Annotated in this window: 103 protein-coding genes, 1 tRNA gene and 1 pseudogene (2 of these 105 cut by a window edge); 48 read left to right on the top strand and 57 right to left on the bottom strand. The window is 72.7% G+C overall.

Translation table 11 applies throughout. The features are described 5' to 3' along the window. Together pafA and ACZ4U4_RS16485 are read right to left on the bottom strand one after the other, a co-directional pair. Positions 1 to 400 carry the beginning of a Pup--protein ligase gene (pafA, locus tag ACZ4U4_RS16480; RefSeq protein WP_467874220.1) on the bottom strand. It extends 962 nt beyond the left edge of the window, so 400 of the gene's 1362 nt are visible here — the first part of the coding sequence; its start codon is at positions 398 to 400; the stop codon falls past the left edge of the window. 9 nt (positions 401 to 409) lie between these two features. After that, on the bottom strand, positions 410 to 1669 hold the full coding sequence (locus tag ACZ4U4_RS16485; RefSeq protein ID WP_467874223.1) for an MFS transporter: 1260 nt from the start codon (positions 1667 to 1669) through the stop codon (positions 410 to 412). 123 nt (positions 1670 to 1792) lie between these two features. On the opposite strand from ACZ4U4_RS16485, the gene ACZ4U4_RS16490 reads away from it, so the two are divergent. Further along, positions 1793 to 2851, top strand: coding sequence for a LacI family DNA-binding transcriptional regulator (locus ACZ4U4_RS16490; RefSeq protein ID WP_467874226.1), 1059 nt, complete (start codon positions 1793 to 1795; stop codon positions 2849 to 2851). Between the two features lie 180 nt (positions 2852 to 3031). Here ACZ4U4_RS16490 and prcA read toward each other — a convergent pair whose 3' ends face one another. The 5 genes from prcA to arc all read right to left on the bottom strand — a co-directional run bounded on the left by prcA (position 3032) and on the right by arc (position 8971). Further along, entirely contained in the window at positions 3032 to 3844 is an 813-nt protein-coding gene (gene prcA / locus ACZ4U4_RS16495) for a proteasome subunit alpha (RefSeq protein ID WP_467874229.1), read from the bottom strand. A 66-nt stretch (positions 3845 to 3910) separates the two neighbouring features. Beyond that, entirely contained in the window at positions 3911 to 4756 is an 846-nt protein-coding gene (prcB, locus tag ACZ4U4_RS16500; RefSeq protein WP_467874232.1) for a proteasome subunit beta, read from the bottom strand. Between the two features lie 285 nt (positions 4757 to 5041). After that, positions 5042 to 5260: a ubiquitin-like protein Pup gene (locus ACZ4U4_RS16505; protein ID WP_467874235.1), complete on the bottom strand. Its 219-nt coding sequence runs from the start codon at positions 5258 to 5260 to the stop codon at positions 5042 to 5044. A gap of 168 nt (positions 5261 to 5428) precedes the next feature. Then, a complete protein-coding gene (dop, locus tag ACZ4U4_RS16510; protein ID WP_467874237.1) occupies positions 5429 to 6940 on the bottom strand; it encodes a depupylase/deamidase Dop in 1512 nt (503 codons plus the stop codon). A gap of 264 nt (positions 6941 to 7204) precedes the next feature. Continuing rightward, entirely contained in the window at positions 7205 to 8971 is a 1767-nt protein-coding gene (arc, locus tag ACZ4U4_RS16515) for a proteasome ATPase (protein WP_467874239.1), read from the bottom strand. Positions 8972 to 9223: 252 nt separating this feature from the next. On the opposite strand from arc, the gene ACZ4U4_RS16520 reads away from it, so the two are divergent. Further along, positions 9224 to 9520 (top strand): ferredoxin, encoded by a 297-nt coding sequence (locus tag ACZ4U4_RS16520; RefSeq protein ID WP_467874242.1) that lies wholly within the window; start codon positions 9224 to 9226, stop codon positions 9518 to 9520. A gap of 114 nt (positions 9521 to 9634) precedes the next feature. On the opposite strand, the gene ACZ4U4_RS16525 is transcribed toward ACZ4U4_RS16520, so the two are convergent. The 3 genes from ACZ4U4_RS16525 to ACZ4U4_RS16535 form a co-directional block, all read right to left on the bottom strand. Then, the gene (locus tag ACZ4U4_RS16525; RefSeq protein ID WP_467874245.1) at positions 9635 to 10213 is read right to left on the bottom strand and encodes a hypothetical protein; all 579 of its coding nucleotides are present in this window, start codon (positions 10211 to 10213) and stop codon (positions 9635 to 9637) included. 192 nt (positions 10214 to 10405) lie between these two features. Continuing rightward, positions 10406 to 11341 (bottom strand): tRNA (adenine-N1)-methyltransferase, encoded by a 936-nt coding sequence (locus ACZ4U4_RS16530; RefSeq protein WP_467874247.1) that lies wholly within the window; start codon positions 11339 to 11341, stop codon positions 10406 to 10408. Between the two features lie 100 nt (positions 11342 to 11441). After that, the gene (locus ACZ4U4_RS16535; protein ID WP_467874250.1) at positions 11442 to 12731 is read right to left on the bottom strand and encodes a site-2 protease family protein; all 1290 of its coding nucleotides are present in this window, start codon (positions 12729 to 12731) and stop codon (positions 11442 to 11444) included. 202 nt (positions 12732 to 12933) lie between these two features. Between ACZ4U4_RS16535 and ACZ4U4_RS16540 the strand changes: the two genes are divergently transcribed. Continuing rightward, on the top strand, positions 12934 to 13971 hold the full coding sequence (locus tag ACZ4U4_RS16540; RefSeq protein WP_467874252.1) for a RecB family exonuclease: 1038 nt from the start codon (positions 12934 to 12936) through the stop codon (positions 13969 to 13971). Positions 13972 to 14068: 97 nt separating this feature from the next. Beyond that, the gene (locus ACZ4U4_RS16545) at positions 14069 to 14740 is read left to right on the top strand and encodes a response regulator (RefSeq protein ID WP_030284178.1); all 672 of its coding nucleotides are present in this window, start codon (positions 14069 to 14071) and stop codon (positions 14738 to 14740) included. A gap of 96 nt (positions 14741 to 14836) precedes the next feature. Here ACZ4U4_RS16545 and ACZ4U4_RS16550 read toward each other — a convergent pair whose 3' ends face one another. The 3 genes from ACZ4U4_RS16550 to metH form a co-directional block, all read right to left on the bottom strand. Then, positions 14837 to 16444 carry an ABC transporter substrate-binding protein gene (locus ACZ4U4_RS16550; protein WP_467874255.1) on the bottom strand — a complete coding sequence of 536 codons (1608 nt, stop codon included), beginning with the start codon at positions 16442 to 16444 and terminating at the stop codon, positions 14837 to 14839. A 374-nt stretch (positions 16445 to 16818) separates the two neighbouring features. Further along, positions 16819 to 17520, bottom strand: coding sequence for an HAD family hydrolase (locus ACZ4U4_RS16555; RefSeq protein ID WP_467874258.1), 702 nt, complete (start codon positions 17518 to 17520; stop codon positions 16819 to 16821). A 172-nt stretch (positions 17521 to 17692) separates the two neighbouring features. Further along, on the bottom strand, positions 17693 to 21202 hold the full coding sequence (gene metH, locus ACZ4U4_RS16560) for a methionine synthase (RefSeq protein ID WP_467874260.1): 3510 nt from the start codon (positions 21200 to 21202) through the stop codon (positions 17693 to 17695). 236 nt (positions 21203 to 21438) lie between these two features. Here metH and ACZ4U4_RS16565 point away from each other — a divergent pair, with 236 nt between their 5' ends. The 6 genes from ACZ4U4_RS16565 (at position 21439) to ACZ4U4_RS16590 (ending at position 28434) form a co-directional block, all read left to right on the top strand. Beyond that, positions 21439 to 22203, top strand: a complete 765-nt coding sequence (locus ACZ4U4_RS16565; RefSeq protein WP_467874263.1) for an IclR family transcriptional regulator — start codon at positions 21439 to 21441, stop codon at positions 22201 to 22203. 227 nt (positions 22204 to 22430) lie between these two features. Further along, a complete protein-coding gene (locus ACZ4U4_RS16570) occupies positions 22431 to 23219 on the top strand; it encodes an MIP/aquaporin family protein (protein WP_467874266.1) in 789 nt (262 codons plus the stop codon). Positions 23220 to 23268: 49 nt separating this feature from the next. Then, complete coding sequence (gene glpK, locus ACZ4U4_RS16575) at positions 23269 to 24819, top strand: glycerol kinase GlpK (RefSeq protein WP_467874268.1); 1551 nt, start codon at positions 23269 to 23271, stop codon at positions 24817 to 24819. 3 nt (positions 24820 to 24822) lie between these two features. Continuing rightward, positions 24823 to 26427, top strand: coding sequence for a glycerol-3-phosphate dehydrogenase/oxidase (locus ACZ4U4_RS16580; RefSeq protein WP_467874271.1), 1605 nt, complete (start codon positions 24823 to 24825; stop codon positions 26425 to 26427). A 184-nt stretch (positions 26428 to 26611) separates the two neighbouring features. Then, positions 26612 to 27283: a FadR/GntR family transcriptional regulator gene (locus tag ACZ4U4_RS16585; RefSeq protein WP_467874274.1), complete on the top strand. Its 672-nt coding sequence runs from the start codon at positions 26612 to 26614 to the stop codon at positions 27281 to 27283. Positions 27284 to 27474: 191 nt separating this feature from the next. Beyond that, positions 27475 to 28434, top strand: coding sequence for a PAC2 family protein (locus ACZ4U4_RS16590; protein ID WP_467874277.1), 960 nt, complete (start codon positions 27475 to 27477; stop codon positions 28432 to 28434). Between the two features lie 146 nt (positions 28435 to 28580). Here the strand turns inward: ACZ4U4_RS16590 and mshC are convergent, their stop codons facing one another. From mshC to ACZ4U4_RS16610, 4 genes are all read right to left on the bottom strand, one after another. Beyond that, positions 28581 to 29810 (bottom strand): cysteine--1-D-myo-inosityl 2-amino-2-deoxy-alpha-D-glucopyranoside ligase, encoded by a 1230-nt coding sequence (mshC, locus tag ACZ4U4_RS16595; RefSeq protein WP_467874279.1) that lies wholly within the window; start codon positions 29808 to 29810, stop codon positions 28581 to 28583. Between the two features lie 160 nt (positions 29811 to 29970). Continuing rightward, positions 29971 to 30888: an SCO1664 family protein gene (locus tag ACZ4U4_RS16600; RefSeq protein WP_467874282.1), complete on the bottom strand. Its 918-nt coding sequence runs from the start codon at positions 30886 to 30888 to the stop codon at positions 29971 to 29973. 5 nt (positions 30889 to 30893) lie between these two features. Next, positions 30894 to 31484: a DUF3090 domain-containing protein gene (locus tag ACZ4U4_RS16605; RefSeq protein ID WP_078654012.1), complete on the bottom strand. Its 591-nt coding sequence runs from the start codon at positions 31482 to 31484 to the stop codon at positions 30894 to 30896. A gap of 138 nt (positions 31485 to 31622) precedes the next feature. Continuing rightward, entirely contained in the window at positions 31623 to 32321 is a 699-nt protein-coding gene (locus ACZ4U4_RS16610; RefSeq protein WP_467874285.1) for a histidine phosphatase family protein, read from the bottom strand. Between the two features lie 104 nt (positions 32322 to 32425). Here ACZ4U4_RS16610 and ACZ4U4_RS16615 point away from each other — a divergent pair, with 104 nt between their 5' ends. After that, positions 32426 to 33424: a magnesium and cobalt transport protein CorA gene (locus tag ACZ4U4_RS16615; protein WP_467874601.1), complete on the top strand. Its 999-nt coding sequence runs from the start codon at positions 32426 to 32428 to the stop codon at positions 33422 to 33424. A gap of 24 nt (positions 33425 to 33448) precedes the next feature. Here ACZ4U4_RS16615 and ACZ4U4_RS16620 read toward each other — a convergent pair whose 3' ends face one another. Continuing rightward, complete coding sequence (locus ACZ4U4_RS16620; RefSeq protein WP_467874287.1) at positions 33449 to 34228, bottom strand: ferritin-like domain-containing protein; 780 nt, start codon at positions 34226 to 34228, stop codon at positions 33449 to 33451. A gap of 226 nt (positions 34229 to 34454) precedes the next feature. Next, complete coding sequence (locus ACZ4U4_RS16625) at positions 34455 to 35504, bottom strand: LLM class F420-dependent oxidoreductase (protein WP_467874290.1); 1050 nt, start codon at positions 35502 to 35504, stop codon at positions 34455 to 34457. Between the two features lie 125 nt (positions 35505 to 35629). On the opposite strand from ACZ4U4_RS16625, the gene ACZ4U4_RS16630 reads away from it, so the two are divergent. Then, positions 35630 to 36613 carry an aldo/keto reductase gene (locus ACZ4U4_RS16630; RefSeq protein WP_467874293.1) on the top strand — a complete coding sequence of 328 codons (984 nt, stop codon included), beginning with the start codon at positions 35630 to 35632 and terminating at the stop codon, positions 36611 to 36613. Continuing rightward, the gene (locus tag ACZ4U4_RS16635; protein WP_467874295.1) at positions 36610 to 39141 is read left to right on the top strand and encodes a helix-hairpin-helix domain-containing protein; all 2532 of its coding nucleotides are present in this window, start codon (positions 36610 to 36612) and stop codon (positions 39139 to 39141) included. The genes ACZ4U4_RS16630 and ACZ4U4_RS16635 overlap by 4 nt, the downstream gene beginning before the upstream one ends. A gap of 237 nt (positions 39142 to 39378) precedes the next feature. Here the strand turns inward: ACZ4U4_RS16635 and ACZ4U4_RS16640 are convergent, their stop codons facing one another. Then, positions 39379 to 40056 (bottom strand): hypothetical protein, encoded by a 678-nt coding sequence (locus ACZ4U4_RS16640; RefSeq protein ID WP_467874298.1) that lies wholly within the window; start codon positions 40054 to 40056, stop codon positions 39379 to 39381. Positions 40057 to 40103: 47 nt separating this feature from the next. Here ACZ4U4_RS16640 and ACZ4U4_RS16645 point away from each other — a divergent pair, with 47 nt between their 5' ends. Next, on the top strand, positions 40104 to 40292 hold the full coding sequence (locus tag ACZ4U4_RS16645; protein ID WP_018537156.1) for a DUF5703 family protein: 189 nt from the start codon (positions 40104 to 40106) through the stop codon (positions 40290 to 40292). A 200-nt stretch (positions 40293 to 40492) separates the two neighbouring features. Here ACZ4U4_RS16645 and ACZ4U4_RS16650 read toward each other — a convergent pair whose 3' ends face one another. The 3 genes from ACZ4U4_RS16650 to ACZ4U4_RS16660 form a co-directional block, all read right to left on the bottom strand. Further along, complete coding sequence (locus ACZ4U4_RS16650; RefSeq protein WP_467874301.1) at positions 40493 to 41281, bottom strand: chaplin; 789 nt, start codon at positions 41279 to 41281, stop codon at positions 40493 to 40495. A 137-nt stretch (positions 41282 to 41418) separates the two neighbouring features. After that, complete coding sequence (locus ACZ4U4_RS16655) at positions 41419 to 41652, bottom strand: chaplin (RefSeq protein WP_467874304.1); 234 nt, start codon at positions 41650 to 41652, stop codon at positions 41419 to 41421. 153 nt (positions 41653 to 41805) lie between these two features. Further along, a complete protein-coding gene (locus tag ACZ4U4_RS16660) occupies positions 41806 to 43131 on the bottom strand; it encodes a M20/M25/M40 family metallo-hydrolase (protein ID WP_467874307.1) in 1326 nt (441 codons plus the stop codon). A 228-nt stretch (positions 43132 to 43359) separates the two neighbouring features. Between ACZ4U4_RS16660 and ACZ4U4_RS16665 the strand changes: the two genes are divergently transcribed. Continuing rightward, a tRNA-Leu gene (locus tag ACZ4U4_RS16665) sits at positions 43360 to 43447 on the top strand. 226 nt (positions 43448 to 43673) lie between these two features. Here the strand turns inward: ACZ4U4_RS16665 and ACZ4U4_RS16670 are convergent. After that, positions 43674 to 44048 (bottom strand): hypothetical protein, encoded by a 375-nt coding sequence (locus tag ACZ4U4_RS16670; RefSeq protein ID WP_467874309.1) that lies wholly within the window; start codon positions 44046 to 44048, stop codon positions 43674 to 43676. 66 nt (positions 44049 to 44114) lie between these two features. Then, positions 44115 to 45257, bottom strand: coding sequence for an FAD-dependent monooxygenase (locus ACZ4U4_RS16675; protein ID WP_467874312.1), 1143 nt, complete (start codon positions 45255 to 45257; stop codon positions 44115 to 44117). Between the two features lie 170 nt (positions 45258 to 45427). On the opposite strand from ACZ4U4_RS16675, the gene ACZ4U4_RS16680 reads away from it, so the two are divergent. The 5 genes and pseudogenes from ACZ4U4_RS16680 to ACZ4U4_RS16700 all read left to right on the top strand — a co-directional run bounded on the left by ACZ4U4_RS16680 (position 45428) and on the right by ACZ4U4_RS16700 (position 48824). After that, the gene (locus ACZ4U4_RS16680) at positions 45428 to 45763 is read left to right on the top strand and encodes an ArsR/SmtB family transcription factor (protein ID WP_467874315.1); all 336 of its coding nucleotides are present in this window, start codon (positions 45428 to 45430) and stop codon (positions 45761 to 45763) included. A gap of 99 nt (positions 45764 to 45862) precedes the next feature. Further along, positions 45863 to 46480: pseudogene (locus ACZ4U4_RS16685) on the top strand (transposase family protein); the annotation flags it as partial. Between the two features lie 326 nt (positions 46481 to 46806). Next, positions 46807 to 47439: a hypothetical protein gene (locus ACZ4U4_RS16690; protein WP_467874318.1), complete on the top strand. Its 633-nt coding sequence runs from the start codon at positions 46807 to 46809 to the stop codon at positions 47437 to 47439. 118 nt (positions 47440 to 47557) lie between these two features. Continuing rightward, complete coding sequence (locus tag ACZ4U4_RS16695) at positions 47558 to 48232, top strand: HAD family hydrolase (RefSeq protein WP_467874320.1); 675 nt, start codon at positions 47558 to 47560, stop codon at positions 48230 to 48232. A gap of 190 nt (positions 48233 to 48422) precedes the next feature. Next, the gene (locus tag ACZ4U4_RS16700; protein ID WP_467874322.1) at positions 48423 to 48824 is read left to right on the top strand and encodes a (2Fe-2S) ferredoxin domain-containing protein; all 402 of its coding nucleotides are present in this window, start codon (positions 48423 to 48425) and stop codon (positions 48822 to 48824) included. A 153-nt stretch (positions 48825 to 48977) separates the two neighbouring features. Here the strand turns inward: ACZ4U4_RS16700 and ACZ4U4_RS16705 are convergent, their stop codons facing one another. After that, positions 48978 to 50633 (bottom strand): FAD-binding dehydrogenase, encoded by a 1656-nt coding sequence (locus tag ACZ4U4_RS16705; RefSeq protein ID WP_467874325.1) that lies wholly within the window; start codon positions 50631 to 50633, stop codon positions 48978 to 48980. A gap of 256 nt (positions 50634 to 50889) precedes the next feature. On the opposite strand from ACZ4U4_RS16705, the gene ACZ4U4_RS16710 reads away from it, so the two are divergent. From ACZ4U4_RS16710 to ACZ4U4_RS16740, 7 genes are all read left to right on the top strand, one after another. After that, positions 50890 to 51780, top strand: coding sequence for a DMT family transporter (locus tag ACZ4U4_RS16710; protein ID WP_467874603.1), 891 nt, complete (start codon positions 50890 to 50892; stop codon positions 51778 to 51780). Between the two features lie 56 nt (positions 51781 to 51836). Beyond that, on the top strand, positions 51837 to 52370 hold the full coding sequence (locus ACZ4U4_RS16715) for an NUDIX hydrolase (protein WP_467874327.1): 534 nt from the start codon (positions 51837 to 51839) through the stop codon (positions 52368 to 52370). A gap of 28 nt (positions 52371 to 52398) precedes the next feature. Continuing rightward, positions 52399 to 52803: a YidH family protein gene (locus ACZ4U4_RS16720; protein WP_467874329.1), complete on the top strand. Its 405-nt coding sequence runs from the start codon at positions 52399 to 52401 to the stop codon at positions 52801 to 52803. Positions 52804 to 52847: 44 nt separating this feature from the next. Beyond that, positions 52848 to 53144: a DUF202 domain-containing protein gene (locus ACZ4U4_RS16725; RefSeq protein ID WP_467874332.1), complete on the top strand. Its 297-nt coding sequence runs from the start codon at positions 52848 to 52850 to the stop codon at positions 53142 to 53144. 484 nt (positions 53145 to 53628) lie between these two features. Beyond that, positions 53629 to 54570: an MBL fold metallo-hydrolase gene (locus ACZ4U4_RS16730; protein WP_467874334.1), complete on the top strand. Its 942-nt coding sequence runs from the start codon at positions 53629 to 53631 to the stop codon at positions 54568 to 54570. 242 nt (positions 54571 to 54812) lie between these two features. Continuing rightward, complete coding sequence (locus tag ACZ4U4_RS16735) at positions 54813 to 55865, top strand: phosphotransferase family protein (RefSeq protein WP_467874336.1); 1053 nt, start codon at positions 54813 to 54815, stop codon at positions 55863 to 55865. Positions 55866 to 55871: 6 nt separating this feature from the next. Continuing rightward, positions 55872 to 57095: an acyl-CoA dehydrogenase family protein gene (locus ACZ4U4_RS16740; RefSeq protein WP_467874338.1), complete on the top strand. Its 1224-nt coding sequence runs from the start codon at positions 55872 to 55874 to the stop codon at positions 57093 to 57095. A gap of 417 nt (positions 57096 to 57512) precedes the next feature. Here ACZ4U4_RS16740 and ACZ4U4_RS16745 read toward each other — a convergent pair whose 3' ends face one another. The 3 genes from ACZ4U4_RS16745 to ACZ4U4_RS16755 form a co-directional block, all read right to left on the bottom strand. Continuing rightward, positions 57513 to 58109: a TetR/AcrR family transcriptional regulator gene (locus tag ACZ4U4_RS16745; protein ID WP_467874340.1), complete on the bottom strand. Its 597-nt coding sequence runs from the start codon at positions 58107 to 58109 to the stop codon at positions 57513 to 57515. 54 nt (positions 58110 to 58163) lie between these two features. Further along, the gene (locus ACZ4U4_RS16750) at positions 58164 to 59837 is read right to left on the bottom strand and encodes a class I adenylate-forming enzyme family protein (RefSeq protein WP_467874342.1); all 1674 of its coding nucleotides are present in this window, start codon (positions 59835 to 59837) and stop codon (positions 58164 to 58166) included. 188 nt (positions 59838 to 60025) lie between these two features. Continuing rightward, entirely contained in the window at positions 60026 to 60793 is a 768-nt protein-coding gene (locus ACZ4U4_RS16755) for an SDR family oxidoreductase (protein WP_467874344.1), read from the bottom strand. Between the two features lie 169 nt (positions 60794 to 60962). On the opposite strand from ACZ4U4_RS16755, the gene ACZ4U4_RS16760 reads away from it, so the two are divergent. Further along, on the top strand, positions 60963 to 62240 hold the full coding sequence (locus ACZ4U4_RS16760) for an exo-beta-N-acetylmuramidase NamZ family protein (RefSeq protein ID WP_467874347.1): 1278 nt from the start codon (positions 60963 to 60965) through the stop codon (positions 62238 to 62240). A gap of 87 nt (positions 62241 to 62327) precedes the next feature. Next, positions 62328 to 63671, top strand: a complete 1344-nt coding sequence (locus ACZ4U4_RS16765) for an MFS transporter (RefSeq protein WP_467874350.1) — start codon at positions 62328 to 62330, stop codon at positions 63669 to 63671. A gap of 71 nt (positions 63672 to 63742) precedes the next feature. Here the strand turns inward: ACZ4U4_RS16765 and ACZ4U4_RS16770 are convergent, their stop codons facing one another. Next, positions 63743 to 66559 (bottom strand): penicillin acylase family protein, encoded by a 2817-nt coding sequence (locus tag ACZ4U4_RS16770; RefSeq protein ID WP_467874353.1) that lies wholly within the window; start codon positions 66557 to 66559, stop codon positions 63743 to 63745. A gap of 226 nt (positions 66560 to 66785) precedes the next feature. Between ACZ4U4_RS16770 and ACZ4U4_RS16775 the strand changes: the two genes are divergently transcribed. The 3 genes from ACZ4U4_RS16775 (at position 66786) to ACZ4U4_RS16785 (ending at position 69919) form a co-directional block, all read left to right on the top strand. Further along, a complete protein-coding gene (locus ACZ4U4_RS16775; RefSeq protein WP_467874356.1) occupies positions 66786 to 67454 on the top strand; it encodes a hypothetical protein in 669 nt (222 codons plus the stop codon). A 70-nt stretch (positions 67455 to 67524) separates the two neighbouring features. Then, positions 67525 to 68355 (top strand): 3-keto-5-aminohexanoate cleavage protein, encoded by an 831-nt coding sequence (locus tag ACZ4U4_RS16780; RefSeq protein ID WP_467874359.1) that lies wholly within the window; start codon positions 67525 to 67527, stop codon positions 68353 to 68355. Positions 68356 to 68479: 124 nt separating this feature from the next. Next, positions 68480 to 69919 (top strand): amidase, encoded by a 1440-nt coding sequence (locus tag ACZ4U4_RS16785; RefSeq protein ID WP_467874362.1) that lies wholly within the window; start codon positions 68480 to 68482, stop codon positions 69917 to 69919. Between the two features lie 309 nt (positions 69920 to 70228). On the opposite strand, the gene soxR is transcribed toward ACZ4U4_RS16785, so the two are convergent. Next, on the bottom strand, positions 70229 to 70768 hold the full coding sequence (gene soxR / locus ACZ4U4_RS16790) for a redox-sensitive transcriptional activator SoxR (RefSeq protein ID WP_467874364.1): 540 nt from the start codon (positions 70766 to 70768) through the stop codon (positions 70229 to 70231). A 283-nt stretch (positions 70769 to 71051) separates the two neighbouring features. Here soxR and ACZ4U4_RS16795 point away from each other — a divergent pair, with 283 nt between their 5' ends. Beyond that, complete coding sequence (locus tag ACZ4U4_RS16795; RefSeq protein ID WP_467874366.1) at positions 71052 to 71513, top strand: MaoC family dehydratase; 462 nt, start codon at positions 71052 to 71054, stop codon at positions 71511 to 71513. 120 nt (positions 71514 to 71633) lie between these two features. On the opposite strand, the gene ACZ4U4_RS16800 is transcribed toward ACZ4U4_RS16795, so the two are convergent. Continuing rightward, complete coding sequence (locus ACZ4U4_RS16800) at positions 71634 to 72263, bottom strand: TetR/AcrR family transcriptional regulator (RefSeq protein ID WP_467874368.1); 630 nt, start codon at positions 72261 to 72263, stop codon at positions 71634 to 71636. A gap of 167 nt (positions 72264 to 72430) precedes the next feature. Between ACZ4U4_RS16800 and ACZ4U4_RS16805 the strand changes: the two genes are divergently transcribed. Both ACZ4U4_RS16805 and ACZ4U4_RS16810 read left to right on the top strand, forming a co-directional pair. Next, the gene (locus ACZ4U4_RS16805; protein ID WP_467874370.1) at positions 72431 to 73114 is read left to right on the top strand and encodes a TetR/AcrR family transcriptional regulator; all 684 of its coding nucleotides are present in this window, start codon (positions 72431 to 72433) and stop codon (positions 73112 to 73114) included. A gap of 56 nt (positions 73115 to 73170) precedes the next feature. Beyond that, positions 73171 to 74214, top strand: a complete 1044-nt coding sequence (locus ACZ4U4_RS16810) for an urea transporter (RefSeq protein ID WP_467874373.1) — start codon at positions 73171 to 73173, stop codon at positions 74212 to 74214. Between the two features lie 45 nt (positions 74215 to 74259). Here ACZ4U4_RS16810 and ACZ4U4_RS16815 read toward each other — a convergent pair whose 3' ends face one another. From ACZ4U4_RS16815 to ACZ4U4_RS16825, 3 genes are all read right to left on the bottom strand, one after another. After that, on the bottom strand, positions 74260 to 74745 hold the full coding sequence (locus tag ACZ4U4_RS16815) for a GNAT family N-acetyltransferase (RefSeq protein ID WP_467874375.1): 486 nt from the start codon (positions 74743 to 74745) through the stop codon (positions 74260 to 74262). Positions 74746 to 74918: 173 nt separating this feature from the next. After that, positions 74919 to 76325, bottom strand: a complete 1407-nt coding sequence (locus ACZ4U4_RS16820) for a CitMHS family transporter (RefSeq protein WP_467874378.1) — start codon at positions 76323 to 76325, stop codon at positions 74919 to 74921. Positions 76326 to 76529: 204 nt separating this feature from the next. Continuing rightward, positions 76530 to 77141: a TetR/AcrR family transcriptional regulator gene (locus ACZ4U4_RS16825; protein ID WP_467874381.1), complete on the bottom strand. Its 612-nt coding sequence runs from the start codon at positions 77139 to 77141 to the stop codon at positions 76530 to 76532. A gap of 200 nt (positions 77142 to 77341) precedes the next feature. On the opposite strand from ACZ4U4_RS16825, the gene hmgA reads away from it, so the two are divergent. From hmgA to ACZ4U4_RS16840, 3 genes are all read left to right on the top strand, one after another. Continuing rightward, a complete protein-coding gene (gene hmgA, locus ACZ4U4_RS16830) occupies positions 77342 to 78682 on the top strand; it encodes a homogentisate 1,2-dioxygenase (protein WP_467874384.1) in 1341 nt (446 codons plus the stop codon). A 16-nt stretch (positions 78683 to 78698) separates the two neighbouring features. Further along, positions 78699 to 79448: a GntR family transcriptional regulator gene (locus ACZ4U4_RS16835; RefSeq protein WP_467874386.1), complete on the top strand. Its 750-nt coding sequence runs from the start codon at positions 78699 to 78701 to the stop codon at positions 79446 to 79448. Positions 79449 to 79600: 152 nt separating this feature from the next. Next, positions 79601 to 80839 (top strand): type ISP restriction/modification enzyme, encoded by a 1239-nt coding sequence (locus ACZ4U4_RS16840; RefSeq protein WP_467874389.1) that lies wholly within the window; start codon positions 79601 to 79603, stop codon positions 80837 to 80839. A 152-nt stretch (positions 80840 to 80991) separates the two neighbouring features. On the opposite strand, the gene ACZ4U4_RS16845 is transcribed toward ACZ4U4_RS16840, so the two are convergent. The 4 genes from ACZ4U4_RS16845 to rpmB all read right to left on the bottom strand — a co-directional run bounded on the left by ACZ4U4_RS16845 (position 80992) and on the right by rpmB (position 83187). After that, the gene (locus ACZ4U4_RS16845; RefSeq protein WP_078654008.1) at positions 80992 to 81255 is read right to left on the bottom strand and encodes a hypothetical protein; all 264 of its coding nucleotides are present in this window, start codon (positions 81253 to 81255) and stop codon (positions 80992 to 80994) included. Positions 81256 to 81507: 252 nt separating this feature from the next. Then, positions 81508 to 82317, bottom strand: a complete 810-nt coding sequence (locus tag ACZ4U4_RS16850) for an SGNH/GDSL hydrolase family protein (protein WP_467874391.1) — start codon at positions 82315 to 82317, stop codon at positions 81508 to 81510. A 328-nt stretch (positions 82318 to 82645) separates the two neighbouring features. Further along, complete coding sequence (rpsN, locus tag ACZ4U4_RS16855; protein ID WP_467874394.1) at positions 82646 to 82951, bottom strand: 30S ribosomal protein S14; 306 nt, start codon at positions 82949 to 82951, stop codon at positions 82646 to 82648. Then, on the bottom strand, positions 82951 to 83187 hold the full coding sequence (rpmB, locus tag ACZ4U4_RS16860) for a 50S ribosomal protein L28 (protein ID WP_467874396.1): 237 nt from the start codon (positions 83185 to 83187) through the stop codon (positions 82951 to 82953). Before rpmB ends, rpsN begins: the two co-directional genes overlap by 1 nt. A gap of 64 nt (positions 83188 to 83251) precedes the next feature. On the opposite strand from rpmB, the gene rpmG reads away from it, so the two are divergent. The 4 genes from rpmG (at position 83252) to rpsR (ending at position 85382) form a co-directional block, all read left to right on the top strand. Next, the gene (gene rpmG, locus ACZ4U4_RS16865; protein ID WP_030284084.1) at positions 83252 to 83416 is read left to right on the top strand and encodes a 50S ribosomal protein L33; all 165 of its coding nucleotides are present in this window, start codon (positions 83252 to 83254) and stop codon (positions 83414 to 83416) included. Between the two features lie 90 nt (positions 83417 to 83506). After that, positions 83507 to 83782 carry a type B 50S ribosomal protein L31 gene (locus ACZ4U4_RS16870; RefSeq protein WP_467874397.1) on the top strand — a complete coding sequence of 92 codons (276 nt, stop codon included), beginning with the start codon at positions 83507 to 83509 and terminating at the stop codon, positions 83780 to 83782. Then, on the top strand, positions 83779 to 84945 hold the full coding sequence (locus ACZ4U4_RS16875; protein ID WP_467874400.1) for a CobW family GTP-binding protein: 1167 nt from the start codon (positions 83779 to 83781) through the stop codon (positions 84943 to 84945). The genes ACZ4U4_RS16870 and ACZ4U4_RS16875 overlap by 4 nt, the downstream gene beginning before the upstream one ends. Before the next feature lie 200 nt (positions 84946 to 85145). Further along, on the top strand, positions 85146 to 85382 hold the full coding sequence (gene rpsR / locus ACZ4U4_RS16880) for a 30S ribosomal protein S18 (RefSeq protein ID WP_467874402.1): 237 nt from the start codon (positions 85146 to 85148) through the stop codon (positions 85380 to 85382). Between the two features lie 17 nt (positions 85383 to 85399). On the opposite strand, the gene ACZ4U4_RS16885 is transcribed toward rpsR, so the two are convergent. The 3 genes from ACZ4U4_RS16885 to ACZ4U4_RS16895 all read right to left on the bottom strand — a co-directional run bounded on the left by ACZ4U4_RS16885 (position 85400) and on the right by ACZ4U4_RS16895 (position 88678). Then, complete coding sequence (locus ACZ4U4_RS16885; RefSeq protein ID WP_467874404.1) at positions 85400 to 86146, bottom strand: phosphotransferase family protein; 747 nt, start codon at positions 86144 to 86146, stop codon at positions 85400 to 85402. A 127-nt stretch (positions 86147 to 86273) separates the two neighbouring features. Continuing rightward, the gene (locus ACZ4U4_RS16890; RefSeq protein ID WP_467874407.1) at positions 86274 to 87980 is read right to left on the bottom strand and encodes an MFS transporter; all 1707 of its coding nucleotides are present in this window, start codon (positions 87978 to 87980) and stop codon (positions 86274 to 86276) included. Between the two features lie 23 nt (positions 87981 to 88003). Next, entirely contained in the window at positions 88004 to 88678 is a 675-nt protein-coding gene (locus ACZ4U4_RS16895) for an HAD family hydrolase (protein ID WP_467874409.1), read from the bottom strand. Positions 88679 to 89114: 436 nt separating this feature from the next. Between ACZ4U4_RS16895 and ACZ4U4_RS16900 the strand changes: the two genes are divergently transcribed. After that, complete coding sequence (locus tag ACZ4U4_RS16900) at positions 89115 to 91031, top strand: N-acetylmuramoyl-L-alanine amidase (protein ID WP_467874412.1); 1917 nt, start codon at positions 89115 to 89117, stop codon at positions 91029 to 91031. Positions 91032 to 91095: 64 nt separating this feature from the next. On the opposite strand, the gene ACZ4U4_RS16905 is transcribed toward ACZ4U4_RS16900, so the two are convergent. Then, positions 91096 to 91812: a L,D-transpeptidase gene (locus tag ACZ4U4_RS16905; protein ID WP_467874414.1), complete on the bottom strand. Its 717-nt coding sequence runs from the start codon at positions 91810 to 91812 to the stop codon at positions 91096 to 91098. 172 nt (positions 91813 to 91984) lie between these two features. On the opposite strand from ACZ4U4_RS16905, the gene ACZ4U4_RS16910 reads away from it, so the two are divergent. Then, complete coding sequence (locus ACZ4U4_RS16910) at positions 91985 to 92692, top strand: nucleotidyltransferase domain-containing protein (protein WP_467874417.1); 708 nt, start codon at positions 91985 to 91987, stop codon at positions 92690 to 92692. Positions 92693 to 92702: 10 nt separating this feature from the next. Here ACZ4U4_RS16910 and ACZ4U4_RS16915 read toward each other — a convergent pair whose 3' ends face one another. The 11 genes from ACZ4U4_RS16915 to ACZ4U4_RS16965 form a co-directional block, all read right to left on the bottom strand. Next, entirely contained in the window at positions 92703 to 93998 is a 1296-nt protein-coding gene (locus ACZ4U4_RS16915) for an alpha/beta hydrolase (RefSeq protein ID WP_467874420.1), read from the bottom strand. Positions 93999 to 94088: 90 nt separating this feature from the next. Next, the gene (locus tag ACZ4U4_RS16920) at positions 94089 to 95207 is read right to left on the bottom strand and encodes a trypsin-like serine peptidase (RefSeq protein WP_467874422.1); all 1119 of its coding nucleotides are present in this window, start codon (positions 95205 to 95207) and stop codon (positions 94089 to 94091) included. Positions 95208 to 95325: 118 nt separating this feature from the next. Next, positions 95326 to 95796, bottom strand: coding sequence for a hypothetical protein (locus ACZ4U4_RS16925; RefSeq protein ID WP_467874425.1), 471 nt, complete (start codon positions 95794 to 95796; stop codon positions 95326 to 95328). A gap of 282 nt (positions 95797 to 96078) precedes the next feature. Continuing rightward, positions 96079 to 96882: a class I SAM-dependent methyltransferase gene (locus tag ACZ4U4_RS16930; protein WP_467874427.1), complete on the bottom strand. Its 804-nt coding sequence runs from the start codon at positions 96880 to 96882 to the stop codon at positions 96079 to 96081. A gap of 135 nt (positions 96883 to 97017) precedes the next feature. Further along, positions 97018 to 98517 (bottom strand): MFS transporter, encoded by a 1500-nt coding sequence (locus ACZ4U4_RS16935; protein ID WP_467874429.1) that lies wholly within the window; start codon positions 98515 to 98517, stop codon positions 97018 to 97020. Positions 98518 to 98611: 94 nt separating this feature from the next. Further along, positions 98612 to 99055, bottom strand: coding sequence for an Rrf2 family transcriptional regulator (locus ACZ4U4_RS16940; RefSeq protein ID WP_467874432.1), 444 nt, complete (start codon positions 99053 to 99055; stop codon positions 98612 to 98614). Between the two features lie 155 nt (positions 99056 to 99210). After that, positions 99211 to 99726, bottom strand: coding sequence for a 2,4'-dihydroxyacetophenone dioxygenase family protein (locus ACZ4U4_RS16945; RefSeq protein ID WP_467874435.1), 516 nt, complete (start codon positions 99724 to 99726; stop codon positions 99211 to 99213). 87 nt (positions 99727 to 99813) lie between these two features. Next, complete coding sequence (locus tag ACZ4U4_RS16950; protein WP_467874437.1) at positions 99814 to 100776, bottom strand: pirin family protein; 963 nt, start codon at positions 100774 to 100776, stop codon at positions 99814 to 99816. Between the two features lie 84 nt (positions 100777 to 100860). After that, complete coding sequence (locus ACZ4U4_RS16955; protein ID WP_467874439.1) at positions 100861 to 101250, bottom strand: GntR family transcriptional regulator; 390 nt, start codon at positions 101248 to 101250, stop codon at positions 100861 to 100863. 134 nt (positions 101251 to 101384) lie between these two features. Further along, complete coding sequence (gene asnB / locus ACZ4U4_RS16960; RefSeq protein WP_467874441.1) at positions 101385 to 103235, bottom strand: asparagine synthase (glutamine-hydrolyzing); 1851 nt, start codon at positions 103233 to 103235, stop codon at positions 101385 to 101387. A gap of 273 nt (positions 103236 to 103508) precedes the next feature. Further along, a complete protein-coding gene (locus ACZ4U4_RS16965; RefSeq protein WP_467874443.1) occupies positions 103509 to 104165 on the bottom strand; it encodes a class I SAM-dependent methyltransferase in 657 nt (218 codons plus the stop codon). Positions 104166 to 104440: 275 nt separating this feature from the next. Here ACZ4U4_RS16965 and ACZ4U4_RS16970 point away from each other — a divergent pair, with 275 nt between their 5' ends. Next, positions 104441 to 105367 carry a GNAT family N-acetyltransferase gene (locus ACZ4U4_RS16970; protein WP_467874445.1) on the top strand — a complete coding sequence of 309 codons (927 nt, stop codon included), beginning with the start codon at positions 104441 to 104443 and terminating at the stop codon, positions 105365 to 105367. 83 nt (positions 105368 to 105450) lie between these two features. Here the strand turns inward: ACZ4U4_RS16970 and ACZ4U4_RS16975 are convergent, their stop codons facing one another. Next, entirely contained in the window at positions 105451 to 107670 is a 2220-nt protein-coding gene (locus tag ACZ4U4_RS16975; RefSeq protein WP_467874447.1) for an NADP-dependent isocitrate dehydrogenase, read from the bottom strand. Between the two features lie 340 nt (positions 107671 to 108010). Here ACZ4U4_RS16975 and ACZ4U4_RS16980 point away from each other — a divergent pair, with 340 nt between their 5' ends. Then, positions 108011 to 108373: a hypothetical protein gene (locus ACZ4U4_RS16980; protein WP_467874448.1), complete on the top strand. Its 363-nt coding sequence runs from the start codon at positions 108011 to 108013 to the stop codon at positions 108371 to 108373. Positions 108374 to 108439: 66 nt separating this feature from the next. Here the strand turns inward: ACZ4U4_RS16980 and ACZ4U4_RS16985 are convergent, their stop codons facing one another. Together ACZ4U4_RS16985 and ACZ4U4_RS16990 are read right to left on the bottom strand one after the other, a co-directional pair. Further along, positions 108440 to 108922, bottom strand: a complete 483-nt coding sequence (locus tag ACZ4U4_RS16985) for an NUDIX hydrolase (protein WP_467874451.1) — start codon at positions 108920 to 108922, stop codon at positions 108440 to 108442. Positions 108923 to 108963: 41 nt separating this feature from the next. Then, a complete protein-coding gene (locus ACZ4U4_RS16990; protein WP_467874453.1) occupies positions 108964 to 109959 on the bottom strand; it encodes a GlxA family transcriptional regulator in 996 nt (331 codons plus the stop codon). Positions 109960 to 110028: 69 nt separating this feature from the next. Between ACZ4U4_RS16990 and ACZ4U4_RS16995 the strand changes: the two genes are divergently transcribed. Then, a complete protein-coding gene (locus ACZ4U4_RS16995) occupies positions 110029 to 110970 on the top strand; it encodes an NADP-dependent oxidoreductase (protein WP_467874456.1) in 942 nt (313 codons plus the stop codon). Positions 110971 to 111230: 260 nt separating this feature from the next. Next, positions 111231 to 111481, top strand: the 5' portion of a protein-coding gene (locus ACZ4U4_RS17000) for a DUF3533 domain-containing protein (RefSeq protein ID WP_467874458.1). It continues 811 nt past the right edge of the window; only the first 251 of its 1062 coding nucleotides appear in the window; it begins with the start codon at positions 111231 to 111233; its stop codon lies off the right edge, out of view.

Here is a 111481-nt window from a genome sequence, read left to right on the forward strand (position 1 = left end):
ACTCCCCGTGGCGGGCGACGAGATAGTTCTCGTGGCAGCCGTAGGAGTTGCCCGCCGAATCGGTGTTGTTCTTGAAGAGATAGACGTCGCCCGCGATTCCCTCCTCGTGCAGGCGGCGTTCGGCGTCGACGAGAAGACCTTCGAGAATGCGCTCGCCTGCTTTGTCGTGGGTGATGAGTTCCGTCACGTTGTCGCACTCGGGGGTTGCGTATTCCGGGTGCGATCCCACGTCGAGGTACAGGCGGGCGCCGTTCCGCAGGAAGACATTGCTGCTGCGGCCCCATGACACGACACGGCGGAAGAGGTACCGCGCCACTTCGTCAGGCGACAGTCGGCGCTGTCCCCTGAACGTGCACGTGACGCCGTACTCGTTCTCCAGCCCGAAAATGCGGCGGTCCATGACTGAACATTACGCCTGACGGCCTGCTCTGAAACCGGGTTCGACAGCCCCGTTGCGATCAATTTCCGCCGGGAGCACGACCTCCTTCGGCCGTACGGGATCTCCCAGGAAGCGCTTCGTGACCACCAGGACCAGCAGCGCGGCGATGCCGCCGGCCCCCGCGACGGCGAACCCGGCGGCCGCTCCCCCACGCTCCACCGCGGGCCCCACCACCGAGGCGCCGAGCGCCGAACCGACCCCGAAGGTCGTCACCAGCCAGGAGAACGCCTCGGTGACCGTGCCCTGGGGCGCATGCCGGTCCACGACGATGAACGCGCAGGCCAGCGCGGGCGCCAGGAACACCCCGGCGACGCCCGTCAACGCCGTCATCCCGACCACGCCGGGGACGAGCACCAGCGGCAGATACCCCAGCGCCAGCAGCCCGACGAGCAGCCGCAGCCGCCCCTCGGGCCGTCCGGGCCACTCGCGCGCTCCGTAGACGACACCGCCGGCCAGCGCCCCGGCACCGAGCGCGGAGAGGAGATAGCTGGAGACCATGCCGCCGCCGTGCTCGTCGGCGTAGGCGACCGCGGCCACCGCGATGGAGCCGAGCGCCAGCCCGACGAAGAAGAACGCGCCGATCAGCACCAGCATCCCCGCCGAGCGCAGCGCGCCCAGCCAGTGCGCCTCCCGCGGTTCGCTACGCCACTGCCGCGACGGCGGCGACACCACGACGGAGAGCGCGCCGAGCACCCCGACGGCGTTGATGAGCAGCAGCGCGACCCGCTCCGACCGGGCGGCCACACACACCGTCACCAGCAGCGGTCCGACCGCGAACATCACCTCCTGCGCCACCGCGTCCAGCGCGTACGCACTGTGCACCTTCTCGGGGCGCTTGAGCACCGTGGGCCACAGCGCCCGCAGCCCGCCCTCCAGCGGCGGCGTGAAGAGACCGGCGATCACCATCGCGGCGCAGGCGAGCGGCAGTGAACGCAGCCCGACGGCGGCCAGCAGCGCCATGCCCAGCGCGGAGACCACCGCGGCGGGCAGCATCACGCGCGGCTGTCCGTGGAGGTCGACGGCGCGGCCCAGCAGCGGCTGGCCGATGGCGGTGCAGACGCCGTAGACGGCGGAGAGCACGCCGGCCAGGGCGTAGCTGCCGCCTTCGGCGCGGATGAAGAGCACCACGGCCAGGGCGGCGGTGGCGTTCGGCAGCCGTCCGACCAGGGTGCCGGTCAGCAGCCGGACCGCATGCCTGGTCCGCAGCAGCTCCGCATATCCCGCGGCCATGCCGCCCCTTTCCCGTCCGGCGCCAAGGGTCGGACATGATACGTATAACTTCCGGCGTCATACGTATCATGTCGGCACCCGCGGGTCCAGGCCGCCCGCTCGACCGCCAGGAGGAAACCGCCGGTGAGCAGCAACGACGCGACACGACCGGCGGCGACCGACGCGGGAGGGGCCACCGGAACAGCCCGTGTCACCAGCCGGGACGTGGCTCGCGCCGCCGGGGTCTCGCAGGCGGCCGTCTCGCTCGTGCTGGGGGACAAATGGCGCGGCCGGGTCTCGGCCGCCAAGGCCGAATCGGTGCGCACCGCCGCCCGCGACCTCGGCTACCGCCCCAACCTCGCCGCCCGCAGCCTGCGCACCGGCCGCACCCGCACCGCACTGCTCGTCGTCCCCGCGCTCACCACCGAGTTCTTCGCGCGGGTGCACACGGGCGCCACCCGCACCGCCGCGGAGGCGGGGTTCGGCGTGGTGCTCTACCCCTCCCCCGAGGGCATCGGCCCGGCCCCCGACCCGTTCGGCTCGGCGCGCACCAGCCTCGACGGCGTGATCGCCTCCTCCATGGCCGTGGACGCGCTCGCCGCACTCCACGGCGCCGGGCTCCCGCTGGTCATGCTGGACAACGACCCGGCCGACGACCGCGCCGCCGCGACCGTCAACGTCGACATCGCCGGCGGTGCCCGCCAGGTGGCCGCGCATCTGCTCGCCCTCGGCCACCGCCGCATCGGCCATCTCGCTGCCGACGTCGACTCCTGGACCTTCGCGGAACGCGGCCGCGCGCTGGCCGAGGCGTTCGCCGCGGCGCCGGGCACCACGGTGCGCCGGGTACCGGCCGCCCTCTCCGTCGCCGCGGGCCTGACCGCCGCGCACACCGCGCTGACCGGCCCCGAACCCCGTCCGACGGCGCTGATCTGCGACGACGACGTGGTGGCCGCCGGTGCCTGCAAGGCGGTACGGCGGCTGGGCCTGCGGGTGCCGGAGGACGTCTCGGTCACCGGCTTCGACGATCTGGCGCTGGCGATGGCCGTCGAACCGGAGCTGACGACCGTACGGCTGCCCGCCGAGGAGTTCGGCGCCGCCGGGATGCGGGCCCTGCTGGACGCCCTCGACGGCCACCGGCCGGCCGCCCGCACCTTGCCGGTCGACCTCGTCACCCGCGGCTCGACGGGACCGGCTCCGGAATAGGGCCCGGGCGGAGGGAAGGAGCCGGGGCGGAGTGGCGGCCGGTCACCCGACGGGACCGGCACGGGCGTACCGGGCGCCCCGGCAGGCACACCGGCTTCTCGCCACGACGCGGTGCGCCCCGGCGGGATGTTCCCACCGGGGCGCATCGACCGGGCCGGGCCCGGGTGCCGTGCGGCGCGGTCAGGCGTCGCCCTTCGGCTTCTGCTCCTTCTCCGCGCCGTCGGACGCGTCCTTCTCGGCGTCCGGCGCCGCGGAATCCGCCGTGCCGTCGGCGTCCCCGGAGGTGTCCGCCGCGGACTCGTCCAGCAGCCGGGAGAGCTGGCTGCCGAGGATCCGCTTGAATTTGCGCTGCTGGGGGCGGGTGCGGTCGAGCGTGGCGACCTCCAGCTGCTCGGCGGTGAGGGTGCGCTCGCCGCCGTTGTTGTCCCGCGACAGCGAGTCCACGGCGAGCTTCAGCGCCTCGCCCAGCGTCATGCCGTCGCGGTGGCGCTGGTCGAGGTAGCTGCTGATCTGGTCGGCGTTGCCGCCCACCGCGACCGAACCGTGTTCGTCGACGATCGAGCCGTCGTGCGGAAGCCGGTAGATCTGGTCGTCCTCGGGGGCCTCCCCGACCTCGGCGACGATCAGCTCGACCTCGTACGGCTTCTCGGCGGCGCTGGAGAAGATCGTGCCCAGCGTCTGGGCGTAGACGTTCGCGAGGCCGCGCGCGGTCACGTCCGCACGGTCGTAGGTGTAGCCGCGCAGGTCGGCGTAGCGCACCCCGCCGATCCGCAGATTCTCGAACTCGTTGTACTTGCCGACCGCCGCGAAGGCGATGCGGTCATAGATCTCGCTGACCTTGTGCAGGGCCCGGGAGGGATTCTCGGCGACGAAGACCACGCCGTCGGCGTACTGCAGCACCACGACGCTGCGGCCGCGGGCGATGCCCTTGCGGGCGTACTCGGCGCGGTCGGCCATGGCCTGCTGGGGTGAGACATAAAACGGCGTCGACACCGGTTATCCGTCCCTTTCTGTCAATGGCTCTCTCACTGGCACGCGCATCCGCCGGCCGTCCTTCCCTCAGAGCAGCGCGGCACGGGGACCTTCGGGCTCCTCCAGCCGGCGCTCGTAGACGGCGCGGGCGATCTCCGCGACCTCGGCGTCGGCGAACCTCTTGAAGCCCTCGTCGGTGATCACCGTGACGATGGGGTAGATCCGCCGGCCCATGTCGGGCCCGCCGGTCGCCGAGTCGTCGTCCGCCGCGTCGTAGAGCGCCTGGACGACGGCGGTGGCGGCCTGATGCTCCGTGAAGTCGTCGCGGTAGAGCTTCTTGAGGGCACCGCGGGCGAAGACGGAGCCGGAGCCCGTGGAGGCGTAGCCGTGCTCCTCGGAGCGGCCGCCGGTCACGTCGTAGGAGAAGATGCGGCCCTTGGCGCGGTCGACGTCCCATCCGGCGAAGAGCGGCACCACGGCGAGGCCCTGCATGGCCATGCCGAGATTGCCCCGGATCATCGTGGAGAGGCGGTTCGCCTTGCCCTCCAGGGAGAGCTGCGCGCCCTCCACCTTCTCGAAGTGCTCCAGCTCCAGCTGGAACAGCTTGACCATCTCCACGGCCAGCCCGGCGGTGCCGGCGATGCCGACCGCGGAGTACTCGTCGGCCGGGAAGACCTTCTCGATGTCGCGCTGGGCGATGACGTTGCCCATCGTGGCTCGCCGGTCACCGGCGAGCACCACACCGCCCGGGAACGACGCGGCGACGATGGTCGTACCGTGCGGCGCCTCGATGGCGCCCTGGACCTGCGGCAGCGGGCGGCTGCCCGGCAGCAGGTCGGGGGCGTGGTCCCCGAGGAAGTCCATGAACGACGAGGATCCAGGCGTCAGGAAGGCAGCTGGTAGACGCCCGGTGTTACGGGTGTTGGCTTCCACACGTTTCCTTCCGGATACTCGGCCGGCCGCCTCGGGGCGACGGGCCGCTGCTTGACTGTCCCAGGCTGCGGTGCAGCTGAAGCACTGTACGACCGGGACCCTACCCGCCCCGCGGGCGTGATCCACATGGGTGGTGGAACCGGGCTCCCGGCCGCACGGCCCGCGCGCCCGCCGGAGGCTGACGGGCCGCCACGGCGCACCGCCTGCCGGGGCCGGGACGCGCCGGCCCTGGCCGGTGGTGCCACGCGGGACACCACCGGCGCCGTGCCCGGATCCGCGCTGCGGCTACTCCCCGCCCTTCTGGACGAAGCTCCGCACGAAGTCCTCGGCGTTCTCCTCCAGGACGTCGTCGATCTCGTCCAGCACCGAATCGACGTCGTCCGACAGCTTCTCCTGGCGTTCCTTGAGATCGTCGGAGGTCTCCGCGTTCTGCGTCTGCTCCTCGACCTCTTCGGTGGAACGCGTGGCCTTCTGCTGACCGCCGCCGCTGTCCTTGGTCGCCATTACCCTCACCCCGCTCGGTTCGGCCCCGCTCGATGTGACTTTCAAGATCCGACCCTACAAGGCCCCTCTGACATCGGCCCTGCTCTTGATGCAACGTCCGGGGGACACCCCGATCATTCCCGGCGCGCGCCCCTTTCAGCCGCGATTCGGTGGTGAATCCGTGGCGGTTCAGCGGCCGGAAAGCGCCCTCACCAGGTCCTCCGCCGTACGGCAGCGGTCCAGCAGATCCTTGACGTGCTCCCGGGTGCCGCGCAGCGGCTCCAGCGTCGGTACCCGTTGCAGGGAGTCCCGCCCGGGCAGGTCGAAGATCACCGAGTCCCAGGAGGCGGCCGCGACGTCGTCGGCGTACTGCTCCAGGCAGCGGCCGCGGAAGTACGCCCGGGTGTCCTCGGGCGGCTCGATACCGGCCCGGACGACCTCGGCCTCGTCCAGCAGCCGGGTCATCTTGCCGCGGGCGGCGAGGCGGTTGTAGAGCCCCTTCTCGGGGCGGACGTCGGCGTACTGCAGGTCGACGAGGTGGAGGCGGGCGGCGTCCCAGTCCAGGCCGTCGCGGCGGCGGTAGCCCTCCATCAGCTCGCGCTTGGCCACCCAGTCCAGCTCGCCGGAGAGGCTCATCGGGTCGTTCTCCAGCCGCCCCAGGACGTCCTCCCAGCGCCCGAGCACGTCCTTGGTCTGTTCGTCCGCGTCCGCGCCGTAGCGGTCCTCGACGTATTTGCGGGCCAGCTCGTAGTACTCCATCTGAAGCTGTACGGCGGTGAGCGTACGGCCGCTGCGGAGCGTGACCAGGTGGTGCAGACCGGGGTCGTGCGAGACCTGGTGGAGGGTGCGGACCGGCTGGTCGACGGCGAGATCGACGGCGATGAAGCCGTCCTCGATCATGGACAGGACCAGCGCGGTGGTGCCCAGCTTGAGGTAGGTCGAGATCTCGGAGAGGTTGGCGTCGCCGATGATGACGTGCAGGCGGCGGTATTTCTCGGCGTCCGAATGGGGTTCGTCGCGGGTGTTGATGATCGGGCGCTTGAGCGTCGTCTCCAGCCCGACCTCGACCTCGAAGTAGTCGGCGCGCTGACTGATCTGGAAGCCGTGGTCCCGGCCGTCCTGGCCGATGCCGACCCGGCCCGCGCCCGTGACGACCTGCCGCGAGACGAAGAACGGGGTCAGGTGCCGCACGATGTCCGAGAACGGCGTCTCCCGCTTCATCAGGTAGTTCTCGTGTGTGCCGTAGGAGGCGCCCTTGTTGTCGGTGTTGTTCTTGTAGAGGTGGATCGGCTGGGCGCCGGGGACCTGCGCGGCCCGCTCCGCCGCCTCGGCCATGATCCGCTCGCCGGCCTTGTCCCAGAGCACCGCGTCCCGCGGGTTGGTGATCTCGGGCGAGCTGTACTCGGGGTGCGCATGGTCGACGTAGAGGCGCGCGCCGTTGGTGAGGATCACATTGGCGAGGCCGATGTCCTCGTCGGTGAGCTGACTGGAGTCGGCGGCCTCACGGGCGAGGTCGAAGCCGCGGGCATCCCGCAGCGGATTCTCCTCCTCGAAATCCCAGCGGGCACGGCGTGCCCGGTGCATCGCCGCCGCATAGGCATTGACGACCTGGGACGAGGTGAGCATGGCATTGGCATTGGGGTGACCGGGGACGGAAATTCCGTACTCCGTCTCGATTCCCATTACTCGCCGTACGGTCATGCGGCCCTCCTTGCCCGGCGGCGCCCCCGGATGGGGTCGGCGCTCAAGTACCGCTGCGCTTCCGATCCGCGTGTGCTCCCCGCATCCGTACCGTGTGACGCGGCGGTACCCCTGAGCCTAGAGCGCCATTGCGGTACTGGGGAGATCATGACAGTCATTGCTCCATTCGGATTCCTGCCGCACGGCTTTTTGGGGCCACTTTCGGCCCCAAAAAGCATCCGGCTGCGGACGCCCCGTGCAGGACATCCGCAGCCGGAGCGCGGTTTACAGGTATTGGCCGGTATTGGCGACCGTGTCGATGGAGCGGCCGGTGTCCGCGCCCTGCTTTCCGGTGACCAGCGTGCGGATGTAGACGATCCGCTCGCCCTTCTTTCCGGAGATACGGGCCCAGTCGTCCGGGTTGGTGGTGTTGGGCAGGTCTTCGTTCTCCTTGAACTCGTCCACGCACGCCTGGAGGAGGTGGGAGACCCGAAGGCCCTTCTGCTCGTGTTCGAGGAAAGCCTTGATGGCCATCTTCTTCGCACGGCCGACGATGTTCTCGATCATCGCGCCGGAGTTGAAATCCTTGAAGTAGAGGACTTCCTTGTCACCGTTGGCGTAGGTGACCTCCAGGAAGCGGTTCTCCTCGGATTCCGCGTACATCTGCTCGACGACCGACTGGATCATGCCGCTGACCGCGGCCTTCCGGGAGCCGCCGTGCTCGGCGAGGTCGTCGGTGTGCAGCGGCAGGCGCTCGGTGAGGTACTTGGAGAAGATGTCCTTGGCCGCCTCGGCGTCCGGGCGCTCGATCTTGATCTTCACATCGAGCCGTCCCGGGCGGAGGATCGCCGGGTCGATCATGTCCTCGCGGTTCGAGGCGCCGATGACGATGACGTTCTCCAGGCCCTCCACACCGTCGATCTCGGAGAGCAGCTGCGGGACGATGGTGTTCTCCACGTCCGAGCTGACGCCGGAGCCGCGGGTGCGGAAGAGGGAGTCCATCTCGTCGAAGAAGACGATGACGGGGGTGCCCTCGCCGGCCTTCTCGCGGGCCCGCTGGAAGACCAGCCGGATGTGGCGCTCCGTCTCGCCGACGTACTTGTTGAGCAGCTCGGGGCCCTTGATGTTGAGGAAGAAGCTCTTCCCCGCGGGCTGCCCGGTCACCTCGGCGACCTTCTTGGCGAGGGAGTTGGCGACCGCCTTGGCGATGAGCGTCTTGCCGCAGCCGGGCGGGCCGTAGAGCAAGACGCCCTTGGGCGGGCGGAGTTCGTGCTCCTTGAAGAGGTCGGGGTAGAGGTAGGGCAGCTCGACCGCATCCCGGATCAGCTCGATCTGGCCGCCCAGACCGCCGATCTTGTTGTAGTCGATGTCCGGGACCTCTTCGAGGACCAGCTCCTCGACCTCGCTCTTGGGAATGACTTCGTAGACGTAGCCGGAGCGCGGTTCGAGGAGGAGGGCGTCGCCGGGGCGGATGGTCGTGTCCAGCAGCGGCTCGGCGAGCCGCACCACCCGCTCCTCGTCGGTGTGCCCGACCACCAGGGCGCGCTCGCCGTCCTCCAGGATCTCCTTGAGGGTGACGATGTCCCCGGCGCTCTCGAACTCCATGGCCTCGACCACGTTGAGCGCCTCGTTGAGCATGACCTCCTGGCCACGCCGGAGACCGTCCGTCTCCACGCTGGGGCTGACATTCACCCGGAGCTTGCGGCCGCCGGTGAAAATATCGACCGTGTCGTCCTCATTGGCCTGCAGAAAGACACCGAAGCCGGCCGGCGGCTGGGCGAGCCGGTCGACCTCCTCCTTGAGGGCGACGATCTGGTCGCGCGCCTCGCGCAGCGTATTCGCGAGGCGTTCGTTCTGCGCGGAAACGCCGGCCAGATTGGTCTGCAGCTCGACGATCCGCTCTTCGAGAATCCTCGTATGCCGCGGAGAGTCGGCGAGCTTACGTCGCAGGACGGCGATCTCCTGCTCAAGATAGGCAACCTGACCGGCGGGATCCTCGGACCCCCGCCCCGGCCGGATGCCGCGGTTGATGTCGTCGTCGTGGGCTGCCACGGTCCTCACCTCCTCCAAGGGGAGCTGGACGCTTCCTGACCCTACCTGGGCGGGTGCGGGTTGAAACCCCTAGATCGAAAAGACGGTCGGGGCGTGTCCGATCTTCACCCTTGCGCACGTCCGCTCACCAAGGGAATACCCACCGAACAACATCGGAAAGCGACCGGTTGTATCGTCGGGACGGTCAACACCCGTCAGGGCTGGCGCCACTTAGACAAAAATGCTTCACGTACGCAGGAAACGGCAGGCGAGATGACCGCGCAGGAAGAAGCCCGTCCAGAGCTTGAAGTCTGGATCGACCAGGACCTGTGCACGGGGGACGGGATCTGTGCGCAGTACGCGCCGGAGGTCTTCGAGCTGGACATCGACGGGCTGGCGTACGTCAAGAGCGCGGACGACGAGCTGCTGCAGGACAAGGGCGCCACCACGCCCGTCCCGCTGCCGCTCCTCGACGACGTACGGGACTCCGCGAAGGAGTGCCCCGGGGACTGCATCCATGTGCGGCGGGTCGCCGATCAGGTGGAGGTCTACGGTCCCGACGCGGAGTAGCGGGGAACGGACCGGGAGTGGCGGCGGCGCGATGTGCGACCGCCGCCTTCCGCTGTCCGGGCGGGGCCGCTCCCGGCCCGGTCCCCGTGGGGCGCCGGGCCGGGCGGCGGCAGGTCAGACGCGGGCGGTGCCCAGAGCGGCCTCGTCGTCGATGCGCAGGAACTTGCCGCCCTGCCAGCGCCACTTGGTGTCGGTGCGGACGTCGGGGCAGCAGCGCGGGACATCGGTGGTGGAGTAGCCCAGGAGCGTCGCGGAGACCGTGCCGTCGTGCAGGGTGAGGTCCTGGACGCTCAGCTGCCGGGACGGGTCCAGGAGCGTCGCCACGATGCGGGGCGTGGCCTTGGCGTCGGAGGTGCGGGCGAGGACGTAGACGCCGCTGGGCGGGGTGCCGGCGTCGCTGTGGCAGCGGACGGTGGCGACGGTTTCGGTGGTGCCGTCGCCGTCAAGATCACCGGATACCTGTTTCACCACTTCGAGGCGGTTGGGTCCGCAGTCGAGGGGGAAGGCCACGGCGCGCGCGTCGGGAGCGGGCGCCGTGCGGCCGGGCTTCGCAGAAGCGGCGTTGGCCGTCGCATCGGGAGGCTGGACGAAGGACGCGGCGGCGATGACCGCGGCGACGGCGGTGGCCGTGGTGAGCCAGTGCATGGGGCGGGGCTGGGTGTGCGAAAGGTCCTGGCCTGCCAAGGGCTGCACGCGGGGTAACTCCTGTGAAGTGCTGTGGCGGTGGGAGTGCCCAGCATCGTTCCACAAGGCGGGGTGCCGAGGAACCAGCGGGACCCGAGTTTCACGCCGGGAACACTCCGGAAACGACAGAGCGCCGCCGACGGTTCCCCCGAGGGGAACTCATCGGCGGCGCCCGGTTGTTCGGTGGCCGGAAGTCTGCGGTCAGCCGCGCTCGGCGGCGGAGCCGGAGGCGTCCTTGGCGGCGCCGCCCGAGGCGGAGCCGGGGCCGGTGTAGTCGTCGCCGTACGCGCCCTTGGCGGGGCGGCGGCGGCGCAGCGGGGGCTCGACGCCGTCGGCGAGGCGACGGGCGGTGAGCAGGAAGCCGGTGTGCCCGATCATGCGGTGGTCCGGGCGGACGGCCAGGCCCTCGACGTGCCAGGTGCGGACCATGGTCTCCCAGGCCGACGGCTCGTTGAAGGTGCCGTGCTCACGGATCGCCTCGACGGTGCGGGCCAGCTGCGTGGTCGTGGCGACGTACGCGCAGAGGATGCCGCCGGGGACGAGGGCCTTGGAGACGGCCTCCAGGCACTCCCAGGGGGCGAGCATGTCCAGGATGACCCGGTCGACGTCGGTGTCGGAGAGGTTGTCCTGGAGGTCGCCGACGGTGAGCGTCCACGCGGGGTGCGGACCGCCGAAGTACCGCTCGACGTTCTGCGTGGCGATGTCGGCGAAGTCGGCGCGGCGCTCGTAGGAGTGCAGCATTCCCTGGTCGCCGATGGCGCGGAGCAGGAAGCTGCTCAGCGAGCCGGATCCCACCCCCGCCTCGACGACGCGGGCGCCGGGGAAGATGTCGGCCATCGCCAGGATCTGCCCCGCGTCCTTGGGGTAGACCACGGCTGCGCCGCGGGGCATGGACAGGACGTAGTCGGGGAGCAGCGGGCGCAGCGCGAGGTAGGCGACGTTCCCGGTGGTACGGACAACACTGCCCTCGGGAGCACCGATCAGCTCGTCGTGGGGGAAGGCTCCCTTGTGGGTGTGGAAGCTCTTGCCCTCTTCGAGCGTGAAGGTGTAGTGGCGTCCCTTGGGGTCGGTGAGCTGGACCTGGTCCCCGACCTTGAAGGGCCCGCGACGGCGGGCGGCACCGGTCGGTTCGGACATGTGACCAGCCTACCGGCCCCGGGGCGTGCCCCGGACCAGCGGGCGCCCGGCGGCGGCACCGGGGAGCGCCGGGCGGGTCCTCGGGGCCGGTGCGGGGCGGTCAGGAATGGCGGGCCATGGCGGTGACGAAGGCGCGCTCGACGTCGGCGGCGGAGAGTACGCCGTAGATCTCCCCGGTCTCCTCGACGACGAGGTACTCGCTGGCCGGGGTGGTCCGGAGGTGTTCCAGCAGCTCCTCGCCGGAGAGGTCGGCCGGGACGCGCATGCCGTCCTTGAGGTCCTGGGCGAGCGTGCCGACCGCCACCCAGGGACGGCGGTGCTCCGGTACGCCCACGATGGCGGCCTCGCGGACGATGCCGGTGGGCCCGCCCTCGGGGTCGACGACGACGAGGGCGCGGGCCCCGGCGTCGTTGGCGCGGCGCAGCGCCTCGGCGAGCGAGGTGTCGGGCGGGGTGGGCGCGGCGCGGCGGGTGAGGGCCCGGGCGCCGAGGTCGGGGAGGCGTTCGCGCAGGCGGGCCATGCGCAGGCTGTTGCCCGCGCCGGTCCAGATGATGGCGGCGAGGACGGCTGCGAGCAGGGCGTCGGTGAGGGAGTCCGTACCGGTGATGTCGGCGGGCGGGGTGCCGAGCGCGCCGGAGTGGGTCAGCAGCGGCAGGCCGATGAGGACCGTGACGGCGAGCGCGCGGCCCACCCAGGCGGCGGCGACGGTGCCGCTCATGGGGCGGCCGGTGATCTTCCAGACGACGGCGCGCAGCATCCGGCCGCCGTCCAGGGGCAGGCCGGGCAGGAGGTTGAAGACCGCCACGATGAGGTTGGAGATCATCAGGCCGGCCATCAGGACGCCGGGGACGGTGCGCGGCTCGACCAGCATCATGCCGCCGTAGAAGACACCGGCCAGGACGAGGGAGAGCAGCGGGCCCACGAAGGCGAGGACGAACTCCCGGCCGGGGGTCTCGCTCTCCTTCTCGATCTCCGAGACGCCGCCGAAGAACTGCAGCTGGATGCGGCGCACCGGCAGCTTGAAGCGGAGGGCGGCGACGGTGTGCGCCAGCTCGTGGACGAGGACCGAGGCGTAGAAGGCGACCGCGAAGAAGAGCGAGACGAGGTAGCGGGCGGCGCCCAGCTCCGGCAGGACCTGTTCGAGCTGGCCGCCGAAGACCCAGGTGATCAGGGCGGCGACGAGGAACCAGCTGGGGGCGACGTAGACGGGCACGCCGAAGGGGCGGCCCATCAGGATGCCGCCGCCGGTGCCCTTGCGGCGAACGGGCTTCGGCGCCTTGCCGCCCGGGCCGGTCCCGGGGTCCCGGCGCGGCTCGGCCGGTCGGTTCGGCCGAGGCTCCTCGGGGCCCTGCGGCTCCTGGGGGTCCTGCGGCTTCCCGCTGTCGTCCACGGCGTCCCCTCGTCGGAATTGCGGCCTTCGCACCTGCTCGGTCCGATCGTTCGGTCGTCCCGATCGTGCAGGGCAAAGGGGTTCTGCCGTCGATGGTATGCCGAGCCGCCGTCGCGGATCCGTTGCGGGGCCGTCGCCGGCGCCGTGGCGGCGGGCTGCGGCGGGAGGGCGTTGTCAGTGGCGGGCCGTAGGGTCGGGTGTCATGGGAACGAGCACCGAGAACGCCGGGCCGGACGCACCGCACGACCCGCGCGCGCAGGAGGCGGCGGACGGAGCGGCGGCACCGTCCGCGGACGGGCAGGGCGCGGCGGCCGGCGGGCCGCGGGCGGCGGCGATCGGGCCGCAGCCGGGGCCGGTCGATGCGCAGGCCGTGGCCGCCGGTGCGCCGGTGGCGGAGCCCGCCGCGCGGTCGGGGCGGCCCGGGCCGCCGGTGGCGCTGTCGCCGTCGCGGGCGAGCGATTTCCTCCAGTGCCCGCTGCTCTACCGCTTCCGGGTGATCGACAAGCTGCCGGAGAAGCCCAGCCCGGCGGCGACGCGGGGCACGGTGGTCCATGCCGTCCTGGAGCGGCTGTTCGACGCGCCCGCGGCGGAGCGTACGGCGGGTGGCGCGCGGGCGATGGTCGCCGGTGAGTGGGAGAAGTTGCTGGCCAAGCGGCCGGAGCTGGCGGAGCTGTTCGCCGACGACCCGGCGGGCGAGCAGCTGGCCGGGTGGCTGGCGGACGCCGAGGCCCTGGTGGAGCGGTGGTTCACGCTGGAGGACCCGACCCGCCTGGAGCCGGCCGAGCGGGAGCTGTACGTCGAGACGGTGCTGGAGTCGGGGCTGCAGCTGCGCGGCTTCATCGACCGGGTGGATGTCGCGCCGACCGGCGAGGTCCGGATCGTCGACTACAAGACCGGCAAGGCGCCGCGGCCGCAGTTCGCCGAGGGCGCGCTGTTCCAGATGAAGTTCTACGCGCTGGTGGTGTGGCGGCTGCGCGGGGTGGTGCCGCGGCGGCTCCAGCTCGTCTATCTGGGCAGCGGCGACATCATCACCTACGACCCGGGCGAGAGCGAACTGCTCGCCGTGGAGCGGAAGTTGCTGGCGCTGTGGGACGCGATCAAGGCGGCCACGGCGACGGGCGACTGGCGGCCGCGGCCGACGAAGCTGTGCGGCTGGTGCGACCACCAGGCGCACTGTCCGGAGTTCGGCGGCACTCCCCCGGTGTATCCGCTGGAGATCCGCCCGGCGGACGGCGCCTGAGGGCTGCCGCACATGGCGTCGCACGCCCGCCAGGGGTTACGGGACGGCCCTCAGGGCGAGCAGGGCAGAATGGAGCCGGTCCAACAAAGGAGAAGTGGTGGCAATCCGTGTCCTGCTGGTCGATGACCAGCCGCTGCTGCGTACGGGCTTCCGGATGATCCTGGAGGCCGAGCAGGATCTGGCGGTCGTCGGCGAGGCCGGTGACGGCCTCCAGGCACTGGAGCAGGTCCGGGCGCTCCAGCCCGATGTGGTGCTGATGGACATCCGCATGCCGCGGATGGACGGCGTGGAGGCGACGCGCCAGATCACCGGCCCGGCGAAGGACGGCCCGGCGAAGGTGCTGGTGCTGACCACCTTCGATCTGGACGAGTACGTCGTCGAGGCGCTGCGCGCGGGCGCCAGCGGCTTTCTGCTCAAGGACGCCCCGGCCCATGAGCTGGTGCAGGCGATCCGGGTGGTGGCCGCGGGCGAGGCGATGCTGGCGCCGAGCATCACCCGCCGGCTGCTCGACAAGTACGCGGGGCATCTGCCGTCCGGCGAGGAGCCGGTGCCGGACACCCTGGACACCCTCACCGACCGCGAGGTGGAGGTGCTGAAGCTGGTCGCGCGCGGCCTGTCGAACGCCGAGATCGCCGCGGACCTCTTCGTGAGCGAGACGACGGTCAAGACCCATGTGGGCCATGTGCTGACCAAGCTGGGCCTGCGCGACCGCGTACAGGCCGCCGTGTACGCGTACGAGAGCGGGCTGGTGCGCCCCGGCGCCCAGTAGCGGCGCGGGGGCCCCGCCGCGGGCGGCGTGGAACGGCCGGAGGGGCCGGTCCGGGAGACTCTTCCCGGACCGGCCCCTCCTGCTGTGTGCCGTGCGTCAGTCGGAGACGCCGCGGCCCAGCTCCCAGATCTGCAGCGCCGAGGAGGAGTTGAGCGCCCACTCCACACCGGTGATGTCGTCACGGGCGGCGACGTACTGCTTGCCCTGCCACAGCGGGAGGATCGGCACGTCGTCGGCGAGGATGTTCTGGATCTCCTTGAAGCCGGTGCCCGCGGCGTTGCGGTCGGTCTCCTGGCGGGTGGCGGGGATCAGCTGCGACTCGATCTTCGCGTTGCGGTACGGCGAGTTGAGGAAGTTGCCCTTGCCGAGGAACGGACCGACGTAGTTGTCGGCGTCCGGGATGTCGGGGAACCAGCCCATGCCGTAGACGGCGTACTTGCCGTTGGAGGAGTCGGTGCGGAACTGCTGCCAGTTGTTGACGGCCTTGATGTCGACGTCGAACAGCTTGCTGTCGTTGAGCTGCTGCTTCAGCGCCGCGAACTCCTTGGCGGTGCTGGCGCCGTAGTGGTTCTCGGTGTACGTCAGCGTCACCTTCACCGGGGTGTTGATGTTCGCCCGCTCCAGGATCTGGCGGGCGGCCGGGACGCTGGGGTTCCCGTACTTGGTGAAGAAGGAGTTGATGTGGCCGGTGAGGCCGGTCGGCACCAGGGAGTACAGCGGGTCGCCGACGTAGGAGTAGACGTCGCGCAGGATCTGCGAGCGGTTGACGAGCTGTGCCATCGCCTGGCGGACGGCCGGGTTGGAGACCGACGGGTCCTTGGTGTTGAAGGCGAGGTAGCGGATCTCCTGGCCGGGCATCTCCTGGAGGGTGATGTGTTCGCCCCGGGAGTTCTGCAGGCCCTTGACCTGAGCGGGCGACAGACCACGGTTCATCAGGTCGATCTGGCCCTTGCGCAGCGCCTTCTCCATCGCGGACGAGCTGGGGAAGAACCGCATCTCGACCTTGTCGTTCAGCGGCTTCACGGCGCCCTTGTAGCCGGGGTTCCGGGTGAAGGTGATCTTGTTGATGTGCTCGCCGCTGTGGTCCGCCTTGAGCGTGTACGGGCCGGAGCCGACGAGCTCGAAGCCGCTGTAGAGGCGGTCGGCGGGGTACACCTGGTGGTCGACGATGCCCGCGGCCGGGGTGGTGAGCTTCTGCGGGAAGGTCGCGTCCGGCCTCTTGAGGTGGAAGACCACCTCGGTGTCGCTGGGCGTCTCGACCTTGTCGATGTCGTTGACGAGCGTGCCGGGACCGTTGGCGTAGTTGATCTTCTGGACGCGGTCGATGGAGAACTTCACGTCCTGCGCGGTGAGCGCGTGACCGTTGGAGAACTTCAGGTCGCTGCGGAGGGTGCACCGGTACTGCTCGTTCCGCGTGTCGCGGAAGCCGCAGGTCTTGGCCGCCTCGGGGACCGGCGTGGTGCCGGTTCTGGGCAGCCGCAGCAGCGTCTGGAGGGTGCCGCGCAGCACGTTCATCGCGTCGACGTCGTACGCCTGCGCCGGGTCGAACGGAGCGGGGGCATCCTTGGTGGCCTCCATCTGCGTGGCGACCCCGACGACGATGGGATCGCCACTCCCGCCCGCGCCGTCCGGGCCGCCACAGGCCGCGAGTACGGGGGCGAGCAGACCGGCCAGAGCCGGCAGCACCAAGGTCTTGCGATTCATCGTCGGCAGGTTCCTTATCAGCGCAGAGGTGTTGCTCGCGTCGACATTAGTAGGAACAGCCATCGCGTCCGGGCACCAACGGAGTTGCCGTTATAGGGACACCGGATATCAGCACATCGATCTCCGATTACCGGACGCCGGAACGAACTACACGTCACCCCATGAATCCGGACACTTACCCCCGCACTTCAGGGCCCCGGACCCCTCTGGAACGTCCGTCGGGACACCTGTCGACACCGGGGCGCGTGAGAAACGTCACGCGCCCCGGTGGCAGCGACAATGCGGGAATTCAGCCAGGGTATACGTCACGGAAAATGAGCGGGCCACTGCCGTGAGTTCCGTCCGCTTTCCCGGAGGAACGCTCAGTGCACGCGTCAATTGCTTTCCGTGATGAGGGCCCGGAGAAAAGAAAGATCAACTTCTTCGAGTGACCGGACGACGGTCCGTCCCGCGGCGGGCGGCACCGGCACCACCGACGGCACGGCGACGACCCGGCACCCGGCCGCCTCGCCCGCGCGCACGCCCGTGAGGGTGTCCTCCACCACCGCGCACCGCGCCGGGTCGACGCCCAGCCGGGCGGCGGCGGTGAGGTACGGGTCCGGGTGCGGCTTGGTGCGTTCCAGTTCGTCACCGGCGAGCGTCAGATGGAAGATGGCCGGGCCCAGGGAGTGCAGCATGCGGTCGATGATGGCGCGGTGCGAGGCGGAGACCAGGGCGGTGGGGATGCCGTGTGCGGCCAGTTCGCCCAGCAGCCGGCGGGCGCCGGGCATCAGCGGCACACCGCGGCCGATCCGGGCGGCGAAGCGGGCGTTGAGCAGTCCGCTCAGCTCCGGCAGGCCGATCTGAGCCCCGGTGGCCTGAATCAGATATCCGGCGCTGCGGGTCATGGGCCCGCCGACGACGACCTCGCGGTGGGTGTCGTCGAGGATGTGGCCCAGTTCGGCGAAGACCTCGGACTCCGCCTCCCACCAGAATCCCTCGGTGTCCACGAGCGTGCCGTCCAGGTCGAGGAAGACTGCCTGGAGGGCGGTGTTCTTCGCCGCCCGGGAGTCGGCCGCGGGGATGCTGCTGGTCATCCGTCCACCTCCGTGAGACGTCCCCTGGGGGACAAAAGGGCCGGCCACCGCCCCGGAGTGGGGTGCTGACCGGCCGCTACCGGACCGACCAGTCTACGACTGTGCGTGCCGGTCCGCGGGGGTGACGCGGAAGCGGGCCGTCCGCCGTTCGGGCGACGGACGGCCCGGGACCTCACCGGGCGTTGAAGTACTTCGCCTCGGGGTGGTGGATGACGATCGCGTCGGTGGACTGCTCGGGGTGGAGCTGGAACTCCTCGGAGAGCTGGACGCCGATGCGCTCCGGCTGGAGGAGGTCGGCGATCTTCGCGCGGTCCTCCAGGTCGGGGCAGGCGCCGTAGCCCAGGGAGAAGCGGGCGCCGCGGTACTTCAGGGCGAACATGTCCTCGACGTCGGACGGGTCCTCGCCGCCGAAGCCCAGCTCGGCGCGGACCCGGGCGTGCCAGTACTCGGCCAGCGCCTCCGCGAGCTGGACGGAGAGGCCGTGCAGTTCGAGGTAGTCGCGGTAGGAGTTGGCGGCGAAGAGCTTGGCGGTCTCCTCGCCGATGCGGGAGCCGACGGTGACGACCTGGAGGCCGACGACATCGGTCTCGCCGGACTCCTCCGGGCGGAAGAAGTCCGCCAGGCACAGCCGGCGGCCGCGGCGCTGGCGCGGGAAGGTGAAGCGGGTGCGCTCGGTGCCGTCCTCGTGGAGCAGGATGAGGTCGTCGCCCTTGGAGACGCACGGGAAGTAGCCGTGGACGACGGCGGCTTCCAGCAGGTTCTCCGTCTGGAGCCGGTCGAGCCAGCCGCGCAGCCGCGGCCGTCCCTCGGCCTCCACCAGCTCCTCGTAGCTGGGGCCGTCGCCGGTGCGCGCCTGCTTGAGGCCCCACTGGCCCTTGAAGAGGGCGCCCTCGTCCAGCCAGGAGGCGTAGTCGGCGAGCTGGATGCCCTTGACGACGCGGGTGCCCCAGAACGGCGGGGCGGGGACCGGGTTGTCGGTCGCGACGTCGGAGCGGACCGAGCCCTCGGGCTCCTCGACCTCCAGGACGGCCGTGTCCTTCTTCGGCACCCGGCGCTGCTTCAGCTCGGGCAGGGTGGCGCCCGGGACGCCGCGCTTGACGGCGATCAGCGCGTCCATCAGGCGCAGCCCCTCGAACGCGTCGCGGGCGTAGCGGACCTCGCCGTCGTAGATCTCGTGGAGGTCCTGTTCGACGTAGGCGCGGGTGAGGGCGGCGCCGCCGAGGATGACCGGGTAGTCGGCGGCCATCTTGCGCTGGTTCAGCTCCTCCAGGTTCTCCTTCATGATCACCGTGGACTTGACCAGCAGGCCGGACATGCCGATGACGTCGGCGCGGTGCTCCTCGGCGGCGTCCAGGATCGCGGCGACCGGCTGCTTGATGCCGAGATTGACGACGTTGTAGCCGTTGTTGGAGAGGATGATGTCGACGAGGTTCTTGCCGATGTCGTGGACGTCGCCGCGGACGGTCGCCAGGACGATGGTGCCCTTGCCGGCGTCGTCGGACTTCTCCATGTGCGGTTCGAGGTGGGCGACCGCGGTCTTCATGACCTCGGCGGACTGCAGGACGAACGGCAGCTGCATCTGGCCGGAGCCGAAGAGTTCGCCGACGACCTTCATGCCCTCCAGGAGGGTGTTGTTGACGATGTCGAGGGCGGGGGTGTCGCGCAGCGCCTCGTCGAGGTCGGCCTCCAGGCCGTTCTTCTCGCCGTCGATGATGCGGCGGGCCAGGCGCTCCTCCAGCGGCAGCGCGGCCAGCTCCTCGGCCTTGCCCGCCTTGAGGGACTTGGTGTCGACGCCCTCGAAGAGCGCCATGAGCTTCTGCAGCGGGTCGTAGCCCTCGGCGCGGCGGTCGTAGATGAGGTCGAGGGCGCAGCCGACCTGCTCGTCGTCGAAGCGGGCGATCGGCAGGATCTTGCTGGCGTGCACGATCGCCGAGTCCAGTCCGGCCTTGACGCACTCGTCGAGGAAGACGGAGTTGAGCAGGATGCGGGCGGCCGGGTTGAGGCCGAAGGAGATGTTGGACAGTCCCAGGGTGGTCTGGACGTCCGGGTGACGGCGCTTCAGCTCCCGGATGGCCTCGATGGTGGCGATGCCGTCCTTGCGGGACTCCTCCTGGCCGGTGCAGATGGTGAAGGTGAGGGTGTCGATGAGGATGTCGGACTCGCGCACGCCCCAGTTGCCGGTCAGGTCGGCGATGAGGCGCTCGGCGATGGCGACCTTGTGCTCGGCGGTGCGGGCCTGGCCCTCCTCGTCGATGGTCAGCGCGATGAGCGCCGCGCCGTGCTCGGCGGCGAGGGCGGTGACCTTGGCGAAGCGGGACTCGGGGCCGTCGCCGTCCTCGTAGTTGACGGAGTTGATGACGGCGCGGCCGCCCAGCTTCTCCAGTCCGGCGCGGAGGACGGGCAGTTCGGTGGAGTCCAGGACGATGGGGAGGGTGGAGGCGGTGGCGAAGCGGCCGGCCAGCTCCTCCATGTCGGCGACGCCGTCGCGTCCGACGTAGTCGACGCAGAGGTCGAGCATGTGGGCGCCCTCGCGGATCTGGTCGCGGGCCATCTCCACACAGTCGTCCCAGCGGCCTTCGAGCATCGCCTCGCGGAACTTCTTCGAACCGTTGGCGTTGGTCCGCTCGCCGATCGCGAGGTACGAGGTGTCCTGCCGGAAGGGGACGGTCTGATAGAGGGAGGCGGCGCCGGGCTCGGGGCGCGGCTCGCGGGCCGACGGCGTCAGACCGCGGACCCGCTCGACGACCTGCCGCAGGTGCTCGGGGGTGGTGCCGCAGCAGCCGCCGACGAGGGAGAGGCCGTACTCGCCGACGAACGTCTCCTGCGCGTCGGCCAGCTCACCGGCGGTCAGCGGGTAGTGGGCGCCGTCCTTGCCCAGGACCGGCAGGCCGGCGTTGGGCATGCAGGCGAGCGGGATGCGGGAGTGGCGGGCGAGATAGCGCAGGTGCTCGCTCATCTCGGCGGGGCCGGTGGCGCAGTTGAGGCCGATCATGTCGATGCCGAGCGGCTCCAGCGCGGTGAGCGCGGCGCCGATCTCGGAGCCGAGCAGCATGGTGCCGGTGGTCTCGACGGTGACGGAGCAGATGACCGGAAGCGTCGTGCCGGTGGCGGCCAGGGCGCGGCGGGCGCCGAGGACGGCCGCCTTCGTCTGGAGCAGGTCCTGGGTGGTCTCGACCAGCAGCGCGTCGGCGCCGCCGGCGATCATGCCCTCGGCGTTGCGCTGGTAGGCGTCGCGGAGGGTGATGTACGGGGCGTGGCCGAGGGTGGGCAGCTTGGTGCCGGGGCCCATCGAGCCGAGGACCCAGCGCTGCTGCCCGGTCGAGGCGGTGAACTCGTCGGCGACCTCGCGGGCGATGCGGGCGCCCGCCTCGGAGAGCTCGAAGACGCGCTCGGGGATGTCGTACTCGGCCAGTGCGGCGAAGTTGGCGCCGAAGGTGTTGGTCTCCACGCAGTCGACGCCGACCGCGAAGTACTCCTCGTGCACCGAGCGGACGATGTCCGGGCGGGTGATGTTGAGGATCTCGTTGCAGCCCTCCAGCTGCTGGAAGTCCTCCATCGACGGATCCTGCGCCTGCAGCATCGTGCCCATCGCGCCGTCGGCGACCACCACCCGTGAGGCCAGCGCCTCACGGAAGGAATCGACGCGGGATGCGCTGTCGGACGTGGACGTGTACGAGGCCATGGAGGTGCTCCCCTGGTTGCGACGGCTGTCGGCTTTGCGCCTCCCGGTAGGCGGCGCACCTCGCCAGCCTAACCGTCGGGCCGGTACCTGTGTCCTTCTGTTCCAGCGCCTGGACTCCGGAGGGACCGGAGCGGCGTACACCGGCCATGATCACAAGTGGACTCCGACCCTCCCGCGGTTCGGCATCGACCGATATCGTTCAGCATTGTCGAACCGCGCATCTTGGAGGTTGTCCGATGGCACGCACCATCCAGTCGCTGGAGCGAGCCGCCGCGGTGCTGCGGCTGCTGGCCGGCGGGGAACGGCGGCTGGGACTGTCCGACATCTCCTCCGCGATCGGCCTGGCCAAGGGCACCACCCACGGCATCCTGCGCACCCTCCAGCAGGAGGGGTTCGTCGAGCAGGACCCGGCGTCCGGCCGCTACCAGCTCGGCGCGGAACTGCTGCGCCTGGGCAACAGCTACCTCGACGTCCACGAGCTGCGGGCGCGCGCCCTGGTGTGGACCGACGATCTGGCGCGCTCCAGCGGCGAGAGCGTCTACCTCGGCGTCCTGCACCAGCAGGGTGTCCTGATCGTGCACCACGTCTTCCGGCCGGACGACAGCCGCCAGGTCCTGGAGGTCGGCGCGATGCACCCGCTCTACAGCACCGCGCTGGGCAAGGTGCTGTGCGCGTACGACCCGGTGGCGCACAGCGAGGTCGCGGAGGTGGAGCGGGAGCAGCTCACCCCGCACACGGCGACCGGGGCGGACGCCTTCGAGACGGCGCTGGAGCTGACCCGGGCGCGGGGGTGGGCCGCGGACGTGGAGGAGACCTGGGAGGGCGTGGCGTCGGTGGCCGCTCCGGTGCACGACCGGCGGCGGATGCCGGTGGGTTCGGTGGGCATCACCGGGGCCGTCGAGCGGGTGTGCCAGGACGGTGTGGTGCGGCCGGAAATCGTCGCTGCTGTCAGGGATTGCGCACGGGCTGTGTCCAGGGACCTGGGCGCGGGCCGGTTCTGATCCATATTGCCACTGCTTGTCCAGGTTAATTTTTCGCCACAGAACCCTTGACGCCGTTCAACAGGTGGACAAAACTGCCGTTCGTCGGTCGGCATTGTCGAACACCACACGACAATATTCGTTATGGTGGGCAATGCCGCGGGGCCGACCACAGCCCTCTCGGAGGGCGCGGACCACCGGAGACCCGGGGTTCGCCTTCCCCTGGACGAAGGACAAAGGAGTCGCGGGTGTCCAGCTCCGACATCTTCCTCAGCGAGACCATAGGTACCGCTGTTCTGATACTGCTCGGCGGTGGCGTCTGCGCCGCCGTCACCTTCAAGCGCTCCAAGGCGCATGCGGCCGGCTGGGTCGCCATCGCCTTCGGTTGGGGCTTCGCCGTACTCGCGGGCGCGTACATCGCCGCCAAGTCCGGTGCCCACCTCAACCCCGCGGTGACCCTCGCCCTCGCGATCAAGGGCGGCATCGAGTGGAGCCAGGTGCCGGTGTACTTCGCCGGTGAGCTGCTCGGCGCCATGATCGGCGCGGTACTGGTCTGGCTGGCCTACTACGGGCAGTTCAAGGCGCACATGTCGGACCCGGAGGTGCTGACCGCGCACAACGGCCAGGAAGGCATGGTGGACAAGGCCACCGCTCCCAAGGCGGGCCCCGTCCTCGGCATCTTCTCCACCGGTCCGGAGATCCGGAACGCAGTTCAGAACCTCGTGACCGAGATCATCGCCACCATCGTGCTCGTGCTGGCGATCCTCAACCTGGGTCTGAGCGACAACGGCAAGGGTGTCGGCCCGATCGGCTCGCTGCTGGTCGCGTTCGTCGTCGTCGGCATCGGCCTCTCGCTGGGCGGCCCGACCGGGTACGCGATCAACCCCGTCCGCGACCTGGGCCCGCGTATCGTGCACGCGCTGCTGCCGCTGCCGAACAAGGGCGGCTCCGACTGGGGCTACGCATGGATCCCGGTCGTCGGCCCGCTGATTGGCGGAGCCATCGCCGGTGGCATCTATCAGGTGGCCTTCGCCTGAGCCGCGTCCCCGTACCGACTCCGCCCGCACAGAATCACTGGAGCACACCATGAGCGACACCCCCTCCACCTCCTCCCACGGTCACGGCCCGTTCATCGCCGCCATCGACCAGGGCACGACTTCCAGCCGCTGCATCGTGTTCGACAAGGACGGCCGCATCGTGTCGGTCGACCAGAAGGAGCACGAACAGATCTTCCCCAAGCCCGGCTGGGTCGAACACGATGCCGCCGAGATCTGGGCCAACGTCCAGCAGGTCGTGGCCGGCGCCGTCGCGAAGGCCGGCGTCACCGCCGAGGACGTCAAGGCGATCGGCATCACCAACCAGCGCGAGACCACGCTGCTGTGGGACCGGCACACCGGTGAGCCGGTCCACAACGCCATCGTCTGGCAGGACACCCGCACCGACGCGCTCTGCAAGGAGCTGGGCCGCAACGTCGGCCAGGACCGCTTCCGCCGCGAGACCGGCCTCCCGCTGGCCTCGTACTTCGCGGGCCCGAAGATCCGCTGGCTGCTGGACAACGTCGAGGGGCTGCGCGAGCGCGCCATGCGCGGCGACATCCTCTTCGGCACCATGGACTCCTGGGTCATCTGGAACCTCACCGGTGGCGTGAACGGCGGTGTGCACGTCACGGACGTCACCAACGCCTCGCGCACCCTGCTGATGAACCTCCACACGCTGGAGTGGGACGAGAAGATCCTCCAGTCGATCGGCATCCCCGCCGCCGTCCTCCCGGAGATCAAGTCCTCCGCCGAGGTCTACGGCACCACCGCCGCCGGCACCCTCGCCGGTGTGCCGGTCGCCTCCGCCCTCGGTGACCAGCAGGCCGCGCTCTTCGGCCAGACCTGCTTCTCGCAGGGCGAGGCCAAGTCCACGTACGGCACCGGCACCTTCATGCTGATGAACACCGGCAACCAGCCGGTGAACTCGTACAACGGGCTGCTGACCACCGTCGGCTACCGCATCGGCGGCCAGGACGCGGTCTACGCGCTGGAAGGCTCCATCGCCGTCACCGGTTCGCTGGTGCAGTGGATGCGCGACCAGATGGGCCTGATCAACTCCGCCGCGGAGATCGAGACACTGGCCTCCACCGTCGACGACAACGGCGGCGCGTACTTCGTCCCGGCCTTCTCCGGTCTGTTCGCCCCCTACTGGCGCTCCGACGCGCGCGGTGTGATCGCGGGTCTGACCCGTTACGTCACCAAGGCGCACATCGCCCGCGCCGTGCTCGAGGCCACCGCCTGGCAGACCCGCGAGATCACCGACGCCATGACGAAGGACTCCGGCGTCGAGCTGACCGCGCTCAAGGTCGACGGCGGTATGACCTCCAACAACCTGCTGATGCAGACCATCTCGGACTTCCTGGACGCGCCGGTGGTGCGCCCGATGGTCGCCGAGACGACCTGCCTCGGCGCTGCCTACGCGGCCGGTCTGGCCGTCGGCTTCTGGTCCAGCACCGACGAGCTGCGCGCCAACTGGCGCCGGGCCGCCGAATGGACCCCCCGGATGGATGCGGCCACCCGTGACCGCGAGTACAAGAGCTGGCTCAAGGCAGTGGAACGCTCCATGGGCTGGCTCGACGACGACACTGTCGAGGAGTAATTGATGAGCACCCTGCAGAGCGTCCCGGCACTCGGGACGCACCCGGCCGACGGTTCGACCCCGAGCCGCGCCGAAACCCGGGAACAGCTGTCCAAGGCGACGTACGACCTCCTGGTGATCGGCGGCGGCATCCTGGGCATCTCCACTGCCTGGCACGCCGCGCAGGCCGGACTGCGGGTGGCCCTGGTGGACGCCGGCGACTTCGCCGGCGCCACCTCCTCCGCCTCCTCCAAGCTGCTCCACGGCGGCCTGCGCTACCTGCAGACCGGCGCGGTGAAGCTGGTGGCGGAGAACCACTTCGAGCGGCGTGCGGTCTCCCGTGAGGTGGCGCCGCACCTCGCCAACCCCCTCACCTTCTACCTGCCCGTCTACAAGGGCGGCCCGCACGGCGCGGCCAAGCTCGGCGCCGGCGTCTTCGCCTACTCCGCGCTCTCCGCGTTCGGTGACGGCGTCGGCCACGTCATATCGCCGGCCAAGGCCCAGCGCGACGTGCCGGAGCTGCGGACCGACAACCTCAAGGCCGTCGCGGTCTACGGCGACGACCAGATGAACGACGCCCGCATGGCGCTGATGACCGTCCGCGCCGCCGTCGCGGCCGGCGCCACGGTCCTCAACCACGCCGAGGTCACCGGCCTGCGCTTCACCCAGGGCCGGGTCACCGGTGCCGAGCTGAAGGACCGCACGGACGGCGAGGAGTTCGGCGTCAGCGCCCGCCTGGTCCTCAACGCGACCGGCCCGTGGGTGGACCACCTGCGCAAGATGGAGGACCCGAACGCGGCCCCCTCCATCCGCCTCTCCAAGGGCGCGCACCTGGTCCTCAAGCGCACCTCCCCCTGGAAGGCCGCGCTGGCCACCCCGATCGACAAGTACCGCATCACCTTCGCCCTCCCCTGGGAGGACATGCTGCTGCTCGGTACCACCGACGAGGAGTACGAGGGCGACCCGGCGGACGTCGCGGTCACCGAGAAGGACACCGCCCAGATCCTGGACGAGGCCGCCTTCTCCGTCCGTGACCAGCAGCTGACGCGCGACCTGATCACCTACTCGTTCGCCGGTCTGCGGGTGCTGCCCGGCGGCCCCGGCGACACCTCCAAGGCCAAGCGCGAGACCGTCGTGACCGAGGGCAGCGGCGGCATGCTGTCCGTCGCGGGCGGCAAGTGGACGACCTTCCGCCACATCGGCCGTACGGTCATGAACAAGCTCGCCGCGCTCCCCGGCCACCCGCTGGCCGGTGACATGGAGCCGATCGCGCGCCTGCCGAAGAAGCTCCCGCTGCCCGGTATCGCCAACCCGAGCGCGGTCGCCCACCGCCTGCTGGTCGACGGCACCGCCGACGGCCCGCAGATGGCCCCGGAGACCGCGCGCCACCTCGCCACGCACTACGGTTCGCTGTCGTTCGACATCGCGCGCCTGGCGAACGAGACCCCGGAGCTGGCCGAGCGCATCCACCCGGACGCGCCGGAGATCTGGGCGCAGGTCGCCTACGCCCGTGACCACGAGTGGGCCGAGACCGTGGACGACGTGCTGCGCCGCCGGACCACGCTGACCATCCGCGGCCTGGACACGGAGGACGTCCGCGCCAAGGTGAAGGGCATGCTCGAAGGCTGAGCCCGGGGCGTACGCCGGGTGCGTACGGCCTGACGGAGGGGCGGTTCCCGTAGGGGGCCGCCCCTCCGTCATGGGCGGGCGCGAGGTGCGACGGCCCTCGGAGGCCGGGAGGCCGGGCCATAATGTCCCAGACATCGGATGTCTGGAGGCGGATGTCCGGCGGTTCCGAACGGGGAGGTCGGCCGTGGGGGTCACTGACGAGGCCATCGAGAAGATCAAGGGGATGATCCTCTCGGGGGCGCTGCGGCCGGGCGATCGGCTGCCCAGGGAGAGCGAACTCGCCGCTGAGCTGGGCCTGTCCCGCAATTCGCTGCGCGAGGCGGTGCGGGCGCTGTCGCTGATCCGCATCCTCGACGTACGGCAGGGCGACGGCACCTACGTCACCAGCCTCGCCCCTCGGCTGCTGCTGGAGGCGCTGAGCTTCGTGGTCGACTTCCACCGCGACGACACGGCGCTGGAGTTCCTCGCCGTCCGCCGCATCCTGGAGCCCGCCGCCACCGCGATGGCCGCCGGACGGATCGCCGTGGCCGAACTCGACGCGCTGGACGCCGGGTTGGACGCGCTGGGCCCGGAGCCGTCGGAGGCCGAGCTGGTCGCCGGTGACCTGGAGTTCCACCGGCGGATCGCGGCGGCGTCCGGCAACTCCGTGCTCTGCGCGCTGCTTCAGGGCCTGTCGGGCCCGGCCACCCGGGCCCGGGTCCGGGGCCGGCTCGCGCAGCGGGACGCGGTGGCCCGGACGCTCGCCGAGCACCACGCGATCCTCACCGCGCTGCGCGAGGGCGACGCGGAGGCGGCGCGGGCGTGGGCCACGGTCCACCTCGCGGGGGTGGAGCGGTGGGTGCGGACGGCGGGGTGAGGGCGGGCGGCACCGGGTGCGGCGGCCACGCGCTCGAAGGCCCTTCCGAACACCTCGGATGAATGAGCACTCATTCGTGCACAGGGGCTGCGGTCGGACGCCGTGGACCCCGTAGGCTGGGGAGCGCACGCAAGGAAACGGGGTGCCGGTGGCCGCGCAGCGGTGGGACACCGGCCGGAAGGAGGCGCTGGGTGATCGAGCTGGAGGGTGTTCCCGAGCTTGTCGACCCGGTGATGGTGGCCGCGTTCGAAGGCTGGAACGACGCCGGCGACGCCGCCTCCGCCGCGGTCGCTCATCTGCACCGGGAGTGGCAGGGCAAGGTCTTCGCGGCGCTCGACGCCGAGGACTACTACGACTTCCAGGTCAACCGCCCGACCGTCTTCCTGGAGGACGGCGTCCGCAAGGTCACCTGGCCCACCACGCGGCTGTCGGTCGTCCGCATCGAGGACTCCGACGGCAAGGGCCGCCGCCGCGATCTGGTGCTGGTCCGCGGCATCGAGCCGAGCATGCGCTGGCGCTCGTTCTGCAACGAGATCCTCGGCTTCGCCCATGAGCTGGGCGTGGAGATGCTGGTGGTGCTCGGCGCGCTGCTCGGCGACACCCCGCACACCCGGCCGGTGCCGGTCAGCGGCGTCACCTCGGACACCGACCTGGCCACCCGCATGGACCTGGAGGAGTCCCGCTACGAGGGCCCGACCGGCATCGTCGGCATCCTCCAGGAGGCGTGCACCCACGCCGGGGTCCCGGCCGTCAGCCTCTGGGCCGCGGTGCCGCACTACGTCTCCCAGCCGCCCAACCCGAAGGCCAGCCTGGCGCTGCTCAACCGCCTGGAGGACCTGCTCGGCATCCGCGTTCCGCAGGGTGAGCTGGCCGAGGACGCCCGCGCCTGGCAGCTGGGCGTGGACCAGCTGGCGGCCGAGGACAGCGAGGTCGCCGAGTACGTCCAGACGCTGGAGGAGGCGCGGGACACCGCGGATCTGCCGGAGGCGTCCGGCGACGCCATCGCCCGGGAATTCGAGCGCTATCTGCGCCGCCGCGACCCGCAGACCGACGCCGGCCGCGCCTGGCCCCGGCTCCCCAAGGAGTCCCGGGACCCGAAGGACGCCGGAGCCGACCCGCCGGACGGGCCGGAGGCCGACGGCGGGCGGTAGCCCGCGGGAAGACGTCACGGACGGGCGGGGCGGGACCGGAGCGGTCCGGCCCCGCCCGTCCGCATACCCTGGCCTCCCCGCGTGCCCCGTACGCGCAAAGGGGCGCCTCCGCGGATGCGGAGACGCCCCTTCGGGTTGGTGCGGGGTTACAGCGCGACGCCCAGCAGCGCGTCCACCGTGCGCGAGACCAGGCCGGGCGCGCCCTCGTCGTCGCCGCCGCCGGACTCCTGCGCGGCGGCCCAGCGGTCGACCGCCGCCAGCGCCGCGGGCGAGTCCAGGTCGTCGGCGAGCGCCGTACGGACCTCCTCCAGCAGCGCCTCGGCGGGCGGGCCGTCGGGGCGGGAGACGGCGGCGCGCCAGCGCGCCAGCCGGTCCACGGCCTCGGCCAGCACCGCGTCGGTCCACTCCCAGTCGCTGCGGTAGTGGTGGGACAGGAGCGCCAGCCGGATCGCCGCCGGGTCGACGCCGTCGCGGCGCACCGCCGAGACGAAGACCAGGTTGCCCTTGGACTTCGACATCTTCTCGCCGTCCAGCGCCACCATCCCGGCGTGGACGTACGCCTTGGCGAAGGGGTGCTCGCCGGTCAGCGCCTGGGCGTGCGAGGCGCCCATCTCGTGGTGCGGGAACGCCAGGTCGGAGCCGCCGCCCTGGACGTCGAAGCCCATGCCGAGGTGTTCCAGGGCGATGGCGACGCACTCGATGTGCCAGCCGGGCCGGCCGCGGCCCAGCGAGCCGCCGTCCCAGCTCGGCTCGCCGTCGCGGGCGGCCATCCACAGCATCGGGTCGAGGGGGTTCTTCTTGCCCTCCCGCTCCGGGTCGCCGCCGCGTTCGGCGGAGAGCAGCCGCATCGCCTCGGCGTCGAGTCCGGAGACCTCGCCGAAGTGCGGGTCGGAGGAGACGGAGAAGTAGATGTCACCGTCCAGCTCGTAGGCGGCGCCGTTGTCGCGGAGCCGTTCGACGAGCGGGACGATGCCGGGTATCGCCTCGACGGCTCCGATGTACTGGCGGGGCGGGAGCATCCGCAGGGCCGTCATGTCCTCGCGGAACAGCGCGGTCTCGCGTTCGGCGAGCGCCGTCCAGTCGTCCCCGGTGGCGACGGCCCGCTCCAGCAGCGGATCGTCGACATCCGTGACGTTCTGCACGTAGTGAACCTGGCGCTTCGTGTCGAGCCACACGCGCTGAACCAGGTCGAACGCGTTGTAGGTCGCCGCGTGCCCCATGTGGGTGGCGTCGTACGGCGTGATGCCGCAGACGTAGATACGGGCGACGGGACCGGGGTCGAGGGTCACCCGTCCGCCGGTCGCGGTGTCGTGGATCCTCAGGTCGCGGCCCTGACCGGGCAGGGCGGGGACCTCAGAAGCGGGCCATGCATGCATGTCTTGAGACTAACCGGATGCTGGTTCCGCATACGAACCGGAGGGCCGGTAACGACCGGATAGGCGTTCTTGCGTTCGAGGCCGGAACGTGCATCAGGCGGTGGTCCGCGCCCCTCATCCGCCGCCCGCCCGCGCCCCGTGCGCCGGGTCCGGCGGTGTGTCAGACCGGTGGCCAGGGGATCGGCGGCCAGTCGCCGCCGGGCTCGGGATGACGGCCGGAAGCCAGCAGTGCGGCGACCCGGGCGCGCAGTGCGGCGGTCTCGGCTGTGGTGAGAAGTTCGGCCAGTCGGGCGGCGAGCGGAAGGCCCTCCGCCAGCTCGGTGCGGAGCCGCTCCAACGCCGTGACCGCCTCGTCGGGCAGCGGCTCCCCGGCCCATCCCCACAGCAGGGTGCGGAGCTTGTCGTCGGTGTGGAAGGTCACGCCGTGGTCGATGGCGAAGAGCCGCCCGCCGGGGCCCGGCAGCAGATGGCCGCCCTTGCGGTCCCCGTTGTTGAGGACCGCGTCGAGCACCGCCAGCCGCCGCAGCCGGACGTCGTCGGCGTGGACCAGCAGCGCCGGGCGCCCCTGTCCGGTCTCCGCGAACCCGACCGCCTTCCAGCCCGGCCCCGGCTCGTCCCCCTCGACCAGCGCCAGCAGCGGCGGGATCTCCTCGTCGTCCGCCTCGGGCACCTCGATCCACCGCTGCACCATGCCCGGGCCGTACGGCCCCTCGCGCAGCACGGTGGCCGGGATCAGCCCCCAGCCCGTCGCCCGCGATATCTCGTACGCGGCGACCTCCCGCTGGGCGAGGTTGCCGTCGGGGAAGTCCCACAGCGGCCGTTCGCCCGCGACCGGCTTGTAGACGCAGTCGAGGGTGCGGCCCTCGTGGGTCACGGTGCAGAAGAGGACCGCGTTGGACGCCTCCTCGATACGGCCGCGAACGGTCAGCTCCCCCGCGTTCAGGAAGGCTGCCTGAAGGTTCTCGTCGTTCAGGAAGGCTTCCTGAACATTCCGGGAGCCGTCGGCCGAGGGCTCGGCCGACGGTCCGTCCGGCGGTGTCGCGGGCCCCGGGAGCGCCGGTTCTGCGGTGGGTTCCATGGCGGTCAGGCGTCCCGCCGGTAGCCGTTCTGGCGTGGGCAGACATGGCCCTCGGGGTCGAGCGGCAGGCTGCACAGCGGGCACGGCGGGCGTCCGGCGTTCACCACCTCCAGGGCGCGCTTGGCGAAGGCGCGCGCCATGGTGCCGGTCATCCGCACCCGCAGCATCGGGGGGCCGTTCTCGTCGTCCTGGAGCAGCCGCTCCTCGGCCTCGGCGAGGTCCTCCTCGCTGTCGGCGTCCAGCTCGACCAGCGCCTGCGCCTCGATGATCATGCGCTCGTCCTCGCCGTCCCAGGCGAGCGCCATGGTGCCGACGCGGAACTCCTCCTCCACCGGCGTCTCCAGCGGCGCGGTGTCGGCCAGCTCGGCGGGGGCGACGGCGGGCACCGGGGCGTTGCCGCCGCTGCGCCGCACCACCTCGTCCAGCAGCTCGTCGATCCGCTCGGCGAGCGCGGCGACCTGCGTCTTCTCCAGGGCGACGCTGGTGGTCCGGCCGGCCGCGGTGGCCTGGAGGAAAAAGCTCCGGCGGCCAGGCAACCCGACCGTACCGGCCACGAAGCGGTCCGGCGCGTCGTAGAAGAACACCTGACGGGACAACGTCCTGCTCCGATTGCTCGACTGCGGGGGCTGAGCGGTCGCTGCGGCCCCTGTGTTCAGTGCGGTCAGTGCGCTCACGGCACGGTTCGCAGAGGTGTCACGGGCAGCGCCGTCGCACCACCCTACTGCGCCCGCTGATCACGGTGCTCCCGCACCACCGCCCACGGCCGCCTCACCACCGTCCCCGGAGCCGGTCGCGTCCGGCGCGGGCGTCAGTCCGCCGAAGTCGCCGGTGTCCCCGAGCCGGACGAGGAAGGGCCGCAGCCGGGTGTAGCGGATCGCGGTGACCGAGCAGGGCTCGACGGAGATCCGCTGGAAGAGGTCGAGGTGGAGGCCGAGCGCCTCGGCGACCAGCGCCTTGATGATGTCGCCGTGCGAGCACATCAGGTACGTGGCGTCCGGGCCGTGCGCCGCCTCGATGCGGGCGTTCCAGTCGTGGACCGCGTCGGCCGCGCGTGCCTGCATGGCGCGCATCGACTCGCCCCCGGGGAAGGCGGCGGCCGACGGGTGGCGCTGGACGACCTCCATCAGCGGCTCGCCGCTCAGCTCGGCGAGCTTGCGGCCCGACCAGTCGCCGTAGTCGCACTCGTTGATGCGGTCGTCGATGTGCAGCGGCAGCTCGGGGCGGGCGTCGAGCAGCGGGCGGAGCGTCTGGCGGCAGCGCTGCAGCGGGCTGGTGACGGCGGCGGCCAGCGGCACCTGCGCCAGCCGTGCGGGGAGCCCCGCGGCCTGCGCCGTGCCGCGCTCGTCGAGGGCGATTCCGGGCGTCCGGCCCGCGAGGACGCCGGAGGTGTTGGCGGTGGAGCGGCCGTGCCGCACCAGGATCAGCGTGGGCATGACGGCCACCCTACGTTCCCCGGGCCACTCCCCGGCAGGAGTCCGCCGACCGTTCCCCGAGTCCGCCGACCGTTCCCTGGCAGGAGTCCGGGGCCGGGGTGAGAATGCCTGGTGTGATCGTGGACTGCGCCATCTACCGGGACGGGCGCCGCACGGAGCGCCCCGAGGACTTCCCGAGCGCGCTCCAGGAGGCGCGCCGCCGGCGCGGCCACGCCTTCCTGTGGCTGGGCGTCCACGAGCCGACACCGGAGGAGTTCGAGCGGATCAGCGCCGAGTTCGGGCTGCACCCGCTGGCCGTCGAGGACGCCCTCAAGGCGCACCAGCGGCCGAAGCTGGAGGTCTACGACGACTCGCTGTTCCTGGTGCTCAAGCCGGTCGCCTACGACGACGCCACCGCCACGGTGACCACGACGGAGCTGATGGTCTTCGTCGGCGACGCGTTCGTCGTCACCGTCCGGCACGGCGAGACCGGCCCGCTGGCGGCCGTCCGGCGGCGCCTGGAGCACCAGCCGGAGACGCTCCGGCACGGCCCGACGTCGGTGCTCTACGCGGTCAGCGACGCGGTGGTCGACCATTACATCGAGGTGGCCGGGGAGCTGCAGGCGGATCTGGAGGACCTGGAGGCCGAGGTCTTCTCCCCGGACCGCACCGAGAGCCGGAACACCGCCGCCGAGATCTACGCGTTCAAGCGCCAGGTGATGGAGTTCCGGCGTGCCACGGGCCCGCTGACCGAGCCGATGACGCGCCTCCAGGAGAACAGCGGCGTGCCGTTCGTGCCCGACGGCTCGCGACCCTTCTTCCGCGACGTCGGCGACCATCTGGCACGCGCCAACGACTCGGTGGACGGCCTGGACCGGCTGCTGTCCGACATCCTCTCCGCGCATCTGGCGCAGATGGGGGTGCGGCAGAACGACGACATGCGCAAGATCTCCGCCTGGGCGGCGCTGGCCGCCGTGCCCACGCTGATCGCCGGGATCTACGGCATGAACTTCCACCACATGCCGGAGCTGGGCCTGCGCTTCGGCTACGCCGGGGTGCTGCTGGCGATGGCGGTCATCGAGTTCTCGCTCCACCGGCTGTTCAAACGGCGCGGCTGGCTGTGAGCGGGCCGGCGGGAGGCGCCCGGCTCAGGCGTACTCGGTGACCGGCCCGCCCAGGGCGTCGCGCCGCTCGGGCATCCGGAGGCTGACCATCCGGCGCCAGCCGACGAGGCGTTCGTAGCCGTAGCGGAGGCGGATGCCGACGGCGAGGAGGGCCGCCTTGGGGGCGGACCAGCCGAGGATGCGGCCCATGTGGTCCATGACGGCGAGGCTGACGTCCCGGTGGACGGCGATCTCGGCGAGCGCGCAGTCGCGCAGGATCCGCTGGATGGTGCGGCCGTGGCCGTCGCGGGCGAGGCGGAGCAGTTCCTCGTGGCAGTAGGCGAGGTGGTTGTCCTCGTCCTGGGAGATCATCCGGACCGCGCGGCCCAGCTCGGGGTGGTCGCCGAAGTACTTGCGCAGCAGCCGCATCTGCTCGGCGGCGCGCTGCTCGGTGACCCGGCTGTGCGCGAGGTAGGTGACGACGTCCTCCTCGGTCAGCGGCGCGGTGCCACGGAGCCGGTCGTGGGCGAGGCCGATGCCGCGGCGCTCCAGGAGCATCGTGTAGTCGGTGGCGGCGGGGACGGTGGCCGCCTCCAGGCCGCGTCTGCGGAGCAGGGCGCGGAAGATCCGGCCGTGTTTGTCCTCGTCGGCGCCGTGCCGGGCGGCCTTGGGTGCCAGGTCGCGCCGCCCCTCGGGGATGAGGGCGGCGATCCGCCCGTTCTCCCAGCCGCCCTGGGCCTCGCCGCCCGCGGCGATGGAGCAGAAGAGGCGGTACGCCTCGTCGTTGTCGACGATTTCCTGGAACAGGCTCCGGGCCGAGAGCATCAGCGCCACCTCCGAAGGACACTCCTGGAGGCACAGTCAAGAGCGGCCCTGCGCACCCGGCAACCGGAGGCGGAGGATCGTTCCTCCGTGCGAACGAGCGGGGGCGTAACCGGGTGGTCGGCGGGGCGTTGTCCCCGGTGACGGCCGTGGCGGGGAGGCCCCGAGCTCCCACCGCGGCCGCGGTCCGCAAGCCGCCCGGTGCCCGTGCACCGGGCGGCTTCCCGTATCAGGCGAGCCCGGCCTTCTCCAGCGCCTCGGTGCCCGCGCGCAGGGCGGCGATCCGCTCGTCCAGGGTGAATCCGGCGGGCGCCAGCGTCAGCGTGGTGACGCCCGCGGCGGCGTACGCCTGCATCCGCTCCGCGATCCGCTCGACGGGGCCGAGCAGCGCGGTCTGGTCGATCAGCTGCCGCGGAACGGCGGCGGCCGCGCCGTCCTTGTCCCCGGAGAGGTACCGGTCCTGGATCTCGGCGGCCTCCGCGCCGTATCCCATGCGGGTGGCGAGCTTGTTGTAGAAGTTCTGCTTGCGGCTGCCCATGCCGCCGACGTACAGCGCGGTGTACGGCCGGAACATGTCGGCGAGCGCGTCGACGTCCTCGCCGACGGCGAGCGGCAGCGTCGGGCAGACGTCGAAGCCGTCCATCGTCAGCCCGGCCTTGGCGCGGCCCGCGCGCAGGGGGGCGAGGGCGGTCTCCTCCAGGTGCTCGGCCGAGGGGAAGATCAGCAGCGCGCCGTCGGCGATCTCGCCGGTCTGCTCCAGGTTCTTGGGGCCGATCGCGGCGATGTAGAGCGGGATCCGCTCGCGGGTGGGGTGGACGGTGAGCTTGAGGGGCTTGCCGGGGCCGTCGGGCAGCGGCAGCGTCCAGTGCGCGCCCTCGTACGACAGGCGCTCGCGGGAGAGCGCCTTGCGGACGATGTCGACGTACTCGCGGGTGCGGGCGAGCGGCTTGTCGAACTTCACGCCGTACCAGCCCTCGGAGACCTGCGGGCCGGAGACGCCGAGGCCGAGGCGGAAGCGGCCGCCGGAGAGCGAGTCGAGGGTGGCCGCGGTCATCGCGGTCATGGCGGGGGTGCGGGCCGGGATCTGGAAGATCGCCGAGCCGACGTCGATCCGCTCGGTGCGGGCGGCGACCCAGGACAGGACCGTGGGTGCGTCGGATCCGTACGCCTCGGCGGCCCAGCAGACCGCGTAGCCGAGCCGGTCCGCCTCCTGCGCCACGGCGAGGTTGTCGCCGTCCATCCCGGCGCCCCAGTAACCGAGGTTGATGCCAAGCCTCATGCCGCTCCCCTTACCGATCAGTAACGTCACGTTGCGGGGACTCTAGCGCGCACCGGCGCCCGCCGTCATCGGCGGTTGTCCACAGGTCGCCTGCGCGCGGCGGACGGCCACTAACCTCGGGCCGCATGGAGCAACGGCATCTCGGCCGTACGGGTCTGCGCGTGTCCCGTATCGGGCTCGGCACACTCACCTGGGCGCGCGACACCGACGAGCGGGGTGCGGCCGAGCAGCTCAAGACGTTCTGGGAGGCGGGCGGCAGTCTCGTCGACACCGCGGACATCTACGCCGACGGCGGCGCCGAGCGGCTGCTCGGGCGGCTGCTGGAGGGCCTGGTGCCGCGCACCGATCTGGTGATCGCCACGAAGGCGGGCAGCGTCCTTGCGCCGGATCGCCGGGTGGACTGCTCACGCCGCCATCTGCTGGCCGCACTGGACGCCTCGCTGCGCCGCCTGGGCACGGACCACGTCGACCTCTGGCAGCTGCACGCCTTCGACCCGCACACCCCGCTGGAGGAGACGCTGCAGGCGCTGGACACCGCCGTCAGCAGCGGCCGGGCGCGGTACGCGGGGCTCGCCGACTTCTCCGGCTGGCAGCTCGCCAAGGCCGCCACCTGGCAGCTGGCCGAGCCCGCGGTGCGCACCCGGCTGGCGAGCGCGCAGGTGGAGTACTCGCTGCTCCGGCGCGGTGTGGAGCGGGAGGTGCTGCCCGCCGCCCGCGACCTGGGCCTCGGCCTGCTGCCCGCCTCACCGCTGGGCCGCGGGGTGCTCACCGGCAAGTACCGCCGCGCCACGCCGATCGATTCGCGGGGCGCCTCGGACCGGTTGGCCGGGTTCGTCGCGCCGTATCTGGACAAGCGGTGCGACGGCATCGTCGACGCGGTCACCACGGCGGCCGACGGGCTCGCCGTCACCCCGCTCCACGTCGCACTCGCGTGGGCGCGCGACCGCCCCGGAGTCGTCGCCCCGCTCGTCGGCGCCCGTACATCGGCGCAGCTCGCGGCGGCATTGTCAGTGGAGGCGCTTACGCTTCCTGACGAGATCACCCGGGCGCTGGACGACGTGTCGGCCCCGGACCACCACTGTCCCGATCACCACTGGAGCACGCTGTGAGCACCGACCGCCCCTCCGGCGAGACCGCGCCCGAGCAGGAGGCCGCGCCGGGCAGCCCGCCCGCCGCCGCGGAGGCGAGCGCTTCGGAGGAGCCGACGGCTTCGGAGGGCCCGGCACGGACGGCTTCCCCGGGCGACGGGGCGGCGGCCGCTCCTTCGGGTGACGCGGCGGGCCCGTCCGGGGCCGGGCAGGGCGCGGCCGGGGCGGCCGCCAGTGGTGCGGCGACCGGCGCCCCGGCTCCGGGCGGGAAGGCCACGGCCGCGGCGCTGGCGGCCGCGGTGCGGGCGGTGGAGAGCGGCGAGCGTTCCGCCGCGTCCTTCTTCAACGACGCACCGCGCCCTCCGGCCGCCCGGCCCGCCGCGGCGCCTCCCGCGGGAGGTCCGGCGGGTGGCGGGCGGCCTCCGCAGGGTGCCGAGGGGGCTCCCGGTGACGCTCCGGCGCGGGCCGCGGCCCCGCCGGCCGAGGTCCGGCAGACGGCGCCGGCCGCACCGCCGCGCCCGCTGCCGCCCACCGCCGAGGGGATCGACGGCGTACGCCAGGTGCTGGCGGCGGGCGGCGCCCCGGAGGCGCTGGCGGGCAAGGCGGCCGAGGTGCTCGGCGAGCGGGCCGGGGAGGCGCTGCGCGAGGACCCGTGGCAGCTGCTCGCGGTGCCCGGCGTCCGCCCCGAGCAGGCCGACACCTTCGCGCGGGCGCTGCTGGGCGCCGCCTGCGGCCCCGGTGACGAGCGGCGCTCCGTGGCGCTCGTCGGCTGGCTGCTGGAGCAGGCCGCGCTGGCCGGACACTCCGCCCTGGAGGCGTCGGCACTGCGGGCGGCGCTCGACCGGCGGGCGGTGCCGGACCCGGACGAGGCCCTCCAGCTCGCCCTCGCCGAGGGCGCCGCCCTCGTCTTCCAGGACGCCCTCGACACCCCGGGCACGGCCCACCCCGCCCCGGAGGACGAGGAGGAGACCCCCGTACGGGTGCTGCTGGGCCTCGACCGCTACGCGATGGCCGAGGAGAGCGTCGCCGACGGACTGGCCCGGCTGCTCAACACGTTCGAGGCAGCGGAGGACGGCGAGCCGGATGCCTCCGAAGACCCGTCCAAAAAGGCCGGGCAGGCCGAGCCGGAGACCGGGGAAGCAGCGGAATCGGCGGCCGGCGAGGCCGCCGAGGGCGCGGAACCGCAGGCCGCGGAGCCGGAAGCCGGGGACGAAGCAGACGACACCCAGGCCGGGGACGAGGCAGACGCCCAAGCCGGAGACGGGGCGGACGCACAGGGCGGGGACGCCACGGCCGAGGGGCGGGTGCGGCCCTCCGCGGCGCAGTGGGAGGCCGCGGCCGCGGCAGCCCCCTCGCCCTCCGCGGCCGAGCTGATCCGGGCCGTGGCCCACAGCGGTCTGGTGGCGCACACCGGCGCCGAGGCGGCCCGCGCCGAGCCCGCCGCGCTGGTCACCGCCGCCCGCGCCCTGGGCCTGCGCGCCTACGCCGCCACCCACACCGGCAACGGCCGCGCCCGGCTCGCCGCCCAGCTCACCGCTGCGGACTCCCCGGATGCGGCGGACGCCGGCGCGGCGGCCGTCACCGTCGCCGGGCTGCTGTCGGGCCAGGAGGGTCCGGGCCGGGACGCGGACGGGGCGCTCGCCCTCGACCTCCTGGTCGTCCTCGACGCCCCGCAGCTGGACCTGGAGACCGCGGCGGTGCTCATCGAGTCGCTGGCCGACGGGGTCCGACTGGTGCTCAGCGGTGACCCGGGTGTGCTCTGGTCCGCGGGCCCCGGTCGCCTCTTCGCCGATCTGCTGGCCGCCCGCTGCTGCCCGCAGATCGCCTCGCGCACCCCGGACTTCGGCCCGATCGGGGAGCTGGTCTCCGGTATCGGCATCGGGGAGCTGAGCCCGGTGGAGGCACCTGGCAAGGAAGTGGTGATCGTCCCCGTACGGGACGCCCGGGAAGCGGTGCACCGCACGGTCCAGCTGGTGGCCGACTCGGTGCCCCGGGCGCTGGGCGTGCCGCCGCAGGAGACACAGGTCATCACCGTCGGCCACGGTGGCTCGGCCGGCACCCGCGCGCTCAACGCCGCACTCAAGGAACGGCTCAATCCGGGCCCCGGCCGGTTCGGCGGCTTCGATCCCGGGGACCGCGTCGCCTACTCCCCCGCCCCGGGCCGCACCGTGCCCGCCACGGTCACCGGCGCGGACGCCGACGGCCTGCGGCTGGACTGCGACGGCGCCCCCCTCGTGGTCGGGCGTGCCCGTGTCGAGGCGGGCGCGCTCCGGCACGGCTGGGCACTCACCGCCCATCAGGCGGCCGGGATGCGCTGGCCCGCGGCCGTCGTGGTGCTCCCCGGCGACGCCGCCCAGGGACTCAACCGCGCCTGGGTCTACACCGCGTTCAGCCGCGGCGAACGCCATCTGTCGGTGGTCCAGGGCGTGGACCAGGCCCTCCCCCACGCCGTGTCCGACCTCCCGGCCAAGGAGCGCACCACCCGCCTGCGCACCCTGCTCCAGCAGCAGAACACCCAGGCCGCGGCGGAGGCCGCACAGGCGGACTGAGGCGGAAGGACGGCGAGCGGCGACGGAAGGGCCGGGCCCGTACCGCCGCCGCTGCCGCCGGACGGCCGGGCGACGGCGGCCCGGGGTGCCCCCGCCGCCCCCCCCGGACGGGCCCCGACAGCCCACTGCCCCGGGGAGCCGGAAACGCACACGCGCTCCCGGCTCCCCGGGGCAGTTCCGAGGCCGTCAGGCCCGTCAGTCCGGCCCGGCCCACTACCGGCCGGGCAAAGCGGCTGCTCAGCGCCCCCGGTCGGGCCCGCCGGTGTCCTGCTCCTCGTCCAGCTCCTCGTCGAAGACCGAGCTGACGTCGAACCGGCAGACCACCTGCTGCGGATCGATGTCCTCGAACGGCTCCGACAGCCACTCCCCCGGCTCCGGCAGGTCGTCGGCGGCCGCGACCCAGAGCGTGGAGTCGCCCTCCTCCAGGCCGAACTCCTTGTGCCGGGAGGCGATTTCGTCCGGCTCGAACTCGCCGAAGAGAACGCCGAGCGCCGCGTACACGCTGGAGCCCACCACCGCGGCGCCGCTCTCGCCCGGGGCGCGGGCCACATCGTCCGCGGTGTCCGGGTCGAGATCGGCGACGCGCTGTGCCTGATGGAGCAGCCGCTGCGGATCGGCGACCGCGTAGTCCCGGCGGATCAGCACGCTCAGCGCGCTGGGTTCCTCCGGCCCCTGGTAGGCGGGGAGGTGGTCATTTCCGGGGATCTCGAAGGGGGTGACTTCGTCGTAGGTGTCGTAGAGCAGCTCGTCGTAGACCTCTGCCGCGGCGGCGAGCTCGTCGAACGCGGCGTAGACGGCGGGATCGTCCTGCCCCGAGCGGCGTTCCACCGCGTCGAGGTGACGGTCCAGTGCGGCTTTGACCGCCTCGGCGGCGGCACGTACCTCGGCAGCGGAAGGCTGCGCAGCATCAGACATGGTGCAGACGCTATCCGTACCGGGGCCGGTCCCGCACAATAGATGCGATGCCGGAATACGAATTCTGCGATGTGTACGTGCCGCGGGGGGTCTCCCGCAAGGCCGCCACACGCCTGCTGACCGACCACGCCGAGTACGGGCACTGGGAGTTGGACCGCCTGCGCCTCAACCCCGACGGCAGCCGCCGGGTGCGACTGCGCCGCCGGATCATCCGCCAGCTCCGCGCCACGTGGTGACGGTCCCCGCCGCCCGCTGACGGTGTGCGCCGGCGGCACGCCGTGCCCGGCGGGGTGCGCCGACCGTCTCCGAAGGTGTGCACCCAGCGCCGAACGGCGGCCACACGGAGCGACTGCGGGCGGTCGTTCACGGCAACGCGAAGCGGGCCCCGCCGGTGTGCGGGGCCCGCTCCGTCCTGCGATGCCGTGTCGGCGCTACCTCACCTGCGTGCGGCGCGGGCCCGACGGTAGAGCAGTGCGCCACCGAGCATCAGACCGGCGCTGGCCGAGGCCGCGTATCCGATCGACTCGGCGCCGGTGTGCGCGAGCTCACGCGTGGGCTCCGGAGTGTCGGCGATCTTGACGTGCGACGCCGTCTGCGGCCGCGGCCCCGGGGTGGACGGTGTGGAGGGGTGCTCCTTCACCGGCTCGCCGGGGTGGTGCGGCTGCTCCGGGTTCCCGGGCTTCGCCGGGTGTCCCGGCTCGGCCGGTTCGGCCGGGCGGGTCGGGACGGCGTCGTTGCCGCACTCGTTCCCGAACGTGGGGTTGAGCAGCCCGACGATGTCGACGCTGTTGCCACAGGCGTTGACCGGGACGTCGACCGGCACCTGGACGTTGTTGCCGGACGCGACGCCCGGCGAACCGACGGCGCCACCCTCGGCGGTCGAGCCGTGCGAGCCGCCGTGCCCGCTCTGCGCCCCGTCGTGGCCTGCGGGCTTGCCGCCCTCTTCGTGGTGCCCCCCGCCCGGCGAAGTCCGGTGCTCGCCGGAGCCGTTGGCGCAGCTGTTCCCGAACGCCGGGTTGAGCAGCCCGACGATGTCGACGGTGTTGCCGCAGGCGTTGACCGGTACATGCACCGGGACCTGGACGTTGTTGCCGGATGCGACGCCGGGTGAGTTCGCTGCGCCACCCTGGGCGCCCGCGTCGGCGTGTGCGTAGCCGACCGTGGCGGCGAGGATGCCGCCTGCAGCCGCCACGGTGATCAGGCCCTTGCGTGCGACCTGTCTCATAGGTTGTTCCCCTGCCTCGTGCCTTGCGAATGCGGACGGACGCGGAAGCATGCCGCCCGCGGGAATCCTCAGCGGCTCCGGAACGCGAGGCGTTCCGGAGCCGACCGGATCGGACCCTTGCGGGTACAGATGCGACGTCAGTCGTTGATGCAGATGTTGCCGAAGGCGGGGTTCAGCAGCCCGACAATGTCGACGGTGTTACCGCAGAAGTTCACCGGGACGTGCACCGGAACCTGAATCACATTGCCGGAGATCACACCCGGGGAACCGACAGCGACCCCCGCGGCTCCCGAGTCGGCAACAGCCAGGCCCGCGCCGGCGAGCACAAAACCACCGGATAGCGCCGCGGCAGCGACGACCTTCTTGATCATGTAAATCCTCCTACGTTGGCAGTGCGATCCCAGCCGCGGACCGCACAGCCTGCAACGACGTGGAGGACCATCAGGCTACGAGGACAACCCGGTATTCACTCTTTCCAGCGAAAAACCCCTCAGTATTGGGCAGTTCACCTCTTGCCGGGGCGATCAGCTCGCCTCGATGAAACGGTCCAGCACACGGACACCGAACTTCAGCCCGTCCACCGGCACCCGCTCGTCCACACCGTGGAACATCCCCGCGAAGTCCAGCTCCGGCGGCAGCTTCAGCGGCGCGAACCCGAAGCCGCGGATGCCCAGCCGGTCGAACGACTTGGCATCGGTGCCCGCCGACAGCATGTACGGCACGGCCCGCGCGATCGGGTCCTCGGCCAGCAGCGACGACTGCATCGCATCGACCAGGGCACCGTCGAAGCTGGTCTCCAGCGCCTTGTCGGCATGGATGTCCTCCCGCTTGACGCGCGGGCCGAGGAGGCGGTCGAGGTCGGCCAGGAACTCCTCCTCGTAGCCGGGCAGGAAGCGGCCGTCGACATGGGCGGTGGCCTGGCCGGGAATGACGTTGACCTTGTAACCGGAGCCGAGCTGGGTGGGGTTGGCGGTGTTCTTGAGGGAGGCGCCGATCAGCTTGGCGATGCCGCCGAGCTTCGCCAGCGTGTCCTCCATGTTCTCCGGGTCGAGTTCGGTACCCAGGGCGTCGCCCAGCTCGTCCAGGAAGTGGCGGAGCGTCTTGGTGACGCGCACCGGGAACTCATGACGGCCCAGCCGGCCGACGGCCTCGGAGAGTTCGGTGATGGCGTTGTCGCGGTGGATCATCGACCCGTGTCCGGCGGTGCCGTCCACGGTGAGCTTCATCCAGTGCATGCCCTTCTGCGCCGTCTCGACGAGGTAGAGGCGCAGGTTCTCGTTGACCGTGAACGAGAAGCCGCCGACCTCGCTGATCGCCTCGGTGACGCCCTCGAAGAGGCCGGGGTGGTTGTCGACGAGGTGGCGGGCGCCGTAGGTACCGCCGGCCTCCTCGTCGGCGAGGAAGGCCAGGACGATGTCGCGGGGCGGCTTGCGGCCGGAGCGCATCCGGTCGCGGACGACCGCCAGCGTCATCGCGTCCATGTCCTTCATGTCCACGGCGCCACGGCCCCAGACACACCCGTCGGCGATCTCGCCGGAGAACGGGTGATGGGTCCAGTCGTCGGCATTGGCCGGGACGACATCGGTGTGGCCGTGGATGAGCAGGGCCGGACGGGAGCTGTCCTCGCCCTCGATACGGGCGACCGTCGAGGCCCGGCCCGGGTGGGATTCGAAGATCTGCGGCTCCAGCCCGACCTCCGCGAGCTTCTCCGCCACGTACTCCGCCGCGGCACGCTCGCCGGGACCGGAGTGGTCGCCGTAGTTGCTGGTGTCGATCCGGATCAGGTCCCGGCACAGGTCGACGACCTCGTCCTCACCGGTGACCGTACGGGCCGGCTGTGACTCGCTCACGCTGCCTCCTTGTGGTTCACGGCCGCGGCACGTCCACCCAGGGACCGGCCGCGGCGGGGTCCACCGCCATCCTCCCCCCGGGGCGGCCTCCGCCCAAGGCCGCAATACGGCCGACATGCCCTGGTCACAGGCGCGGACCGGCCCCGACGTGCGGGTGATCGAGCACCCCGAAAGGTTTGCTATTGTTTTCTCTGTCGGAACGGCCCAGGCCGGAACGGCAGACACCTTGTCCGGGTGGCGGAATGGCAGACGCGCTAGCTTGAGGTGCTAGTGCCCTTTATCGGGCGTGGGGGTTCAAGTCCCCCCTCGGACACCAGCGGAAGACCCCAGTTGATCTGGGGTCTTTCTTTTTGTTGGGCCCGTGGGCGCGTGACCCCAAGGGTGCGGCGAGCACGTGACACGCGTCATATGCGGGGCGACGGCGTGAATCTCGGTACCTCGCCATAGATGGAGACCTGCCGCTCAACGACTTCCCAGGCCCCGGACCTCCGCCGAGACACACGGACCTGCACCCAGTCGGACTCACTGAGCATTTTCCAACCTCAGGTTGAGGCGTGACGAAGGTCGGGGATGGTCTTCACGATGACTGTGACCCGGTTGGTGCTACAGCGGAGTTTCCGCGGGAGGCGCCAGCCCTTCAGGGCGGCCACTTGCTCGTCGAGGCAACTGATCCTGGCGTGGGTGCTGTAGTGCCGACGTTGCCGCAGCTTGAGACGCAGGCTGCGGAAGGGTAGCCGGATGATGCCGTCGGCGCCTTGATACGCTTTGTCCGCCCAGTACTTCACCTCCGCGTCGCGGGGCGTAGTCACCGACAGCACCCTTGTCGTGGCGAGCGCCGGGAACGGTGGGTGGGGCGACAGCAGTCGATCTGCCGCATCGGCGATGACCTGCCACGCCGAGCCGGGCTCGTCGGACATGGCGGGCCGGCTGAGAGCCACCGCGGAGCTGCGCACCGACCGGTGAGCGGTCGGTGCGGACCCGGTCTACCGGTTCGCGGCTTCGCGAGAGGCGATCCGGTTCGTGCGACCGACCGCGCGGCCCACCGCGTTGCGCACCGCGAGGCCCGACCGGGTGCGGGGCACCATGAGCCTGGAGAGCAGACCGACACGTCGCTGCTGCGGGCCTACCTCGCGGCGGAGCCGCGACTCGTAGGCGGCGAAGGCGCGGGCGTGGTCACCGGGATGGGCGGCGAGCTCTTCCGCGAGGGCGTACGCGCCCGCCATCGCCATGCTGGACCCGTCACCCAGCAGGGCTGTCGCCGCCGCCGCGTCCCCGAGCAGTACGACCCGTCCGCGGGACCACGAGGGCACCCGGACGGTGGTCAGGGGGTCGAAGAACGGAGCCGGGTGGTCGAGGAACGCCGCCACGAGTTCCGGTGCCCGCCACCGCACGTCGGCGTAGGCGTCGGCCACGGTCTGCTTGTGAAGGGCGAGGTTCTTGCGGTCGTGGGGCGCCGGCTGTGCGGCCCGGAAGGTGAAGATCGCGAGCGGGGTGGTCCGCGAGGGGTGGAGGACCAGCATCCGGTTCGGCACGGTCAGCATCGTCATCTCGGTCGGGTCCTCGATGGCGTCGGGTTCCAGCGGGACGGTCGCGCCGTACAGGCCCAGGTCGCTCGCGAACTGCCGCTCGGGTCCGAATACCAGGCGCCGTACGGTGGAGTGCATCCCGTCGGCACCGACCACCAAGTCGAAGCGCCGTGGCGCGGACCGCCGGAAGGTGACGTCCACCCCGCCTTCATCCTGGTCGAGCGCGGTGACCGTGTCGTCGAACAAGAACTCGGCCTCGGTCTGCGCCGACCGGTGGAGCACCTCGGACAGGTCGGCCCGGGTCACCTCGACCGTCGGCGCCTCGTCCGAGGTGAGCGGGAGTTGCAGGATTCTCCTGCCGTCGGGGGCGAGCAGGGTCAGTGACCGATTGCGGGTGGCGAGCTCGCGGAGCTGCGGGAGGAGTCCCATGCGGTCGGCGACCGGGATCGCGGGCCCCTTCACGACGATCGCGCTGCCACCGGAGCGCAGCTGCCGGGCGTGTTCGACGACCGTCGGCCGGTATCCATTCCGGGAGAGCCAGTACGCGAGTGCGGGCCCTGCGATTCCGGCACCGACTATCAGCACCTCGGGCTTCTTCATGACGATGACCTCTCGGAGTGTCGATGACCAGGTCCCCGGCGAGTGCCGGGCCGGGTCTGAGGGAGCGGCGGCACGGGACGGTGCAACCGGACCAAGGTACGATGAATTTCGTACCTCAGGGAAGCATGCCCTTCAGGTACGATGCAAGTCATACCTGAAGGGGGTGCCGTGTGGCCGGGATGAAGCTGGTTGGCCCGGAGGTCGATGCGCTCGATCTGGGGGCGGTGTTTCGCGCCCTCGCGGATAAGCACCGTCGTTCGGTGATGACAGAGTTGGCCGCCGACCGCAGCGACAGCGAGCGGGGCTGCAACTCGTTCGATCTTTCGGTCTCGAAGCAGACCCAGACCCACCACTTCCGGGTCCTGCGCGAGGCAGGTCTCATTGACGAGATCGACTACGGCAACCGCAAGGGCATCCGACTACGACGCGCGGACATCGAGAAGAGATTCCCCGGGCTGCTCGCGCTCCTAGGAGCAGAGCCCCCGGCCGACACCGCTCCTCTCTGAGCACACCGGAGGGGAGTCCGAGTGGGCCCTGAGCCGCGATCTCTACCGAATCCAGCTCGCGCCGCTCGCAGGTAGCCGGGCACGACGCGGGTACGAAGGCGATGCGGCCATACCTACGCTCAGCTCGCCGCCGGGTTCGGCGTGGGCACCACCACCGCCTACCGGTACATCGCTGAGGTCGTCGACATCTTGGCCGCTCTGGCGCCAACCCTCGCCGAGTCGGTGAGGACAGCCTCCGGCAAGGCGTTCGTGATCCTGGACGGCACGCTGCTGCCGATCGACCGGATCGCCGTCGACCGACCCTTCCACTCTGGGAAACATAAGAAGCACGGCATGAACGTGCAGGTGGTCGCCGCCCCGGCGGGACGGTTACTGTGGGCGTCGCCCGCGCTGCCGGGATCCGTCCACGACATCAAGGCCGCACGAACCCACGGCATCATCGGTGCCCTGGCGGGTGCTGGGGTGGAATGCTGGGCCGCCAAGGGCTACCGGGGCGCCGGCGGCACCGTGCGAGTTCCCTACTGGGGGCGCTGGGAGACTCTCTCCCCTGGCCAGCGGGCCGTCAACTGCTCACACGCGAAGATCCGTGCACTCGTAGAACAGGCCATGGCCACCCTCAAAACCTGGCGGCTCATGCGCAAACTGCGATGCTCTACCAGCCGTATCACCAGCCTCGTCCAGGCCGTTCTCACCCTGCACCTGACATGCTCAAGCTGAGGTTGGAAAAGGCTCACTGACGCCACGCGGAGTGGGATCGTCAGGCCGCCCCACCCCCGGAGCAACCGAACGACATTGACGTCGAAGAGCTGAACAAGAACGGCGACTTCAGCCGATCAGAAATCACCTTGAATCAGGGCTGATCGCCTCACCAAGATACTCAATATGAAACTCGACTATATCGCGACATTCCAGAATACCTGCTGCCCGGACCCCGACCATATCGCTCACCCTTCTAGGTAACATCGACCTACTTCCGCTCTACCCATTCCACACCCGCGGACTCTGCTTTCGAATGAACTGAAAGGCGCTCAGGAGTACTCAGGATGAATCAATACAACCTTGCGGAGCGCGCGCGAGCGGCACTCCCTGCCGAGGAAAAGCATGCCGAGATCTTTCATGCCGTTCACGTTGCCCAAGGAAACACGGGTGGTGGTGACGCGCCTAAGTCTGTGCGGCCGAACGTGCTGGCCGGGCACAGTATGCCGGGCGATGGGTGGGCCCGCGCCTTCTCCTTCGTCCCGATGCTTTTCAAGGTCGTGTTCAACGCATTCCCGGATCCCGACACGAGTAGCAATGATCCTGAGCTGAGAGAGCGGAGGAGGAAGGGGAATCATAATTTCTTCGGCACATGGGAGAGTCTGGCGGGCCAGTGGATGGCGGCCACGCAGCCTCGGTGCTCCGGGGGTGTGGTGACGGCCTTCGCGCTCACCGAAAGTCATGCGCGTTTTTTCTACTGGCAAAAGCGTCGCGGTAGCTCGAAGCTGGGCGATGCGTATGAGATGGGGCCGGCCTTCCGTCGCGACAGCATTGCGTGGACGCGTCGCAAGTACAAGGGCTTGAAGGAATTTCAGATCGGCTTCGCCGATGGGTCCTGGGGAACGAGCATCATCCCTGAGGACGACGCCTTTCTGACGGCTTTTCCCGGCACGCTGTCCCACAAGGACCCCATTCCGTAAAGCGCAGGCCCCCGCGCCCCCTCCCTGGGCGCCCCCACGTAATTCCGGTGCATCCGCGGGCCCGGGCCCGTAGCCTGCGCGCCGTTGGTGGGTGGTTCGGGACGGGGAGGCTGCGCGGGTGTTGATCTTTGATGCGGATGACACGTTGTGGGAGAACAACGTGATCTTCGAGCGGGTCATCGAGGAGTTCACGGACTGGATGGCGCGTCCCGGGCTCGGGCGGGACGAGGTGCGGGCGGTGCTCGACGGGATCGAGGCGGCGAACGCGGTGACGCACGGGTACGGCAGCAAGGTGTTTCTGCGCAGTCTCGGGGAGTGTCTGGCGCGGCTGCGGGGGCGTCCGGCGAACGCGCGGGAGGCGGCGCGGATCGAGGGGTGGGCGGCGGCGTTCGGCGGCGGGACGGTGGAGCTGATCGACGGGGTGCCGCAGACGCTGGCGGAGCTGGCGGTCCGTCATGAGCTGCTGATGCTCACCAAGGGCGAGGCGGAGGAGCAGCGGCGCAAGGTGGAGGCGTCCGGGCTGAGCAGGCATTTCCGCGGCGTGCACATCGTGCCGGAGAAGGACGTCACCACGTACGAGGGGCTGGTGCGGGAGTACGGGGTGGCGCCCGCGGAGGCGTGGATGATCGGCAACTCGCCGCGGTCGGACATCCTGCCGGCCCGGTCGGCGGGGCTGAACGCCGTCTTCATCCCGCACGACCGGACGTGGGTGCTGGAGCACGCGGAGCTGGATCCGGCGGACGGGAAGGTGCTGCGGCTCGGGGCGTTCGGCGAGTTGGTGCGGCACTTCTAGAGCGCTCCGGGGCGCGGCGATCGGCTGGAGGGGCGTGGCCCGGTTCGTTCCCGCCCGGGTTCGCCCGGGGCCTTCGGCGGTGCGTGCGGGGAGGGCGGCGGGGCGGGGCGTGCCGCCGCCGAAGGTGCAGGTCGGGCCGGGGGACGGCGTGGGCGGAGGGGCCGTCAACGGCGCACGTAGCATGGGCCGGATGAGTGCCAAGCGTTCTGGACGCGTCGCCGCCGAAGCTCCGTGCCGGGTCACCGTCTGCCGTGGTTGCTGCTGTGGTGACGGGGCGAAGGTTCCCGGTGTCGATCACGCCGGGCAGATCCCGCGGCTGCGGGCGGCGTTGGGCGATGCCGCGCCGGTGCGCGCCTCGGAGTGCCTGGACGTCTGCGATCAGGCGAACGTCGTCGTGGTCCAGCCGTCGGCCGCCGGGCGGGTCGCGGGCGGGCGTCCGGTGTGGTTGGGGCTGGTCAACGACGACGATGCGCTGGCGGACATCGCGGCGTGGATACGGGCCGGCGGGCCGGGGCTCGCGGAGCCGCCCGGGGTGCTGGATCTGTACGCGTTCACGGTGTCGCGACGGGTGCGGGAGACATGGGAGGGGTGAGTCCGGCGGCCACTCCCTGTGGCGCGCCAGGCCCCGGCCGTAAACCCTCGGGTACCGGCCGCAGCGCCCGGCTCGGCCCCGTAACGCCCGGTCCGGAAGCACGTACACGCCTACGCCGGGTACGTGCCCTCCCGGCGGCACCGTCCGGAGCGGTCAGGCGACCGCGCGGGCCGCCGCCCGTCCCGCGGTGCGGCCCGAGAAGAGGCAGCCGCCGAGGAAGGTGCCTTCCAGGGAGCGGTAGCCGTGGACGCCGCCGCCGCCGAAACCGGCGGCCTCGCCCGCCGCGTAGACGCCGGGGAGGGGGGTGCCGTCGGCGGTCAGGACGCGGGAGGAGAGGTCGGTCTCCAGGCCGCCGAGGGTTTTGCGGGTCAGGATGTGGAGGCGTACCGCGATGAGGGGGCCCGCCTTCGGGTCGAGGAGGCGGTGCGGGGCGGCGGTGCGGATGAGGCGGTCGCCGAGGTATTTGCGGGCGCCGTGCAGGGCCGTGACCTGGAGGTCCTTGGTGAAGGGGTGGGCGATCTCGCGGTCGCGGGCGGCGATTTCGCGGTGCAGTGCGGCTTCGTCGATCAGCGGTTCGCCGGTCAGGTCGTTCATCTGGCGGACCAGTGCGGGCACGGTGCGGGCGGTGAGGAAGTCGGCGCCGTGGTCGAGGAACGCCTGGACGGGGCCGGGGGCGCCGCCGCGGGCGCGGCCGAGGACGTCGCGGATGGACTTGCCGGTCAGGTCCGGGTTCTGTTCGGAGCCGGAGAGGGTGAACTCCTTCTCGATGATCTTGCGGGTGAGCACGAACCAGGTGTGGTCGTGGCCGGTGCGCATGATGTGGTCGAGGGTGCCGAGGGTGTCGAAGCCGGGGAAGAGCGGCACCGGCAGCCGCTTGCCGGTGGCGTCCAGCCAGAGCGGGGACGGGCCGGAGAGGATCCGGATGCCGTGCTGCGGCCAGATCGGGTTCCAGTTGTCGATGCCCTCGGTGTAGTGCCACATCCGGTCGCGGTTGATGAGGCGGGCACCGGCCTGCTCGGCGACGCCGAGCATCGCGCCGTCGACGTGGGCGGGGACGCCGGAGAGCATGTGGCGCGGCGGGGTGCCGAGCCGCTCGGGCCAGTTGGCGCGGACCAGGTCGTGGTTGCCGCCGATGCCGCCGGAGGTGACGATCACGGCCTGGGCGCGGAGGGTGAAGGCGCCGGATGTCTCGCGGCTGCTGGGGGTGCCGCGTTCGGCGTCGGAGGGGACGAGGATGTCGCCGCTGACGGTGTCGACGGCGCCGGCGGTGCCGGTCAGGCCGGTGACGCGGTGGCGGAAGCGGAAGTCCACCAGACCGCGGGCGGCGCCGGCGCGTACCCGGCGGGCGAAGGGGGCGACGAGGCCGGGGCCGGTGCCCCAGGTGATGTGGAAGCGGGGGACGGAGTTGCCGTGGCCGGTCGCGTCGTAGCCGCCGCGTTCGGCCCAGCCGACGACGGGGAAGAAGCGGACGCCCTGGCGGTGCAGCCAGGGGCGCTTCTCACCGGCGGCGAAGTCGACGTACGCCTCGGCCCATTTGCGGGGCCAGTGGTCCTCGGGGCGGTCGAATCCGGCGGTGCCGAGCCAGTCCTGCCAGGCCAGGTCGTGGCTGTCGCGGATGCGCAGGCGGCGCTGCTCGGGCGAGTCGACGAGGAAGAGGCCGCCGAAGGACCAGTGGGCCTGGCCGCCGAGGGACTGTTCGGGTTCCTGGTCGAGGAGGATCACCTTCCGTCCCGCGTCGGCCAGTTCCGCGGTGGCCGCGAGACCGGCCAGACCCGCTCCGATCACGATCACATCAGCGTCGTACGCCATCGTCAGCTCTCCTCACCGGGGCGTGCCGGAGGTCCCGGATGCCGTGGTGATCCGATCCTCGGCGCAGGTCCGTACGGGCGTCAACAGGTCGTACCAACCGGTCGGCATGGGGTGGCGGGGAGAGGTGCGGGCCGGTGCTCGGCGGGCGGCGCGGCGCGGCAGGCCGACGGGGCGGTGGCCGCCGCGAGGGACGGGCCGGATGGCTATCCTCGGCCTCACCTCCACTCCGCCCGATACGAGGTGTATGTCCGTGTCCGTGACCGTGATTCTGCTGGCCCTCGGTGCGGCCTGTTGCCTGGGCCTGGGGTTCGTCCTCCAGCAGGCGGCCGCGCAGCACGCGCCGATGAAGGACTTCCTCTCGCTGCGGCTGCTGCTCGATCTGGCGCGGATGCCGCGCTGGCTCGCCGGTATCGGGCTGATGGTGTGCGGCATGGCACTGGGCGCTTTCGCGCTGGGGATGGGCGACATCACGCTGGTCGAACCGTTGCTGGCGACCAATCTGCTGTTCGCGATGGCGCTGTCGCGGTGGCTGACCCGGCAGCGGCTGGGGCGCAGCGGCTGGGCCGGGCTGTGGCTGCTGGCGGGCGGGGTGACGGCGTTCATCGTGGCGGGGCAGCCGCACGGCGGGCGGGCGACCCCCGATGCGCTGCGGCAGTGGGTGATCATCGGCGTGGTTCTGGGCACGGCGCTGCTGCTGACGACGGTCGCGAAGCGGATGTGGATGGCGCTGGAGGCGGCGCTGCTGGGCACCGCGGCCGGTCTGCTGTACGGGTTGCAGGACGCGCTGACGCGGATGAGCGGGGACCGGTTCAACGCCGGTGGCTGGACGGCGGTGGCGACGAGCTGGCAGCCGTACGCGGTGGTGGCGCTCGGGGTGACGGCGCTGGTGCTGGTGCAGAGCGCGTTCGAGACGGCGCCGCTGCGGCTGTCGCTCCCGGCGCTGACGGCGGCGCAGCCGCTGGCCGGGATCGCGTGCGGGGTCGGGTTCCTCGGCGACCGGCTGCGGGTGACGCCGGGCGCGCTGGCCTGGCAGGCGGCCGGGATCGTGGCGATCGTGGTGGGGATCGTGCTGATCGGCCGGCATCCGGCGATGCCGGCCGGCTCGGGGCCGCCGCACCCCCGGGCGCAGGCGCCGGCGCCGCACTGAGGCGGGCGGCGGGGCCCGGCGTTCCGGTGGCGGGGCGCCGGTGGTTGCATGGCGGCATGACCGATCAGCAACCGCTCGACGCGGACGAAGTGCTCGACATCGTCGATGAGACGGACCGGGTGGTGGGCCAGGCACCGCGCGGCGAGGCGTATGCCCGCGGCCTTCGGCACCGCTGCACGTTCATCCTGGTCAGGGACGCCGAGGACCGGATCTTCATCCACCGCAGAACGGACCGGAAGCTGGTCTTCCCCGGGCACCACGACATGTTCGTCGGCGGGGTGGTCGGCGCCGGGGAGCGCTACGACGACGCGGCCCTGCGGGAGGCCGAGGAGGAGCTGGGTGTCCAGGGCCTCGACCGGCCCGAGCACCGCTTCTCGTTCCTCTACGAAGGGGACGGGGGCTCATGGTGGTCGGCGGTCTACGAGGTGCGGTGCACGCTGCCGGTGGCGCCGCAGGAGTCGGAGGTGGCCTGGCACGCCTTCGTCACCGAGGAGAAGCTGGAGCGGCGGCTGACGGAGTGGCCGTGGACGCCGGACGGGGTGGCGGCGTACCGGCGGTTGCAGGAGTGGCGCGCCGGCGGGGCCCGCTGATGGCGATACGACGGGCCGGGGCGCGGCGGTGAGCGTCGATCTGCGGGCGGTACGGGAGACGGTGCGGCTGTGGTGGTCGCCCGCCCGGATCGGCGAGGAGGGGCGGACGCCCGACTACCGCTTCTCGCTGGCGAACGAGCGGACGCTGCTGGCGTGGCTGCGGACCGGGCTTGCGCTGGTCGGCGGGGGTTTCGCGGTGGATCAGTTCCTGCCGCGGCTGCATCCGGGGCTGCGGACGGTCTTCACGGTGGCACTGCTGGTGGCCGGGGCGCTGTGTGCGGTGCGGGCGGTGAACCACTGGGTGCGGTGCGAGCGGGCGATGCGGCGCGGGGAGGATCTGCCGGTGTCGCGGTTCCCGTCGCTGCTGGCGGTGGTCGTGGGGCTGCTGGCCGCCGCGATGGTGGCGCTCGTCGCGATCGGCTGGACGCGCTGAGCACGGGCACGGCACCGGACGGTTCCGGGGCGCGCGATCCCGGGTTGCAGCCGGAGCGCACCCGGCTGGCCTGGCGGCGGACCACGCTCTCCTGCACGGTCGTGGTGGCGCTGGCCGTCCGGCGGCTGACGCAGTCCGCGGCACCGGGCGCGGTGACGGCCGGGGCGGTGGCGCTGACGGGGGTGGCGTGGCTGGTGTTCGGGCTGGTGGCGCACGGCCGGATGCGGGCGATGGCGGCGGGCCGCCCGCCGGTCCTGGGCCCCCGAGGGGCGGGCCTCGCGGCGCTGTGCACGGTGGTGCTGGCAGTGTTGGGCGGGGTGGTTCTGGTGGGTGGGGGGTGAGGAGCGGACTGGGGTGGCGGGCGGAGTGGCCATCGGGGCCGGGCCGGCTGCCTTGAGGGGGCTGCCCCGGCCCGACCCGCCTTGAGGGCCCGGCTCAGCTGTTTTCGAAGGGCCTGCTCCGACTGCCCCGGGGGCCCGGTTCGGCCCGGCTCGCTTCGGGGCCCAGCTCGGCCCGGCTTGCCCGGGAGGCCCGGCTCGGTGGCGGCTCGACTGGACGGCCCTTGAGGGGCTGCGCGGCCCGGCTTGCCCAGGTGGCCCGGCTCGCTTCGGGCCCGGCCCGGGAGCGCCGCAAGCCCCGGCCCCGACCCCGCAGGTGAAGCGCCCGGTGTGCCGCCCGTCGCCCCGCGCGTCAGCACCACGTCACCGCCCCGCGCCCCGGCGATACGGTGGCGCCGCCGCGCCGGGAGATGCGGTGCCCGCCCCGCGAGGTGCCGGGCCCGCCCCCGGGCGGCGACGTACCACCGCCACCCCGAGGAGCCTCCCCATGTCCCGACCCTCCGGTCCCGTCTCCCCCGCCACCCCCGACGAGCCGGGGCTGACCGAACTCAGCCCGGGTGTCTCCGCATTCGTCCAGCCCGACGGCGGCTGGTGTCTGAACAACGCCGGGGTGGTGACCGACGGCGGGGCGACGCTGCTGGTGGACACCGCGGCGACCGAGCGGCGGTCGCGGCTGCTGGCCCGGCGGATCGCGGAGAGCGGGGCGCCCGCACCGCGTACCGTCGTCAACACCCACCACCACGGCGACCACACCTACGGCAACGCCCTCTTCGCCCCCGCGGCCACGATCGTCGGGCACGCCACCTGCCGCAGCGAACTCCTCGCGGCGGGGCACCAGTTGGAGGCGATGTGGCCGGAGAACGACTTCGGCGACATCGTGCTGACGCCGCCGTCGCTGACGTACACGGACGCGCTGACGCTGTACGTCGGCGACATCGAGGCGCGGCTGCTGCACCCGGGCGTCGCGCACACCCGGGGCGACACGGTGGTGTGGCTTCCCGGTCGGCGCACCGTCTTCACCGGGGACCTGGTCTTCCACGGCGGTACGCCGTTCCTGCTCATGGGCTCGCTGGCCGGATCGCTGCGCGCGCTGGAGCTGCTGCGGTCGCTGGACGCGACGACGGTGGTGCCGGGCCACGGGCCGGTGACCGGACCGGAGGTGTACGACACCGTCGAGGCGTATCTGCGGTACGTCGACGAGCTGGCGCGGCGCAGCCACGCGGCCGGGCTGAGCCCGCTGGAGGCGGCCACCGGCACGGACCTCGGGGTGTTCGCGGAGCTGGCCGAGAGTGAGCGACTGGTGGCCAATCTGCACCGCGCCTACGCGGAGTTGGAGGGCGCCGAGCCCGGGGCGCCGCTGGATGTGCGGGCCGTGTTCGCCGACATGACCGCGCTGAACGGCGGGGTGCCGGTGGCCTGTCACGCCTGACCGGAGGCGGCGCCGGGGGCGCGGGGCGACCTCCCGCACTCCCGGCGCGCGCCGGTCCGTCGCGCGCCCCGTAGATGACCGCCCCTGGGCCGCGTGACCCATCCCCCACGCCGGGGCACTGGACTCCATACCGACTAGTCGGCATGATCGTACGCGGGCGCCCCGGGACGACCCCGGACGCCTGCCGCGCCGCCGTTCCCGCACGGCGCCGTCCGACCGTCCACTCCGCATGGAGGACCACGATGAGCAAGGGCACCCCTCCCCCACCGGGCACGGACCCGCAGGCGCCGCCCGGACTCGACCCGGAGGCGCTCCGCCGCCATCTGGAGCGCGAACGGCCGGGCCTGACGGCGGGCCCGCTGCGCGCCCGGCTGATCGAGGGCGGGCGGTCCAACCTCACCTACCGCGTCACCGACGGCACCTCCTCCTGGGTGGTGCGCCGCCCGCCGCTCGGCCACGTCCTGGCCACCGCGCACGACATGGGCCGCGAACACCGCGTGATCAGCGCCCTGCACCCCACCCCGGTACCGGTGCCCGAAACGCTGCTGCTCTGTGAGGACGAGTCCGTCATCGGGGCGCCGTTCTACGTGATGGAGCTGGTCGAGGGCGTGCCGTACCGGACCGCGGAGCAGCTGCGGCCGCTGGGCGCCGAGCGGACCCGGGCGGTGGTGCTGTCCCTCGTCGACACCCTCGTCGATCTGCACGCCGTCGACCCGGAGGCCGTCGGGCTGACCGGGTTCGGCCGCCCGGACGGCTTCCTGGAGCGGCAACTACGGCGCTGGGGCAAGCAGCTGGCCGCCTCCCGGGGCCGCGACCTGCCGGGCATCGAGGCGCTCCACCAGGGGCTGGGCCGGGCGCTGCCCGCCTCGCCCGCGCCGTCCGTCGTCCACGGCGACTACCGCCTCGACAACGTCCTGATCGGCACGGACGACGCCCCGGCGGCCGTCCTCGACTGGGAGATGTCCACCCTCGGCGACCCGCTGACCGACCTCGGGCTGCTGGCGATGTACAGCTCCGACCTGGGGCTCGCCGAGTCGCCGGTCTCCACCACGAGCGGCGCGCCCGGCCACCCGACGCCGGACGAGCTGATCGCCCGCTACGCGGAGCGCTCCGGGCGGGACACCTCGGCGATCGCCTGGTACACCGCGTTCGCGTGGTTCAAACTCGCGGTCATCCTCGAAGGCATCCACTACCGGTACACGCTCGGGCAGACCGTCGGCGCCGGATTCGACCGGATCGGCGAACTCGTGCCGGTCTTCATCCACCACGGACTCACCACCCTCAAGGAAGGCTGAGGCACCATGGACTTCGCATTCGACGCCCGTACCGAGGAGCTGCGCGCGCGGCTGCTGGCCTTCATGGACGCGCACGTACTGCCCGCGGAGGCGACGGCGGACGAGCAGCGCGCCACGCTGGACTCGCCGTGGCACACGCCGCCGGTGGTGGAGGAGCTGAAGGCCGAGGCGCGCCGGCAGGGGCTGTGGAACCTCTTCCTGCCCGACGCGGAGCTGGGCGCCGGGCTGACCAACCTCCAGTACGCCCCACTCGCCGAGATCACCGGCCGCAGCCCGCAGCTGGCGCCGACCGCGCTGAACTGCGCGGCGCCGGACACCGGCAACATGGAGGTGCTGGCGCAGTTCGGCAGCGCGGCGCAGCGCAAGGAGTGGCTGGAGCCGCTGCTCGCCGGGGAGATCCGTTCGGCGTTCGCGATGACCGAACCGGATGTGGCGTCGTCGGACGCGACCAACATCGAGACCCGGATCGAGAAGGCCGCCGACGGCTCCGGCGACTACGTCATCAACGGCCGCAAGTGGTACATCTCCGGCGCGATGCATCCGGACTGCCGGATCTTCATCGTGATGGGCAAGACCGACCCGGACGGCGCGGACATCCGCCGCCAGCAGTCGATGGTGCTGGTCCCCCGCGACACCCCGGGCCTGACCGTCAAGCGGGCCATGCAGGTCTACGGCTACGAGGACCACTACCACGGCGGCCACGCCGAGGTGGTCTTCGAGAACGTCCGGGTGCCGGCGGCGAACCTCATCGGCGAGGAGGGCGGCGGCTTCGCCATCGCCCAGGCGCGGCTGGGTCCGGGCCGGATCCACCACTGCATGCGGCTGATCGGGATGGCGGAGCGCGCCATCGAGCTGATGTGCCGCCGCGCGGTGTCGCGGGAGGCGTTCGGCAAGCCGCTGGCGCAGCAGGGCGTGGTGCAGGAGTGGATCGCGGACGCGCGGGTCGCGGTGGAGCAGCTGCGGCTGCTGGTGCTGAAGACCGCCTGGCTGATGGACACCGTCGGCAACAAGGGCGCCCACACCGAGATCCAGGCCATCAAGATCGCCACCCCGCGCACCGTCGTCGACATCCTCGACAAGGCGGTCCAGCTGCACGGCGCGGGCGGCGTCAGCCAGGACTTCCCGCTGGCCGAACTGTGGGCGGCGGCCCGGACGCTGCGGCTGGCCGACGGCCCGGACGAGGTCCACCAGCGGTCGCTGGCGCGGCGGGAGCTGAAGCAGTACCGGTAGGTAGGAGGCGTACGCGTACGGGTCGCCGTCCCCGCCGCGGGTGGCGGGGGCGGCGACCCGTCGGGCGTGGCGGGCGCCCCGTCAGGAGCCGAAGGCGCCTCGTCAAGGCGCGGGCGGACGCCTTGCCAGACGTGGGCGGGGCGTCCCGTAGGGCGTGGTCGAACGGCTCCCGTAGGGGTCGGGTGGGCCCCCTGCGGGGCCACAACGCGGGGCGGCGCGCCGATGTTCCCGGGGGTAGGCGCAGGAACAAGGGCGAGACGGAGTCGGCGCCCGCCACGGCCGAGCGCCCCCAACGGAGGCGGGCCCCACTACGGCCGTAGACCCAGCAGCGGCCACAGAATCGGCCGCGGATGCAAGGCACCACCCACGCCCGCAGCGCATCCCACGTCCGCAGCGCGCACCCCCTACAGCCGCCCCCTACGGCCGCAACGCCCGCAGCAGCAATCCCGCCAGATGATCGGCCACTTCCTGCGGGGTGAGCGGTCCATCCTCGCGGTACCAGGTGCCGAGGTGGTGGACCGAGCCGAAGTGGTAGTCCACGACGAGGTCGGCGGGGACGTCGGTGGCGAAGACGCCGCTGCGCTGGCCCTCCTCGATCAGGGCGCGGAACCGCTCGTGGTAGCGGCGGCGTTCGGCCCGTACCTGCTTGTCCTTCTCCGGGCCGAGGTGGTGCATCGACCGGAAGAAGATCTTGGTGTCGTCGAGGTTCTCGATGGTGGTGACGACGACATCGGCGGCGGCGTCGCGCAGCCGCTGCTCCACCGGCGCGTCGGCGTCCGCGAAGTGGTCCAGGCGCTCCTGCTGGAGGCGGAGCACCCGGCCGTAGACCTCGTGGAGCAGGTCCTCCTTGGAGCCGAAGTAGTGGTAGAGGGCGCCCTTGGTGACGCCCGCCGCGTCGACGATCTCCTGGACGGAGGTGCGGTCGTAGCCGCGCTCCGCGAAGAGGTGGGTGGCGGTGGCCAGCAGCCGCTGTGCCACCGGCTTCGTGCCGTCGCCGTCCTTCGTTGCGGCCATCGCCGTCACCTGTTCCTTCGTCGTTGCGCGGGTCGTTCGCGGGAGTCCGGCCGGTCAGCGGCCGTCGGGGCGTGTGCGGTCACGCAGCTCCCGCCGGAGGATCTTCCCACTCGTGGTCTTCGGCAGCTCGGGCAGGATCTCGACCTCCCGGGGACATTTGTACGCGGCGAGCCGCTCCCGGCAGTGGCCGGACAGCTCGGCCGGGTCCGGGTCGGCGCCGGGCCGCAGGCTGACGTACGCCTTGACGGACTCGCCGCGGTAGGCGTCCGGGATGCCGACGACGGCCGCCTCGCGCACCGCCGGGTGGGTGTAGAGGACGTCCTCGACCTCGCGCGGCCAGACCTTGAAGCCGGAGGCGTTGATCATGTCCTTCTTGCGGTCGACGACGTAGAGCCAGCCGTCGGCGTCCATGAAGCCGATGTCGCCGGTGCGCAGTTCGCCGTCGGGTATCGCCTGCGCGGTCGCGTCGGGGCGCCGCCAGTAGCCGGGGACGACCTGCGGGCCGCGGGCCACGATCTCGCCGTGGGTGCCGAACGGTACGTCGGCGCCCGTGTCGTCGACGATCCGGACGACGGCGTCGGGGCCGGGCACGCCGACGGCGAGGGTGCCGGACTCCGGGTCGACGGGGGCCTCGCGGCCGGGCGGGACGGAGGCGAGGGTGGCGGTGGTCTCGGTCAGGCCGTAGCCGTTGTGGAGGTAGCAGCCGGATCCGGCGCGGAACGCCGCCACCAGGGCGGGCGGTACGGGGGCGCCCCCGGAGGCGATCATCGCGAAGGAGGCGAAGTGGTCGCGGGTCACGCCCGGGTGGGCCAGCAGCGCCATGAACGCGGTCGAGGGGCCGACGGTGAAGGCCGGGCGGTACTCCAGGAAGGCGTCCAGGACGACGCCCGCGTCGAAGCGGTAGGTGAGCGCGCAGACGCCGCGGTTGGCGAAGGCGCCGGCCAGTTCGCAGACCAGGCCGGTGATGTGGAAGAGCGGGGCGAGCGTGTAGTAGGTCGATCCGGTGGGCAGCGCCAGTCCGGTGCGCTGCCGCTCGACGTTGTAGGAGAGGTTGCCGTGGGTGTTGGTGGCGCCCTTGGGGGTGCCGCTGGTGCCGGAGGTGTAGCTGATCAGCGCGGTGTCGGTGGCGGCCGGTCCGGGGACGGCGGGGACCGGCGCGGCGGCGGCGTTGCGGGCGACGGTCAGCAGGTCGTCGGCGCCGGCCCGGGGGCCGAGGCGTTCGGGGCGCAGCACCCGGGCGTCGTCGCGGGTCTGGAGCCCGGCCTCGCAGGCGGTCAGCGCGATCCGGACGGACGGCTGCCGGGCGGCGGTCTCGCGCAGGAAGGCGTCCCAGGTGCGGTCGGCGCAGACGACGGCGGTGACCTCGGCGTCGGAGAGCACATGGGCCATCTCGCCGGCCTTGTACATGGGGTTGACGGGGACGACGACGCCGCCGGCCTTCCAGACGCCGAGGAGGGCGAGGACGAAGTGCGGGGTGTTCTGCAGCATCACCACGGCGCGGTCGCCGGGGCGGAAGCCGCGGGCGGCGAGGTGGGCGGCGACGCCGTCGGAGAGCGCATCGGTCTCGGCGTAGGTGAGGCGGGCGTCGAAGTAGGCGAGGGCGGTGTGGTCGGGGGCGTGGTGGACCGCGTCGCGGAAGATGTGGAGCAGCGAGGCGGGCGGGTCGACGGGTGCGCGCTGCGCCGCGGTGAGCTGCGCCAGCCACGGCTTGTCCTGGTAGGAGGTCATCGGGTGCGGCCCTTTCGTCCTGGGTGCCGGGCCCGCCGCGCGCGGCCCGGGGCCGGTCGCGTACGGGGCCGGCGGGTGCCGGATGCCGTGCGGGGAGCGCGGGGTGGTGGTCGGTCACCCCGGGGGCCGCGCGGGGCGCGGCCCGGTCGGCAGGGGGCGCGCGGCCAAGGCCCGCGCGCCCGGGGCGACTACCTGCCTTCGGTCTGCTCCAGCTTCTGCTGGAGGCGGTTCATGCTGCCGAGCCAGCGGTCCGGTTCGGTGGCGCGTGCGGTGTAGTACGCGGCGACCTCCGGGTGCGGCAGGACCAGGAAGCGGTCCGCGGCCATCGCGTCGAAGAGGGCGTCGGCGACGGTTTCGGGTTCGACGGCGGTGGGGGTGAGGACCAGCTCCCCGGCGGCGCCGGTCGCGGCGAGCATGTCGGTGCGGACGCCCTGGGGGCAGATGGCGTGGACGGCGACGCCGCGGTGACGGTAGGTCAGCGACAGCCATTCGGCGAAGGCGTAGGCGCCGTGCTTGGTGACGCTGTAGGGCGCCGCCTCGATCATGGTGAGGAGTCCGGCGGCGGAGACGGTGGAGACGAAGCGGCCGTTGCCGCGTGCCAGCCAGCCGGGCAGCAGCTCCCGGGCGGCGCGGACGTGTGCCATGACGTTGACGTCCCAGGCCAGCGCCCAGTCGTCCTCGGGTGCGCCGGGGCCGCCGCCGGTGCCGACGCCGGCGTTGGCGCAGAAGATGTCGATGTCGCCGCCGAGCGCCTCGCGGGCGGCGGGGACGACCGCGGAGGCGTCCCCGGGGACGGCGAGTGCGCCGATCTCCCCGGCGGTCTGCTCCGCCTTGGCCGCGTCGAGGTCGTTGACGACGACCCGGGCGCCCTCGGCGGCGAAGCGGCGGGCGAGGGCGGCGCCGATACCTCCGCCCGCCCCGGTCACGACGACGGCCTTGTCCCGTACGGCTTCCACGCTGGCTCCCCAGATCGCTCGGCACTTCCTGGCACGCAGACTAACCAGTCGGTATGTGGCAGCGGAAGAGCCGGACGCGCCATGTCCGGCGCGTTCCCCGGCGCGCGCGGGCGGGTTACGGTGCGCTCGGCACGGACCCTGTCCGCTCACCGCTTCCGGAGGGCCGCACATGACCCTGTCCCGACGCCTGCTGCTCGGCCGTCTCGCCGCGACCGGAGCCGCCGGTGCGGCGCTCGCCGCCGCGCCCGCCACCGCCTCCGCCGCCCCGCCGGGCTCCCCGGCCCGCCGCCCGGTGCGCACCGGCTTCGACCATCTCGCCGCCGACGGCTACCGCCTCCTCGACGGCCGCACCGTCGGCATCGTCACCAACCCCACCGGCGTCACCCCGGAGCTGCGCCACATCGTCGATGTGCTGCACGCCGACGCGCGGGTGCGGCTGCGCGCGGTGTTCGGCCCCGAGCACGGCTTCCGCGGCACCGCGCAGGCCGGTGGTTCCGAGGGGCGGTACGACGATCCGGCGACCGGGTTGCCGGTGTACGACACGTACAACAAGAGCGGCAAGGAGCTGGCGGACGTCTTCACCGCGTCCGGGGTGGACACCGTCGTCTTCGACATCCAGGACGTCGGCGCGCGGTTCTACACGTACATCTGGACGCTCTACGACTGCATGGTGGCCGCGGCGCTGGCGGGCAAGGGGTTCGTGGTGCTGGACCGGCCTAATCCGGTGACCGGGCGGGACGCGGCGGGGCCGGTGCTGGATCCGGCGTATGCGTCGTTCGTCGGCCGCAAGCCGATCGCGCAGGCGCACGGGATGACGGCGGTGGAGCTGGCGCGGCTGTTCAACGAGGAGTTCGTGGCCGCGGACGCGGGGCGGCGGGTGCGGCTGGAGACGGTCGCGATGTCCGGGTGGCGGCGCGGTGACTTCTTCGACGCGACCGGGCTGCCGTGGGTGCCGCCGAGCCCGAACATGCCGACCCCGGACACCGCGCTGGTCTACGCCGGGACCTGCCTGTTCGAGGGCACCAACCTCTCCGAGGGGCGTGGCACCACCCGTCCGTTCGAGCTGCTGGGCGCGGAGGGCATCGACCGGCGCTGGGCCGCGGCCGCCGCCGAACTCGCCCTGCCCGGCGTGCACTTCCGGGAGGCGTACTTCGCGCCCGCGTTCTCGAAGTTCGCGGGGAAAACGGTCGGCGGGGTGCAGCTGCACGTGAGCGACCGGGCGGCGTTCGACCCGGTGCGCACCGGTATCGCGCTGCTGGTGACGGCGCGGCAGGTGTGGGACGGCTTCGCGTGGCGGCCGGACCTGGGCATCGACCGGCTGACCGGTTCCGCGACCGTCCGCACGATGATCGACAAGGGCGCGGGGACGGACGACGTGGTCGGCGCCTGGCAGCAGGAGCTGGCCCGCTTCCGGGCCCTGCGCCGCCGCTATCTGCGATATCCGTAGGGGCACGGCCTGGAAACACTCCCCCATATCCCACACTTCGAGACGCGCCATTCCATCTATTGACTACACGTCACACCGCCCCGGACCATGCGGCTCGTGCGAAGCGATACGAGACCAGCGAAGAACGGGCCGGAGACGGCGGACGCCGCGGCCACCCCGGAGGGCGGCGGGGAGAGCCTGCGCCGGGTGGCGGTGGCGTCCTTCATCGGCACGGCCATCGAGTTCTACGACTTCTACATCTACGGCACCGCCGCCGCCCTCGTCCTCAACGACGCGTTCTTCCCCGGGCTCGCCCCGGTCAACGCCACCCTGGCGTCGTTCTCCACCTACGCGGTGGCGTTCGCCGCCCGGCCCCTGGGCTCGCTGATCTTCGGGCACTTCGGCGACCGGGTCGGCCGCAAGTCCGTCCTGGTGGCGTCGCTGCTGATGATGGGCCTGTCGACGGCGTTCGTCGGACTGCTGCCCGGCTACGCCACGCTCGGCGTCTGGGCACCGCTGCTGCTGGTGCTGCTCCGCTTCGTGCAGGGCATCGGGCTGGGCGGCGAATGGGGCGGCGCGGCGCTGCTCGCCGTCGAGCACGCGCCGAAGCGGCGCCGCGGGCTGTACGCGGCGTTCCCGCAACTCGGCCCGTCCGTCGGATTCTTCGCGGCGACCGGCGTGTTCTGGCTGCTGTCGGCGGTCCTGGACGACGCGGCGTTCCGGTCCTGGGGCTGGCGGGTGCCGTTCCTGCTGTCGTTCCTGCTGGTCGGCGTCGGGCTGTTCGTCCGGCTGAAGATCAGTGAGACGCCGGTCTTCGCGAAGGTGCGGGCGGCGCAGGAGGCCGGACGGGTCCCGGCGCTCGACGTCTTCCGGCGCCACCCCAAGGAGCTGCTGCTGGGCGCCGGCGGCATGATCATCGCGTACGGCCTCTTCTACACGGCGACGACCTACTGCCTCTCCTACACCACCGGAACCCTCGGCATCTCCCGGAACACGATGCTGGGTCTGTCGCTGGTCGCCTGCCTCTTCCTCGCCGCGGGGACGTGGCTCGCCGCGACCCGCTCGGACGGTGCCGGACGCCGCAAGCTGGTCCTCGCCGGCACCGGCCTCGCCGTGGTGTGGGGCCTGGTGCTCTTCCCGCTGCTGGACACCGGGCAGCCGGTACTGATCGCCCTCGGCATCGGCGGCGCGCTGTTCTGCATGGGTGTGGTGTACGGGCCGATGGGCGCGTATCTGCCCGAGCTGTTCGGCACCACCGTGCGCTACTCGGGCGCCTCGCTCGCCTACAACCTGGGCGGTGTGCTGGGCGGTGCGGTCTCCCCGCTGATCGCCACCCGCCTCCAGCCGGCGTTCGGCTCCGCGTCGGTGGGCTGGTACGTCAGCGCGGTGGCCGTGGTCTCCCTGCTGTGCGTGCTGGCGCTGCCGGAGACCCGCAGCCGCGAGTTGGGCTGAGTTCCTACGCGGCGGACGCCGGCCCGGGGCGGGTGCCCCGGACCGGCGTCCGTCTTGTGTGCCCCCGCGGGTCAGCGGTGCGCGGGGAACTCCACCACCTGCTGGTAGGTGGGGCGGTTCTGCCAGCTGATCGCGGTGTGGGTCAGACCGCCCACGGCGCGGTGGATGATCGCGTCGGAGCACCACTGGTCACCGGCCTTGCAGCTGTCGTCGCCCGGGTAGACCTGCTCGGCCGTCTTCCCGGACGCCTCGCGCAGCGTGTCGAGGAGGGTGTCCCGGCAGGCCGAGAGGTCGCCCTTGCCGCAGAACGGCCGGGCCAGCGGCGCCTGCACCTTCTCGCCGAGGACCGAGCGCAGGTCCTTGTCGACATAGCTCCACCAGCCGTACTGGAACGCCGATCCGGCGTGCGCCCCGGTCGGGCCGTGGCCCGCCGACGGCGACTCGTCGATCGCGAGGTTGGCGTTGAGCGCCTGGTAGAGGTCGCCGCCCAGCTCCGGGGCGAAGACGCCCTTGACCAGCAGCGGCCACCAGGCGTCCAGCAGTCGGACCGCGTCGGGGTGGGTGTAGGTGTGCGATCCGGCGGCGGTCTCCCGGCGCTGGGAGCCGTCCCGGCGCCACGAGTCGAGCTGCTGCACCGCCTTCTTGAGCTGCGGATCGGTGACCGGCTCGCTCTGGAGCACCCGCAGCAGTGCGGGCAGCACGTCCTCGCCGCGCAGATCGGTGACGGCCGCCTCGGACATCGCCCGGGTCAGTGCGGCGCGGGTGACGCCGCCCTCGGCGGTGAGGGCCGCGACCCGGTCGTCGAGGAGGTCGGCGCGGTGCACCGGGCCGTTGCCGAAGCCCGCCGAGTCGTAGTCGGCGGCCTGCTTGTTGTTCCAGGAGACGTAGTAGTCCTGGTTGACCGACTGCGGATGCTCGGCGGGCGGGGTGTAGTCGGTGAGGTTGTTCTCCGGCTGGTAGCCGCGCCACTCGTACTGCGGCTCCGCCTTGATCGGCAGCGCCGGGTCGACCTTCGGGTTGCGGACGGGGTTGAGGCCGCTGTTGTAGTACGCGATGTCGCGGGAGTCGGCGTAGAACCAGTTGAAGGCGTAGCCGATGTGCTGCGCCGCCTGCTGGAACGACTGCGCGTCACGCACGTACGAGGGGTCGTTGAGCATCTGGAAGCCGATGATGGAGTCGGCCTCGTGACGGTAGGTGGAGCGCAGCGCCGTGTAGGCGACGGGCTTGCCGCCGACGGTGGCGCGGTGGGTGACGGTGCCGTACTTGGTGCGGAGGACCTGCATCCGGTACGAGCCGGCGGCCGTCGGGTCGGCGATGGTCGGCTTCCAGGAGTTGGTCCGCTCCAGCTTCTCCATCGGGGTGCAGGTGCCGTGGTAACGGTAGGCGACCGAGTCCTTGGTGGCCGGGGAGCCGTCGGTGTTGCAGAGGTCGACGGCGTAGGTGTCGGTGATGTCCTGCCCGGCGGAGGTGGCGCTCCAGGCGTAGTCCTGGCCGCGGCCCAGCTGGATGTACATGCCGACACCGGCGAAGGAGGCGCCGCGGGCGCTGATGCCCGGCCCCTGGATCTCCTGGAGCATCAGCAGCTGCGGGGCGAAGTAGCCGGTCTGCGGGCCGAAGACGGCGACGGGGTGGCCGCTGGCGGTGCGCTTGCCGGAGACCAGCAGGGCGTTGGACATGCCGCGGTGCTGGGTCGGGTCGAAGGCGCCCTTGGGCAGCACACCGTCCTTGAACAGCCCTTCCAGCTTGCGGTACTTGGCGGGCGCCTCGACCGGCTCCTGTGCGGGCTTCTTGGCGCCCGCCGCGCCGGTGCGGTCGTACACCAGCGGTTCGGCGGTGACCGATCCGGCGTCCGGCAACGCGGTGCCCTCGGCCTCGGCGGGCTTGACGGCGTACGGGAAGCTCTGGCCGTCGTGGAGGGTCTTGGTGGCCTCGGGGTCGTTGCGCTCGCGGAAGGACTCCCAGAGCGCGGTGCCCTTCTCGACGCCGTACTTCTGCTGCGCGGAGAGCAGCGCGAGGGCGGACGGCACCTCGCCGCCACCGCCGTTGCCGAAGAGCCCGCCGACGACGGAGGCGAGGGCGATCAGGTCGGTGAGCTTGAAGGGCTGGATCTCCCCGGCGTTGGTGATCGCGTCGACATGGCCGGTGAGCACGTACTCCCCGGGGAAGTAGCGGCCGTTCTTCGACTGTTCGCGGTAGGCGTTGATGCCGTCGACGTACGCCTGGGCGTCGTCCATGGCCTGCTTGCCGCGGGCGCCGTTGGTGTCGCGTATCCGGTCGACCTGCGCCTGGAGATCGGCCTCGGTGTACGGCGCCTGGGGCCAGAACTCCTGCTCCAGGCCCTGGTTGGCGAGAGCGCCGCCGGCGAACGAGGTCAGCTCACCGCGTCCGATGTGCCGGAAGAGGTCCATCAGCCACAGCCGGTCCTGGCCTGCGGCGTAGCCCGCGCCGAACTCGGTGCCGTAGCGGGTGGTGCCCTTGATGTGCGGGATGCCCGTCTTCTTGTCCCGGGTGATGGTGACGTCGTCGCGCGGCGCGGTGACCTTGTCGACCTGGTCCTTGGGGACGCCGAAGGAGGAGTCGTTGAAGAAGTCGGTCAGGGTGTCGTCGGTGAGCGACTTGTAGCCGCTCGCCAGGGCGCCGTACGGGGCGAGTTGGTCGTCGGAGTGCGCGGGGTGGGTGCCGAAGACCTTGCTCGCCAGGATGTCGGCGAGGGTGGCGTTGCCCGTCGCGCCCGGCGGCAGGATGTCGGCGCACTGGCCCTGGCAGTAGTCGGAGTCCTCGGGACCGTCGGCGGCGGTCGCGAGGGGAGGTGGTGCCAAGAGCGTGGCACCCAAGGCGAACAGGGCTGCCGCGGCGGCGGTCCTGAGCCTTCCGGTACGTCGTCGCATTCCTGCTCCTCGGGAGGCGGGTGGGGCCGGACGTTACCGCTGGTTACCTCTCCACGGGAAGATGAACAACAGTCACCTTTCCGTATCCCTCACCGGACACCCCCGACGACCACCGCCCCTTCCGCCCCACGCCCGGGAACCGCAAGAAAATTCGAGGGATCCGGGCGGCCTTCCCCTACGTCCCTTCCGTGTCCAGTCGGGTCCTCCCCACGGAGGTGGGATGAATATGGCCGGTTTCAGAGCTTTCGCCGCACAGGTCCGCGATCCGCGGCTCCTCGCCACACGGCGCCGCACCGCCCTGCGCAAATGCCTGGAGCGCTTCGCCCCCTACGGGCACCGCGCCACCTGGCACCACCTGTGCACCCGGGCCGGTATCGCCCCGCAGGACCGCGATCCCGACCCGGCACGCCTGCTCGCCGCCCTCGCCGAACTGGAGGAGGCACGCACCCTCTGGCTGGCGTACGAGGCGGAGTGCGTCGCGCGGCGCCGCCGGGAGAAGCGGGACGGCATCCGGCAGCCCGGCGCGCTCGACGCCTGGCACCGGCGCACCTGGGGCGGCTGCGAGATCGTGCCGTGCGCGGCGCCGCACCGGCACCCGGCGGCCCCCCTCGCGGCGGTGCTGCGCACCGTCATCGCGGCGATGGAGTCCGGACGGCTCCGGAACGACTGCCCGGTGTGCGGCTCCACCCGCTTCCGCCCGCTCACCGACACCGACCGCCGAGCCGCCGGACCGGTCTGCGCGGACTGCGGCGTGATCACCCCGGCCGCCCTGCTGACCCGCGACACCCTGGCCGCGGCCCGGCGCGAGGCGTCCGGCGCCGGGGCGGGAACGGTGACACCGGCGAGGACGGCGGCCGGTTCCGGCGCGCGCTTCGGAGCGTCGATCGCGGCCTGAACGGGCGTTACCCGCCGCCGAGTTCGCACCCTCGGCGGGGATTGTCAGACCCCTGTGCCAGCATCGGGGTATGACTCAGGTCGCTCTCAACGGAGCCCGCACCGCGGCGGATTCGGCCGCGGTGCCGCTGTCGCCGACCGCGCTGGCCGAGGCCGCGCGGCGGGCGGTGGCGGCCGGGGCCACCTCCGTCCACGTCCACCCCAAGACCCCCTGCGGGCAGGACTCCCTCTCGCCCCGGGTGGTCGCCCCGGTTCTGGAGGCGGTGCGGGCGGCCGTGTCCGTCCCGGTCGGGGTGACGACGGGCGCGTGGGCCGAGCCCGATCCGGCACAGCGGGTGGCGCGGATACGGTCCTGGCCGCTGCTGCCCGACCACGCCTCGGTCAACTGGCACGAGCCCGGCGCCGAGCAGGTGGCCGCCGCACTGCTCGCCCGGGGCGTGGCGGTGGAGGCCGGGATCTGGTCCGGCACCTCCGGCGCCGCGCGCTTCGCCCGCTCGCCGCTGCGCCCGCGGGTGCTGCGGGTGCTGGCCGAGGTCACCGACACCGACGCGGCGACGGCCCCGGCCACGGCCCGGCGGCTGCTGGCCGCGCTCGGCTCCGCCCGGCACGGCCGCCCGGTGCTGCTGCACGGCGAGGAGGGCGGCACCTGGCCGGTGCTGCGGCTGGCGCTCCGCCTGGGCCTGGCCACCCGGATCGGCATCGAGGACACCCTGCTGCTGCCGGACGGCGCCCCGGCCCGGGACAACGCCGAACTCGTGAGCGCGGCGCTTGAATTAGCGGCCACCGAGACATCCTCGGGCGCACCGTCGGCGGCCGGGGGCTCCGGTGCGGCCGCCGCCCGGGAGGCGATATCCGGCGGCGGCTCGCCCGGCAGCTCCCCGGGCGCCGCCCCCGGCAGCTGAGGCACGGCGGAAGCCGCCTGCCGCGTCGGCCGCACCCCGGCCGAACCACCACCGACGGCCGCACCGCCGTCCACCCTTGCCGCACGGCACCCGGGCCCGCGGCACAGCCGAGAAGGGGAACACCATGGCCGAGCTGCACGATCTCACCGCCCTCGAACAGGCCCACGCCATCAGGGCGGGCGACCTCTCCCCCGTCGAGCTGACCGCGCACTACCTCGACCGCGTCGAACGGCTCGACGACACCGTCGGGGCGTTCCTCACCCGCACCCCGGAGATCGCCCGCGAGCAGGCGGCCGAGGCGGAGCGGACCGCCACCGCCGCCCGGCGCGAGGGCCGCCCGCTGCCGCCGCTGCACGGCGTCCCGGTGCCGGTGAAGGACCTCAACCAGGTCGCCGGGGTGCGCTGCACCCTGGGCTCACTCGCCCTGGACGACCGCATACCTGCCGTCGACGACCATGTCGTCACCCGGCTCCGCGCCGCCGGCACCGTTCTGCTCGGCAAGACCAACACCCCCGAGTTCGGCCTGCCCTGCTACACCGAGAACAGGCTCGGGCCGCCCGCCCGCACCCCGTGGGACCTCGACCGGTCGGCGGGCGGCTCCAGCGGCGGGGCGGGCGCCGCCGTCGCCGCCGGTCTGGCGCCGCTCGCCCACGCCTCGGACGGCGGCGGCTCGATCCGCATCCCCGCGGCGGCGTGCGGCCTGTTCGGCCTCAAGCCCAGCCGTGGCCGGGTCAGTTCCGGGCCGGTGCTCCGCGATGTCACGGGCCTGGGCACCTCCGGCCCGCTGGCCCGCACGGTCGCCGACGCCGCGGCGCTGCTCGACGTCCTGGCCGGGCCGATGCCGGGGGACGCGTTCACCGCGCCCGCGCTGCCGCCGGGCGAGACGTTCTCCGCGTACGTGGGGCGCGATCCCGGACGGCTGCGGATCGGTGTGCTGACCGGGTCGCCGGTGCCGGGCGCCGAGGTGCACGAGGAGTGCCGGCGGGCGGTCGCCGACACCGCGGCGCTGCTCGGCGGCCTCGGCCACCACATCGAGGAGGTGTCCCTGCCCGCCGACGACGCCCTCCCCGAGCACTTCGCCCGGGTCTGGTCGGTGATCGCCGCGAACCGCCCGGTGCCGCCCGGCCGCGAGGAGCTGCTGATGCCGCTCACCCGCCATCTGCGCGAACGCGGCGCCGCGGTCTCCGGCCCGGAGTTCGCCGCGTCCCTGTACGCGCTGCAACAAGTCGGCCAGACCGTCGCCGACGTACTGATGCCGCCCGGCGGCTACGACCTCCTCCTCTCCCCCACGGTCGCGGCACCCCCGCCGAAGATCGGCGAACTGCGCAACGACACCGACCCCGCAGCGGAGTTCGCCGCCATCACCGCGTACTCCCCCTTCACCGCCCTCTACAACGCCACCGGCCAACCGGCGGCCAGCCTCCCCCTCCACCAGACCCCCGAGGGCCTGCCCATCGGCGTGATGCTGGCGGGACGGTACGGGGAGGAAGCCCGGCTGATAGCGGTGTCGGCGCAGCTGGAGAGCGCTCGGCCTTGGGCGGGGCGGAGGCCGTTGGTGTGGTGAATGACTGATCGCAAGGTGCCGGGTGGGGCCTGGCGGAGGCCGGGCCCCACGGTTCGTACACGGCGCGGACCGTCCCCGCACACGCGGGGCCCACGCCCGCTCAACCCCGATTCGTACACCACTCATGGGACCACCCCCGCACACGCGGGGCCCACTGGCCCGCGAGCGAGACCGCACTGCCCAGCTGGGGGCCACCCCCGCACACGCGGGACCACCCTTCATGACCAGCGGTTTCGTCACGAAGCTCAGGGTTTTCGTTCGGCTCGTGAGATCAGCGAAGCCCAATGTGCCCAAGCCCGAACGGCCGCCTCACCGTACCTCCCCCGTCCCTGGGTCGCACCGCCCCGGCTTCTCGTCCGCATCCTCGGACGGCGCACCGGGCGCGGGCGTCCGTCGATCGACCCGCAGCCGCTGGGCCCCCGGGCCCTGTTGGCCGAGGTTGTCGTACGGGTTGGAGAGGGCGCAGCGTTCCAGGGAGAGGCAGCCGCAGCCGATGCAGTCGGTCAGGTGGTCGCGGAGGTCGACGAGTTGGCCGATGCGTTCGTCGAGTTCGGCGCGCCAGGTCTCGGAGAGGCGGGCCCAGTCGTCGCGGGTGGGGGTGCGTTCGTCGGGGAGTTCGGCGAGGGCGTCGCGGATCACCGCGAGGGGGATGCCGACCCGCTGGGCGGCGCGTACGAAGGCGACGCGGCGCAGGGTGTCGCGGGTGTAGCGGCGCTGATTTCCGGCCGTGCGGGTGCTGGTGATCAGGCCCTTGGTCTCGTAGAAGTGCAGTGCGGAGACGGCGGCGCCGCTGCGCGCGGAGAGCTGGCCGACGGTGAGTTCATGGACCTTGAAGGGAAGCTGGGGCACAGGCCCAGCCTAGGTCCCATGGACCAGGCACCGGGCAGCCCTCCGCCGGACCGGGCCCCTGCCGGACCCGGCGCCCGGCCCGACCGCGCGTCGCACCCGCCAGGCCCGGCCCCGCCCTCACCCGACCTCCGCCGTTCCGTTGACAGCGGCACACACACTCCGCATGCTGAGCAAGCGCTTAGCGCAGAGATCAGAGCAGGGATCAGAGCAGTGCACGGTGAGCGGCGACGGGCGTCCGGCAGGGCGCGGCCGGCGGCGCGGGAAACTTCAGGAGGCGGACGGGATGGCTGAGCCCCGGGTGTTCGGATCGCTCGACGAGCTGCGAGCCGCGGTCGGCGAGGAGCTGGGCCCCAGCGACTGGCTGGAGATCGATCAGCGGCGGATCGACCAGTTCGCCGAGGCCACCGGCGATCATCAGTGGATCCATGTCGACGCGGAGAAGGCGGCGGCCGGCCCGTTCGGCACCACCATCGCGCACGGTTATCTGACGCTGTCGCTGCTGCCCGCCCTCGTCCCGCAGCTGATGCGCGTCGACAACGTCGCGATGGGCATCAACTACGGCACCAACAAGGTCCGTTTCCCCACGCCCGTGCCGGTCGGCTCGCGGGTGCGGGCCACCGCGCGGATCGCGGAGGTCACGGAGGTGCCCGGCGGGGTGCAGCTGACGACGGCGGTGACGATCGAGCGCGAGGGCGGCACCAAGCCGGTGTGCGTGGCGGAGTCGGTCAGCCGCTTCACCTTCTGAGACGGAGCCGGGCCGGAGGCGGCGGGCCCGGGGAGCGCACGGCGCCCGCCCCGGACCCGCCGCCCCGAGGCGCGAGGCCATGCCCGCATCCGTACCGCCGGGCCCCTCACCCCGAGGCCGTCACGCCACCTCCGCGCCCACCATCCGCAGCACCAGCCCCGCGTAGAGGACGCCGACCTCGTCGGGGGTGCGGCGGCCGTCGGCGGTGAACCAGCGGGCGACGTCCACGCAGAGCGACAGCACGGCGAGGGTGGTGCCGGGGACGTCGTCGGCGCGGAACTCACCGGAGTCCGCGCCGTCCTGGATGATCTGGCGCAGCAGCCGGTCGGTGCGGCGGCGCAGCGCGGTGATCTCGGCGTAGTGCTCGGGGCCGAGCGCCTGGAGTTCGTACTGGATGACCCGGGCGGTGGTGTGGTGCTCGGCGTGCCAGCGGACGAAGGTGCGGACGGCTCCGGCGAGGCGTTCGGCGGCGCTGCCGTCGGCCGCGGCGGCCTCGCCCATGATGGCGAGCGCCTTCTCGTGGCCGATGCCGCTGATGCGGTAGAGCAGTTCCTCCTTGGTCCGGTAGTGGATGTAGAGCGCGGCGGGGCTCATTCCGGCGCGGCCCGCGATGTCACGGGTGGTGGTCGCGTGGTAGCCGCGTTCGGCGAACGCCTCGACGGCGGCGCGGACCAGGCGCCGTGCGGCGTCCGGGGCCACATCGGCCCACTCGTCGCCGGCGCCCGCCGCCTCCCGTGCCTCCGCGTCCATCGCACACCCCGCTTCTTCTCCGCCACGGACCCTCCACGGACGGACCGCACACCTTACCGCGCGGGTGAGCGGACGCTTAGCACATGCCCGCGGGGCGCCGTGGGGCGGGCCGCGGTCCCGGGCAGCACCGCTGATCAGCGGCGGGTCGGCCTCGTACCATGAGGGGCATGGCCCGCCCCCGCAAGCCTCTGCTGAGCCGCGCCCGGATCGTCGCCGCGGCGCTGGCGCTCATCGACGCGGAAGGGCTGACGGCGCTCTCCACCCGGCGGCTCGCCGCCGAGCTGGGGGTGAGCGGCCCGTCCCTCTACAACCACTTCCCCACCAAGGACGCGCTGCTCGACGCGGTCGCCGACACGGTCATCGCACAGGTCGACGTCACCGCGTTCGCGGACGGCGACTGGCGGGCCGGACTGCTGGGCTGGGCCCGTTCCTACCGCGCCGCGCTCGCCGCGCATCCGCACATCGTGCCGTTCCTCGCGCAGGGGCCCGGCCGCCGTCCGGCGGGGCTGACGATGGCGGACGCGGCGTTCGGCGGGCTGGTCGACGCGGGGTGGCCGCCGGCCCAGGCGACCCGGGTCTGTGCGATGGTCCGCTACTTCGTGGCCGGTTCCGCGCTCGGCTCGTTCGCCCGCGGCTTCGTCGACGACCCCGGCGCGTACGACCCGGACGCCTATCCGCACCTCGGCCAGGCCCATCTGCTGGCGGAGCACCAACGGCGGGTGGACGAGGGGGCGTTCGAGGCCGGGCTGCTGGCGCTGGTCGACGGGCTGGCGCTGCACCATCCGCAGGTCGGGCCGGGCGGCCGCTCCGTACCGGACGCGCCCCCTCGGCCCGACCCTCACAGCCCTTAGATGTAGAGTGCACCAGCCTCTGACCGGCAGGGGCATTTCGGGCATATGGAGGCATCGTGGGTCAGCGGGACACGAAGGAGGGGGCCGCACCGCAACCGGAGGCGGCGCCCCTCGGCAAGCTGTGGAACTTCGTGCTGGCGGTGCTGCGCGGCCAGGCACAGGTCGACTTCCTGCCCAACGCCCTCACCGGCGCGATCTTCGCCGTCGCGCTCTTCGCCTCCGGCTGGCAGTACGGCGTCTACGGTCTGCTCGGTACGGCCGTCGGCACCGCGACCGCGCGGCTGCTGGGCGTCACCCGGGACCGGATCACCGCCGGCCTGGAGGGCTTCAACGCCTGTCTGGTCGCGGTCGGCTTCGCCGTCTTCCTCGGCGCCGACCACCTCTCCACCGCGCTGCTGGCACTCGCCGGGAGCGCGGTGGTCACCGTCGTCACCGGCGCCGCCTCCCGGGTCCTGGCGACCTGGGACCTGCCGACGTTCACCCTGCCGTACTGCCTGATGGCCAGCTCCATGACGATCGCGGCGCCCGGCTTCGAGCGGATCTGGCACAACGGCGAGGGGCTCGCCGCACTGACCCACCCGGCGGGCGGCCCCACCACCCTCAGCTGGACCGATCTGTGGCACGCCTTCTTCGCCGACTTCGCGCAGATCTTCTTCATGCCGCAGTGGTACGTGGGCCTGATCTTCCTCGTCGGCATCTTCGTGGCCAGCCGCCGGGCCGGGGTGATGGCCTGCATCGGCAGCGCCGTGGGCATCTTCACCGCCTGGGCGCTGGGCGCACCCGCCGCGGACGTCGCCGAGGGCACCATGGGGTACAACGCGGTGCTGGTGACGATGGCGCTGTGCGGGGTGTTCCTCGTCGCCGACGCCTGGAGCCTGGGGTACGCGGTGATCGCGGCGGCCACCGCGACCTGCCTCAGCTCGGCGATGGCGGCGCTCTTCGCCCCGTCCGGCGGCCACACCTTCACCTGGCCGTTCGTCCTCGTCTCGCTGGTCTTCCTGGTCGCCGCCCCGGCCTTCCCGCGGCTGCGCCGCCCGGAGGCCCCGGCGCCCGCCGAGACCACGGACGACGCACAGACGCCGGTCGCGGCGGCGGCCTGACGGACGGCGGGGTCCGGGGCTTCCGGCCCCGGGCCCCATCTCTCGTCAAGCGGCGGGAACCCGGCGGGCCGGAACCTCGAAGACGAGTTCACGGCCGTCCTCCTCATCCCACTGCTCGCCGACTTCGACGAAGCCGAAGCCCGAGATCGTGGCCAGGGACGCCACGTTGCCGGGGCTGATCGCCGCCCGCACGGTCGTGACCGCGGCTTCGGCCGCAGCCCGGCGGAGCAGCTCGCCCAGCGCGGAGCGGCCATATCCCCGGCGGCGGAAGTCGGGAGCGACGGCGTAGCCGATCTCGACCGTGCCGGCCTCATCGGGCGGTCCGTGGAACCCGGCATGTCCGACGACGAGACCGCTGTCGGCGACGATCGCCTGTCGCACCATCCACCGCGCCCCGCCGGGATCGGCGGCCATCTGGTCGAGCCGGTACCGCCACAGCCACCGTGCCCGGTCGGTCACGAAGTACTCGGTCAGCGGAACCCCGGCCACTCTCCCGGCTTCGGCCAGGTCACCGTCGAGCAGAGCGGACATCGCCCCGCCGGACAGCTCGGCAAAACGTACGCACCTCGGGCTCCGCACGGACGGTCCCCCGCCATCCACTTCATCTGTCACCCACGGATGCTCGCCGACCGACCCGAGGGGCGTCCAACGGTTTCGGCCCCGGTCCGCGGGCCGGCGGCCCCGGGGCCCGCGTTCCTCCGCCCCTAGATGATGCCGATCAGCAGTCCCGCGCACAGCACCACGAGGGAGGTCAGCGCGGCCCACTTCATGGTGAAGCGGGTGTGGTCGCCGAATTCGACGCGGGCCATACCGATGAGGACGAACACCGCGGGGACCAGCGGGCTGGACATGTGCAGCGGCTGTCCGACGAGGGAGGCGCGGGCGATCTCGACCGGGGCGACGCCGTGGGCGGCACCGGCCTCGGCGAGGATCGGGACGATGCCGAAGTAGAAGCCGTCGTTGGACATCAGATACGTCAGCGGGATGCTCAACACGCCGGTGACCAGGCCCATGTGGGGGCCCATCGCGTCCGGGACGTTGCCGACCAGCCAGCGGGCCATGTGCTCGACCATGCCGGTGCCGGTCAGCACGCCGGTGAAGACGGCGGCGGCGAAGACCATCCCGGAGACGTTCAGAACGTTCTCGGCGTGCGCCGCGATGCGCTCCCGCTGCAGGTGCAACTGCGGGAAGTTGACGGTGAGGGCGAGCGCCGCGCCGATCAGGAAGAGCACCGGGATCGGCAGCGTCTGGAGGATCAGCAGGGTGAGCAGCGCGACGGTGAGCGCGGCGTTGAACCAGTAGAGCTTCGGCCGCAGGGTGGCGCGGTGCGGGTCCAGGCCCCGGAAACCGTCGTCCGCGGTGTCGGCGGGGGCGTCCGTCCCGCCGGAGGCCGGTGCCGTACCCGCCGTCGCGGCGCCGCCGGTCGCGGTGCCCGCACCGGTCAGGACCTGCGCGTCCTCCTCGGCCTCCGCGGTCTCGGCCGACCGGTCCGCGGCGGCGAAGGAGAGCGCGCCGAGCCGGTTGCGCTCGCGGCGCCCGAGGACGTACGCGAGGACGAGGACGGCGGCGAGGGCCGGGATCATGGGGACGAAGATGTCGCCGGCGTCGAGCTTGAGGGCGGTGGCGGCGCGGGCCGTCGGGCCGCCCCAGGGCAGGGTGTTCATCACGCCGTTGGCGGTGGCGGCGACGCCGGTCAGGACGACCATGCTCATCTTGAGCCGCCGGTAGAGCGGGTACATCGCGGAGACCGTGATCATGAAGGTGGTGGAGCCGTCGCCGTCCAGCGAGACGATCGAGGCGAGCACCGCCGTACCGACGACGATGCGCAGCGGATCGGCCTTGCAGAACCGCAGGATGGCCCGGACGACCGGGTCGAAGAGCCCGACGTCGATCATCACGCCGAAGAAGATGATGGCGAACATCAGCATCGCGGCCGTGGGGGCCAGGTCGCCGATGCCCTTGATCACGTAATCGCCCAGGTGCGCGCCCTTCCCGACGAGGACGCAGAACAGCGCGGGGATGAGTACGAGCGCCGCCATCGGCGACACCTTCTTCATCATGATCAGCACCAGGAAGGTGGCGATCATGACAAATCCGAGGATTGTCAGCACGGGGTACCTCACGTTCGCCCTTGAACACCCGCCGGACGGCGGTCGAGGTGACGTTAGGTGGCTGAAACTCGCGTTAACAAGGTCTTGACGTGCGAGCAATACGAGCAAAACACCAGGTCACAAGGGTGAAACGGATATATGGGCCGGAGCGGGGCCGCCGCGGCCGATCCACCGGGCCCCGCACGGCGTCGGGCCGGCCCCGGCTCACCCGTCGAGATACCGGGCCAGATAGCTGCGCAGCAGCTCCTTCGTCTCGGTGACGATGCCCGGATCGCCCTCGGGGGCGACCCGGAAGGCGAGTTGGAGGAGGGAGTCGGCCGCCTCGACGCCGACGAGGAAGGCGGTGCGCAGCCGTTCGTCGGCGGCATCCAGGGCGAGGGGCGCGGCGAGCAGTCCGAGGAGGCGGTCGGCGACCGCGTGGTTGGCCTGGCGGGAGTCGCGCGGCGCCGGGACGGTGAACTCGACGAGCGCGAAGCCCGGCACCGTCCGCTTCATGGCGAGGTATTCGTCGACGACGACGTCCATCGCGCCGCGCCAGCCGCCGGGCGCGTCCGGGGCCGTCAGCCGGGCCGTGATGCGGTCGGCGTAGGCGTCGAGGTTGCGCCCGGCGAGCGCCTCGGCCATGGCGCGTTTGTGGGGGAAGAAGCGGTAGACGGAGCCGATCGGCACCCCGGCGCGTCCGGCGACGGCGCGGGTGCTCAGGCCCTCGTAACCGCCCTCCTCCAACTCCTCGGCGCAGGCGTCGAGGATGCGGGCCAGGCGCTGGGCACTGCGGCGCTGGACGGGGACGCGGCGGAGCGGGGTGGGCTGCTGCACCCCTCCATCCTGCCCGGCGAGCCGCGAGGTGACCGGAAGTCACCCGGATGGCCGCATATGGCGGCGGGCGACGGGCCGCCGGAGGTGCCAGAAGACCGGATCCGGCCACCCCGGCCGGGAGTCTCCGTTGACGCCCCTCCCCGCCAATCCTAGGGTTCCCCATAGGATTCCAGGTTTTCCTGAAACGGCGGGAGCGTGCGATGACAGACACGGGCACGGAACGGGCGGGCGCGGCGGCCGGGGAGCCGGACCTCGCGTACCTCACCGGATTCGGGAACGAACACAGCTCCGAGGCGGTGCCCGGCGCACTGCCCGAGGGCCGCAACTCCCCCCAGCGCGCACCCCTCGGCCTCTACGCCGAGCAGCTCAGCGGCTCCGCGTTCACCGAACCGCGCGCCCACAACCGCCGGTCGTGGCTCTACCGCATCCGCCCCTCGGCCGCCCATCCGCCGTACACCCGCATCGCCCGGCGCGGGGTGCGCTCCGCGCCGTTCACCGACTGCGTGCCGGACCCCAACCGGCTGCGCTGGGACCCGCTGCCCGCGCCGCAGGAGCCGACCGACTTCGTGGACGGCCTGTGGACGCTCGGCGGCAACGGCGACGCGACACAGCGCTCCGGTATGGCGGTGCATCTCTATCACGCCAACTCCTCCATGACGGACCGGGTGTTCGGCGACGCCGACGGCGAACTGCTGATCGTGCCGGAGAGCGGCGCACTGCTGCTGCACACGGAGTTCGGCGTGGTGCGCGCCGCGCCGGGCGAGGTCGCGCTGATCCCGCGCGGCGTCCGCTTCCGCGCCGTGCTGACCGGCCCGCACGCCCGCGGCTACGTCTGCGAGAACTACGGCCGCCCCTTCCAGCTCCCCGACCTCGGCCCGATCGGCGCCAACGGCCTCGCCAACGCCCGGGACTTCCGCGCCCCGGTCGCCGCGTACGAGGACACCGAGCGGCCCGTCGAGGTGATCAACAAGTTCTGCGGCAACCTCTGGAGCGCCACCTACGACCACTCGCCGCTCGACGTCGTCGCCTGGCACGGCAACCACGTCCCGTACGTCTACGACCTGCGCCGCTTCAACGTCATCGGGTCGATCAGCTACGACCACCCGGACCCGTCGATCTTCACGGTCCTCACCTCGCCGTCCGACACCCCGGGGCTGGCCGGGGTGGACTTCGTGGTCTTCGCGCCGCGCTGGCTGGTCGGCGAGGACACCTTCCGGCCGCCGTACTTCCACCGCAATGTGATGACGGAGTACATGGGCCTGATCGAGGGCGCCTACGACGCGAAGACCGGCGGGCGGGGCGGGTTCGTGCCCGGCGGCGGCTCGCTGCACAACATGATGTCGGCGCACGGACCGGACCGGGAGACGTTCGAGCGGGCCGGCGCCGCGGAGCTGGCGCCGCAGAAGATCGACGACGGTCTTGCCTTCATGTTCGAGACCCGCTGGCCGCTGACGCTGACCGATCAGGCCAAGGACGCCGACCATCTGCAGCACGGCTACGACGACGTATGGCAGGGTCTCCAGCGCCACTTCCGCCCGTGACACCGGGGAACGCCCTGTGACGACCTTCGCACCCGACTCGCTCGCGCTGAACCGCAAACTGCCCCTGTGGTACCAGGTTTCGCAGTCGCTGCGCGCCTCCATACTGGGCCGCTCCCCCGAGGCGCCGCTGCGGCTGCCGACCGAGGACGCGCTCGCCGCGCACTACGGCGTGAGCGTGCTGACCATGCGTCAGGCGCTGAAGGAGCTGGAGACGGAGGGGCTGATCAGCCGGCACCGGCGGCGCGGCACGTTCATCGAGCCGAGCGCCCGGCGCGGCGCCCCGGTGCGGCTGCTCGGTTCGGTGGACGCGATCGTGGCCCAGCAGTCCGGGATGACCTCCCGGCTGCTGGAGCACGGGCCGGTCCCCGTACCGCCGGAACTCGCGGAGTTCTTCCCCGGGTTGCGGGAGGTCGCCGGGTATGTCCGGCTGCGCAGCGACGAGGAGAGCGGCGAGCCGACCAACCACGCCCGCAACTACGTCCACCCCGAGGTCGCCGCCCGGATCGACCCGGCCGATCTGGCGCACCGGCCGATGACGAAGGTGCTGCGGGACACCATCGGCGTGCGCATCAGCCGGATCACCGACACCGTCGAGGCGCGGCTCGCCGACCCGGAGACCGCCCGGCTGCTCCGGGTGCCGCTGCTCAGTCCGATCCTGCACTACACCGGCATCACCTACGACGAGTCGGGCCGGGCGGTCGACGTCACCCACATCCACTACCGCGGCGACCGGTTCTCCTTCACCGTCACCCTGGACGCCCACTGACCCGACGCCGCTCCGGCGTCGGATGCGCTCCAGGCTGCGACCGGTGGTCCCCCGAGCAGCGCCGCAACCGGGACGCCCCGGGGCAGGGGCCGGAGTTCGCCCGCACGTCCTACGATGCCGGGGTCGGCCGAACGGTCCGGAAGGGGCTTGGTGTGACGGCGAAGCAGGACGCGCCACTGCTGTCCGATCTGCTGCCCTGGTCGGTGCCGCCGCTGCGGCCCGGCCGCGCCTGGGTCGCCGGACCCGACCCCGCGGCACTGCGCCGCCGCTGGGACGCGCTGGTCGCCGCCGGTGACGCGGCCGAACGCGCCCGGCTGCTCCGCCCCTCACGCGCCCGGACCCTGCACACCGCCGTCGGGCAGCTGCCCGGCCAGGCCACCGCGACCGGTGCGCTGGCGGACGCCGCGGGCCGCTGCCCCGAGCCGGTGCGCTACGCCCACGGCGGCCACGATCTGCGGTGGCTGCTGCCCGACCACCGGCTGCTCGACGCGGCCCGGCCGGAGCTGTGGCGGGTCGCCGACGACCGGCAGCTCTACGTCGTGGAGTGGAGCGCATCGCCGCGCGAGAACGATCCGCCGCTGCTGTGCACGGCGGTGCTGCCCGACGGACGGTCACCCTCCGGCCGCGGCGGACGGATCCGCCCGCTCCACCGCCGGCCCGGCGGCCACGAACCGAACCTCGCGCCCGGCCTGACCGCCCTGCTCGCGGAGCGGCTGGGCCGCCCGGTGGCGCCCGCCGACGTCCTGGCCTGGGCGACGACGGCGGCGCGGCCCGCCGCCGGTGGCTGCGCGGTCCCGCTGCCCGCGGACGCCGGGCTGTGGGAGCGCGGCGTGGCGCTCGGCGAGCGGCTGGTGTGGCTCCAGACCCGTGGCGCCCACGACCGCGGCGGCCCGGCGGGCGCCCGCCCCCGGCTTCCGGGTGGCCGCCGTCCGTACGTCCGCGCCCCGCTGCCGACCCGCGGACTGCCCGCGGACTGCGCGTACGACGCGGACGAGGAGGCGCTGCTGCTCGGCGCCGGGCGGATCGCCCCGGTACCGGCGGGCGCTTGGGCGTACCACGCGGACGGGATGCGGGTGCTGGAGGCGTGGTGCGCGGCGCGGTCGGCGACGGCCGCGGCGGACGAGGCGGAGCCGCTGGCGGCGCTCGGGCCGGACGGCTGGCTTCCGGAGTGGACGACGGAGCTGCTGGAGCTGGTCACCGTGCTGGCGCTGCTGGCCGAGGCGGAGCCGGAGCGCGCCGCGTTGCGCGAGGAGGCGGCGCGGGCGCCGGGGATCGGGGTGGCGGAGCTGCGGGCGGCCGGGGTGCTGCCGGTTCCGGTGCGGGCCCGGCGTCCGGCGTCCGTGCTCGACCATCAGGAGGAGGGGCCCGGCGGGCAGTTCGCGCTGCTCTGAGCCGGCGGGATGCCGGGTGCGGAGACGCAAAAACCACCCGTCACGGGCAACGGGTGGTGGGTGGCGGGGCGCCGTCCCGGACCGGGCGGGCGGGGGGCCGCCGCGCCGCACCGGGACGGCGTGGCCGCCGGGGTGCCGAGGTCAGCTGCGGGTCAGCCGTGGCCGCCGAACAGCGAACGCCGCAGCCTGCGCAGCGGCGCGAACAACGACACCCGTGCGCCGCGGCTGCGCCGCGTACGCATATGATCACGAGCCGTCAGTTCCTGCATCAGTGATGTCGCGCCCTGCGCCTCACGCTGCGGGATGGCAGGGCCGCCCAGCACCGCGAGGTGACGGTCGAGGCGCGCACTGGACGCACCGCTTTTGCAGGTGATGGCAGGGACTCGCGCCCTGCTGCGCACTGTTATCTGTTCCATGACTCTCCCCACCCGTACGAGGGCACCCGGCCCCGGGCAGGGTAACCCTATCTCTCCCCGAGGACACACGTGCAGACCGGCCATCGGTTTCACCTGCCTCGCCGTGGTGTCGTCCGACACCCTACGGAAGATCACGTACGGGGGTGCGCGGACGGCGAGTTGAACCCCCGGCAGGACGGGGCCGGGCGGGCGACGCAGCGCGGGAGGGCCCCCGATCGGGGAGCCCTCCCGTACAGCCGAGTGCGCCTCGGGTCAGGCGGCGGAGCGGAAGACCGGCAGGTAGCCGCTCGACTGGCCGGTGGCCGTGGGGTGGTACGACTCGTCGACCGGCACGGTGACACTGTGCAGCCAGGCGCTGCCGGAGCAGAGCTCGTGGCCGCTGAAGGTCGCGTTGACGTCGGCGAAGGAGAAGCCGTGGTTGGCGGCGCGCTTGGCGGTGACGCTGTTGATCTCGTCGGCGGCACCGTTTATGGCGGCGCGGGACTTGTCGGACAGCCCCGCGACGCAGCTGCCGCCGATCTTGTAGAAGTGCGGGTAGCCGAGGACCACCACATGGGCGGACGGCGCCTTCTGGGAGATCGCGCTGTAGACGCCGTCGAGCTGGCCGGGGAGCGTGTTGTCCACGTAGGAGATGGCCTTCGAGACGGCCGTCAGGCAGGCGCTCTCCCCCTGGAGGGCACAGGTGGTCATGGTGTCGGCGAAGCCGGCGTCGTTGCCGCCGATGCTGATGCTGACCAGGCCGGTCGATGAGCTCAGCGGGGCGAGCTGCCCGTTCAGCACATCGCCCGTCTTGGCGCCGGAGCAGGCGGTGAAGTCGAAGGACGAGGGCGAGTTGGCGGCCGCCCACAGCGCGGGGTAGGACTTCGTGCTGCGTTTGCAGGAGCCGCTGGCGCTGTCGTAACTGCCGGCACCGACGCCGGCGGAGTAGGAGTCACCGAGCGCCACGTAACCGGTGGCGGCCAGGGGCCGTTCGGCTGCGGTGGCGGCACTCGCGCCGGTGAGCACGAGCGCCATGGTGGCGAAGAGGGCGGACGTCGCCTTGGCAACGCGGGACAGTCTCATGGAACCTCCCTGGGGCAGGATCTCTGCCGACTTGTTAGTAGCAGGACTCGCGGGTAACCGGAAGTGCTCATGTCAAAACTCGTCGAGAGTTCACGGCAAGTGCCCCGATTTGTTGGGCGAGTTGTTCGCCCGAGGACATGACCTGCGCCACGTCAACCCCACGCGTCCCGTACGCATCGACACCCGGAAGCTGTCCGTAAAGTCCCGTCGTGCGCCCCGGGTTCCCGGCCGCCTCCGTACGCCGCCGAACGTCGCCGAACGCACCGCGGTGCCGCACCCGAGGGGTACGGCACCGCGCCCGCCGGGCACGCAGCCCGGCGACGGAGAGTCACCAGGAGGACTTGGTGACCCCGGGGAGGAATCCGGCGTGCGCCTGCTGCCGCATCCGTACGCGGGACATGCCGAACTTCCGGAGATGGCCACGGGGGCGCCCGTCGACGCTGTCGCGGTTGCGCACCCGGGTGGCGCTGGCATCGCGTGGCTGGCGGCGCAACTCGGCGACGGCGGCGGCACGTTCGGCGTCGCCGGAGGACGGCCGCCGGATGATCTCCTTCAGCTCGGCGCGGCGGGCCGCGTAGCGGGCGACGAGCGCCTTGCGCCGCTCGTTCTTCGCGATCTTGCTCTGCTTGGCCATCAGACCTTCCCTCCCCGCGCACGGATCCGCGCCACCGCCGCCTCGACGCCGATGACGTCCACCGTCTTGATCGCCCGGGCGCTGAGCGTGAGGCGGATGTGCCGCCCCTCGCTCGGCAGCCAGTAGCGCTTGCGCTGGATGTTCGGGTCGAAGCGGCGGGAGGTGCGGCGGTGCGAATGGGAGATCGCATTGCCGAAGCCGGGCCGGGCTCCGGTCAGTTGACAGTGGGCGGACATGAGAGGCATCACCTTTCCCGGGAGGGGTTGTCGATAATGAAAATCATTCCCATATAGTAGCGGCATGGCTCGCAACGAACTCCGCCCGGTCGTCAAGCTCCGCTCCACCGCCGGCACCGGCTACACCTACGTCACCCGCAAGAACCGCCGGAACGACCCCGACCGCCTCGTCCTGCGCAAGTACGACCCGGTCGCCGGCCGCCATGTCGACTTCCGCGAGGAGCGCTGAGCGCGGCCGGGCGCCCGATGCCGTGACGCCCGTCCCGGACCATCGCGCCCGCCGAAGAACCCGTCCCGACAGAACAGGCAGGACCCCTTCATGAAGCCAGGCATCCACCCCGCCTACGGCCCCGTCGTCTTCCGCGACAAGGCCGCCGGATTCGCCTTCCTCACCCGCTCCACCGCCACGTCCGACACCACCGTCGAGTGGGAGGACGGCCACACCTACCCCGTCATCGACGTCGAGATCTCCTCACGCAGCCACCCCTTCTACACAGGGCAGACGCGCGTCCTGGACACCGCCGGACGCGTCGAACGCTTCGAGCGCCGCTACGGCCGGCGGGACGAGCGCAGCGACCGGCGGGACGAGCGATGAGCGGCACCGGACGCCCGCTCCCCGTCGTTCTGGTCGGCGGGCTGCACGCCGAGGCGCGGCAGGAGGTCGTCCAGCGGCTGCTGACCGCGGTGCCGGACGCCGTCGCCCTCCACCACGACCTCGGCGCCGCGGCCGACGGGACCGTGCTGCGCACCCTCAGCGACGCCGTCGGCGAACTGTCACGCGGCACCGCACCGCTGGTCAACGACTGTGCCTGCTGTGCGCTGCGGGAGGATCTGGTCCCCGAACTCCGGCGGCTGGCCGACAGCGGGCTGCACCGGCTGGCCGTCGTGGAACTGTGGGACTCCGTGGAGCCGCGCGCGATGGCCGAGGTCGTCGCGGCCCACGGCGGGGACGGGCTGCGCCTGACCACCGTCGTCACCGCCGTCGATCCGGCACTCGTCCTGCCCGTCCTGTCCAACGGCGACGACCTCACCGAGGCGGGACTCGCCGCGGCCGCCACCGATCAGCGCACCGTCGGCGACACCTGGGCGCGCCAGCTGGAGTACGCGCCGGTCCTCGCCCTCGTCGACAGCCCGGACGCCGACGACGCGGATCACGCCCTGCTGGCCCAACTGCACCCGACGGCCCGGCACCTCCCGGCGGCGTCCGGGCCGCTGGTCCGGGCCGCACTCGGTGAGGACGGCGGGTTCGACGTGGACGCCGCTGCGGCGGCCCAACATCCGGCGTGCGCGCTGCTGCCGCAGGAGGCCGACGAGTCCGGCGTCACCACCCTGGTCTGGCGCCGCCACCGCCCCTTCCACCCGGAGCGGCTCTACGCCGCGCTGGAGGACCTGACCTGCGCCGCGGCCCGCAGCCGGGGCCGGTTCTGGCTCGCCGACCGTCCCGACGCGCTGCTGTCCTGGGAGGCCGCCGGGGGCGCCCTGTGCGTGGAGAGCGCCGGACCATGGCTCGCCTCGCTGCCGGACGCCGCCTGGGAACTGGTGCCACCGGTCCGCCGCGCGGCCGCCGCCCTGGACTGGCACCCCGAACACGGCGACCGCTGCCAGCACCTGGTCTTCACCGCCCCCGGCCTCGACCGCGACGGCCTGACCCGACTGCTCGACTCCTGCCTGCTGACGGACGCGGAGTGCGCCGGGGGCCACGCGGCCTGGAAGCGGCTTCCGGGGGCGTTCGACGAGCTGCTGGAGCCTGCTTCCTGATGCTGGGGGGCGCGGGGTGCTGAGGGGCTGGGGGCTGGGGCTGATGTGGTCGGCCGGTGGCCGGGGCCTTCGGCTCTCCCTCTGAAGGTGCCGCGGCCCCACTCCTAATCGTTCACCTGCCCCTGAACCTCGCCACGCTGCGCCTCAGCCTTCTCCCTGATCGCGATTTCCCTCCACCACCACCTCCGAAAGGTTCTGCCATGACTCGCCGTCCCGCTCCCCGCAAGGAGTCCCGGCCCCGCCCCAACCCCCTTGACCGGGCGGGTATCACGTACCTCGACTACAAGGACACCGCCCTGCTCCGGACGTTCCTCTCGGACCGCGGCAAGATCCGCAGCCGCCGGATCACCCGGGTCACCGCACAGCAGCAGCGGCAGCTGGCCCGCGCCATCAAGAACGCCCGGGAGATGGCGCTGCTGCCGTACGCGTCGCGGTAACTCGGGCCCGTGCAGCCTCACATCCGGGATCTCAGCACGTCGACCTCGCAGCCCGGCGCGAACGGGTCGAAGCCGTGCTCGATCAGCCAGCGCACCGCCAGCAGGCTCCGCAACGACCACCACGCGTGGATCACTTCGAGGTCGACGTCGGTGCCGTAGCCGGCGAGGACGTCGTCGAGGTGCTCCTCGTGTCCGAGCGTGAAGGTGGCGAGGTCGTACAGGGCATCACCCTGGCCCGCCTCGGACCAGTCGATGATGCCCGTGACCTCGCCGCCGTCGACGAAGACGTGCGCGATCTGCAGGTCGCCGTGCGTGAACGCCGGAGTCCACGGCCGCAGCGCCGCCTCGGCGACCTGGCGGTTGCGGGTGACCAGGTCGGCGGGGAGAAGGCCGTTCGCCACGAGCACCTCGCACTCGGCGTCGAGCTCCGCCGCCAGCGCGACGGCGCTCCGGCCCGCCCGGCCGGGCCGGGGCGGCAGCGGCGCATCGTGCAGCTTCCGGATGGCCGCGCCCGCCGCCGCCCACGCCGCCGACGCCCCGGTCGACGCTCCGCCCAGGCGCCCGAGCGTCGTGCCCGGGAGCGCGGCGATCGCGAGCACCGGCGGCTTGCGCCACAGGACCTCCGGGGTCGGGACCGGCGCGAGGGACATCGCCTCGACCTCGGCATCGATGCGCGCCTGATCGGCATCCACCTTCAAGAACACGTCACCGACACGCAGGGTCGCGCGCTCGGAATGGGCGACAACGACTTTGACCTCATCCATGGGCGCCCAGTATCCCCGTGGCGATCGCCGACGTCGCCTGGTTTATCGCGGGCGATGACGTGGCCGGCTGCCTCCCGATACCCGGCGGCCTCCTGCGCGACATCGGCCTCTGACCAGGTCAAGCCCATTACTTTTGCCAGGCATTCCAGGGGCCGTCCTCCTCGGGGCCGGTCGTGGTGGTTGCGGTGGATATGGCCTCGGTGGCGGGGGCGGTGGGGGCCGCGGGGCCGGCCACAGCGGGGCGGGGCCGGGCGCCGCGGCGGGAGGCCAGTGCGGAGAGTGCCGCCAGGGCGGCGGCGGTGGCCAGCACGGTCCGCAGCGCCTGGGCCGATGCGGTGGCGGAGGCCGAACCGCCGTCGGTCAGCTGGAGATAGCCGCCGCCCAGCGTCGCCACGCCGAGCGCGCCGCACAGCTGCGCATTGGTGCTGATGACGCCGGACAGGTCGGCGGCGTAGCGGTCCGGCAGGACGAACGTCATCCGGGCGATCAGGGCGTTGGAGCTGATGCCCAGGCCGAGTCCGCCGATGCCCAGCAGCAGGAAGAGCGCCGGGCCGGTGCGATGACCCGTCACGAGGTAGAGCCACACCGCGGTGTAACCGCCGGCCAGGACCGTGCACCCCACCGCGGGCATCGCCGCGGTGTACCGGGACGGCACCCGGGCCAGCAGCGGACCGGCCAGACCGAAGGCGGCGACCCAGGAAATCATGGCCGCTCCCGCGTAGGCGGGGCCGCGGCCCAGTCCTTCCTGGAGGTATACGGCGAGGACGAAGAGGAGGGCGAAGTAGGTCATTGTGGTGGCGCCGTGTGCGGCCAGGGACCAGCGGATCGCCGGTTCGCGGATCACCTCCTCGGCGATCAGCGGCCGCCCGCCCCGCGCGGCGCGGCGCCGTTGGCTGCGCCGGAACGCCGCCCCCGTCGGCACCGCGGCCACCGGACAGGCCCACATCCACCAGGGCCACTCCGCGTCGGTGCCCAGCAGCAGCGGCACGATGAGCAGCAGCACCGTGGTGGCCAGCAGCGCCATGCCGCGGACGTCGATGTCGTCCGGTGAGAGAACGGCCGTGGTGGCACCAGGACCGGAGCCGGAGGCAGTACCGGAAGCCGGTGACTCCCCGTCCGGGCCTGCGGAGTTCCCCGCGCCGGCGGGCCCGGTGCGGGCGGTCTCCGCGCCGGGGCCGGGGTCGGGCGGCATCACCCGCAGCGCCGCCCACAGGAGCAGCAGTCCGGCCGGGACGTTGACGAGGAAGATCGGGCGCCAGCCGGTGCCGAGGAGGTCGGCGGCGATCAGTACGCCGCCCAGGGCCTGGCCCGCCACGGCGCCGCCCGAGAGGGCGATGGCGTAGTACCCGAGGGCCTTGATGCGCTGCCGCCCGGTGAAGTGGAGCTGAATGCCGCTCAGGACCTGCGGCACCATCAGCGCCGCGCCCGCGCCCTGGGCGATCCGGGAGGTGATCAGCACTGCCGGGGCGAAGGCCAGGGCGCAGGCGAGGGACGCCGCGGTGAAGAGTGCCAGGCCCGCGAGGAAGATCCGGCGGTGGCCGCGGCTGCCGCCGAGCCGGGCGCCCGCGACGAGCAGGACGGCGTAGGCCACGACATAGCCGGAGACCATCAGGCCCGCCTCACCGCCCGAGGCGCCGAGGTCACTCCGGACGGCGGGGGCGGCGATGTTGACGATGGCGGTGTCGATGTTGGCCATGAACTGGGCGGCGAGGAGGACGGCGAGCAGCCGCCACCGGTGGACCACCGGACGGGCGGACCCGCCCGCTGTCCGGGGCCGGGCCGTGGTGGGGTGTTCCGGGGCGGCGCTCCCCGGGTCGGGCGGCTGGGGCCGCATGGTGGGATCCCTCCGTCCGGTGGTCAGACCGCGCTCAGGAACGGCGGCGGCCAGCTGAGGTCGTCGAGGTCGGGGACGACGAGGTCGGCGGCGTGCAGCGCCTCGGCGTCGTGGGTGGTGGTCAGGGCCACGCAGAACAGACCGGCGGCCTTGGCCGCGGCGACACCGGCGGGTGCGTCCTCGAACGCCACCGCCCGCCCGGGGTCGACGCCCAGGGCCTCGCATCCGGCGAGGAACCCTTCGGGGTGGGGCTTGCCGCGGGTCACGTCCTCGGCGGTGATCACCGTGGTGAAGAGACCGGCGCCGCCGATGTGGTCCAGCATCGCCCCGGCGTGCTCGCGCAGCCCGGAGGTGACGACCGCCATCGGAACGCCCGACCCGTGCAGCCGCCGCACCAGTTCGGCGGCGCCGCGTACGGGGTGGGGCGGGGGGATGTCCGGGTCGTCGAGATGGCCGACGGCTTCGTCGAAGAGGTCGGCGACGGTGCTGCCGGGGAACCGGTGGACGTGGTCGGCCAGCGCCTCCTGGCCGCGCCGCCCGACGAAGGTCGCCAGCAGCGCGTCGTCAGCCTCCAGCCCGTGGGCGTGGAAGAGGCGGGTCCAGGCGGCGCGGCTGCGGTGTTCGGTGGCGACCAGGGTGCCGTCGAGGTCGAAGAGGGCGGCGTGGAACGGTGCCGGGGTGGCGGAGCGGTCGGTCATCTCGGGGTGTCCTTGTCCGGTGTGTGCGGTGCGGAGTCCCGCCGTGCTCCTGCGGCTGCACGCGGGGCGGTGTGGTCTTCCGTTCGGGAAACACCGCGGGGCGCGGGTTGGTTGCATCGGCCGGGATTCCGGTCGGGGAGCACGGGCCGCGGGCCGCGTGTGACGTGGCGCCCCCGTTCCCGTCCGGCCGTCGTCCGGGGCGAATGCCGGGCAACGAGTCGTTGAAGGTGAGATCACGATCGGCTACCGCCCTGGGAACCGGAATGTTTTTCTGATCTCATGGCGTACGGCTCGAAACCACCCTTTGCCACGGCGAGTTGCCCGCCTGTGGCATGCCCGCGTGGTTCCGCGCCGCCCCCCCACTCGGTGCGCCGTCCGCGAGGTCACGGCCTTCTCCCCGTACCGCCCGGTGCGCCGTTGCTCCGAAGGGAATGGTGTGCACAAGCGCAAAACGAAACGCTGGCTCCCCGCAGCGGTCCTCGGCGGGACGCTGGCGGCAGGTGGCTTCGCGTTCCTGCCCACACTGGCGCAGGCACAGAACGACGCCCCGACCCCCTCCTTGCAGGCCGAATTCACCGCGGCCGCCAAGGAGTTCCATGTTCCGCTGCCGGTTCTGCTGGGCGTGGCCCGCCAGGAGTCCGGCTGGCAGCAGCACTCCGGCTACAACCAGACCGGCGGCTGGGGTCTGATGAACCTCACCGATGTGACGCCCCGGATGGTCTCCCGCGGCGCCGCCGGTGCCGCCGGCCGCTCCGACCTCACGTCGTTCGCCGACCACCCCGAGCTGCACACGCTGAGTTCCGCCGCCAAGCTGACCGGGATCCCGGCCGACCGGCTGCGGAACCGCTCCGCGGACAACATCCGCGGTGGCGCCGCGCTGCTCGCCTCGTACCAGAAGCAGCTGACGGGCGGCACGTCCGACGATCCGTCGCAGTGGACCGCGGCGGTGGCCAGATACAGCCGTCTGACGGACAAGAAGGCGGCCACCTCGTACGTCACCTCGGTGTTCTCCGCGATCCACTCCGGTGCGCGGCGGCAGGCGGGGAACGGCGGTGCGCTCTCCCTGGCGGCCGTGCCGTCCGCCAAGCCGGTCGCCGGGCAGTTCGCCAAGCTGCGGCTCACCGACACACCGGCGCCGCAGACCGAGTGCCCCGCGACGCTGACCTGCACGTTCGTGCCGGCTGCGGCCGCCAACGGGCAGGTCTCCGACCGCCCGGCCAACGGTGTGAAGATCACGCAGATCGTCCTCCACACCACAGAGGGCTCGTACAACAACGCCGTCGAGACGTTCCAGAAGGCGGGCGGCGCCTCGGCGCAGTACGTCATGCGGGCGTCCGACGGCGCGGTCACCCAGATGGTGCCGAACAAGGACGTCGCGTTCGGGGACGGCAACTACGACAGCAACCTCCACGCCATCCAGATCGAGCACGAGGGCTTCTCGGCACACGGCGCGGAGTGGTACACGCCGGTCGCGTACGAGAAGACCGCGGAGCTGGTGAAGTGGCTGGCGGCCAAGTACGACGTCCCGCTGGACCGGCGTCACATCCTCGGGCACGACAACATCCCCGGCCCCTCGGACGACACCCTCGCGGAGATGCACTGGGACCCGGGCAACAGCTGGGACTGGACGCGCTTCATGCGGCTGCTCGGCGCGCCCGTCGACGACGGTGAGCGGGGTGTCGGCCCGGTCGGTTCGGCGGTGACCATCACGCCGGGCTTCGACGAGAACCAGCAGACGTACACGGTCTGCCCGGCGGACGACCCGTCCGGCGAGGTGAAGGAGTGCGGGCCGCAGAGCGGGCCGTCCAGCGCCCTGTTCGTGCGCAGTGCGCCCGCCGACGACGCGCCGCTGCTGCTCGACCCGGTCGTGCACACGGGTGAGGACGCCAAGGCCGGTACCGACGCCATCGCGGACTGGAGCACCACCGTCCAGGCGGGGCAGCAGTTCGTGGTGGCGGACCGGCAGGGCGACTGGACCGCCATCTGGTTCGACGGCCAGAAGGGCTGGATCCACAACCCCGGCGGCCGTAACACCACTCCGGCCAAGGAGGTGCGGATCGTCAAGCCGGCCGGTACGGGCGCGGCGCACGTGTTCGGCACGGCGTATCCGCAGGAGTCCGAGTACCCGGCGGATGTGAAGCCGTCGAAGCAGACGCCGCTGACGGCCAAGAACTATGGGATCCGCGCAGGTCAGGCGTATGTGACCAGTGGGGAGCCGCAGGCCGCGGTGGACTACTCGCCGTCCGGCGGCAAGGTCGTGCACGGCGCGAAGCGGTACTACACCGTGCAGTTCAACCACCGGTACGTCCTGGTGGACTCCGCGGAGGTCACCGCCGCCCCCGCGGGGCGCTGACACCGCACACACCGGCGCCCGGGACCGTTGCGGTCCCGGGCGCCGTCGTGTGCCGTGCGGTGGATCAGGTGCCGGGCTTGCGTCCGTAGACGAAGACGTCGTCGCCGGTGGACAGGAGCTTCCAGTACGCCTTGGCGTCGGCGGTGCGCATGTTGACGCAGCCGTGCGAGCCCGGGGCGGACCAGACGCTGCCGCTGATCGCGTGGAACGCCTCGCCGCCGTCGAAGAACTGCGAGTACGGCATCGCGACGTGGTACAGCGACGACACGTGGTTCTTGTGCTTCCAGAAGATCCGGTGCAGACCGGTGCGGGTCTCGTTGCCGTTGCGGCCGGTGCGGACGGGCACCGGGCGCTTGACGAGGTGCCGGCCGTCCTGGATCCAGCTGATCTGCCGGGTCAGGTCCACGCAGGCGATGCGGCCCCGGTTGGTGGGGCAGCGGCCGGCGCGGTTGGGGTTGTCGCGGGCGTCCCGCTGCGGCTTGACGACCTTCATCATCTTCCACGTCACCGGGCCCGCGTAGCCGTACTGCGGGTGGATGGCGTGGCTGACCTGGAAGGCGCGGATCGCCCGGCAGTCGCCCTGGGACTGCTTGCCGTCGGCCTTGCGGCCCAGGAACTTCTCGGCCTGCTTCTGGTACGGCCCCCGGGCGCCGCCGCACCAGGAGCCGGACGCGGCCTGGGCGGGCGCGGCCCCGAGACCGGCCAGCAGGGGGGCGAGCACGGTGCCCGCCATCATGTACGCGACGGTCCGGCCGCGACGGTTCATTCCGAATCTCGCCATATGTCCGATCCCCACCTCAACGTGCCTCCGCTGTCGCCCCTTTGGGCGCTGTGTGCGGCCGCGGGGCGGACACCGCCGCCCCCTCCTCCGCCTTCGCTCAGATTAGATGCTCGACCGGAACACGGCGGAGGAACGGGCGACTTGTCGGCCATGCCGGGGGTAGGACCGGAAAATGACCTCTCCGCGTGAGGCACCGGTCGTGGCGGCGGCAGCGGTGGCGCGCCAACTGCTGCCCCGGGCACGGATGGTGGCCGTCGGCGGCAGTGTGCTGACCGTCCACCGCACCCCGCTGTCCGACCTCGACATGGTGGCGGTGCTCCCGCGGGTGACGGCGCCGCAGCACCGCACCCTGCGGTGGGAGGGCTGGCCGGTCGAGCTGCTCGTCCACGACGAGGGGACGCTCGCCGCCCACTGCGCGGACGGCTTCCGCCGCCGCTGGCCGGGCATCCCCCGGCTGTTGGCCCAGGGCGTGCTCCTCGTGGACGAGGACGGGCTCGGCGCCCGGCTCCAGGCCGAGATGCGGCGGCGGCTGGCGGACGGCCCGGCCCCGGCGACCACCGCCGAGACCGATGCGCTCCGCCACGAACTCACCGACCTCCTCGACGATCTGGCGGGCACCGACGACGCGGGCGAGGCCGCCTTCGTCGCCGCCCGGGTCCTGACGAAGACGGCCCAGCTGGCGCTGCTGGCCGCCCGGCACTGGCAGGGCAACGGCAAATGGCTGCTGCGCGAACTGCGCACCGCACGGCCGGAGCTGGCCGCCGGCCTGACCGCCGCCGCGGGCGATCCGGCCTCGCTCGCGGCGGTCGCCCATACGGCACTGCGCGAGGTCGGCGGGCCGCTGCGGGAGTACCGGGTCGCCCAGCCCCGGCGGCCCTGAGGGCGGCCGCCTACTCGCTCTTCCCGGCGACGGACGTCGTGACGAGATTCTTCGGCTCCCCCGGGAAGGGCCGCTCGCCGGTCAGATAGGGCATCCGGTCCGTGCGGCCCTGGAGGTACCGCTCGAAGAAGGCGATCACCCGGTCGCCGGCGATCCGCCGCTGCCGCTCCTCCGTCAGCCGTGCGTCCTCCCGCTGCGGGGTGTCGCGGTCGAGGTACTGGGTGCGGCAGGTACCGGGCCGCTTGCCGGGCTCGGCGTCGTCGCGCGCCGCCACCTGGCCGCTGGAGGGCGACCACTGGCGGTTGTAGAAGTCGTGGTTGCCGCCGGTCAGCGTGTACTTGACCAGCGGCACCTTGGTCGCGGCGCGGTTCTGCTCGAAGAAGTCGCCGGTGTTGACGGCGTCGCAGGTGCCCCACATGACGGCGAACGGCGTGCGGGTCACCGGCTCGCCGTCCCAGGTGGTGGTGGGGGCGAGGGCGAAGGCGGCCTTGATGCCGATCCCGGCGGGCAGCTCGGCGCGGTGCGCGTCGGCGATCTCCTGCATCACCCCTCCCCCTCCCATGGAGTGCCCGAGGAGCCCAACCCGTCCCAGGTCGAGCCGGTCGCGGAAGTCGGCCCGTACGGGGGAGCCGTCGCGCGCGTCGGTGAGCGCCTTGCGCAGCGGACCGCCGCCCGAGGCGGACAGCTGCTGCCAGAGGCGCAGATGGCGTTCGATGAGGGCGGCCCGCGCCCGGTAGACGGTGTCGGCCTGGCCGCCGTCGGTCGCGTTGATGCCGTTGGCGCCGACGGAAACGACCACGAAGCCGCGGGCGGCCAGCTTGCGGCCGAGGTAGTCGTAGCCCGTGCTGCTGGGGATCGGCGCGGTGCCCGGGGCGCAGGGCCAGGCCCAGAGCGCCGCGGCGGCCTTCGTCATGACGGCTTCCTGCCGGGCGGCCTCGGCCTTGTCGCCCCGCTCCAGGGCCCGGTCGCGGGCCCGCTCCGCGGCGGTGTGGCGGGCCTGCGCCCCGGCGTCGGCGCAGGTCTCCCAGTGGCCGTGCTGCATCAGGACCACCGGATGCCGGCCGGTGCCGAGCCGCGCCGGGTAGTACACGGTGCCGGCGAGTTCGCCGCGCCCCTGGTAGCCGAGGGCGGCCGGAGGGGTGAACGCCTGGTCACCGAGGTTGTAGCGGGCCTCGCGCACGGTGCTCGCGGCGGGTGCGACGGACAGTGCGGGACTGGCGTGCACCGGCACGGCGACGGCGGCGGTGCCCAGGGCGCAGCCCAGCGCCGCCAGGAGGAGTCCGCGACGGACGGTGGTTCTCTTCATGGGTCCTGTTTCCTTGTGCTCTACGGGGGTGGCCGGGGCCGGGAAGGGGCGGCGCCCGACGGGGCCGGGCGCCGCCTCCGGGCGGACCGGTCAGCTCAGCTGCTCGGCCTTGTCGTGGAGCGGCTTCGTCAGCGCGGTGGTGAACTGCGGCCCGACCAGGTGCCGTACACATCCGGCCCCGGCCGACTCCTCGCACGCCTTCCCGGCGGCGTCCAGGAAGGCGGACTGGGTGTTCACCCCGACGACCTCGCCCCGCCCGGTGGCGGCGGAGAAGCCGCCCAGCCGGGGACCGCCGCTCGCGCCGCCGCCCATCACGCACGCCGCGCCCCAGATCCCGGCGGGCTCGGTGTGGTCCGGGGTGCCCGGGTCCTCGCGGGGTGCGCCCTGGCAGTAGGCCAGTTCCCGGCCGGTGTACTCGGGCAGCCCCTCGCGGGCGGGGTCGGAGGCGGCCCGGGGGTAGCCGAACTGGACGGCCGTGCGGTCACCGGGCGCGTCGTAGGAGAGGCCCTGGGGGGTGCCGGTGGCCTGCTGGAGGGTCTGGCCGCGTTCGTTGCGGCCGACGACGGCGAAGCCCTGGTCATGGGCGTCGAACCGGGCGTGGATCTGATCGTTCTCCAGCCAGACGGAGTTGACCACCGACCAGCGGACGACGAACGTCCCCAGGGGCGCCTTGCCGTCGCGGTACCCGGGGACGTACAGGACGTGGGTCTGCCACTGGTTGTGCTCACCGGCGAGGTCGGTGCCGTTGAGGCAGTGGCCCGCGGTCACGACGGTGCTGCCGTTCGCGCTCTCGACCGCCGTCGCGGTGCAACTGGCGTCCTCCCCGTGGTCGGTGAAGAAGAGCCGCCCCACGGTGGTGTCGACGGCACCGCCCCCGCCCCACGGCGCACCGTCCTTCCCGGCACGCGGCGGAACGTCCTTGACCTGCGTGTTCAGTGCGGCGATGCGCGCGGGCGTCCAGTACGCGCGCACCTTCTTCTCGTCCTGCGCGGTGGCCGCCGCCGCGTGGGTCAGCACCTTGCCCTCGGCCGGGGCACCGTCCGGCGCCGGGGCGGCCACCACCCCCGGCGCGAACGCCGCGGTGAGCGCGCAGGCGACGGCCGATGTCACCGCCGCCCGGCGCATCGCGGCCCGACGCCGCGGCGCGGGCGCGCGTTCGGGGGCGCGCGCCGCGTGGGGTGCGCCGGTACGGGCGTGGGTGTCGCGCATGGGTCCTTCTTCCGTGAGGGGGTGTCGCTGCGTACGGAGCGGTGCGGCGCAGCGCGGCGTGGCGTGTACGGGGCGGGCGCGCGCCGCGGGAGGCGTCGGAGGGGGAGGTGCTGCCTCGTCAGGCGGCAGAGCCGGGCCGGGACGCCTCGCCACCGGAGGCCGGGTACGGGGCCGGGACGCCGGCGTCGTGGTGCGACGGGTGGCTCCGCTCGGCGGGGACGGGCTGTGCGGCCCGGTGCGCGGGGTGGCTCCGCTCCGCCGGGACGGGGCGCGCGACGGAACCGCGGGCCGGTGCGGGGCGCGTGTCTTCGCCCTGCTCCGCCGGAACGGGCCGTGCGGCCCGGTGCGCGGGGCGGCCCTCGGTGGCCGGAACCGGCCGGGCCACCTCGGCGTCGCGGGCGGGGGCCGGGCCGGCCTGCGCCGGGACGGCGGCCGGGGCGGGAGCGGGACGCGACGCCTGGGCGCCGTCGGCGGCGTGGGCGGTCACCACCGCGCCACCGCCCAGGACTGCGCTGAGGACGGACGCGCCGAGCAGGACACGCAGCCGCCGGGGAGGGCGCGCGGACGTCGGGGCAAGGCGTGCGGACATGTGAACCTTCGCTCTCTCACGGTGAACGGAGGGCCGGCGTCCGCGCCCAACTCCCGTGCGGACACCGGGCTCCGGAATGGAGCCTCCATAGCGTGAGACGTGCGGCGGGCACCCCGGTTGCCGCACGTTTCCCGAAGATCCACATGCCAGGGAGTGATGTGGGTCACTGGCGAGTTGAGGGTGCGCCGGGGCCGATCACGCCCGGGATCACGTACCACAGACCGATTCCGACCCCACGCGAACTCCCCGCAAAACAAAGGTAATTGACGAGTTGGCGGACCCTCAGCTACCGGCCCCGCGGCGACCCCAGCAGGTGATCAGGGGCGCCGGGGTGACCGCGATGTCCTCCTCGGCCAGCCACGCCAGATGCGCGTCGATCTCCGTGTCGGTCGCCGCTCCGGAACCGGTCAGCTCCCCGCGCAGTTGCCGGACCGTCGCCGCCTCCAGCTCCCGGCAGGCGGGCGAGGTGACCGGGAAGTACCCCTCGGCCTGCACGTCCTCCAGCCCCGCGCCGCGCAGCAGGCTCGGCAGCGAGCGACCGAAGGACAGATCGGCGCCCCGCTGGGCGAGCAGAGCGCGGAAGCCGCGGCGGATGCGCTCGGCCCGCTCCCCCTCCGGCCCCTCCTCGGCCGGGCAGGCGAGAGGCTGGAGCGCCGGATCCGCGTCCTCCACGACCAGCCAGCCGCCGGGCCGCAGCGCTGCGGCGAGCCGTTCGAGGACCGCCGCCCGGTCGGGCAGATGCACCAGCAGGAGCCGGGCGTGGACGAGGTCGAGGCCGGTGGCGGGCGGCGCGTCCCGGGTCACGTCGTGCCGCAGCACCTCGGTCGTGGCGGTGTCCGGGCCGGGCAGCCACGAGGTGTCGAGGTCCGTCGCCCACACGCGGCCGGTCGGCCCGACGCGCGCGGCGAGACCGGCGGGCACCGAGGCGCCGCCCGCACCGACCTCCCAGCAGCGCCACCCCGCACCGAGCCCCAGCCGGTCGAGGTGGGTGAACGTCCACGGGTCGAAAAGCTCCGCGAACGCGTCGAAGCGGCGGCCCGCCTCACGCCGGCGGTTGTCGAGCAGATATCCGTCCTCAGATCCCATATCGCCATCCTCGCACCGGCCCCGGGACACCCCGCCCCGGGCGGATGGCAGGGAGACCCGCCGCACACCCGAGAGACGAGCCGATCCCCCTTGCCCTCCGTCCCCTGGCGCGGAGGGAGTTCCCGGCCACGGACCTCATCGCGATCCCTCTCGAAGCTCTGCCGCGTGGGTGCCGGGCGGTACGGAATCCCGCGCGCCCCGGGCGGCTTCCGTCTCCGGTACGGGCCCGGGGGTCGCCGATCGCATCCGGGACGCGATGCACAGCGTGAGGGCGGCGACCGCGCCCATGGCCAGGAAGACGTCGGAGTACGCGGCGCCGCGGTGGCCGGAGAAGAGCGGGTTGAGCGCCGCCGCGCCGCTCTGCCGGCGCGCGGCGGCCAGCACACCGAACACGGCAGGGCCGACGCCGGCGCCGAGGAACTGCGCACCCTGGAGGATGCCGAGGCCGACGCCCGTCCGCTCGGCGGGCAGCTGAGCTGCGACGGTGCCGACGACGGTGGTGATCACGAGGATGAAGCCGAGGCCGATCGCGAGGATCCCGGCCCCGGCGGGGAGCGCCGAGGAGCCGCCGGTGACGGCCGACAGGGCCAGCGCGGCCAGTCCCATCAGGGCGATCCCGGCGAGCACCAGGCGGCGGGCGCCGACGCGGTCGGTCAGGCGGCCGATCAGCGGGGACACGAGGGCGACGGCGACCCCGGCCGGAATCATGACGAAGGCGCCCTCGCCCGGGGTGAGTCCGTTGACCTCGACGAGGACCAGCGGGACGAAGACCAGACCGCCCAGGTTGACGGTCATGGCGAGGAGGACGACGAGGAGACCGGTGCGGTAGGTGCGGTCGCGGAACAGGGCGGGCGGGACGAAGGGCTGCTCGACGCGGCCGGTTCGCCACCCGAAGCACACCAGCGCGACGCCCCCGGCGAGGAGCGCGCCCCAGGCCATGGGCGCGCCGAACCCGGCGACCTGTGCCCGGGTCATGCCGAACAGGGCCAGCCCGGTGCCGGTGCCGAGGAGGAGACCGCCGGGCAGATCGAGGCGGCCCTCGCCCGCGGGCCGCTCGTCGGGGAGGACGCGCCAGGCCGCGGGGAGCAGCAGCAGCGCGGCCCCGCACAGGAGCCAGAACAGCGAGGGCCAGCCGAGCCACTGGCCGAGCCCGCCGCCGAGGGCCGGTCCGACGGCGGCGCCGATGCCCGCACCCGCGGAGGCGACGCCGATGCCGGTGCCGCGCCGCTCCGGGGGAAGGAGCCTGGTGACGGCGATGACCGAGAGCACCGGGATACCGGCCCCGCCGATCCCCGTCACGATCCGCCCGGCCACCAGTACGAGCAGGCTCGGCGCGAGCGCGCAGATCAGGTTCCCGGCGGCGTAGGCCAGCAGCGCGAAGGCGAAGAGGCGTCGCAGGCCCACCCGGTCCGAGAGGCGGCCGTAGAGGGGGATGCCGACCGAGAACATCAGCAGGAATCCGGTGACGACCCAGGCCAGTTCGGCCTCGGAGGCGCCGAACTCTTCCCCGATCCTCGGCAGCATCAGATTGACCATGTCGCTGGCGGTGACCGTGACGAGCACCGCCGGCATCACCACCGCCAGCAGGGCCGTTCCCGGACCGGTTCGCCCGTCCGTCGTCGACGTGGAACTCATGCAGCGCCTCCTTGAGCAGCTAACTGACACCATCACGGTTACATTTTGGGGAAAGAAAAGGCGGAGGGTTCACCTCCGCCGCACCTCGGCTCAACTACGGTGCACGCCGGTCGCGTTCGCGCTCACAGGCCAGCACCTGCCCGACCAGAAAGGCGATCGTCGTCCGGCCGAGCCGCTCCTCCATGGCCCGCTCCGCCTCCCGGAACTCCACCTCCAGCAGACGCTGCATATGGCGCCCCACCTCGCACCCGTTGCTCGGTGGATGCGGATACCGGGAGAGGACGGGGCCCGCCTCGACGGCCGCGTACGCGTCGTACAGCGTGATCTCGCGGGCGGGACGGGCGAGCGTCCAACCGCCGTTGCGCCCCTCGCTGGACGCGACGAGGCCGGCGTCCCGCAGGCTGCCGAGGATCCGCCGCACCAGCACCGGATTGCTCGCCAGGCTCTCCGCCATCTCCGCGGAGGTCAGCGAACGGTCCCAGCGCCCCAGCATGGTGAGCGCATGGATCGCCACCGCGCTCCTGCTGCTGACACTCACGAGAACCCACCCCCGCCGACGCCGTATCACGCCGCATCACGCCGCATCACGCCGAGCCGATCGAACTGCAACGACGCTAGTGGCAGTTCGATGAGCATGTCAACGAGTGGCCGTACGGGGGGGGCCGCCCGCTCCGCGCTCTCCCGCGACCGGCCTCAGAGGTACAACGCCTCGTTGACCGGGATGCCCTGCTCCTGACAGCCGCGTTCGTAGTGGTCGATGAGCCAGAAGACGTCCATCACCTCGGCCACCCTGTCGTGCTCGTCCAGGAACTCCACCGGGCCGTTCAGCCAGAAGACGGTCTTCATGCCGTCGTCGGAGAAGAGGGTGTGGGTACGGCCCGGGCTCTCCCGGATGAAGTCACCGGGCCGGCCGACCCAGTCGTACTCCAGGTAGCGCCAACTGCCTTCGAGCACATAGCCGGAGACGGGACCGCGGTGGCGGTGACGGCCCAAGGAGGCGCCGGCCTGCACCCACAGCACGTTCGCGGCGGAGTTGCTGCGGATGTCGAACGTCAGATGCTTGATCATCACCTGCGGCACGAAGGGGAGCCACGGCGAGGCCGCCTCCGGAATGTGCCCTTCAGGCAGCGCGTACCGGTCCCGGCGCCGGTCGATCCTCGCCTCGATCGCGGCCAGGCTCTCCGGACCCGGAGGCGGGCTGGTCGTCATGACGGAAGTCCCTCCTGCTGACGCCGGTACGATCCGCACCCCTACCCGCATCCGGGGCTCCTTACGGGGCACCCGTGAACCCCCAGCTCAGCGCGCCCTCCCCCGCGGCTTCAGCGGCGTCCCGGGCAACTCGGGCGCAGGCAGTGGCGCACCGTCGTAGCCGTGGACGGTGCCGAAGCGGTCGCCCATCACCCAGTCGGCGCGGGCCTGTGCGATGTCCTCCTGGGTGCGGCCGATGAAGTTCCACCACATGATCAAGTTCTCTTCGAAGGGTTCGCCGCCGAGGAGGAGCAGGGCGCAGTCGGTGGGGGCGCGGAGCGGGAGTTCGGTGCGGCCGGAGCCGAGGTAGAGGAGGGAGCCGGGGGTGAGGCGGACGCCGTCGATCTCGCTCTCGCCGGAGATGGTCAGGGCGGCGTACTCGAAGTCCGGGTCGATCGGCAGCCGGGTGTCGGTCCCGGCGGTGAGGGCCAGGTCGGCGCCGACGAGCGGGGAGTACGTGGTGCCGGGTGAGGTGGCTCCGGCCAGTTCGCCGAGGATGACGGTGGCGGTCAGGCCGCCGGCGCCGGTGACGACGGGCAGGTCGTCGTGGTGCTCGAACGACGGCTCGGTGTGGCGGTGCTCGCCGGGCAGGGCGACCCACAGCTGCGCGCCGTGCAGCAGCCGGGCGTGGTCGCGCGGCGATTCCTCGGAGTGCGCGATGGCCCGGCCCGAGGTCATCAGGCCCAGTTCACGCGGGCGGATGGTCTGCAGGCTGCCCAGGCTGTCGCGGTGCAGCACCTCACCGTCGTGCAGCCAGCTGACGGTCTGCAGACCCATGTGCGGATGTGGCGGCACCTGCATACCGGGCTCGTCGGCGATGTCGTCGGGGCCGTAGTGGTCGACGAAGCACCAGGCGCCGACCATCCGGCGGCCGAGGTTGGGCAGCAGGCGGCGGACGAGCGTGCTCTCGCCGAGCGGCACCTGTTTGCCGGGCTGGACGTCGCGGACCGGTCCGGTGCGGCCGTTGCCCCCGCAGGGTTTGGCGAGCGGGCGGATGTCGAGGTTGCTCATGACGTCACGATAGGCCGGGCGCGGCGCGCGATTCGGGCAACCGTGCGGGTGGGCATGTCCTGCCGGTACGCGTCCGGCGCCCGGTCAGCCGGTGCCGTACGTGGCGCGGAGCGCGTCGCGGACGGCGGCGAGGGCGGCGTCGTGGTCCAGGCCGAGGCGGTGGGCGCGGCGGGCGTAGTCGGCGGCGGCGGTGGCGGCCTCCTTGTCGGCGGCCTCGCCCGCCGCGGCGACGAAGCTGCCGTTGCGGCCGCGGGTCTCGATCACCCCGTCGGCCTCCAGGGCGCGGTACGCCTTGGCGACGGTGTTGGCGGCGATGCCCAGTTCGTCGGCGAGGCCGCGGACGGTGGGCAGCCGGAATCCCACCGGCAGCGCCCCGGACCGGGCCTGGTCGGCGATCCGGGCGCGGACCTGCTCGAACGGGGCGTCGGCGGACCGGGGGTCGAGGGTGATCCGGAGGTGCTGCGGCGAGGACACGGCGGGCGCTCCTGGGGTGCGGGCGGGTGCCGGCCCGCGGGCGGGCCGGGAGCGGGTGGTCGCGCCCATTGTGCGTCAGGTGGGTGCGCGGCTCGCCCCGGGGAGCGGCGGGCGGCTCCCCGGGGCGGTCCGGTTCACAGCTCCAGGCTGGTGCCCGTGGTGCGGAGCCAGGCGTTCAGGCCGAGCATCAGCTCGGCGCCGGGGCGGATGTCGCCGGTGGCACCGTCGGCGGTGACCTCCTTGGCGACCTCGGAGTCCAGCAGCGGCTGGACGGGGGCGTTCCGGTCGGCGGCGACCCCGCGCAGTTCGCTGCGGAGCGCCTCGTTGTACCCCGGGTCCTGGGTGCTGGGGTACGGGCTCTTGACCCGGTCGGCGACGGAGGCGGGCAGCACGTCGCGGGTGGCGGCGCGCAGCAGCGACTTCTCGCGGCCGTCGAACGTCTTCATCGACCAGGGGGTGTTGAAGACGTACTCGACGAGGCGGTGGTCGCAGAACGGGACGCGGACCTCCAGGCCGACGGCCATCGAGGCGCGGTCCTTGCGGTCGAGGAGGATCTGCACGAAGCGGGTCAGGTGCAGATAGCTGACCTCGCGCATCCGGCGCTGGAGCCCGGTGTCGCTGTCGAGGTAGGGGACCTCGGCCAGCGCCTCGCGGTAGCGGCGGTCCTCGTAGCCCTTGAGGTCGAGGCGCTTGAGGAGACCGCGGTCGAGGAGCGCCTCACGGACGGCGTTGCCGCCGGAGAAGCGGCCCGAGACACCGGCGGCTATCCAGGGGAAGGTGTCGGCGTGCACGGCCTCGGGGTCGTGGAACCAGCGGTAGCCGCCGAAGATCTCGTCGGCCGATTCGCCGGACAGGGCGACGGTCGACTGTTCGCGTACCGCCTTGAAGAGGAGGTAGAGGGAGGTGTCGCCGTCGCCGAAGCCGTTGGGCAGGTCGCGGGCGGCGAGGACGGCGGCGCGGTGCGCCGGGTCCATCAGGGCGGCGGTGTCCAGCACGATGTCGTGGTGGTCGGAGGCGACGTGCTCGGCGAGGGCGTGGGCGTACGGGCCGTCGGGGGTGCCGCGCAGGTCGTCGGGGGTGAAGTTCTCGGTGTACCCGGTGAAGTCGACGGCGAACGAGCGGACCGGGCCGTTGCCCTGGGCGGCCAGCGCACCGGCGGCGAGCGCGGTGATCGCGGACGAGTCGAGGCCGCCGGAGAGCAGGGTGCACAGCGGGACGTCGGCGATGAGCTGGCGGGCGACGATGTCGTCGAGCAGACCGCGGATGTGGCCGACGGTGGTGTCGAGGTCGTCGGTGTGCTCACGCGCCTGGAGCGCCCAGTAGCAGCGGGTGGTCAGCCCGTCGCGGGTGACGCGGACGGTGTGGCCGGGGCGGACCTCGCGCATGCCCTTGAAGACGCCGTGGCCGGGGGTCTTGGTGAAAGTGATCAGCTCGGCCAGGCCCTCGGTGTCGATGGCGGGCCGTACCTCGGGGTGGGCGTTGATCGCCTTGGGCTCGGAGCCGAAGAGCACGCCGTTCGGGGTGGGCTGGTAGTAGAGGGGCTTGATGCCCATCCGGTCGCGGACCAGGAGCAGCTCCTCGGTCCGCGGGTCCCAGAGCGCGAAGGCGTACATCCCGTTGAGACGCTCGGTGAACGCCTCGCCCCACTCCAGGTAGGCGTGGAGCACGACCTCGGTGTCGCTCTGCGTACGGAAGGTGTGCCCCAGGCCCTCCAGCTCGGCCTTCAGCTCGCGGTAGTTGTAGACCTCACCGCTGTAGGTGGTGACGAGCAGGGTGCGGCCGTCGCGTTCGACGGCCATGGGCTGCTTGCCGCCGTCGAGGTCGATGACGGCGAGGCGGCGGTGGCCGAACGCGGCGTGGGTGTCGAGCCAGATCCCGGCGGCGTCCGGACCACGGCAGGCCATGGTCTCGGTCATCGCCTCAAGGGTGGGACGCTCGGTGGTGAGGTCACGGTCGTAGGAGATCCATCCGGTGATTCCACACATCTCGGCTCCTTCGTCGGCAGCGGGCCGCCGCATCCCGGCAGCGGCCCCCGTTGATCACGGTACGCCGGGATAGCTGTAGCTACCACCTATGCAGGTTCCGGACTGTCCGGAACGAGCCAGGGCGGCTCCGGTGGGCGGTGCGCGCCGGGTGCATGCCGGGTGCGCACCGGGCGGGAAGAGGCCGTGCGGACGCGGCCACCGGAAGCCCCGGCCCGGGACCGGCCCCTCTCCCGACGGTCACCCGATCGGCCCCGCACCGCACCTCGACGGCGGTCAGGCGGCCCCGGACACCTCGGCGATCAGGGCGTACCGCTCGTCGGACACCTCCTTCCCCCACAGCAGTGGATCACCGGAAAGATCCTCCACGCGGACCCGGAGCCCGCAACCCACCTCCCGTATGTACGACCGGAGTTCGGCGGCGGCGATGCCCGTCGGGTCGGACTCGCCCCAGCGGCCCTCGACGAGGACCAGCCGCCCGCCGGGGGCCAACAGCTCCGTCCAGCGCCGCAGTGCGGCCCGCGGGTCGGGCAGCGCCCACAGGACATGGCGCACCAGGACGGTGGCGAACCGCTCCTCCCCCACCGGCGGGAGCGCGGCGTCACCGGGCAGGAAACGGGCGTCGTACCCGGCGAGCTTGGCGCGGGCGCGCTCGATCATGGCGGGCGCGTGGTCGATCCCCAGGACGCGGTGCCCCGCCTCGGCCGCGAGGAGGGACAGACTGCCCGTGCCGCAGCCGAGATCGAGGAGGGCGGCGGGCGGCGTGGGCAGCCAGCCGTGCAGCCGGGCGGCCCAGGCGGCGCGGACCGCCGGGTCCCGCAGGCCGTGGTCGGGGGCGTCGTCGAAGGTGACCGCGGCGGCCTCCCAGTACGCGGCGGAGCCGGGGCGGGCGTCGGCGGGCGGGCCGGGTGGTGTCGCTGCGTGAGTGGTCATGCCCCCATGGTGACGGCGACCACTGACAACGGTCCCGTCGGCGGCTGCCGGGGCCCGGCGCGGCACGGTCCGGTCGGCCGCCGGTCCGCGCTCCGGCGAGCGCAGCCCGGCCCGGCCGCCCTCCCTGTGGCAGCGTCACCGGCCCGGGCGACCGGGCCCCGGAACGGCCGCCCCGGGCGCGCCCGTTCAGGAACGGGCCGGGCGGTTCCGGACCGGTCGCCGGGGCGCGAAAACCGGAGGCGACCGGCGCCGCCCGTGGCGTACCGTCCGCGGCCATGAGTCCTACCGTGCGCGACTTCCGCCCCTCGGACGCCCAGGCCGTCGCCGACCTGCGGCGGGCCGCCCTCCCCGCCGTCCTCGCCACGCCTCGGGGCCTCGTCCGGCAGCTCACCACCGCCGCCCCGGAGCAGCGGCTGCGGTGCCTGGTCGCGGAGCGCGAGGGCCGGGTGATCGGCGCCGTCACCGCCCATCTGGTGCACGACAGCAGCGTCCCGGGCACGGGCTCCGCGACGCCCCATGTCCACCCCGACCACCGGTGGTACGGGGCGGGCGGGGCGCTGCTGACCGCCGCCGAGGAACACCTCGCGGCGGCCGGCGCGGAGCGGATCTTCGCCTGGGTGGACGACGCGCCGGGCCCGCTCGCCTTCGCGGAGCGGCGCGGCTACCGCCGCACCCGCCCGGCCCACTTCCTCCGGCTCGATCTGGCGGGCGCGGCGCTGCCGCCGCCCGGTCGGCTGCCGCCGGGCGTGGCGCTGCACACCGGCGCCGATTTCGCCGCGGACCCGGCGCCGGTGTTCGCCGCGGACGCCGAGACGGCGGGGGACGAGCCGGGCGATGTGCCGTGCGACGCGATGACGTATCCGCACTGGCTGCGGCAGATCTGGGAGCACCCGGACCACGATCCGCGGCTGTCGACGGTGGTGACCGTCGGCGGTGAGGTCGCGGCCTTCACCCTGGCGGCCACCGACGGCCTGGGCCGCTACTCCTCCTCCATGACCGGAACGCGGCGCGCCCACCGCGGCCGGGGCCTGGCCCGCCTCGCCAAGACCGCTTCCCTGCACCGGGCCCGGGAGGCGGGCTGCACCGAGGCGTTCACCGGCAACGACGCCTCCAACGCCCCGATGCTCGCGGTCAACCACGCCCTGGGATACCGCCCGTACGGCTCCGAATGGCGCTGCGTACGGGAGCTGGACGGAAGGTGAGCGCGCCCCCGACGCAGCCGCCCCGCCCGGCGGGTGCCGGGCGGGGCGGAGGGTGCGGCGTCGGGCACGCCCCGGGCCGTGGATCAGCCGAGGTGGGCCAGCGCCTGGTTGAGCGTGGCCGACGGGCGCATCACGGCGGCGGCCTTCTCGACGGACGGCTGGTAGTAGCCACCGAGGTCGACCGGGGAGCCCTGGACCGCGACCAGCTCGTCGACGATCTTCTGCTCCTGCTCGGTCAGCGTCTTGGCGAGCGCCGCGAACGCCTCGGCGAGCTGGGCGTCGTCGGTCTGCTTGGCCAGCTCCTGGGCCCAGTAGAGGGCGAGGTAGAAGTGGCTGCCGCGGTTGTCGATGCCGCCGAGCTTGCGGCTCGGGGACTTGTCCTCGTTGAGGAAGGTGCCGGTCGCACGGTCGAGGGTGTCGGCCAGGACCTGGGCGCGGGCATTGCCGGTGGTCTGCGCGAGGTGCTCGAAGCTGACGGCCAGCGCGAGGAACTCGCCCAGGCTGTCCCAGCGCAGGTAGTTCTCCTTGACCAGCTGCTGGACGTGCTTGGGGGCGGAGCCGCCGGCGCCGGTCTCGAAGAGGCCACCGCCGCTCATCAGCGGGACGACGGAGAGCATCTTGGCGCTGGTGCCCAGCTCCAGGATGGGGAAGAGGTCCGTCAGGTAGTCACGCAGGACGTTGCCGGTGACGGAGATGGTGTTCTCACCGCGGCGGATGCGCTCCAGCGAGAACGCGGTCGCCGCCTCCGGGGACATGATCTCGATCTGCAGACCGTCGGTGTCGTGCTCGGCGAGGTACGTCTTGACCTTGGCGATCAGCTGCGCGTCGTGGGCGCGGCCCTCGTCGAGCCAGAAGACGGCCGGGTCGCCGGTGGCGCGGGCGCGGGTGACGGCGAGCTTGACCCAGTCCTGGATCGGCAGGTCCTTGGTCTGGCACATGCGGAAGATGTCGCCGGCGCCGACGGCCTGCTCCAGGACGGCGTCGCCGTTGCCGTCGAGGACGCGCACCGTGCCGGTGGCGGGGATCTCGAAGGTCTTGTCGTGGCTGCCGTACTCCTCGGCCTTCTGCGCCATCAGACCGACGTTGGGCACCGAGCCCATGGTGGCCGGGTCGAAGGCGCCGTTGGCGCGGCAGTCGTCGATGACGACCTGGTAGACACCGGCGTAGCTGCTGTCGGGGAGGACGGCGAGGGTGTCGTGCTCCTGGCCGTCGGGGCCCCACATGTGGCCGGAGGTGCGGATCATGGCCGGCATGGACGCGTCGACGATGACGTCGGACGGCACGTGCAGGTTGGTGATGCCGCGGTCGGAGTCGACCATCGCCATCTCGGGGCCCTCGGCCAGCTCCGCCTCGAAGGACGCCTTGATGGCCGCGCCCTCGGGCAGCGCCTCGACGCCCTTGAGGATGCCGCCGAGACCGTCGTTCGGGGTCAGGCCCGCGGCGGCCAGCACGTCGCCGTACTCGGCGAAGGTCTTGGGGAAGAAGGCGCGCACCGCGTGACCGAAGATGATCGGGTCGGAGACCTTCATCATCGTGGCCTTGAGGTGCAGCGAGAAGAGGACGCCCTCGGCCTTGGCGCGGGCGACCTGCGCGGTGAAGAACTCGCGCAGCGCCGCGACGCGCATCACGGAGGCGTCGACGACCTCGCCCTTGAGCACCGGCACCGACTCACGCAGCACGGTGGTGGAGCCGTCGTCACCGGTCAGCTCGATGCGCAGGGCACCGTCCGCGCCGATGACCGCGGACTTCTCGGTGGAACGGAAGTCGTCCACGCCCATGGTGGCGACGTTGGTCTTCGAGTCGGCGGTCCAGGCGCCCATGCGGTGCGGGTGGGCCTTGGCGTAGTTCTTGACCGACGCGGGGGCGCGGCGGTCGGAGTTGCCCTCACGCAGGACCGGGTTGACGGCGCTGCCCTTGACCTTGTCGTAGCGGGCGCGGACGTCCTTGTCCTCGTCGGTCTTCGGGTCGTCCGGGTAGTCCGGCAGCGCGTAGCCCTGCTCCTGCAGCTCGGCGATGGCGGCCTTGAGCTGCGGGATGGACGCCGAGATGTTCGGCAGCTTGATGATGTTGGCGCCCGGCGTCTTCGCCAGCTCGCCCAGCTCGGCGAGGGCGTCGTCGATGCGCTGGTCCTCCCGCAGGCGCTCGGGGAAGCTCGCGATGATCCGGCCCGCGAGGGAGATGTCACGGGTCTCCACGGCGACGCCCGCGGTCGAGGCGTACGCCTCCACGACCGGCAGGAACGAGTAGGTCGCCAGTGCCGGCGCCTCGTCGGTGTGGGTGTAGATGATGGTCGAGTCAGTCACCGGGTGCTCCGCTCCACGTCTGCAACATTGCTCGACATCAAGATATCTCGTGGCGGGCCCCTTCTCGACAGCGCCCTGGAAGCGGGTTTCCCCGGAGCCGTCCGCCGGCCCGTCCGGCGCGGCCCGCGGAACCTGAGCCCGCGCTTAGCCCGACCTTAAGGGAGCCTTATGGATCACTCCGGAGGCCGCTTCGGCGCCTGATCGGCGGCGCGGGTTGGTTAGCGTTCCGGTGACGAGGCGGGTGCGCGGGTCGGCGGCCGGCATGCCGGGGAGGGTATTGCCGTTCACCACCCGATCCCCCACCGCACCCGCCTCGCCACCGGCGCGACAAGGAGATCCCATGCCCGTACTCCGCACGGCCTCCCGCACGCCGGTGACCTCCGTCCGGCCGGTCCCGCTCGCGCTCGCCGCACTGGCCGCGCTCGCCGGGACCCTCGCCTGCACCACGCCCGCCGTCGCCCACGCCCCGCAGCCGCGCCCCGCAGCCGCACGGGACGCCTCGGGGCCGCGCCCCGCCGTACGGGATGCCGCTCTCCCGCACGGCGCGGCGCGCGAGGCGGCGCACGGGCGGGGCGCCGGGCACGGGACGGACGGCAAGGGGGAGGCGGGGCCGCCGGCCCTCGGCGGTATGGCGCTGCTGGCCACCGGCGCCGCCTTCCTCTTCGCCCGCCAGCACCACAGGGCGGTACGCGGCCAGGTCTGAGCACCGGCGCGTCCCGGGGAGCCACACAGGGAGCCACCCGGGGAGCCGATGGGCGGCCCCGGTGGCTCACTCGCCCGCCGCCAGCCGCTCCGCGAGCCGGTCGAGGAAGGCGCGCTGGGCCGTCACCAGGCGGGTGCGGGCCTCGTCGGGGGTGCACCAGGCGACGCGGTCGATCTCCGGGAAGGTGCGGACGGTGCCGGAGCGGGGCGGCCAGATCATCGTGAAGGTTCCCGGCGTGATCGCGTCGGGGTCGAGGTCGCCCTCGACCGCCCAGACGGTCACGGTCTTGCCGCCGGCCTGCCGGACCTCGCCCAGCGGGACGTAGGCCCCGCGCGGCGGCGGCAGCCCCAGCTCCTCGGTGAACTCCCGCGCGGCCGCCTCCCGGGGCTCCTCCGGCGGGACGTACTCGCCCTTCGGCACCGTCCAGGCGCCCGCCTCGCGCCGGGCCCACAGCGGTCCGCCCATGTGCGCCAGCAGGACTTCGAGGCCGCGGCCGCCGGTGGAGCCGCGGCGGAAGAGCAGCAGTCCGGCGCTGCGTTTCGCGGCCACGAGGTCAGTGTGCGGGTCCGCCGCGGCGGGCGCCCGGCGGCTCAGGTCCGCGCGGCGGCCGGACGGTCCGCGCCCACGGCGGAGGGGTGCGGAGCGCCGCCGCGGAAGGTGCGGCGGTAGGCGAGCGGGGAGACGCCGACCGCCGCCTGGAGGTGCTGGCGCAGGGACGCCGCGGTGGCGAAGCCGACCTCGCCCGCGATCCGGTCGACGGAGAGATCGCTGGACTCCAGCAGATGGCGGGCGCGGTCCACCCGCTGCCGGATCAGCCAGCGGCCGGGGCTCATCCCCAGCTCCTGCTGGAAGCGGCGGGCGAAGGTCCGTCCGCTCATCTGCGCCCGGCCCGCCAGATCGGCCAGGGTGAGCGGCAGGTGGAGGTGGTCGAGGGCCCAGGCGCGGGCCGCCGCGGTGCTCTCCGCGGCGGGCGACGGCACCGGGCGCTCGATGTACTGCGCCTGCCCGCCGTCGCGCCAGGCGGGGACGACGCAGGCGCGGGCCACCCGGTTGGCGATCTCGCTGCCGTGGTCCCGGCGGACGAGGTGCAGGCAGAGGTCCACCCCGGAGGCGGCACCCGCCGAGGTCAGCACGTCACCGTCGTCGACGAAGAGCACGTCCGGGTCGACGCGGACGCGCGGGTGGCGGCGGGTGAACTCCGCCGCGTCGCGCCAGTGCGTGGTGGCCGGGCGGCCGTCCAGCAGGCCGGCGGCGGCCAGGATGTGGGAGCCGGTGCAGATCGAGACGAGGCGGGCGCCGGGGCGGACCCGGGCCAGCGCGTCCGGCGCCTCGGTGACCGCGGACGGCGGGATCACCACCGTATCGGCGGATTCGAGGGCCTCGGGGCCGTGGTCCGCGGTGATCGTGAAATCGGCGCGGGTGCGGACCGGGCGACCGTCCGCGCTACAGGTCACGACGGTGTACCGGGCGGGGAGGGAGCCGAAGATCCGGGCGGGGATGCCGAGTTCGAAGGGGTAGACGCCGTCGAGCGCGAGGACGACGACGCGGTGCGGGGCGGCGGCCGGGGCGGGCTCGGAAGCGGACATGGCATGATCCTAGCGGAGGATGGCAATCCTGCCATTTCCCTGTGCGGCCCGAGCGGGCACCGTGGAGCCATGACGAACACGATGCGAGTGATCAGCCAGGACACCTTCGGCGGCCCCGAGGTGCTGACGGAGACCGAACGCGAGCGGCCGGTGCCGGGCATCGGCCAGGTGCTGGTGCGGGTGCGCGCCGCCGGGGTGAACCCGACCGACTGGAAGAACCGGCGGCACCGGACCACCGTCTCGCGGCCGCTGCCGCTGGTGCTCGGCTGGGACGTGTCCGGCGTGGTCGAGCAGGTCGGCTGGGGTGTGACGCTGCACGAGGCGGGCGACGAGGTGTTCGGGATGCTGCCCTACCCCGACGGCGTCGGCGCCTTCGCCGAGTACGTGCTCGCCCCCGCGCGGGCGCTGGTGGCCAAGCCGGCGGAGATCGACCACGTCCAGGCCGGCGCCCTGCCGCTGGCGGCGCTCACCGCCTGGCAGGCGCTGGTGGACACCGCCGGACTCCGCGAGGGACAGCGGGTGCTGATCCATGCGGCGGCGGGCGGTGTCGGGCATCTGGCGGTGCAGATCGCCAAGGCGCGCGGGGCGTATGTGATCGGCACCGCGAGCGAGCCGAAGCATGCGTTCGTCCGCGGGCTGGGCGCCGACGAGATGATCGACTACCGCACGGTGGACTTCGCCGAGGCGGTGCGCGACGTGGACGTCGTCCTGGACACCATCGCCGGGGAGTACGGCCCGCGGTCGCTGCGCACGCTGCGCCCCGGCGGGGTGTACGTGAGCATCCTGGGTGCCGACGACGCGGTGCGTGCCGAGGCCGGGCGGCTCGGCGTCCGGGCGGCGGGCATGGTCGTCGAACACGATCAGCAGGGCATGCAGGCGCTCGCCGATCTGGCGGCGGCCGGCCGGCTGCGCGCGGAGATCGCCGCGACGTTCCCGCTCGCGGACGCGGCCAAGGCCCATGAGCTGGGCGAGACCGGACGCACCGCGGGGAAGATCGTCCTGACGGTGTGAGGCGTACGGGCCCGGGCACCCCGCCCGGGCCCGGGCGTCCTGGTGTTCTCCGGTGCGTTGCCGCTTCGGCCGCCGGTCCTGACGGTGGCGTCGTTCCTCGCCGACCGCCCGCCGCCGTCGCCCGACCGCCCGGCACACGGCGGCGCCGCCCGTCCCTCCGTCATTCGGCCCTGCCCGCTCTGCGCGCTGGCTGCTCCGACCGGATGATGTGGGAGCACCGCCGGGGACGGGCACCGGCGCGACACGGCGAGGAGCGGCCCATGGCCACGACCGACGACCCCACCCGGACGACCTTTCTCCAGGAGGTGCGGAGCGCGGTGAGCGCCCGGGCCGCGCTGCTGGTCATCGGCGTACTGGGCCTGATGGTCGCGTTCATCACCTCCTACGCGGGCGCCTTCCACTCGCCGAAGCCGACCGATATCGCGCTCGGCGTGGTCGCGCCCGCGCAGGCCCGCGGTGAGCTGGTGACCAAGCTCGACAAGGTGTCCGGCTCCCCCCTGGACCCGCGTGC

The organism is Streptomyces sp. NPDC029159 (assembly GCF_055564055.1).

What these genes read in the sequence shown, in the direction of transcription:
- ACZ4U4_RS16505 (WP_467874235.1), bottom strand. Translation starts at nt 5,260, where the DNA reads ATGGCGACCAAGGACAGCGGCGGCGGTCAGCAGAAGGCCACGCGTTCC.
- ACZ4U4_RS16795 (WP_467874366.1), top strand. Translation starts at nt 71,052, where the DNA reads ATGGCTGAGCCCCGGGTGTTCGGATCGCTCGACGAGCTGCGAGCCGCG.
- ACZ4U4_RS16995 (WP_467874456.1), top strand. Translation starts at nt 110,029, where the DNA reads ATGACGAACACGATGCGAGTGATCAGCCAGGACACCTTCGGCGGCCCC.
- ACZ4U4_RS16945 (WP_467874435.1), bottom strand. Translation starts at nt 99,726, where the DNA reads ATGACGACCAGCCCGCCTCCGGGTCCGGAGAGCCTGGCCGCGATCGAG.
- ACZ4U4_RS16700 (WP_467874322.1), top strand. Translation starts at nt 48,423, where the DNA reads ATGAGTGCCAAGCGTTCTGGACGCGTCGCCGCCGAAGCTCCGTGCCGG.
- ACZ4U4_RS16745 (WP_467874340.1), bottom strand. Translation starts at nt 58,109, where the DNA reads ATGGCCGCAACGAAGGACGGCGACGGCACGAAGCCGGTGGCACAGCGG.
- ACZ4U4_RS16850 (WP_467874391.1), bottom strand. Translation starts at nt 82,317, where the DNA reads ATGAGACTGTCCCGCGTTGCCAAGGCGACGTCCGCCCTCTTCGCCACC.
- ACZ4U4_RS16805 (WP_467874370.1), top strand. Translation starts at nt 72,431, where the DNA reads ATGGCCCGCCCCCGCAAGCCTCTGCTGAGCCGCGCCCGGATCGTCGCC.
- ACZ4U4_RS16905 (WP_467874414.1), bottom strand. Translation starts at nt 91,812, where the DNA reads ATGGCGAGATTCGGAATGAACCGTCGCGGCCGGACCGTCGCGTACATG.
- ACZ4U4_RS16815 (WP_467874375.1), bottom strand. Translation starts at nt 74,745, where the DNA reads ATGTCCGCTCTGCTCGACGGTGACCTGGCCGAAGCCGGGAGAGTGGCC.
- ACZ4U4_RS16750 (WP_467874342.1), bottom strand. Translation starts at nt 59,837, where the DNA reads ATGACCTCCTACCAGGACAAGCCGTGGCTGGCGCAGCTCACCGCGGCG.
- hmgA (WP_467874384.1), top strand. Translation starts at nt 77,342, where the DNA reads ATGACAGACACGGGCACGGAACGGGCGGGCGCGGCGGCCGGGGAGCCG.
- ACZ4U4_RS16600 (WP_467874282.1), bottom strand. Translation starts at nt 30,888, where the DNA reads ATGGAACCCACCGCAGAACCGGCGCTCCCGGGGCCCGCGACACCGCCG.
- ACZ4U4_RS16890 (WP_467874407.1), bottom strand. Translation starts at nt 87,980, where the DNA reads ATGCGGCCCCAGCCGCCCGACCCGGGGAGCGCCGCCCCGGAACACCCC.
- asnB (WP_467874441.1), bottom strand. Translation starts at nt 103,235, where the DNA reads ATGTGTGGAATCACCGGATGGATCTCCTACGACCGTGACCTCACCACC.
- ACZ4U4_RS16625 (WP_467874290.1), bottom strand. Translation starts at nt 35,504, where the DNA reads ATGAGGCTTGGCATCAACCTCGGTTACTGGGGCGCCGGGATGGACGGC.
- ACZ4U4_RS16740 (WP_467874338.1), top strand. Translation starts at nt 55,872, where the DNA reads ATGGACTTCGCATTCGACGCCCGTACCGAGGAGCTGCGCGCGCGGCTG.
- ACZ4U4_RS16530 (WP_467874247.1), bottom strand. Translation starts at nt 11,341, where the DNA reads ATGTCCGAACCGACCGGTGCCGCCCGCCGTCGCGGGCCCTTCAAGGTC.
- ACZ4U4_RS16640 (WP_467874298.1), bottom strand. Translation starts at nt 40,056, where the DNA reads ATGTCTGATGCTGCGCAGCCTTCCGCTGCCGAGGTACGTGCCGCCGCC.
- ACZ4U4_RS16765 (WP_467874350.1), top strand. Translation starts at nt 62,328, where the DNA reads ATGCGGCTCGTGCGAAGCGATACGAGACCAGCGAAGAACGGGCCGGAG.
- rpsN (WP_467874394.1), bottom strand. Translation starts at nt 82,951, where the DNA reads ATGGCCAAGCAGAGCAAGATCGCGAAGAACGAGCGGCGCAAGGCGCTC.
- dop (WP_467874237.1), bottom strand. Translation starts at nt 6,940, where the DNA reads ATGACCGTACGGCGAGTAATGGGAATCGAGACGGAGTACGGAATTTCC.
- ACZ4U4_RS16870 (WP_467874397.1), top strand. Translation starts at nt 83,507, where the DNA reads ATGAAGCCAGGCATCCACCCCGCCTACGGCCCCGTCGTCTTCCGCGAC.
- ACZ4U4_RS16935 (WP_467874429.1), bottom strand. Translation starts at nt 98,517, where the DNA reads ATGAGTTCCACGTCGACGACGGACGGGCGAACCGGTCCGGGAACGGCC.
- ACZ4U4_RS16610 (WP_467874285.1), bottom strand. Translation starts at nt 32,321, where the DNA reads ATGCCCACGCTGATCCTGGTGCGGCACGGCCGCTCCACCGCCAACACC.
- ACZ4U4_RS16620 (WP_467874287.1), bottom strand. Translation starts at nt 34,228, where the DNA reads ATGCTCTCGGCCCGGAGCCTGTTCCAGGAAATCGTCGACAACGACGAG.
- ACZ4U4_RS16715 (WP_467874327.1), top strand. Translation starts at nt 51,837, where the DNA reads ATGACCGATCAGCAACCGCTCGACGCGGACGAAGTGCTCGACATCGTC.
- ACZ4U4_RS16915 (WP_467874420.1), bottom strand. Translation starts at nt 93,998, where the DNA reads ATGAAGAGAACCACCGTCCGTCGCGGACTCCTCCTGGCGGCGCTGGGC.
- ACZ4U4_RS16645 (WP_018537156.1), top strand. Translation starts at nt 40,104, where the DNA reads ATGCCGGAATACGAATTCTGCGATGTGTACGTGCCGCGGGGGGTCTCC.
- rpmB (WP_467874396.1), bottom strand. Translation starts at nt 83,187, where the DNA reads ATGTCCGCCCACTGTCAACTGACCGGAGCCCGGCCCGGCTTCGGCAAT.
- ACZ4U4_RS16670 (WP_467874309.1), bottom strand. Translation starts at nt 44,048, where the DNA reads ATGTCCGACGAGCCCGGCTCGGCGTGGCAGGTCATCGCCGATGCGGCA.
- ACZ4U4_RS16580 (WP_467874271.1), top strand. Translation starts at nt 24,823, where the DNA reads ATGAGCACCCTGCAGAGCGTCCCGGCACTCGGGACGCACCCGGCCGAC.
- ACZ4U4_RS16965 (WP_467874443.1), bottom strand. Translation starts at nt 104,165, where the DNA reads ATGACCACTCACGCAGCGACACCACCCGGCCCGCCCGCCGACGCCCGC.
- ACZ4U4_RS16930 (WP_467874427.1), bottom strand. Translation starts at nt 96,882, where the DNA reads ATGGGATCTGAGGACGGATATCTGCTCGACAACCGCCGGCGTGAGGCG.
- glpK (WP_467874268.1), top strand. Translation starts at nt 23,269, where the DNA reads ATGAGCGACACCCCCTCCACCTCCTCCCACGGTCACGGCCCGTTCATC.
- ACZ4U4_RS16760 (WP_467874347.1), top strand. Translation starts at nt 60,963, where the DNA reads ATGACCCTGTCCCGACGCCTGCTGCTCGGCCGTCTCGCCGCGACCGGA.
- metH (WP_467874260.1), bottom strand. Translation starts at nt 21,202, where the DNA reads ATGGCCTCGTACACGTCCACGTCCGACAGCGCATCCCGCGTCGATTCC.
- ACZ4U4_RS16565 (WP_467874263.1), top strand. Translation starts at nt 21,439, where the DNA reads ATGGCACGCACCATCCAGTCGCTGGAGCGAGCCGCCGCGGTGCTGCGG.
- ACZ4U4_RS16555 (WP_467874258.1), bottom strand. Translation starts at nt 17,520, where the DNA reads ATGACCAGCAGCATCCCCGCGGCCGACTCCCGGGCGGCGAAGAACACC.
- ACZ4U4_RS16550 (WP_467874255.1), bottom strand. Translation starts at nt 16,444, where the DNA reads ATGAATCGCAAGACCTTGGTGCTGCCGGCTCTGGCCGGTCTGCTCGCC.
- ACZ4U4_RS16615 (WP_467874601.1), top strand. Translation starts at nt 32,426, where the DNA reads ATGCCTGGTGTGATCGTGGACTGCGCCATCTACCGGGACGGGCGCCGC.
- ACZ4U4_RS16895 (WP_467874409.1), bottom strand. Translation starts at nt 88,678, where the DNA reads ATGACCGACCGCTCCGCCACCCCGGCACCGTTCCACGCCGCCCTCTTC.
- ACZ4U4_RS16770 (WP_467874353.1), bottom strand. Translation starts at nt 66,559, where the DNA reads ATGCGACGACGTACCGGAAGGCTCAGGACCGCCGCCGCGGCAGCCCTG.
- ACZ4U4_RS16785 (WP_467874362.1), top strand. Translation starts at nt 68,480, where the DNA reads ATGGCCGAGCTGCACGATCTCACCGCCCTCGAACAGGCCCACGCCATC.
- mshC (WP_467874279.1), bottom strand. Translation starts at nt 29,810, where the DNA reads ATGCATGCATGGCCCGCTTCTGAGGTCCCCGCCCTGCCCGGTCAGGGC.
- ACZ4U4_RS16800 (WP_467874368.1), bottom strand. Translation starts at nt 72,263, where the DNA reads ATGGACGCGGAGGCACGGGAGGCGGCGGGCGCCGGCGACGAGTGGGCC.
- ACZ4U4_RS16730 (WP_467874334.1), top strand. Translation starts at nt 53,629, where the DNA reads ATGTCCCGACCCTCCGGTCCCGTCTCCCCCGCCACCCCCGACGAGCCG.
- ACZ4U4_RS16970 (WP_467874445.1), top strand. Translation starts at nt 104,441, where the DNA reads ATGAGTCCTACCGTGCGCGACTTCCGCCCCTCGGACGCCCAGGCCGTC.
- ACZ4U4_RS16950 (WP_467874437.1), bottom strand. Translation starts at nt 100,776, where the DNA reads ATGAGCAACCTCGACATCCGCCCGCTCGCCAAACCCTGCGGGGGCAAC.
- ACZ4U4_RS16910 (WP_467874417.1), top strand. Translation starts at nt 91,985, where the DNA reads ATGACCTCTCCGCGTGAGGCACCGGTCGTGGCGGCGGCAGCGGTGGCG.
- ACZ4U4_RS16690 (WP_467874318.1), top strand. Translation starts at nt 46,807, where the DNA reads ATGAATCAATACAACCTTGCGGAGCGCGCGCGAGCGGCACTCCCTGCC.
- ACZ4U4_RS16675 (WP_467874312.1), bottom strand. Translation starts at nt 45,257, where the DNA reads ATGAAGAAGCCCGAGGTGCTGATAGTCGGTGCCGGAATCGCAGGGCCC.
- rpsR (WP_467874402.1), top strand. Translation starts at nt 85,146, where the DNA reads ATGACTCGCCGTCCCGCTCCCCGCAAGGAGTCCCGGCCCCGCCCCAAC.
- ACZ4U4_RS16920 (WP_467874422.1), bottom strand. Translation starts at nt 95,207, where the DNA reads ATGCGCGACACCCACGCCCGTACCGGCGCACCCCACGCGGCGCGCGCC.
- ACZ4U4_RS16780 (WP_467874359.1), top strand. Translation starts at nt 67,525, where the DNA reads ATGACTCAGGTCGCTCTCAACGGAGCCCGCACCGCGGCGGATTCGGCC.
- ACZ4U4_RS16875 (WP_467874400.1), top strand. Translation starts at nt 83,779, where the DNA reads ATGAGCGGCACCGGACGCCCGCTCCCCGTCGTTCTGGTCGGCGGGCTG.
- ACZ4U4_RS16990 (WP_467874453.1), bottom strand. Translation starts at nt 109,959, where the DNA reads ATGTCCGCTTCCGAGCCCGCCCCGGCCGCCGCCCCGCACCGCGTCGTC.
- ACZ4U4_RS16650 (WP_467874301.1), bottom strand. Translation starts at nt 41,281, where the DNA reads ATGAGACAGGTCGCACGCAAGGGCCTGATCACCGTGGCGGCTGCAGGC.
- ACZ4U4_RS16630 (WP_467874293.1), top strand. Translation starts at nt 35,630, where the DNA reads ATGGAGCAACGGCATCTCGGCCGTACGGGTCTGCGCGTGTCCCGTATC.
- ACZ4U4_RS16925 (WP_467874425.1), bottom strand. Translation starts at nt 95,796, where the DNA reads ATGTCCGCACGCCTTGCCCCGACGTCCGCGCGCCCTCCCCGGCGGCTG.
- ACZ4U4_RS16735 (WP_467874336.1), top strand. Translation starts at nt 54,813, where the DNA reads ATGAGCAAGGGCACCCCTCCCCCACCGGGCACGGACCCGCAGGCGCCG.
- ACZ4U4_RS16485 (WP_467874223.1), bottom strand. Translation starts at nt 1,669, where the DNA reads ATGGCCGCGGGATATGCGGAGCTGCTGCGGACCAGGCATGCGGTCCGG.
- ACZ4U4_RS16540 (WP_467874252.1), top strand. Translation starts at nt 12,934, where the DNA reads ATGGGAACGAGCACCGAGAACGCCGGGCCGGACGCACCGCACGACCCG.
- ACZ4U4_RS16845 (WP_078654008.1), bottom strand. Translation starts at nt 81,255, where the DNA reads ATGGAACAGATAACAGTGCGCAGCAGGGCGCGAGTCCCTGCCATCACC.
- ACZ4U4_RS16705 (WP_467874325.1), bottom strand. Translation starts at nt 50,633, where the DNA reads ATGGCGTACGACGCTGATGTGATCGTGATCGGAGCGGGTCTGGCCGGT.
- ACZ4U4_RS16655 (WP_467874304.1), bottom strand. Translation starts at nt 41,652, where the DNA reads ATGATCAAGAAGGTCGTCGCTGCCGCGGCGCTATCCGGTGGTTTTGTG.
- ACZ4U4_RS16775 (WP_467874356.1), top strand. Translation starts at nt 66,786, where the DNA reads ATGGCCGGTTTCAGAGCTTTCGCCGCACAGGTCCGCGATCCGCGGCTC.
- rpmG (WP_030284084.1), top strand. Translation starts at nt 83,252, where the DNA reads ATGGCTCGCAACGAACTCCGCCCGGTCGTCAAGCTCCGCTCCACCGCC.
- ACZ4U4_RS16520 (WP_467874242.1), top strand. Translation starts at nt 9,224, where the DNA reads ATGACCGCGCAGGAAGAAGCCCGTCCAGAGCTTGAAGTCTGGATCGAC.
- ACZ4U4_RS16885 (WP_467874404.1), bottom strand. Translation starts at nt 86,146, where the DNA reads ATGGATGAGGTCAAAGTCGTTGTCGCCCATTCCGAGCGCGCGACCCTG.
- ACZ4U4_RS16980 (WP_467874448.1), top strand. Translation starts at nt 108,011, where the DNA reads ATGCCCGTACTCCGCACGGCCTCCCGCACGCCGGTGACCTCCGTCCGG.